Origin of the sequence: Aeromonas sobria, assembly GCF_000820145.1 — a bacterium.
Lineage (GTDB): Bacteria > Pseudomonadota > Gammaproteobacteria > Enterobacterales > Aeromonadaceae > Aeromonas > Aeromonas sobria.
Genome location: NZ_CDBW01000016.1, coordinates 55658 through 171000, shown reverse-complemented (window position 1 = coordinate 171000; position 115343 = coordinate 55658). Strand labels below are relative to the sequence as shown.

The following is a 115343-nucleotide window of genomic DNA, read 5'->3' as shown; positions in this document are numbered from 1 at the left end:
CCTTGTCAGCCCGTGTTTATCCCGATCTGTTCTGGGGTGACATTGTATTAATTCGCAAAAAAAATAAAGTGACCGGGGGCGAAAAACGGGAGAGTGTTCAGAGCAAACGGCTCATTTGTCGCTGCAGGCAGGCGTGCCCAAGGCTTGTCAGGGTGCGCTCCTCGCCGCCAAAGACGAAGCCGCGACGCAGGTAGAATCCCTCGCCAATGTGGTTACCATCGAGCAGCCACAACTTGACGCAACTGCAACCGGCGCGGCGCATCTGCATCGCCACCGTCTGCCACAGCCGCTTGCCGTAGCCTTGCCGCCAGTGATCAGGGTGAAGGTAAAATGCGCGGATCAGGGCACGGGTCTGCCCCTCTTCCTGCAGCGGCTGCCAGTAGAGCAGGCCGATCACCACCTCATCAAGGCAAAGCAGCATGGGTCGTGGGCCCGGCTCGGCCAGACGGCCCTGCCAGATCTGCAGATGAGCGGTGACATCGAGCTGCTCCAGCATGTCGGCGCCGAGCACCTGACCATAAGCCGCGAGCCAGCTGGCTCGCTGCATCACCGTCATGGCGGCGGCATCTTCACTGCGCGCCATGCGCAAGCTTATGCCTTGCATTGGGGCACCAGACCGTTGGCGCGGGCCTGCTCATAGAGCGGCTGCACTTGCGCCTGTTGTGCCTGCAGTTCCGCGATACGGTTCTCGTTGCTGGGGTGGGTAGAAAGCAACTGTGGCGGCGCGTTGCCACCGGCAGCAGCACTCATGTTCTGCCACAAGGGAACGGCTTCTGCAGGGTTAAAACCGGCACGGGCCATCAGCTCCAGTCCCAAACGGTCGGCTTCGCTCTCCTGAGTACGGCCATAAGGAAGCATCACCCCCACCTCGACCCCAAGGCCGAGCGCCGCCATGGTGGCACCGCGATACTCGCTGGTGCCCATGGCGATGTCGGCTGCCGCCAGACCGATACCGGCCAGCTGGCTGCGAGAGAGCCGCTCGTTGGAGTGCTGGGCCAGCACGTGGGTCAGCTCGTGGCCAATAACGGTGGCGAGTTGATCCTGATTCTTGGCCACCTTGAGCAGGCCGCTGTAGACCCCGATCTTGCCGCCGGGCAGGGCGAAGGCGTTGACCTGCTTGGAGTCAAACACCACCACTTCCCAGCTGGTGATGCCATAGCTGGCAGGCACCTGGGCGGTCACCGCCTTGGCGACACAAGAGACATAGCCGTTGAGTTTGGCATCCTTGCTCACCTTCTCCTGCTTCTTCATCTGCTCGAAGGAGTCAGCGCCCAGCTGGCTCATCTGCTGAGGGGAGTAGAGCAACATCTGGCTGCGGCCGGTGGGTGACTGGGCGCAGGCAACCAGCAAAGAACTGCAGAGGGCAACCAGGCCAAACTTGGTGAGAGACGCAATCATGAGGGGATCCTTTGCCGTGACGTTGCCCTATTCTCGGAAATGCCGCCCTGCGACGCAAGAGAACCGGCCCCCGTCTGGTGTAAAAACCGCCAGCTCACGCTATTAACAACACTGATAATCGCCAAAAACAAAACGAGCCCGCTAGGGGCTCGCTTTATCACAACATGCAGGCAACTGACGCTTAGATGATGCCCAGCTTTTTCAGGTCAGCCTGCACCACTTTGGCTGGCACCGGTACATAGCCATCTTTGGCGACTATGCTCTGACCCGCCTTGGAGAGGATCATTTTGACAAACTCTTGCTCCATCGGGGCAAGGGGCTTGTTCGGATGCTTGTTCACATAAACGTACAGGAAGCGGGAGAGCGGATACTTGCCGGTGATGGCGTTGTCAGAGGTTGCTTCAATGAAGGTTTTGCCATCCTTGGAGAGCGGGACTGCACGCACACCGGAGGTGACATAGCCGATACCGGAGTAGCCGATACCGTTCAGGGAGGCAGAAACTGACTGCACCACGGAGGCAGAACCCGGCTGCTCGTTCACGCCGCTCTTGAAGTCGCCGTTACACAGGGCGTGCTCCTTGAAGTAACCGTAGGTGCCGGATACCGAGTTGCGACCGAACAGTTGCAGATCCTTGGAAGACCAGTTGCCATCCAGACCCAGATCAGACCACTTGGTGGCTGCCTTGGCTTCGCCGCACTTGAGAGTGCTGGAGAAGACAGCGTCAACCTGCTGCATGGTCAGCCCCTTGATGGGGTTGTCCTTGTTGACGAACACCGCCAGCGCATCGACCGCGACGCGGATAGCGGTCGGCTTGTAGCCGTAACGCTTCTCGAAAGCTTCCTCTTCGCCGGCCTTCATGGCACGGCTCATCGGGCCAAACTGGGCAACACCTTCGGTCAGAGCAGTCGGCGCAGTAGAAGAACCGGCGGCCTGGATCTGCACGTTGACGTTGGGATAAACACGCTTAAATTCTTCGGCCCAAAAGGTCATCATGTTGGCCAGGGTATCCGACCCGACAGAGGACAGGTTGCCCGAGATGCCGCTGGTTGGTGTGTAATCCGGCAGATCTTTATCCACACCGGCAGCCAGAGCGCTGACAGAAAACAGGGTTGCTGCGGTGAATCCGATTACACCAGCCAGTTTGTTGAGTTTCATCCAATCTCTCCAAAGTTACAGAAGGCGACTGCCTTGAGTTTCATTCTGTCCCCTCTATCAAAGATGACAGAAGGTTATTGCCAATACATGGCGCCGATTAACACTGTCTTGTGATGGTCAACCCGACTGAGTCAGTCAATCAGATCGTTGCGTTTCATTCAGGCTCTTCTGGCCAACATGGCAGAAGGTCTGCTCTTAAGACGGCGCCAGTATCTGACCTGGCAGTGACAAATTTATGGATTTAATGTGACACTTTAATGACATACCGAAAGATTCGAACAAATGAAAAGAGGGCCACGTTCAGTGGCCCTCTTGTTGCAGCTAACTCATTGCTATAAAAGACTATTTAATCACTACCATACGGCCAGGAATGAGAAAGCTGAAGCGGCTGCCAAGGCCGACCCGGCTCTCGATATCGAGCTGGCAGTCGTGATGACTGAGGGCGTGCTTGACGATGGCAAGGCCGAGCCCGGAGCCACCGGTGTGGCGCGAGCGCGCCTTGTCAACCCGATAGAACCGCTCAGTCAGCCGCGCCAGATGCTCGGGGGCGATTCCCTCCCCCTCGTCGCTCACGGCAAACAGCGCCATCGCCCCCTGCTTGCGCCACTCCACCGTGATCTTGCGCCCCGCTGGGGTGTAGTGAATGGCGTTGTACACCAGGTTGGAGACGGCACTGCGCATCTGCTCCTGATCCCCGCGCACCAACAGGTCAGGCTGTACCATAAATTCGATCTGGTGGGCCCGATCCCCCGACAGCGCCCGCGCCTCCTGCTCCAGCAGCCCCAACATGGCGGGCATGTCCACCAGATGGGAGAGATCCACGGTGGGCGCGGCCTCGATGCGCGACAACATCAGCAGCTGATTGACCAGATTATCCATCCGGATGGTCTGCTCCATCATCACCCTGTGTGCCTTGGCCCACATGGCGGGCGAGAGTGGTTCCTCGGCCATCTCCGCCGTCATTTCCAAATACCCCTTGAGCACGGTCAGCGGCGTGCGCAACTCATGGGAGACGTTGGAGACGAAGTGTTTGCGAGTCTTCTCGAGGCTGCGCAAACGGGTGACATCCCGCACCACCAACATCGCCTGATCCGAGGCGTAGGGCATGATCCGAAACTCGAGAAACTTCTCCTCGTTAATCGGGGAGTGCATCTCCAGCGGCTCGTCATACGCCCCCTTGCCCAGATAGGCGTTAAACGCCGGATTGCGAATGAGGTTGCCGATATGCTGACCAGAATCCTCCGGCCAGCGAAAACCGAGCAGCTGCTCCGCCAACCGGTTGCACCAGAGGATGCTGCCGTCGGTGCGAAACACCACGGCGGCATCGGGCAAGGCCTCGGCTCCCTCCCGAAAGCGGCGGATCAACCCCGCCAGCTCGCGGCGCCGGGCGCGGTGACGCTGCTGCAACTTGTAAATACCGTTGAAGATGTACTCCCAGCTGCCACTGCCGCTGGGGGGCACCAGGCTGCGATCGTGCCACAGCCAGTCAGATAGCCGCTTCTGGAAGCGATAGTGCCAGCCCAGATGAAGCACAGCGGCTACCAGCAAGCAGAGCGGAAGGTGATCAATCAACCAGCCAACCAATGCGAACGGCGTATAGAAGAACACCACCCGCCACAACTGTCGCCGCCAGGCGTAAGGTTGCAACATAACTGCCCCTAGAGACGGGTTGAGAAGCGGTATCCGGCTCCACGCACCGTCTGGATCAATCTGTCGTGCCCTGTCTCTTCAATCGCCTTGCGCAGGCGACGAATATGCACATCCACGGTTCTGTCCTCGACGTACACATTGGTACCCCAGACATTATTGAGCAGCTGCTCACGGCTATAGACCCGCTCGGGGTGGGTCATGAAGAAGTGCAGCAGCTTGAATTCGGTCGGCCCCATGTCGAGCGCCTTCTCTTCGGCACTGACCCGGTGGGAGACAGGATCGAGTTTCAGCCCCTGCACCTCGATCACCTCGTCCACCGAGGTGGGCGACACGCGGCGCATCACCGCATGGAGGCGAGCGGTCAGCTCCTTGGGAGAGAACGGCTTGGTGATGTAGTCGTCGGCACCGGCCTCCAGACCACGTACCTTGTCCTCCTCTTCACCGCGGGCGGTGAGCATCACCACCGGGATCTGGCGAGTCACCTCATCCTGCTTGAGCTGCTTGATAAACTGGATGCCACTGCCGCCCGGCATCATCCAGTCCAGCACGATGAGTTCGGGGTAAGGTTCGCACACCTTCGCCAGTCCATCGGCGTAATCTTCCGCTTCAATCGTCTCATATCCCTTTTGCTCCAGCACAAAGCAGAGCATTTCGCGGATCGGTGCTTCGTCCTCGACCACCAGAATTCGCTTAGCCATATCCCTTCTCTCTCCTGTGTGAAGATGGGTGCGCCAATTATTAGAACTTTATGTGACACTTTTATGACTTTATGACAGGCGGGATGATAAAGGTTTTCAGGTTCAGTTGGCAGCAGCCCGTTGCAGCAGGTCCCAGCGGTTGCCACTTATATCCTCAAACACCACCACTGTGCCGTAGGGCTCTTCGCGGGGCTGTTCACAAAAATGAACACCGTACGCCTGCATCCGCTGGTAATCCCCCCAGAAGTCATCGGTCTCGAGAAACAGGAAGACCCGTCCCCCGCCCTGCTGACCGATGGCGGCCTGCTGCTGTGCATTGGCCGCTTGCGCCAGCAGCAGCGCTGAACCGGGGGCGCCTTTGGGGGCAACCCGCACCCAGCGCTTGCCCGGTTTGCCCGGCTCATCAAGGCGGGTATCTTCCAGCAGCTCAAAGCCGAGCCCTTCGGTAAAAAAGCCGATGGCCTGGTCATAGTCGGCCACCAGCAGGGTCAGCGCCCCGATCGATTGTCTTGTCATCTTGCTCTCTTACATTCATTGGTTGTTCGGCGGTTGGCGGCGCGATAGTACTGCGGTCAGTTCACTTCCACCCGGTTGCGACCCCGCTTTTTGGCCTGATAGAGCGCCTCGTCGGCACGCTTGAGCAACAGCTCCAGCGGATCCCCCTCACGCTCGGCCACACCGAACGAGGCGGTCACCAGCAAGGCCGACGGCCAGTGAGGATCAGCCTCCAGCTTGGCACGCAGCCGCTCGGCCAGCGCACAGGCTCGCAGTTCGTCGTAATGGAGGCAGAGCAACACGAACTCCTCCCCACCCCAACGCACCAGATGGCAGAGCGGATCGCACTGCAGCAGGATCTCGCTGACCAGATGCTTGAGCACTTCATCCCCCACCGGATGGCCATGGGTATCGTTGATCTGCTTGAAGTGATCCACATCGATATAGATAACAGCGCAAGCCAGCTCACCTATCTCGGCCAGCAGTCGTTCACCCCCCAACCGGTTGAGGGCACCGGTAAGCGGATCATAACAGGCAGCCTCACGGGATCTGCGACTCTCTTCGCTCAGGGTGAGGTTAAGGGCCTCCACCTCCATTCGGATCTGATCGGCATGCTGCAAGCGCCGGGTCATCGAGAGGTGATGGATGACAAAGACCGCACAGCCATAGAGAAACCAGACCAGCAGGATCAACCGATAAAAGAGGGTGGCATCGAGCCAGGGTCCATGAAATTGCAGCTCCTCGATCACCACCCCGTGTTTACCGGGCGGCATCTCTGAACCCGCTACCACCTCGATGGCATAGACCCGAGTCAGATTCGCCCCCTGCTGTTGCAGCGGCACATTGAATTGCTTGATCCACCAGGTCGCCGGGGTGAATACATCCAGCGGCACCTCATGAGCCTTGCCGTAATCGGCCGGGCGAAAGATGATTTCGTTGAACTTGGGTTGCAACGGGTTATCCATCTTGCCGAACACCGGATTGTAGTTGCGCAGATAGAAGCGCCAATCCTGCGCCCCTTCTCCTGTCACGCTCAAACGAATATGGAGCATGTCAAAACGGGCGAGATTAATCCCCTGCTCACGCGACGTCAGGGTGAGGACCAAGCCGCAACTGGGATAACTGTCCGGACTGGCTGCCAGAATGCACTCAACCCCGGGGTTACCATCCGCCGAGGGGTGGTCACGCACCGACCCCGGCGCAGCATCCGCCGCCTGCTGTACGGTAACGGAGAGCGGCCATCCCTTCATATCTAGCACTCTTTCGGGGCCGAACTCGAACAGCAGGATGGAGCAGCCGGTCAACGCCAGCAGATACCAGAACAGCGACTCGGCAAAACGGGAACTGGAAGCGATCATGCTGACCCCATCGCGTCAATATGGAAACGCAGGCCACTGACTCGGGCAGAACCATTCATCTGCGAGCCCATCATGGCAGGCGATAACAAAACGCTATGATAACCCCTGGCACGACAAGAAACAGGTCACTTATCGAGGTGTGCGCAGATCATCGTCACCTTTTCCCACCATGGCGCCCCCCCGCTCTGCCGACTGCAGGCGATAACGTTGCGGCGAGCACCCCAACTCCCGGTTGAACATGGCGATAAAGGCCGAGGTAGAGCCGTAACCGAGCCGCCAGCTGATCTCCTGAATGGGCATGTCTCCCTTGAGCCAGGCCAGCGCCTTGAGCAGTCGCAAGCGCGACCGCCACTGACCAAAGCTCATCCCCAGCTCCCGCAGGCAACGCCGTGCCAGGGTACGCTCGGTGGTGTGCAGTTGCCCGGCCCACTGCGCCAGGGTGCGGGGATCGGCAGGATCGCTGTGCAGCGCTGCCAGCATGGGGGCCAGCAGCTTGTCCTGACTCATCGGCAGGTAATTCTCCTGACTGCGGGTACGGGTCAGTTTTTCTACCAGTAACTCGGCCTGATGCTGATCCCATGCATCCGCCATATGGCCTATCTTGCGTTCACAAAAATCGGCCAGCAGGGCCCGGATTAACGGTGTGAGCAACAGCAGTCTTGGCTCTGGCGGCAGCTTGGCCGCCAGCTGGTGGCTGACGTAGATGGAGGTGTAATCGAGGGCCTGCTCGTTGTAGGAGGTGTGATCGAGATCCGCCGGCACCCAGATCAGGTAGTCGGCTGGCGCCACCAGCCGCTGCTCCCCCAGCACTATCTCCATGATCCCCAGACTGATCATATTGAGCTGGCCCCAAGGGTGGGAGTGCAGCACGGTCGCGCTGTCGGCCAGCACCTGTTGATAGCTGAAATAGAGCGGATTGGGGGCGGGCAGATCGATATCTACCGGCTGATAGTGATGGGTTGCCATCAGCACTCCTTGTCAGCGAGAGGGAGGAGAGTCATCGATGCCGCGACCATCGGGCATGGCGTCTGGACGAGATAAGTGGCAACAACAAGATTCGGGTGAAACCAACGCCATTGAGTCGGGATAAGCAGTATCAGAAAGAGTTGTCTTTTCTGCTGGGTCATCTGTCTGTTTTACGCTACTTGATAATATAAAGACAATAGTAGACTTGGCCTCCTGATAATAAGGAGCATTGAATGCGAGTCTTTTCCCCCCTTCTCTTTCCGCTGATGGCGGTACTGATTTGGGCTACCAATACTGTGGTTTCCAAGGCTGCCGCCAGTGTCATCGACCCGGCCGCCATCTCTTTCTACCGCTGGCTGATCGCCGCCCTGGCGCTGACGCCATTCTGCCTGCCCCAGTTGTGGCGTCGCCGCCACGAAATCCGCCCCTGGTTTGGCAAGCTGCTGGTGCTGGCTGCGCTCGGCATGGTGCTGTTCCAGTGTCTGGCCTATTACGCCGCCCACAGCACCTCGGCCACCAACATGGGGGTGATCGGCTCGCTCATCCCGATGCTGACCCTGCTGTTGGGTGCCATGTTCTTTAGCCAGCACCCCGGCAAGCAGGCACTGGCTGGCATGCTCATCTCCCTGTTCGGGGTATTCTGGCTGCTGAGCAAGGGCCAGCCGCTGGCGCTGTTGCACGATGGCATCAATCCGGGGGATGGCATGATGTTGCTGGGCTCTGTCAGCTATGCCCTCTATGGTCTGCTGGTTCGCCGCTGGCATCTGCCGTTCGGCCCTTGGCTCAACCTCTATATGCAGATCCTGTTGGCGGTATTGCTGCTGATCCCGGTCGCCCTCTGCGCCGACTCGCTGGCGGTGCCTGCCGAAGGGTGGGGTCTGGTGCTGTTTGCCGGGCTGATCTCCTCCCTGATCCCCCCCTATTGCTGGATGCGCGCCATCGTCTGCCTCGGGGCCGCCCGTACCTCGGTCTTTATGAACCTGCTGCCGCTCTGTACGGCGCTCATCGCCGTCATCAGTCTGGGGGAGCCAATCCACGGCTATCACCTGCTGGGTGGCGGCCTCATCCTGGGTGGGGTGATGGCCTCCCAGCTGAAGAGACGTACGCCACTGGCCGAAAGCAACGCGACCTGATACCGCTCGTCATCAAGAAACAACAAGGGAGCCAATGGCTCCCTTGTTGTTTCTGCAATGCTTGCCAGTGGGCACCTCAACCCGCTCGGCGCCAGCGGTAGCGCCGCTCCGGCCGACCCCGCTGACCGTAGTTGAGATCCACATCCACCCGATCTTCCGACTCCAGATACTCCAGATAACGGCGCGCCGTGGTGCGGCTGAGGGACAGCCGCAGCGCCACAGTGTCGGTGGAGAAGACGTTGTCCGGTTCACCGGCCAGCAGATCCAGCACCTGACGCAAGGTGATGCTGTCGATCCCCTTGGGGGTGATACGAACCTCCTTGGGCTGGGAGCGGCCACCTTTGCCCAACAGCTTGTCGAGATCTTCCTGCTCCAGCCGACCCCGCTCACCCAGCTTGCGGTGCAGTTGCAGGATCTCGTCCAGACTCTGCTGGATGCGAAACAGCCGCAATGGCTTGATGACGTAGTCATGAACCCCCAGATTGAGGGCCTGCTGGATGGTCTCCACATCCCGCGAGGCGGTCACCATGATGACGTAGGCTTCGCGGTTGTGGCTGCGCAGACGGCTCACCCACTCTAGGCCGGAGCCATCGGGCAGGGAGACATCCACCAGCAGCAGTTGGGGCACAGCACCGGCCATCATGGCATCGGCCTGGGCCAAAGTACCGGCCCGGCCCAGCAGCGCGAAGCCTGACGTAGCCGCCACCAGCTCTGCCAAGATGGCACCGATCCGATCATCATCTTCAATAACAAGCGTGATTATTGGGTCCATGGCTCACATTAATTGGTTTTTATTCAAGTAGATACCAAACAGGGTGGTCTGCTCGGCGGTTCGTCGCCATTCTATCACACCCTCACGTCGCCCCACGGTCTCCTTGACCAGGAACAGGCCAACCCCGTGATCGCCGCTTTGGCGGCTCACCCCGTAATCGAACAGATGATCGGCCAGCTCTTCATCCACCCCTTCGCCGCTGTCCTCCACCTCGATCACCAGCCGCCGCCCCACATCGCAAAGAGAAAGCAACACCCGGGGCGGCCGCTGCTGCCGATTGCGCCAGGCCGCCTGCAGGCCGTTGTCCAACAAGTTACCAATGAGCGTGATGAGATCGGCCGAGACCGAGGCCGGATACTCCGCCAGCGCCGAGTCGGGATCGAGCTCCAGGGTCACCCCCAGCTCGCGGGCCCGGCTGAACTTGCCAAGAATAAGCCCCGCCACCGGTTTGTTGTCGATCAGCCGCAGCAGCTCCTGCAGCATGGTCTGGCACGCGTCGTTCTCCTGCTGGATCAGCTCCACCGCCTGATCCACGTGACCCAGCTGCAACAGGCCAGAAAGGCTGCTCAGCTTGTTGGCAAACTCGTGGCTCTGCATCCGCAGCATCTCGGCATACTGACGCAAGTGGGTCACCTGCACCCCCAGACTGGCGGCCACTTCAGGTCGGCTGAAGATCAGCAGCCGACCCGGTACCTTGCCCTGTACCGCCTGCCAACGACCAACGAAAGACTCCCCCTGAATGGTGAAACTCACCTCCCCGGCTTCCTGATCCAGACAGGGGGCAAGCGGCGGCACCAGCTCCGCCAGTGACTGCCCCAGCAGAGCGTGACGCCCGGTGGCCGGCAACCGTAGCTGATAGCTGGCGGTACTGTTGATCATGCTGATATGGCCGTGGCCATCGAGGGCAATCACCCCTTCGGTGATGTGCTCCAGCACCAGATCCTGCAGGGTGAAGCGCCGCACAATGGTCTCTGGCTCCAAATCAAGCAGGGTCTTGCGCAGCAGGTATTGCACCCAGAGCGCCAGCAGCAGGCCACACCCCAGCACCGCTACTATGGCGCTGATGAGCAGGGCCACCCGCTCCATATAGATACCCTCCACCTGCTGCATCAGATAACCGACCACCACAGCCCCCATGGTGCGGCCATCCGCCCCCAGCACCGGCGAGAAGCAGCGGATCGCCAATCCCATGGTACCCCGATCCTTGGAGCAGTAGCTGCGCCGCTCCTGCAACGCGGGCCAGATATCCTCGCCACGGAACTTCTGCCCCACCAGCTCCGGCTTGGGATGGCTGAGACGACGACCATGTTCGTCGGTCACCACCATATAGGTGGCGTCGGTGCGGCTACTGACGCCCTCCATATAATCCCGCAGAGTAGGATCACCGCCCTTGCGCAAGGCGGCTACCACCCGGGTGTCGGCCGCCATGACCCGGGCCAGATCGCTCCCCTTCTCCTGCAGGTTGCTCTCCAGCAGATGACGGATAAACAGGGCGAGCAGACTACCCAATATGAGGATCAGCAGCAGAGAGAGCCCGAGCGAAAGGGTGACCAGCTGATGGCGAAGTTTCATGCAAGAACCTTAAAACGTCAGGATGCGACCCAATAGTGCGGATGCCACCAGGTCTGGTCAATCAAAGGTGCCGGATCGCCACTAAAATCGGCCAATCCCTCCTCTCTGGCAACCAGTGCCACCGCGCTGGCGACCGCCCGGGCCACCTCCCCGACCTGTTCGATGGGGGGTAACAACCGCCCAGCCAGCAACGGATAGGCGCCGACCGCCCGCACTGCGGCCAGCAACATGCCATCGCTGATACGGCGCGCCTTGACCGCGCAGGCACCCAAACCAATGCCCGGGAAGACATAGACGTTGTTGCACTGGGAGACCACCCGCCGATCTCCTGCCACCGTCACCGGCGCAAAGGGGCTGCCGGTGGCCAGCAGGGCACGGCCTGCAGTGGCCTCCCATACCTGCTCGGGGGTAGCCTCGGCGCTGCGGGTCGGGTTGGAGAGCGGCAGGATCACCGGCTGCTCGCACACCTCCCCCATCGCCTGCAACACCTCACGGGTAAAGAGGCCACCCTGGCCGCTCACCCCGATCAAGACCGCCGGGCGCACTTGGCGGATGGTCTCCAGCAGCGAACTGCTCCCCTCCTCCACGGCACGGGCAAATGGCTGCTGGGCGCGGGTCAGGGTGGGGCGATCGCCACAAACCACCCCATCCTGATCAAACAGCCAGACGCCATCGCTGCCCCCCGCCAGCTGGGCCAGCATGGCGGCGATGCCGCAACCGGCCGAGCCCGCGCCGACAATCAGCACTGGGGCATCACGCAAAGAGGTGCCCGCCTGCTGCAAACCGGCCAGCACGCAGGCAGAAGCCACCGCCGCCGTGCCCTGGATGTCATCGTTAAACATGCAGAGCTCGTCCCGATAGCGGGTCAGCAGGTTGGCGGCGTGCTTGCCGGCGAAATCTTCAAACTGCAGCACCACCTGCGGCCAGCGCTTGCGAATGGCGGCCACCACCTGGTCCATGAAGTGGTAGTAGCTCTCGCCATCGATCCGCTGGGATTGCCAGCCAAGGTAGGAGTCATCCTCCAGCAGCTCGGGGTTGTTGGTGCCCACATCGACACAGAGCGGCAGGGTGCGCGCCGGGTTGATGCCGCCAGCAGCGGAGTAGAGCGCCAGCTTGCCGATGCAGATCCCCATGCCACCGATGCCGAGATCGCCAAGCCCCAGCACCCGCTCCCCATCGGAGATGACGATCACGTCCACCTCCTGCTCCACCGACTCGAGGATATCGTCCAGATCGTCCCGATCGTGCCAGGAGAGGTAGAGGCCGTGGCTGCGCAGATAGAGATCGCTGTGGCGCTGGCACGCCTCCCCCACCACCGGGGTATAGATGATCGGCAGCAGCTCCGGCAGGTGGTGGCGCACCAGATCGTAGAACAGCACCGGGTTGTCCTCCTGCAGCTGGCGCAGCAGCAGGTGTTGATCGAACGGGCTCTGCATGGCACTGACCAAGCGATAGATCCGCCGTCGCTGCTGGGAGAGGGACTCCTCTTTGTGGGGCATGCGGCCCCGCACGCCCTGACGCTTGCGTTCTGCATAGGGCAGGCTGGTGCCCATCATGATGTCGTTCATGTCTGTTTCCTGTATTCGGTGATCACGCGATAAGAGAGATAAGGGCAGTGGCCAAAATCAGCATCACAGCACCGCCAAGACGAGAGGAGATCTGGGCAAACGGCATCAGCTTCATCCGCTGGGCCGCAGAGAGCACCGCCACATCGCCGGTGCCGCCCATGTTGGCCATGCAGAGCCCGCCGGTAATGGCCGCCTCGATGGGATAGAAACCGATAATCCGACCCACCAGCGCCGCACCGAGGGCGCCACCGATCACGGTGACCATGACCAGCACGAAGTAGCTGATGGAGAAGGCGCTAATCAGCTCCGGAATACTGGTGTAAGCGACCCCGATCCCCACCAGCAGGGAGGGGGTGAGGTTGCTCACCACAAACTGATACCAGTCGGCCGCCGCCTGTTCATAACGGCGCGGCAGCAGGCCGCTCACCTTGATAAAGGCAACCGCCAGGATCATCAGGGCAAAGGGGTGCATGGGGATGAAATTGCCCAGCAATGAACCCAACACGAACATGCTGGAGCTGATAAAGAGCCCCATCCCCAAACTCTGCAGGGTCGGTGCTTCTACCTGCTCGTCAGCAAGGCTCTCGCCATTATCTTTGATCATCAGCTTGCCGTTGCCGGTCAGGGAGGGGTAACGGCGACCGAGCCGCGCCAGCAGGGAGCCCACCAGAATCGCCAGGGTATTGGCGATCACCACCGCTGGCACCATCCGTGACAACAGATCGGCACTGGACATCTGCATCGGGCCGGAGAGGATCTCCACCAGAGGCACCGCCCCCGCGCCCATGCCACCGCCCATGATCGGCAGGCCAATCAGCAGCACGGCATTCTTGAAGCCATAGCCCATCAGGGAGCCGACGAAGCCAACGCTCAACAGTGCCAGCGTCACCCCACCGAGGATCACCGGCAGATAGCGCATGGCGGCATTTTTCAGCAACGCACTGCTCATGCCAAACACCGAACCGGTCACCAGGCTGGCGATAAAGAAGTTGAGAAAGCCCCCCTCCTTCATGAAGTTGGTGATGACCTGCCCCGCCTGCACCGGCAGCAGCTGGTATTCAAACAGGGCGGCGCCGCCAAAGATGGCGAGAATGGTGCCGCCCCCCAGATATTCGCGGATCGGCATGATCCGCTCACCCAGCTCGGTCAGCAGGGTACCCAGCACGAACATCAGCGCCAGCGCACCGACCATGCCAAGGGGCAGAGAGCCATTCCAGCCGGAAAATAGAACACAGGTCGCCAGCCCGAGAAATATAAAGAGCGGCATACCGGCAATTTGTTGGCCGCCCAGCAGGGCGGCCTTTTCTTGTGTGGTTTGTAGGGTCGAGAGGTTTTTCATTGTTATGTGCTCTGCGTGTGATTGTGGCTGCTACTTTATTGATCCCCCGTCCCGCTGTCGGTTAGCCAGACTGCAAAGCCATATAAAAACATTAAAAACTTAAACATCATGACGTCACCCGACCCCATCATCCAATACCCTGCAAGTCACGGCGGCGATACTCGGCAAAGGGCTTGGGGGATAAATCGAGCGACGCGAATGACCGTTGTTTTATTGCAAAGCACTAATAGCGCCAGAATGAACGGGATATGTAGAAGCAATAACAGAGCCAGATGAAAAGCCTCGCGACCATGCCCTCCCATCAACCACCATCAGTGACATTCAGCAGGTTTAACCATAAGCAGGTTTAACTATAAGAACGAAGTGACTGTAACCGCTGGCTACACTGGATTTTTAAGGCAAAGAGGGGGCGCGGCGGCGGGAGGGGAGAGCAAACGGAGATAATTAACATAACGATGAGCCAAGCCAGCGAATACCACAGCACTGGCTTGAACTCACAAGGCTTGCACACGATCAGGTCTATTCTGCCAACAACATTGGAATATTGGCGGGGTCAAAATCATGACTGATATCGGTACTTCTGACAGTGCCCTCCCGATTCAGCCCATGATGTGACTCTGCACCATATTCACCATCACTCAGCAACGTTTCAATTGCCAGATACACACATCCACTGTCATATCCATCCACAACCGGTTTCCCCTTATTTTATAACCCCATCAATATTAGCGGATAAAAAAAGCGCTGCTCGCTGAACCTGAAAATTTCATGAAAATATCCGCCGGATATCCTCCATTCATGGCGCTATCTCGGGAGCGATAAAAGAGTCACAAGCGGATAAGTGCCGCAAATAATATCAGGGGCTCGAATGCCACTTATCCACCCCGACGAAAGATCCGACCAGAAACATGATCGTTATCACACTATTTACTTAGCCTGCTAAACAAGTAGAATGCTTAGCAGGCTAAGTACATTGAGGATGAGAAGATGACGAATCTGGAAAGGTTGCGCGAGCTGTCGCTCGCCGAGCAGATAGCGCGGATGCACCGGCTATGGCGTACTGCCGCCGATCTGGAGCTGGCCCCCCTTGGCCTCACCCATCCCCGCTGGACCGCGCTGTGGAAGCTCTCCCGCATGGGAAACCATGTCAGCCAGAAGACCCTGGCCGAAGCCCTCGAGATAGAGCTCCCCTCCCTAATGCGCACCTTGGGCCAGCTGGAAGAGCAGGGGCTGATTGAACGCCACTGCTGCAGTCAGGACAAGCGGGCCCGCATCGTCTGTGTGACCCCGGCTGGCCAGACTCTGCTCGATCAGATCGCCGACCGCATCATGAATATCCGCCGGGAGCTGCTGGGGGGCATCGACGAACAGAGCCTGCAACTGTTTGAAGCCACTGTGCAGCGGATCTCGGCCAACGCCATCAGCAAAATTGAACAGCACCACGACCGACAGGCCGGAGGCGATACAAGCCCTCCCGAGACCGACACAGAGAGAGAATAAGATGACCCCGGATCAACAATTTACCCGCTGGATCAAATGGTCCATGGCAGGCTTTGCCGCCCTTTTTGCCTATTTTCTGATAGCCGACCTACTGATGCCCCTCACCCCTCAGGCGATGGCGACCCGGGTGGTGACCAAGCTGGCCCCCCAGGTGAGCGGCAAGGTGATCGAGGTCGCCGTGCACAACAACCAGCAGGTCAAGAAAGGGGATCTGCTGTTTACGCTCGATCCCGAGCCCTTCGCGCTGGCAGTGGAGCAGGCCCGCCTAACTTTGGCACAGGCAGAGCAACAGAACCACGAGCTGGATGCCGCGCTGACGGCCGCCGTTGCCGACATCAACGCCAAAGAGACGCTGGCCAACCAGAAGTGGCGCGAGGCTGAGCGCACCGATGCCCTGTTTCAACGCCACATGGTTTCGCTACAACAAAAAGATGAGGCTGACAGCACCCTGCGCAGCGCGCAGGCCAACCTGCGCGCCAGTCAGGCCAAACTGGCCCAGATCCAAGCCAGCCGTGGCGTGAGCGGTAAGGGCAATCTGTTGCTGCGTCAGGCCAGCAACAAGCTGGCGCAAGCGGAGCTGGCCCTCTCTTACAGCCGGGTCCACGCGGATCAGGATGGCACCATCACCAACCTGCAGCTCAAGCCGGGCAGTATCGCCAGCGCAGGCAGCCCGCTGCTGGCACTGGTATCGGAACAGGTGGATGTCATTGCCGATTTTAGGGAGAAGAGCCTGCGCCATGTCGGCGAGCAAACCCGCGCACTGGTCGCCTTCGATGGCGAGCCGGGTCAGATCTATTCTGCCCGGGTGAGCAGTCTGGATGCCGGGGTGAGTGCCGGTCAGTTTGATGCCAATGGTCGGCTGGCGGCGCCGGTGGAGTCGGATCGCTGGGTACGGGATGCCCAGCGGATGCGGCTGCACCTCGAGCTGGACCAGTTACCCGACCATCTGCCAGCCGGTGCGCGGGCCACGGTGCAACTGCTGCCGGACAATGCCCTGACTGCCATGCTGGCACGGGGCCAGATCCACCTGCTCAGCCTGCTCCATTATGTCTACTAACAACGCCACTCACCCGTCGGCCAATACCGCCGCGGCCCACCCCAGCGGTGGGGCTGCCACCCACCTCTGGTATCGGCCCCTCACCGGCAACGAGCTGCGCCAGTGCCTGCGCATCGCCTTTGGCTGCACCACGGGCTTTCTGCTCTGCAAGCTGTTTGGCTGGGGTTACGGGGTCTTCTACACGGTCACTCCCGTGCTGCTACTGGGGATGGTGCCGGTGATGAATGGCCATGCCGCGCGCCAGTTGATCGCGGCGGCGGTGGTCTGTGGTGTGGAGGTCGGCCTGCTGGGAGGGCTGTTTGGCAGCCATCCGGCGCTGATGACCCCCATCGCCTTTCTGCTGTTTCTCTACCGCTTCGCCGCCATGTCGCGGGGTAGCCTGTTTCTGTTCGGGGCCAACGGGGTGCTGAGCCTCAGCATCATGCTGCACTTTGCCAGCTATCCGCAGACCGACCTCAACGACCTGATCCTCAACAATATCTGGGCGAGCGTACTGTCGGTGCTGATCGCCTATCTGATGACCATGCTGATCCCGGATGTGGAAGCCAGACCCAAGCCCACCTCTGCCCCCAAGGCGCCGCACCGGATGCGCCATGAGGCGCTGCTGGGCGCCACGGTAGCCACCCTGTCATTTCTGGTATTTCAGGTGTTTGACCTGCGCGACTCCATGTCTGCCCAGGCCACGACCTTGCTGGTGCTGTTCCCCATGCACTGGAACGGCGCCCTCAGTTATGCCCGCAAACGGGCGATGGGCACCTTGCTGGGGGTCACTTTCGGCCTACTTGGCCAGCTGGTGCTCTATGACTGGTCAGGGCAACTGTTGCTGGTCGCCCCGCTGCTGTGGCTCGGCGCCATGCTGTTCAGCCATGCCCACGTCAAGGAGGCGGGCGGCTCGGGGGTCGGCTTTGGCGCCCTCACCACCCTAGGAATCCTGTTTGGCCAATACCTAACCCCGGGTAACGATCTGGTGTTTAGCGCCCTCTACCGGGTGAGCAGCATCCTGTTTGCCATCGTGGTCACCCTGCTGGCCTGCTACCTCGTCCACCGGCTGCTCAACCGCTGCGAGGCGACCCGCTTTGGCTATTGATTTCCGGTCGGGATGTAGAGGCCAAATCCGGACTCCATTGAACAGTTTTCATCTGGCAGCGGCGATATATGACGCCGCCCGCCCGAACCGTGCTACTGTGCCCCCTCACTTACCGGCTGCTTGCGCTCTGCACCTGATGACAGCTTGTCATGCAAAAGAGTCACCCGCCTGGGCACCCCTTGCCCCCCTCTCATCCTCAACCTGACGTTGCCAGATCGGCTGTATTGACCCGATGCCATAAGGCGCATCTCCCCTGTCGCAGCCTGCTCTCACTGTTGCCATATGCGTTTCACTCTCTTTTATTGCGACAATGGTCAGCCCGACGGGAACCCGCTTCAAGCCATTCGCCTGAGGCTGCCTGCTGTTTGGCGCTGCCCTGCCGCCAACACAGGACACACCGCCATGATTGCCTACTTCATTCTGGTTCATCGCTATCCCGACCAGTTCAAGCGCCTGTTCAAGGCGATTTACCACGACAGTAATCACTACCTGATCCACGTCGATAAAAGCTCGGGCCCAGAGCTGCAGCAGGAGATCGCCAGCTTCCTCAGCGATTATTCCAATGCCTCGCTGCTCGCGAGTAAGAATGCGCTGTGGGGAGGGTACAGTCTGGTGGATGCCGAATTGCGCGGCATAGCGGCACTGCTGAAACAGGGTGTGGAATGGGAGTTCTTCATCAATCTGAGCGCCCAGGACTTTCCGCTGCGCACTCAGGAGCAAATCCACAGCTTCTTGCGCGATCACAGCGGCAAAGATTTCCTCAAAGTACTCGATCAGCGCAAGCTGCGCCCCGATACGCTACACCGCATCGATCATTATGTGACCGAGACTGAGCGGGAACTGATCTGTGAACAGGTCGCCACCCGCCCCTATCTGGAGGGGGTCATCCCCTACATTGGCAACCAGTGGATGATCCTGAGCCGCGCATTCTGTGAATTTGTCAGCCACAGCCCCGAGGTGGATCGCTTCAAAAGCTTCTACCAGAACACCCTGATCGCCGATGAGGGGTTCTTCCAGACAGTGATCATGAACACCAGCTATCAGGGCCGCATCGTCAACGACGACAAGCGGGCCATCGACTGGATCCCCATGGGAGACATCAAGCTAAGGCCACGGGACTATCTGGCGGAAGATGCCACGGCCCTGCTGCAAAGCGATCATCTGTTCGCTCGCAAGTTCGATGAGACCATCGACAGCCAGATCCTCGACATTCTGGAAGGGGTGCTGGCCCAACCGGAGGCAAATACCCTCCGAGCCGAACCTGCGCTGGCATGAGGATCCGGACAACTACCGACGCAGACGCCAGAGCAGCCATTGCAGATCATCATCAAGCTGTTAGTCTCATGCTCGGATGACATAAATGGGACTGCAATCATGAAAAAAGCTCATATGATGACCATCGGCATGCTGGCGATGGGGGGGCTCGCTGGCTGCAATCAGGGTAATTCCCTCTCCGTCACCGGTGGCGAGCCGGTCAGCTACCAGTGCGAGCAGGGCAAGAAGGTGCAGGTGCGCTACTTCTCCCTCTCCGACGAGAGCCTCGGCTTTATCAAGCTGTCGCTGCCCGATGGCAAGGATTACACCCTGCCCCAGGCCATCTCGGCCTCCGGTGCCCGCTATACGGACGAGCATGAGGCCGTCTGGTGGAACAAGGGGAGCGAGGGCTTTGTCGAGATGCGTGACAAAAACGGTGAGTGGCAGACCGTCTATCGTGACTGCAAACAGCAATAAACGTGACCCCGGCCTGGCCGGGGTCTCTGTTTCGCTGGTATCAGAGTGCCGGGGGGATCAGTTGATCTCGATGTCGAAGCGGTTGATCACCTCGACCGGAATGGCATCCGGGTTGCCCTCTGCCGGGCTATAGCGGATCCGCGAAAGGGTCGCCAGCGCGCTCTGCTCCAGCTCGCCGGGGGGATCAGCGGCCACCACTTCCGGCTTGATTGGCGTACCGTTGGAGTCGATCTGGTAACGCACTTCCACAAACCCCTTGACCGGTTTGGCAGGCAATACCGGTTGAGCATCACCGAACCATGACCACTTATTTTCCTGAATCCAGTAGCTGGAAAGCTGCTCAAGGGGGATAACGATCGGAGCGCGCTCGCGCGCCACCTCCTGACGGGATGAGCACCCCAACAACAGTGTCACTGCCAGACCTGACCATACTGCGACTTTCCACTTCATATAACGCTCCCTGTTCTTTGCCGGCTCTTGTTGCCGGACTGCAGGACGCTCAACGCGCGCCCCAATTGGTCAGTCACCCATCCTAACGAAAAAGTATTCGTATGAACATGAACAAAAGGGCCAACCCCGAGAGGTTGGCCCTTTTATCGTCAATGGGCTCATTAGTCAGCCGGTGGCATCAGCCACGCTTGTCGCTCACCACCAGCCAGAGCGCATGAACCATGCCAGGCAGACCGCCCAGCAGGGTCAGCACAATGTTGATTAAAAAGTGCAGGCTAAAACCCACCTGAATAAAAGCACACACAGGGGGCAGGAAAATGGCCAGCAGGATCTTGAGCAGATTGTTCATCTCGGCTCTCCTCGTCAATGATGTCGTCGAAACAGGGATGGGCTAACCATAAACATCCCGGGCTTCAACTGCAAACCAGACAGGGGATCCGCTCACCCGTTTCACGCCAGCCATTGAGGTCATGGATCTGCTGATTGCTGCTGCCACGCCACAGCAGACCCGGGTCCGCCAGCGCTTTTTCAAAGCGGCCATCCACCAGCACATCCAGCAAGGCAACCAGCTCGCGCTGGGCAGCGGAGAGCTCGCCGAGCCGATAACCGGTCCAGCACCAGATATCCTTGCCCGGACACTCGGCGCGTACCCGCTTTACCAGCGCCAGCACGTGGGGCACGTTGGCCGGGTGGAGCGGATCGCCGCCGGAGAGCGACAGACCTCGCCGTTTGATCCGCGTGTCGTTGAGATCCGCAATGATGCGATCGCTCATCGCCTCATCGAACGGCTGACCGCCATCGAGCCGCAAGGTGCTCTGGTTATAGCAGCCCGGGCACTGATGCTCGCAACCCGAAACAAACAGGGTGGCGCGGGTGCCGGGGCCGTTGATCACATCGACCGGGTAGTATTTGTGGTAGTGCATCGCTTGTTTCCTGCCTCGTTCACGGGACAGCGGCATGGCTGCCGCCCTCCAATGAAAATGGCCCCTTGAGTCAGGGGCCAGCTCTTCATCGCTTGTGCGCTCACATATGTTTGACGCGGCGCTTCACTTCTTCCTGCTTGCCCGCATTGAAGGGGCGCGCATCCGGGCTGCCGAGGTAGCCGCAGACACGGCGGGTCACCGACACCTTGGCGGGGTCGTGGTTGCCGCAGCGCGGGCAGGTAAAGCCCTTGGAAGTGCACTCGAACTCGCCGGTAAAGCCGCAGTCGTAGCACTCGTCGATGGGTGTGTTGGTACCGTAATAGGGCACCTTGTCATAGCTGTAGTCCCAGACGTTTTCCAGCGCTTCCAGATTGTGCTGGATGTTGGGGTACTCGCCGTAGCAGATGAAGCCGCCGCTGGCGATGGGCGGATAGGGCGCCTCGAAGTCCAGCTTGTCGTACGGGTTGACCTGCTTCTCCACATCGAGGTGGAAGCTGTTGGTGTAGTAACCCTTGTCGGTCACGCCGGATACCACGCCAAACTCTTTGGCATCGATGCGGCAGAAACGGGTGCAGAGGTTCTCGCTCGGGGTGGAGTAGAGGCTGAAACCGTAGCCGGTCTCGTCCTTCCACGCATCGGTCGCCGCCTTGAGACGCGCGATGATGGCGATCGCCTTTTGGCGCAGCGTCTCGCTATCGAACAGATGGGTCTCGCCGCCAAACAGGGCGTTGATGGTCTCGTGCACCCCAATATAACCGAGCGAAATAGAGGCGCGGCCGTTCTTGAAGATCTCGCTGACGTTGTCGTCTGCTTTCAGACGCACGCCACAGGCCCCTTCCATATAGAGGATCGGCGCAACCCGAGCCTTGACCCCGTCGAGCCGCTCGATGCGGTACATCAGCGCCTTCTTGGCCACCCGCAGGGCGGCATCCAGACGATCCCAGAAGTCCGCTTCATCACGGGATTTCAACGCGATACGCGGCAAGTTGAGGCTCACAACGCCAATATTGTTACGGCCTTCGTGGATCAGCTCACCATTCTCCTCGTACGCGCCAAGGAAGGAGCGGCAGCCCATGGGGGTCTTGAAGGAGCCGGTTACCTTCACTACCTGGTCGTAGTTGAGGATATCCGGATACATCCGCTTGGAGGCACACTCCAGCGCCAGCTGCTTGATGTCGTAGTTGGGGTCGCCGACCTTATGGTTGAGGCCATCCTTGATGGCGAACACCAGTTTCGGGAACACCGCGGTCTTCTTGTTCTTGCCAAGGCCAGCGATACGGTTGCTGAGGATGGCGCGCTGGATCAGGCGCGACTCCCAGCAGTCGCCCAGGCCAAACCCGAAAGTGACGAACGGGGTCTGACCGTTGGCGGTGTGCAGGGTGTTTACTTCGTATTCAAGCGACTGGAAGGCGTCGTAGCACTCTTTCTCGGTGCGGGCCATGGCGTAGGCGTCCACATCGGCAATGCCCCACTCTTCGGCCACTTCACGGTGCTTCTGCCAGCTGATGGTCACATAGGGCGCCAGCACTTCGTCGATGCGGTTGATGGTGGTGCCGCCATAGATGTGGCTCGCCACCTGGGCGATGATCTGGGCAGTCACGGCAGTGGCGGTGCTGATCGATTTCGGGGTATCGATCTCCGCATTGCCCATCTTGAAGCCGTGGGTCAGCATCCCCTTCAGATCGATCAACATGCAGTTGAACATCGGGAAGAAGGGGGAGTAGTCGAGATCGTGGAAGTGCAGATCACCGCTCTCGTGAGCCTGAACCACATCACGGGGCAGCATGTGGCTGGTGGCATAGTGCTTGGCGACAATACCGGCCAGCAGGTCGCGCTGAGTCGGGATCACCTTGGAGTCTTTGTTGGCGTTTTCGTTGAGCAGGGCGGCGTTGGTCTGCTCGACCAGACCACGGATCTCCTGCGCCAGACGACCGCGCGCCTCGCGGGCCTGATCCCGATCGTGGCGATATTCGATATAGGCACGGGCGATGGCCTTGTCGTCGGAGGCCATCAGGTGGTTTTCGACCCGGTTCTGGATCTCGTGGATATCGACTTCACCACGCCCTTCCAGCTCCTGACTGACCGCGCTTGAGATGCGCAGTGCCAGAGCCGAACTGGCCTGATTGACCGCTTCTGCCGCACGGCTGACCGCCTCTGCAATCAGCTGGGCATTGAATGGTGCGCGACATCCGTCACGTTTGATCACAACCGGTTTCATCGATTTTCCCCGTTAAAAGGCCAGGCAATCTGCCCTTGGCTCACCCTTGTTGGGCCCCCCTCCCGGCGTCTCATCCTGGACACAAATAAATTCAGCCGAGGCTTGACAAACCCGGGCTGAAGATAGGAAGGGAACAGCTTATGCACAGCTTAATAACACAACATATAGGGATTAAAAACGAATGCATGCCCATATGTGGTGTCTATTAGGCACCAAAGCGCCTCCTCATTTCTTGATCCAGAACAGGTTTTTCAGCTAGCGGGACAGTTCACGACCAACCACAAAGGGCTCCAATCGAATCAAACCTCAAGCATGGTGCGGGCTGGCGTCCGATCCTGAGACCTGAAAATAAATCGCGTCTCGCCGCACCAATTTCGGGATGACAGTGCCAGCTAAAACCACACATACTGAGCAGGCACACACTATCCCTTGATACCGGAGCCGTTATGCTCAAGTCGCTGCTGTTACTGCTGCTGACCAGCCTATCTTTACCGCTCTATGCCGCCCATATTCTGGTGATCAGCAGTTACCATCCCGAATACCGCTGGGACCAGAGTTATAACAAAGGCTTGCTGGACGGATTAGATGGGGAACATCAGATTTCTCACTTCTATATGGATACCAAACGCCATCCGCGGGAGGAGTTTGATGAGATCGCCCAACGGGCCATCGACTTCTATCTCAAGAGCAAACCGGATCTGGTGGTACTGGGGGATGACAATGCCATCAACTATCTGGCCAACGAGATCGCCTCACTGGGCACCCCAGTGGTCTTTCTCGGCATGAACGAGAACCCCCGCCTCAAGGGCTTTGTCGGCCACCCCAAGATCACCGGCGTGCTGGAACGCCCCCTGCTCAAACGCAACATCAGCGAGATGAGCCAGCTGATGGGTGGTATCAAGAAGGCGCTGGTGCTGTTTGATTCCAGCAATGTCGCGCTCACTGCCATCGAGGATGAATTCAAGACCCAGACCGAACTGCGGGTCGGCCAAACCCGGGTCAATAGCCAGCTGATGGGCGACTACAGCCTCTGGCAGGAGGCGGTGCTCAACGCCAAGAAGAACGGCTATCAGGCGATCTTCCTCGGTCTCTACCACACGCTGGTCGATGATCAGGGTAAGCATGTGGACGAGCAGACGGTACTGGAGTGGACCAGCAAACACAGCCCGGTGCCGCTGTTTTGCTTCTGGGAATTTACCGTCGACAAAGGAATGGCCATCGGTGGACTGGTACTGGACGGCAACGATCAGGGGATACAGGCAGCCAGCCTCATCAACACCATACTGGCGGGTACCCTGCCCCGCACCATCTCCCCGCGAGCGGCCCTGCGTGGCGAATATGTCTTCAGCAAGAGCGAACTGGCCCGCTGGCAGCTCACCGTGCCCGACAAATGGCGCCACAAGATCCTCTGGCGTGAGTGACCGCCCAAACAAAAAAGAGAACCCGGCCATGCCGGGTTCTCTTTTATCGGGTGCTGCGATCAGCAGGCTTGGTGAGGGCTATTCAGCCCTGCAACGCCTGTTGCAGCTCCTCTTCGGTCCAGATGGTGATGCCAAGCTCCTGAGCCTTGATCAGCTTGGAACCAGCTGCTTCCCCCGCGACCAGCACATCGGTCTTGGCAGATACCGAACCCGCCACCTTGGCACCCAGCGCCTGCAGCGCCGCCTTGGCATCGTTGCGAGAGAGGATGGTCAAGGTACCGGTCAGCACAAAGGTCTTGCCAGCAAAGGGCTGATCGCTTGCTTCCTTCTTCTCGATGGCCGGCCAGTGGATGCCAGCAGCCAGCAAGGCCTCCAGCACCTCCACGTTATGGGGTTGACGCAAGAAGTAGTAAACATGCTTGGCTACCACGTCACCCACATCTGCCACCGTCAGCAACTGCTCCACGGTAGCTGCGCGCAGGGCATCCAGTGTAAGGAAGTGATTGGCCAGATTAAGCGCGGTCGCCTCCCCTACTTCGCGGATCCCCAAGGCAAACAGGAAGCGCGGCAGGGTGGTGTTGCGCGCCTTGTCGATGGCAGCCACCAAATTGAGCGCTGACTTTTGCCCCATCCGCTCAAGACCGGCCAACTGAATGGCGTTGAGGCGAAACAGATCGGCTGGGGTCTTCACCAGCCCTTTGTCCACCAATTGATCGACAATCTTGTCGCCGAGGCCATCCACATCCATGGCACGGCGCGCCGCGAAGTGCTTGAGCGCCGCCGCCCGCTGCGCCTCGCAGAACAGACCACCTGAGCAGCGGGCAACCGCTTCCCCTTCCAGCCGCTCGACCGCCGAGCCACAGACCGGACACTCGGTCGGGAACAGGATCGCGCGGGCATCAACGGGGCGCTGCGCCTCCACCACGGCGACGATCTGCGGGATCACGTCACCGGCACGGCGCACGATCACGGTATCACCGATCATCACGCCGAGACGCTCAATCTCGTCGGCATTGTGCAGGGTGGCGTTGGAAACGGTGACGCCGCCGACGAACACAGGTTTGAGTTTGGCCACCGGGGTTACGGCACCGGTCCGGCCAACCTGAAACTCGACGTTCTCAAGCTCCGTCATCTCCTCCTGAGCCGGGAACTTGTGGGCGGTCGCCCAGCGCGGTGCGCGGGCGACAAAGCCCAGCTCCTCTTGCAGGGCGATGGCATCGACCTTGTAGACCACCCCATCGATCTCATAGGGCAGCTCACCACGGCGGGCCAGAATGTCGTCGTGGAACGCCTGACAACCGGCGGCCCCCTCTTTGAGCTTCACCTCAGCGCTGAGCGGCAGCCCCCACGCTTTGAGCTGATTGAGACGACCAAAGTGGGAGTCGCCCAGCTGATCACCACCCACGCCGACCCCGTAGGCATAAAAGCTCAGGGGACGGCTGGCGGTAATGCGCGAATCGAGCTGACGCAGGCTGCCAGCAGCCGCGTTACGCGGGTTGACGAACACTTTCTCGCCAGCAGCCAGCGCCTTGGCATTCATCGCTTCAAATCCCGCCTTGGGCATAACAACTTCGCCACGCACTTCCAGCCGGGCGGGCCAGCCAGTACCACGCAAGACCAGCGGAATGGCCTTGATGGTACGCACGTTTTCGGTGATCTCCTCACCGGTGGCGCCATCACCCCGGGTGGCAGCCTGCACCAGCTGACCATCCACATAGAGCAGGCTTACCGCCAGACCATCGAGCTTGGGCTCGCAGCAGAAGGTGAAACGCACCTCACGCTTGAGGCGATCGCTCATCCGCTGCTCGAACGCCTGCAGCTCTTCGCTGCTGAATACGTTGTCCAGACTGAGCATGGGGATCTCGTGGCGCACCTGACTAAAAGCAGTCAGCGGCTGGCCGCCGACCCGCACGCTGGGTGATGCCGGGGTTTTCAGCTCGGGCTGGGCCGCTTCCAGTTCAATCAGTTCGCGCATCAGGCGATCGTATTCGGCATCCGGCACGGTCGGCTGGTCCAGCACATAGTACTGATGGCCGTATTCGGTAAGCAGTTCACACAATTGACGGTGGCGGGAGAGGGTTTCGCTCATGGAGAAGTCTCGGGGTGTGATTGAAAATCCAGCCAGGGGTAGAAATAAAAATGCGGCACCTGGGTACCGCACTTTTTATTCATTCGACCCGTATGGCGTATTAGTCGCGACTGGCCTCATAGGTAGCCAGTTCGTGACGGTAGCGGGCGATGGTCTCATCGCTCAACGGGCTACGATGCATATCCGTCAGCATGGCATCAAGATCACTGGCCAGCTGGTCAGCCGCCTGCAGCATATCTTCGAACGCAAAGGCGGTATTGCTACGCAGCGGCAGTTGCATGAACAGCGACACGCCCGGGGTAGTAAATTGCTCCATCCGATACGGATTGAAGGTACCCGGCTTGACCATATTGATCATCGAGAAAAGCACTTCACCCTTGCCATTGGGATCTTCGTGACGGTGGAAAATATCCATCTCGCCGAATTTGAAGCCCAACGCCATCAAAGAGGCCAACAGGGTTGCCCCTTGCAGATCATGACCCGGACGGCCCATCAGGTTGATGACATAGACATCCTGCCAAATCTTCTCAACCGGTTGCGGCGCCATGCGCGGCTCTTCAACTACCGGAGCGGGAGCGACATAGACCGGCTCTTCATATACCGGCTCAGGCGCCACATAACGGGGCTGCGGCTGATATTGTGGCTCGGGGGCACGGAGCGGTTCTGCACGCACAGTTTCGCTGCGAACACTCTCGCTACGGACAGTCTCGGTTCTGGCTGTCTCGGTACGGGCTGTCTCGCTACGAACCCCAAAGGTCGGAGCGGTAGCATAAGCAGGCTCGACCAGCGGTTCGTCATCCAGCGACTGGATCATCGGTTCGCGCTGGGGACGAGTGCGGTGTACCGGGGTGCGGCGGATCACCTGAGCGGGCTTGCGCACCGGGGCTGCAGGCACCTCGTCAGCAAGCTCTGGCAGAGGCTCGTCAAATTCGTCCTCTTCTTCCTGATACACAGGGGGCGGTGGAACCGGACGGGCAGCAGGCTTGCGAAGCACTGGCGGCGGCAGATCCTCTTCCTCGTCTTCATCATCAAACGCAGGAACAGTGGCACGACGAGCGAGTTCCGGCTGGCGGCTCTCTTCGCTGTGCAATTTGGGTTCGGCACGACGGCCAGCAGCGACCACGCGCACCTGGCCGATGCCATCGCTGTCGAAGCTGTCGTTATCACGATCCCGCGATTTCGAGTCCATTCGTCCGGCCGGTTTCTCTTTGATCGGCGCCTGACGATTCTTTTTGTTGCTCCACAACCCGTGAATGAGCAATGCCGCAATAGCAATACCGCCCAGGGCAACCAAGATGTAACGCAATTCCTGCATTAGCTGCTTCTCTTTCTAGTTTTGCTCAGCCAAAGCGACGGCGGCACCAATATCGACCGACACAATGCGAGAAACCCCGGGCTCTTGCATCGTGACGCCAACCAGCTGCTCAGCCATCTCCATGGAGACCTTATTATGACTGATGTAAACGAACTGTACTGTGCTCGACATCTCTTTGACAAGAGAACAGAAGCGACCGACGTTCACTTCATCGAGCGGTGCATCCACCTCATCCAGCAAACAAAATGGTGCTGGGTTGAGTCTGAAGATGGCAAAAACCAGCGCAAGCGCGGTTAACGCCTTCTCCCCCCCGGAAAGCAGGGCAATGGTAGCATTCTTCTTACCCGGAGGTCTCGCCATGATGCTCACTCCGGCCTCCAAAAGATCATCGGAGGTCAACTCAAGCCAGGCGCTCCCCCCACCGAACACTTTCGGAAACAGGGATTTTAAATCTTCGTTGACCTTATCGAAAGTATCCCGGAACCGTATTTGTGTCTCTTTATCAATTCTTTTAATGGCTTGGCTCAGGGTTTCCAGCGCTTGTTCGAGATCCTGACACTGGTTTTCCAGGTAAGTCGCCCGGGTTTTCGCCTCTTCATACTCCGCCAGCGCCGCCAAATTGATGGAGCCAAGTAACTCCACTTGCACCTCCAGGGTCTGGATTTCCTGCCGCAATTTGCCCCGATCGGCGGCAATCAGTACCGCCTGATCGAGATCCACCAACCTGACCCCCAGCTCTTCAAACTGTTCGTGCAGCCCTTGCCGACGGGTGAGGTTGCGCTCTCGCTCCAAACGCAGGGTCGCCAGCTTCTCCTGCAGGGTCACCAGCTGCTTGTGATCGGCACTTCTGGCCTGCTCCAGCTCATTCAGTTGGCGCTCCAGCTCGGTCAAGCGTTGCTGGCAAGCCAGTTGCAGCGCTTCCAGACTGCGTTGGTCTGCCAGCAGTGGGCCCAGATCAGGCCCTGCATCACTTGCAGGCCCCTTGAGCCCGGCCAGATCCAGCCCAAGCCTTGCCAGCTCCTCTTGGCCCAAAGTGAGCAACTGGCGCAAGTTAACCAGCTCCAGCTGCAAACGCTGGCTGGCAGCCTGTTGCTGTTCACGGCGCAAACGCGCCTCCTCCACCGCCCGCTCGCAGCGGGTCACCCGCTCCTGAGCGGCCTGCAACCCTTGGGTCAGAGGTTCCCCTTGCTCCTGCAACTCGGCAAGACGCGCTTCATCGAGCTCCAGTTGCTCACGAGCGCTGGCCAGCCGCTCTGCCTCCTCAGCCTGCTCCTGATCGAGCCGGATCAGCTCTTCGCCAAGCTGGCCCAGCCGCTGCAACCGCTCCTGCCGCTGGCCTTGTTGCAGGCTCCAGGCTTCCCGCAGTTGTTGCCATTTTTGCTCCTGCTCGCGCAGAGTTCGCTGCGACAACTCTTGGGCGCTGGCGTGTTGCGCGCGCCGGGCATCGGCTGCGACAAGTTGCTCAGCCAGTTGCGCCAGCCCCGCGGCAACGCTCTCCTGCTCGGTATGCAACCGCTCACGCTCCCCCAGCAGCGCCATGGTGCCGAGCGCCGCGCCCTGCCCCAGATCTGCCCAGTTAGGACCGAACCAGTCGCCCGCACTGGTCAGCAGTGACTCAGCGGCGGCAAGGGTATGCTGGCGGGCCAATGCGGCCTCGCGGCTTTCGACCAGCCAGATAGCATTGAGGAAGGCGGGAATGTGCTCGCCGCCCAGTTGCGCCGCCAGAGTGCCGGCAACCGCCGGTTGCGCCGGGCCAATCCAGAGACCTTCTTGAGCCAGATTGCACTCATCCGCAGGAGTGGCGGTCAGCCATCGGCCAAGCACCTTGTCGAGCGCCGGTGCCCACTCGGGGGCAACCTGCAGCCGATCGGCCAGGCTCGCCCCCTCCATCTGCTCGCCGAGGATCTGGTCCAGCGTCCCCTGCCGCGCCTGCAGCTCCCGTTGCAGGCCTAGCTGCTGGCCATGATGCTGCTTGAGTTGTTCATGGGCGTCGACGGCCAAGGCCAACTGCTCGGTCAGCTCGTCGGTGGCGGCCCGCGTCAGCTCCAGCTCGCCACTCAAGGCATCGAGGGCAGGTTGCAGCTCGTTAGCCTCTGCGCCAAGGGGGCCGGAGCGCTCATCTTCCAGTTTGAGACGGGCCAGCCGGGTCTTGGCTTGCAGCTCCTGCAGACCCCCCAACCGGGCACGAGTCTGGTTGAGTTGGCCCTGTAACAGGGTCACCTGCTGCTGCCACTGCTGCTGGCATTGACGGGCCTGCTCCAGTCCCTCGCTGGCCTGCTGGCGGGTCTCCTGCTGTTCGGTGAGCAACTGTTCACACTGCTCCAGCCGGGCATCTTCCTGCTCGCCGCGCAATACCCCTTCGGTCAACTGCTCCTGCTGGCTGGCAAGCTGCTCCTTGCGGGTGGCGATCCGCTCGCCCAGCGCCTGTGCGCGGGCCTGCCAGTCACGCCCCAGTTCGCTCTGGTGCAGTTGCTGTTGTTCCAGCCGGGCGATGGCTTGCCCACCGAGAAATATCTGTTGCTGACGGCTCGCCTGCTCGGCTTGCGCCTCTTGTCTGGCGACCGACAGGGTGACGTGGCGCCCCTCGTCGGCGGTGCGCTTGGCATCCAATGCGGCCAACGCCTGCTCGGCCTGCGCCAGCTCGGCTTTCGCCTCGCCCAGACGGGTCTCCAGCGCCCACAACTCGGAGCCGATAAGCTCGGCGCGAGCGGCGCGTGAACGGCTCTTGAGCTGCTTATAGCGCTCGGCCGTTTCGGCCTGGGATTTAAGGTGATCGAGACGAGCACCCAGCTCGCCGCGAATATCGCCGAGCCGCTCCAGATTCTCGCGAGTGTGGCGAATCCGCTGCTCGGTTTCGCGGCGTCGCTCCTTGTAGCGAGAGACGCCAGCCGCCTCCTCCATAAAGAGCTTGAGGTCGGCAGGGCGCGACTCCACCAGCCGACTCACGGTGCCCTGCTCGATGATGGCGTAGCTACGGGGGCCAAGACCGGTGCCGAGGAAGAGGTCGGTCACATCCTTGCGGCGGCACTTCTGGCCGTTGATTTGGTAATAGTTGGAGCCATCGCGCAGCACTTCGCGGCGCACCGAAATTTCGGTAAAACGGCCAAATTCACCGGGGACCCGATTATGGGGATTGTCGAACACCAGTTCGACCGAGGCGCGACCATGGGGGCTGCGATTGATGGAGCCATTGAAGATGACATCAGTCATGTTCTCGCCACGCAGATGGCGGGCAGAGCTCTCTCCCAGCACCCAGCGCACCGCATCGATCACGTTGGATTTGCCACAGCCGTTAGGGCCCACCACGGCAGTCATGTCTGCCGATAATTCAATGCGGGTCGGCTCGACGAACGACTTGAAGCCGGCGAGTTTGATCAGTTTCAGACGCATGGCGACCTGTATCAGTGGCGAAATAAAAGGAAGGCGGGCAGGCGACTTTACCAAATCAAAGGGATGTTTGTAATATGCAGGCTGTTCTCCCATGCATAGATGGAGCTCACATGAGCCAATCCCCCCATATGGTCAAAGAGTCAATCAGTGGTGCAGACTACTTCCTGCGCGGTTTTTCCCTGATCCGCCAACCGGGCATCCGCACCTTCGTGTTGATCCCGCTGTTAGTCAACTTCGTGCTGTTTGCCGGGGCCTTCTATGCCCTCCTGTTGCAACTTGACGGTCTGTTCGCCTGGATCCATCAGCAGATCCCGGCCTGGCTAGACTGGCTCGATTACCTGCTGTGGCCCATCGCGCTCATCACCATACTGGTGGTCTTCTCCTTTATTTTCAGTTCGGTTACCAACTGGATCGCCGCCCCGTTCAACGGCCTGCTGGCGGAAAAAGTGGAGCAGATCCTCACCGGCCAGCCCGCCAATGACAGCGGCATGCTGGATATCGTCAAGGATGTGCCGCGCACCTTCGGCCGTGAATGGACCAAACTGAAGTATTACCTGCCCAAGGCCATCGGCTGCCTGATCCTGTTTTTCATCCCGGTGGTCGGCCAGACCCTGGCGCCGGTGCTCTGGTTCCTGTTCAGTGCCTGGATGATGGCGATCCAGTATGTGGATTATCCGTTCGACAACCACAAGATCGACTTCATCACCATGCGCGATGCCTTGAAGCAACGCCGTGGCAAGAGCCTGAGCTTCGGCGCCCTGGTCACCCTCTTCTCCGCCATTCCGGTGGTAAACCTGTTTGTGATGCCCGTCGCCATCTGTGGCGCCACCGCCATGTGGGTCGATCACTACCGGCAGGAGCAGTTGGGGCGCTAACCCTTGAACGTTGATTAGAAAAAGGCATCCGAAACGGTGCCTTTTTACTATTTAGCATGAATTAAATTCATGTATAGGTTGGATCACTTGTCCCATATAACACGAGTAGGTAGGATACGGGCCTTTCTCGTACCCTGGAATATCTCATGTTACATGCTCTCTTCTTGATCGGCCTGGTAGCCGAAGGGATGACAGGCGCGCTGGCCGCGGGCCGGCGACGGATGGATCTGTTTGGTGTGGTGATCATCGCCTCGGCGACGGCCATCGGGGGCGGTACCATTCGCGATGTGCTGCTGGGCCACTATCCGCTGCTCTGGATTGAACACCCGGAATATGTGCTGCTGGTTGCTGCCGCGGCGATGGCGGGAGTGGTCTCGGCCCCCTTGATGCGCTATCTCGGCAAGCTGTTTCTGGCGCTCGATGCGCTGGGGCTGGTGGTATTCTCTATCTTTGGCGCTGCCCGTGCGCTGGAGATGGGCCACGGAGCCGGTATTGCCTGTATCATGGCGGTGGTGACCGGGGTATTTGGCGGGGTGCTCAGGGATCTGCTCTGCCAGCGGATTCCGCTGGTGTTTCGCCGTGAGCTCTATGCGGCCATTTCACTGATCACTGCTGCTCTCTACTGTCTGGCGCTGGATCAGGGCTTGCCGACCAACTGGGCGGCTTTCGGCTCCATCGGCATCGGCTTTGTGCTACGACTGCTGGCGGTACGCTTCAAGTGGGGACTGCCCACCTTCAACTACCAGTACGCGACCCACTGAGTACGCTGGCTCCTGGCGAGGCGGTATGGATTGCGAGCAACAAAAAAGCGCCCGAATGGCGCTTTTTTCATGAGCATATTAATGGCTATGCCCCCATGACCTGTTGCACTCAGCCCTTGCAACCGCCCAGCTAATCGGGACATAGCCAATAAACAGGGGGCGCCATCCGCGCCCCCCTTTCATAAACGTTGCAGATTATTATTTTGGGGGGGGATTGTCCCAAATCCCCGCTTCCAACTGGGAGCGGATCTCCGGGTATTTGTTGGCATCGAAGGTCGGTACCTTACCCAGTCTGAGCTGATCGTTGTAATCCTTGGCCAGCTTGATCGCCACACCAGAGAGCAGCAAGATCGCCACCAGGTTGACGATGGCCATCAGCCCCATAGAGACATCGGCCATGGCCCACACAATCGGCAACTCACCCACGGCACCGAACATCACCATCCCCAGCACGAACACCCGGAACAGCATCAGGCCGCCCTTGTGGTTGTGCTCAAGGAACACCAGATTGGTCTCGGCATAGGAGTAGTTCGCCACGATAGAGGTGAAGGCGAAGAAGAAGATCGCTGCCGCAATGAAGATATTGCCGCCGTTGCCAATCTGGGAAGAGAGTGCCCGCTGGGTCAGCTCCACCCCTGTCACACCGGAACCCGGCTCAAACTGACCGGACATCAGGATGATGGCGGCGGTACAGCTACAGATGACGATGGTGTCCATAAAGACCCCCAGCATCTGTACATACCCTTGAGAAGCCGGGTGCGGCGGATAGGGCGTCGCGGTCGCGGCGGCGTTGGGGGCAGAACCCATCCCCGCCTCGTTGGAGAAGAGACCGCGCTTGATGCCGTTGATCATCGCCTGGGAGATGGCATAACCCATGGCGCCTGAACCCGCCTGCTCAATCCCGAAAGCGGACTTGATGATCAACATGAAGACATGGGGCAGCTCGGTGATATTCATCGCCACGATCACCAGCGCCAGCAGGATATATGCCAGCGCCATCACCGGCACCACCAGCTCGGCAAAACGGGCAATGCCACGAATGCCGCCGAAGATGATGAGGCCGGAGAGCACCACCAGTGCCAGACCGCTGACCCAGTCAGGAATACCGAACGCCACCTTCATCGCCAGACTGATGGAGTTGGCCTGCACCGCATTGAATACCAGACCGAACGCGAGGATCAGACAGAGCGAGAACAGCACCCCCATCCAGCGCATACCAAGGCCCTTCTCCATGTAATAAGCCGGGCCGCCACGGTAGTTGCCATCCTCATCCTTAACCTTGTAAAGCTGGGCCAGAGTGCTTTCGACGAAGGCGGTCGCCATGCCGATAAAGGCAATCAGCCACATCCAGAAGATGGCACCGGGGCCACCCAGATAGATGGCAACAGCCACACCGGCCAGGTTACCAGTGCCCACGCGGGCGGCAAGACTGGTGCAGAGCGCTTGAAAAGAGGAGATGCCAGCATTGTCAGATTTACGGCTGTTTTTCAGCACGGAAAACATGTGGCCAAAGTGACGGATCTGGATAAAACCCAGTCTGAAAGTGAAAAAGATCCCGACCCCGATCAGCAGGTAGATGAGCACTGCTCCCCACATCAGGTCGTTTAGCATCGCAATCAAGGTGTCCATAATTCTCTCGTTGTTATTCACATCCATGGCCAGTCTGCGCTGACCGTTTTCTGTCTGTTGTTTAATTAGCGTTTCGCTAAAGGGGCGGAATCTAGCACAGCGGGAGAGCCCGGAATAGTGATCCCGATCACTCGGGACACAAAAAACGAACGGTAAACGCTCATAAAGCGCCATTTAAATCGCAAACTTTCAACAAATCCAATAATTTAATCAGGCACGCCAGGATAGAGCCTCATAAGAAAACCATTTTTATCTCGCTCTGATGAATTATTCGCAAAGGCAAACGCTTGCCTGAAATGGCTTTCAAACGGGGATATTTTGCCAAACGTTTTCCTAGTAATAAAATTACAAGTAGGTGATGAGGTAATTTATGTGATCGGCGACACAAATATGAATATTGGCTAAAAAAGTTGATCTGCAAGCAAACCGGAAACGCCCTGCAGAAAAACACAAAAAACCTTATTAATCATATAGTTTCTAGCACTAAAACGGGATAGCCCGACCGCTTGGATATTTAACAGCCAAGCGCCCCTATTGCAGGATGCACCACATAAGTATTAATTAGGCAGGCAATGACGATGGGTCACCCCCATCGCGCTTTTCTGAGCCTGAGGCATCAAGATCCTGTAATTTTATTTCAGAACCACCGTCTCAAGCCCGCAACCCAGGGATGACTCCCTCATTAAGAGATGATATTCGCTATGGCCGATAAATTAACCCAGCTGAAAGCCCTGACCACTGTTGTTGCCGACACCGGTGATATCGAAGCCATCAAACGCTATCAGCCCATCGATGCCACCACCAACCCCTCTCTGGTTCTGAAGGCCTCCGAGATCCCCGAGTACGCTCCGCTGATCGAAGACGCCATCAAGTGGGCCAAAGCCCAGAGCCAGGACAAGGCACAGCAAATCATCGACGCGGGCGACAAGCTGGCCGTCAACATCGGTCTGGAAGTGCTGAAGATCGTTCCGGGCCGTATCTCTACTGAAGTCGATGCCCGCCTTTCCTTCGATACCGCTGCCAGCATCGCCAAAGCACGCAAGCTGATCCGTCTCTACAACGAAGCGGGTATCAGCAACGACCGCATTCTGATCAAGCTGGCCTCTACCTGGGAAGGCATCCGCGCCGCAGAGGTACTGGAGAAAGAGGGTATCCAGTGCAACCTGACCCTGCTGTTCTCCTTCGCCCAGGCCCGTGCCTGTGCCGAAGCCGGTGCCTTCCTGATCTCCCCGTTCGTGGGTCGCATCCTCGACTGGTACAAGGCCAAGCACAACCGTGACTACACCCAAAGCGAAGATCCGGGCGTAGTGTCCGTTTCCGCCATCTATGACTACTACAAGCAGCACGACTACCCGACAGTGGTGATGGGTGCCAGCTTCCGCAACACCGGCGAGATCCTGGAACTGGCTGGTTGCGACCGCCTGACCATTGGCCCGGCCCTGCTGGAAGAGCTGAGCAAGACCGAAGGCGCCGTGGTTCGCAAACTGGACTACACCGGTGAGCGCAAAGCCAAACCGACTCCGATGACCGAAGCCGACTTCCGCTGGGAACTGAACCAGGACGCCATGGCCCACGAGAAACTGGGTGAAGGCATCCGCATGTTTGCCATCGACCAGGGCAAGCTGGAAACCATGCTGGCAAGCCGCCTGTAATCGGTTCATTTTTCTGGTAAAACCGGGTGCCTGGTAAGGCACCCGGTTTTTTTTATCGACTTTTCCAACCTTGTCATAACCCTGTAAAGAAAACGTTTTACTTTCAACTTCGTTATGTTATACGGGTGATGAAAACGATAAAAACCAAGGAGGGAGCCATGGAAATGTTCAACTTCGATTATGACGAGGTAGTTGAGCTCGGTTCACGTAGCCGCGGGACAACGGGAAAGAAACGTAAATGGCGTGAAATCGAAGCGCTCAAAGACAAACAGCGCTTGCAGAAGGAGCTGCAATCTATTGATATCGCGTATGAAGGTCTGACAGACGAGTTTCAACTGTAACAGCACCTGACTCAGACAAAAGCGCCCCAATCAACGGGGCGCTTTTTTATGTCTGCTGGGTAACATCCAATCCCTCTCACACAGGCCTGCTGCAGCTGTCATGAAACACTGACAAAACGGGCTAAAAGCCACCCGCAGCATTGAACAGGATGGGCGGCTGCCAGTAATAAAAAACCCCCGTTGATAACGGGGGTTCCTGTGCTTGATGTGCTAACGGCAGAGCTTAACAGTAACCGTAGCCCAGCAGGCGCTGGTAGCGCTGCTCCAGCAGTTGCTCGGTATCGAGCGGACGCAGGGCATCCAGATCCTGCTTGATGCGCGCCTTGAGATTCTTGGCCATCTTTGCCACATCGCGGTGAGCACCACCCAGAGGCTCATCGATCACATGGTCGATCAGCTTGAGCTCTTTCAGACGCGGGGCAGTAATGCCCATGGCTTCAGCCGCCACCGACGCCTTGTCGGCGCTCTTCCACAAAATGGAGGCGCACCCTTCCGGCGAGATGACGGAGTAGGTGGAGTACTGCAGCATATTGACGCGATCACCCACGCCGATAGCCAGCGCGCCACCCGATCCACCTTCACCGATCACGGTGCAGACCACCGGCACAGTCAGGCCAGCCATCACTTTCAGGTTGCGGGCAATCGCTTCGGACTGGCCACGCTCTTCTGCACCCACACCCGGGTAGGCACCCGGGGTGTCGATAAAGGTGATGATCGGCATCTTGAAGCGCTCGGCCATCTCCATCAGACGCAGGGCCTTGCGATACCCTTCCGGACGCGGCATACCAAAGTTACGCTTGATCTTCTCTTTGGTCTCACGACCTTTCTGCTGACCAATCACCATCACCGGCTCGCCATCGAGACGGGCGATGCCGCCAACGATAGCCTTGTCGTCGGCATAGGCGCGATCACCAGCCAACTCATCGAAGTCAGTGAAGATGTGCTCGATATAATCGAGGGTGTAAGGACGCTGAGGATGACGCGCCATCTGGGATACCTGCCAGGCCCCCAGATCGCTGAAGATCTTCTTGGTCAGCTCTTCGTTTTTCTTCTCCAGCCGGCGAATGTCGTCGTTGAGATCGACAGCACTGTTGTGCTCACTCACATGACGGAGTTCATCAATCTGCGCCTGCAGCTCGGCAATCGGCTGTTCAAAATCCAGAAAAAGACTCATAGGGCCTATAGATCCTCTAATCAAAAACCAATTCCACCCGCTCTCGTCCAAGCAGGACGCGCAAGTCATCTATCAGTTGATCGGTGGGCGTCACCCGCCACTCGGTACCGAGCGTCAATCGCACCCGGGAACCAGGGCGACGATAGTTTACCTGAACCGGACAGACTCCGGCACGGGCGGGCTCCAAAATCTCGCACAAACGCGGGAAAAAGCGATCATCAATTCGCTGTTCATCGAGGGAGATGCGAATTGCTCTGGCAAAACGCTCCCTCGCATCGTTGATATCCAGTAATTCACGGGCCGACATTTTAAGGCCACCGGAGAAGTCATCAAAGCTGACCTGTCCAGAAACCACCAAAATACGGTCTTTTTGCATCAATTCTTCATATTTTTCCAGCGCTTCACTGAACAGGGTCACATCGAGACGACCGGAACGGTCGTCCAGGGTGAAGATCCCCATCTTGTTACCGCGCTTGGTCACCATGCTGCGCGCCGCAATCACCAGCCCCGCCGCCGTGGTCACGGTATCGCGGGAGGTAGGATGCAGATCACACAGGCGACCGGAGGTATAACGCCGCAACTCGCTGCTGTACTGGTTGATGGGGTGGCCGGTGAGATAGAGCCCGAGGGTCTCGCGCTCCCCTTCCAGCCACACCTTGTCAGGCCAGTGCGGCACGTTGGCAAACGCCTTCTTGACGTCGTCAATCTCTTCGGTGAGCACGCCGAACATATCGACCTGACCGACCGCTTGCGCCTTGGCGTGTTGCTCGGCAGCGCGCATCGCCTCCTCCAGCGTCGCCATCAGGGCGGCACGGTGGGGGCCGAGCCGATCCATGGCGCCAGAGTAGACCAGCTTTTCCATCACCCGTTTGTTGATCTTCTTGATGTCGACCCTATTACAAAAGTCGAACAGATCGCGAAACGGACCATCCTGATCCCGTGCACTGAGAATGGCATCGATAGGGCCTTCACCGACCCCTTTCACCGCACCGATACCGTAGACGATGTGACCATCTTCGTTGACGCTAAAGCGGTAGCGACCCGTGTTCACATCTGGCGGTATCACGGTCAGCCCCATTCGCTGGCACTCGTCTACCAGGGTCACTATCTTGTCGGTGTTGTCCATGTCGGCGGTCATCACCGCCGCCATAAACTCGGCCGGGAAGTGGGTCTTGAGCCACAAGGTCTGGTAAGAGACCAGCGCATAGGCGGCGGAGTGGGATTTGTTAAAGCCGTAGCCGGCAAACTTCTCCACCAGATCGAAGATCTTGACCGCCAGCTCGCCATCAACCCCGTGTTTAATGGCCCCTTCCTCGAAACCGGCGCGCTGCTTGGCCATCTCGGCCGGATTTTTCTTACCCATAGCCCGGCGCAACATGTCGGCGCCCCCCAGGGTATAACCCGCCAGAGTCTGGGCAATCTGCATCACCTGCTCTTGATAGACGATGATGCCATAGGTGGGCTCGAGTATCGGCTTGAGGCTCTCGTGCTGCCATTTTTCATCGGGATAAGAGATAGCTTCCTGGCCGCGCTTGCGATCAATGAAGTTATCCACCATGCCTGACTGCAGCGGGCCCGGTCGAAACAGCGCCACCAGAGCGATCATGTCTTCAAAACAGTCTGGCTGCAGCCGCTTGATCAGATCCTTCATGCCACGGGATTCGAGCTGGAATACCGCTGTGGTCTCGAACCGCTGCAACAGGGCGAACGACTTTTTGTCATCGATGGGAATGGCGGCGATATCCACCGGCGGCTTGCCCTCTTTGGCAAGGCGCGGGTTGATCATCCCCAAAGCCCAGTCGATGATGGTCAGGGTACGCAAGCCCAAGAAGTCGAACTTCACCAGTCCGGCGTACTCCACATCGTTCTTGTCAAACTGGGTAACCGGGTGATTGCCCGAATCATCGCAATAGAGCGGCGCAAAATCGGTGATCTTGGTGGGCGCAATCACCACGCCACCGGCGTGCTTACCGGCGTTACGTACCACCCCTTCGAGGCGCCGTGCCATGTCGATGAGGTCTTTGACCTCCTCATCCTGCTCGTAGAGCTCGGGCAGCTTGGGTTCTGCCTCAAACGCCTTGGCCAGGGTCATGCCCGGATCCGGCGGAATGAGCTTGGAGATCCGATCGACAAAACCGTAGGGATGGCCCAGCACCCGGCCCACGTCCCGCACCACCGCTTTGGCCGCCATGCTGCCGAAAGTGATGATTTGCGACACTGCATCCCGGCCATACATCTCGGAGACGTGCTCGATCACTTCGTCGCGTCGATCCATACAAAAATCGACGTCGAAGTCGGGCATGGATACCCGCTCGGGGTTCAAGAAACGTTCGAACAGCAGGTCAAATTCCAGCGGGTCGAGGTCGGTGATCTTGAGGGCATACGCCACCAGAGAGCCCGCCCCCGAGCCCCGGCCAGGGCCAACGGGAATGCCGTTGTCCTTGGACCACTGGATAAACTCCATCACGATGAGGAAGTAACCCGGGAAGCCCATCTGGTTGATCACTTTCAGCTCGATATCGAGGCGCTCGTCGTACTCGCCACGCTTGGCAGCCCGTACAGCGGGATCAGGGAACAAAAATTCGAGACGCGCCTCAAGCCCCTCTTGCGACTTGGCCACCAGAAAATCTTCGGTGGTCATGTCGCCGGTCGGGAAGTTGGGCAGGAAGTATTCGCCCAGACGCACCGTTACGTTACAACGCTTGGCGATCTCGACCGTGTTCTCCAGCGCCTCGGGGATGTCGGCGAACAGCTCGCACATCTCCTCCTGACTACGCAGGTACTGCTGGGGGCTGTAACGGCGCGGGCGACGCTTGTCCATCAGGGTGTAGCCATCGTGGATGGCAACCCGGATCTCGTGGGCATCGAAGTCCTCGGCGTTGAGGAACACCACCTCGTTGGTGGCCACCACCGGCAAGGCGAACTCGGTGGCAAGGGCCACCGCCATGTGCAGATAGGCCTCTTCGTCGGGGCGACCGGTACGCAACAGTTCAAGATAGTAAGCATCGGGGAAATGGGCTTGATAGAAAGCTAGCGACGACTCGGCCATCTGCCGGTTGCCCTTGAGCATGAACTTGCCTACATCTCCCTCACGGCCACCGGAGAGGACGATCACCCCCTTCGCGTGATCTGCCAGCCAGGCTTTGTCGATGACAGGACGTCCCTGCACATGACCACGCTGATAACCATGGGAAATAAGCAAGGTGATGTTCTGGTAACCGTCATTGTCCATGGCAAGCAGGGTCAGACGAAACAGCTCATCTCCCAGCTCATCGCTCTGCACCAGAAACTCGGCACCGACGATGGGTTTGATCCCCTTGCCGTGGGCCGAGCCATAGAAGCGCACCAGACCACACATGTTCATCTGGTCGGTCAGTGCCAGTGCCGGCATTTTGTTGGCCGCAGCAGCCCCGACGATGGGGCCTATCTTCTGCAGCCCATCGACCATAGAGAAGTCGGAGTGGACCCGCAGGTGGATAAAACGGGGTTCAGCCATCGTCATACCTTCTCGTTGCTCAAGCTAAATTGCATGGTCTACTCGATCCCCAGTGCGCGGCGCACCGGTTTAAAACTTTTACGATATTGCGGCAAAGGGCCTAGCTTGGCCAGAATGGCGAGATGCTCAGGGGTAGGGTAGCCCTTGTGGCGGGCGAAACCGTACTCGGGATGACGGCTGTCCAGCTCGGTCATCTCGCCATCGCGGGTCACCTTGGCCAGAATGGAGGCGGCGCTGATGGCGGCCACCAAGCTATCCCCCTTGACCACGGCGCGCGCTTCCATCGGCAAGTCAGGGCAGCGGTTGCCATCGATAAAGACCAGCTCGGGCGTCACCTTCAGTCCAACCACGGCGCGCTGCATCGCCAGCATGGTGGCATGCAGGATGTTGAGCTGGTCGATCTCCTCCGGGCTGGCACGACCGATGGCCCAGGCCAGCGCCTTCTCCTTGATCTCGTCAAACAGGGCAAGACGTTTCTTCTCGGAAAGCTTCTTGGAGTCAGCCAGCCCGATGATCGGATTGGCCGGATCAAGAATGACCGCAGCAGTCACCACGTCACCCACCAGCGGGCCGCGGCCCACTTCGTCCACACCGGCAACCAGCTTGTCGTCAGGAATATCGATCATCATCTTGCCACCTTGAATCAAAACAGGCCCCGCAGGGCCTGGCATAACGTCGACGATGTGCCGCTGCGACGCGCAGCACAATCGGCCGTCTGGAGAGGGTTATCTACCGAGCAAGTCGGCTACCGCGTCGGCGGCCTGCAGATCCGCATTGCAGCGAATACGCTGGTGCAACTCGGTGAAGGTATTGACCAGTTGGCTATTGTCATGCTCAAACAACTTGCTCACTTCAACCACCAGGTTTTCAGGGGTGCACTCGTGCTGCAGCAACTCGGGCACCAGCATGCGACCCGCCAGCAGGTTGGGCAGCGAGACAAACTCGGTCTTTACCAAGCGCTGGGCCAGCCAGTAGCTGAAGGGCTTGAGCTTGTAACCCACCACCATCGGCTTTTTCACCAACATGGCTTCGAGCGCGGCAGTGCCGGAGGCCAGCATCACCACATCGGCGGCGATCATCGCCTCACGCCCCTGCCCCTCTAACAACACCATGTCGAGATCCGGCGCCAGCTCGGCCTTGATGGCCATAAACTGCTCACGTCGTTGCTGGTTGACCAGTGGCACCAAAAAACCGAGATCAGGATAACGTACCGTCAGGTGCTTGCACGCTTCAAGAAACAGGGGGGACATAAAGCCCACCTCGGCGCTGCGACTGCCCGGCAGCACCGCCAGCCAACGGCGATTGGCATCGATACCCAGATGGCGGCGAACCGCGGCCTGATCCGGCACCAGCGCAATGTCATCCGCCATGGTGTGACCGACAAAGCGACAAGGGGCATCGAAACGGTCGTAGAAGGCTTTCTCGAACGGCAGGAAGGCGAGCACCATGTCGGTGGCAGCCTTGATCTTGTGAATACGGTTCTGACGCCAAGCCCAGACCGAGGGGCTGACATAGTGAACCGTTTTGATACCGGCGCGGCGCAGTTTCAACTCCACCCCGATATTGAAATCCGGTGCATCCACGCCGATGAAGATATCGGGCGGATTGGCAATAAAATGCCGCAGCAGTTCACGGCGAACCTTGAGGATGCGTGGCAGACGGCCAAGTACCTCGGTGATCCCCATGACGGAGAGCTCTTCCATCTCGAACAGCGCTTTGACGCCGAGAGCCTGCATTCGCGGCCCGGCAATGCCTTCGAACTGCGCATCCGGATAGCGCGTTTGCAGCTCGCGCACCAGACCGGCGGCCAGAATATCGCCGGAGACTTCTCCGGCGACGATACCGATGCGAACGGGATCAGGCACGGATAATCCCGCGCTCGTTATCTTTGAGGAAATCGACGTACAGCTGAACCGCCGGTTCACTGGCCGCCATCTCGATCAACACCGGCAGCACCTCTTCGATGGTCTTGCCAGAGCGGAAGATCTCTTTGTAGGCGCGCTTGACGGCGGAGATCGCCTCTGGCGAGTAACCACGGCGACGCAACCCTTCGGAGTTGACGCCAAACGGCTTGGCATAGTTGCCCGCCGCCATCACATAAGGCGGTACGTCTTTGTTCAGGGCGGCGCAGCCACCGACAAAAGCGTGGGAGCCAACACGGCCGAACTGGTGGATGGCAGAAAGCCCACCAAAGATCACGAAGTCACCGATCACCACATGGCCCGCCAGAGTGGCGTTGTTGGCGAAGATGCAGTTATCACCGATGATGCAGTCATGGGCAACGTGAACGTTGACCATAAACAGGTTGCCACTGCCCACCTTGGTCAGGCACTGATCCTGAATGGTGCCACGGTGGAAAGTGCAGTTCTCGCGAATAACGTTGTTGTCGCCAATCTCGAGAAAGGTGCGCTCGCCAGCGTACTTCTTGTCCTGGCAATCCTCACCGATGGAGGTGTGCTGGAAGATCTTGTTACCACGACCAATCTTGGTCGGGCCCTTGATCACCACATGGGAAGCGACCCAAGTGTTATCGCCGATTTCAACCTCGGCGCCGATGACAGAAAAGGGGCCAATTTCAACCCCTTTACCAATCACGGCAGACTCATGGACGATAGCAGTATCGTGAATGATGGCAGTCTGGTCGATCACGTGTGTTAAACCTCGCGTTTTGCGCACATCAGTTCGGCGGTACAGACCACTTCACCATTGACGGTGGCAACACCGGTGAATTTGGCAATGCCGCGACGCTCTTTCAGAAACACCACATCCAGCACCAGCTGATCACCGGGGCCGACCGGACGCTTGAAGCGAGCGTTATCGATTGAGGCGAAGTAATAGAGTTCGTTGGGTGACGGTTTGCCCACCATGGTAAAGGCCAGGATACCGGTGGCCTGCGCCATCGCTTCCAGGATCAATACACCGGGGAATACCGGCTTGGCCGGGAAGTGCCCCTGGAAGATCGGCTCGTTGAACGAGACGTTCTTGATGGCACGCAAGGTTTTGCGCTCATCACTGATTTCGTAATCGTCAACCCTGTCCACCATCAAAAATGGATAACGGTGGGGCAGCAATTCCATAATTTCCTGGATCCCCAGGCTCTTCTTTTCAGTAGTCAAAACAGCACCCTATGCCAATCGTGATTATTCTTGAACCAGCTTCTTCTCAAGCTTGCTTAACCGCTTGTGCATCTCTTCGATACGCATCACCCGGGCGGCGGTCTTGCGCCACTCTTTATTGGGTTGCAGAGGAATACCTGAGGAGTAGACACCGGGCTCGGTGATGGGTCTCATTACCATGGACATACCGGTAATGGTGGCCTGATCGCAGATCTCCATATGCCCGTTAAAGACGGAAGCGCCACCAATGATACAGTATTTGCCGACCTTGAGACTACCAGCCATAGTGGTCGCACCCGCGATGGCGGTACCGTAACCGATTTCGACGTTGTGAGCGATCTGGCACTGGTTGTCGATGATAACGTTATCGGCGATGCGGGTATCTTCCAGCGCACCGCGGTCAATGGTGGTACAAGCTCCAATCTCGACCCGATTGCCGATGGTCACACCACCGATTTGGGGGATTTTGATCCACTCGCCACGTTCATTGGCATAGCCGAAACCATCGGCGCCGATCACTGTGCCGGATTGAACCAGACAGTCGGTGCCCATGGTGACATTGTGATAGAGGGTCACATTGGCCCATAGCCGGGAGCGCGCTCCCAGCCGGGTCTGTTGACCAACAAAACAACCCGGACCAATACGTACATCATCACCCAGCACCACGCCAGATTCGATCACTGCATTGGCCCCGATGGCCACTCTCTCGCCCAGCTGCACATCCGCCGCAATCACCGCGCTCGGATGGATATCCGTGGCCGGTTGCGGGGTGGTGTCCAGCAGTTGGGCTACCTTGGCAAAGCCCACATAAGGGTCTTTGAGCACCAGTGCATGGGTGGGACAAAATGGCAAATCCGCCTCTGTAATAAGCACGGCGCTCGCCTTGCTCTGCTCCAGATAATGCCGGTATTTTGTGTTGGAAAGGAAGGTAATCTCACCCTTCCCGGCCTTTTCCAGTGTCGCTACCTTGCGGATTTCCACGGTTCCATCGCCATGGATCTCGGCCCCCAGTTGCTGGGCCAGCTGTGCGAGAGTGAATGCCATCAATTAGTTGCTCTTGCTTACCTGAGAAATAACCTGACCAGAGATGTCCAGCTTGCTGGCGGCGAACGGGGCGGCATTGCGCTCCAGCACCAGATCGTAACCATTGCTCTTGGCGATGGAATCGATGGCAGCCTGTACCTTGGTCAGGATCTTGTTGCGCTCTTCAGACTGACGGCGACCGTTGTCCTGTTCAAACGCCTGACGCTTCTGGTTGAACTCCATCTGCAGCTTGGCCAGTTTCTCCTGATTCTGCTTCTTCTGCTCGGCGCTCATGAAGGCTTCATCTTTGCGGAACTTTTCAACCAGCTTCTGGCCATCCTGTTCCAGCTTTTGCAGCTCACGCATACGCGGCTCGAATTCGCCTTTCAGCTTGGCGGCTACCGCTTCACGCTGGGGCAGCTTTTGGAAAACTTCACCCATATCAACCACGGCGATCTTGGTCTCAGCGAAGGCAGAACCCATGCCGGCAGCCATCAGTGCAAAGCTCAAACCAGCTACTTTCAACGCTTTATTCACACTTACTCCTTGTTCCCTCATGGTGAGGGCTACCTGATTTACCTGATTATGCAAGCGGCGTTAAGACCGTCTTGTTACCTGCTGAGGCACGCATAGCGCGCGTCCCATCATTACATGCCCCCACCCCATGGCTGGGGGCGATACGCGATTTAGAAGGTACGACCGATGTTGAAGGAGAAGACTTCAGTGCGATCCCCCTCGTATTTCTTGATAGGTTTGGCCAGGGCGAATACCAGCGGGCCCATCGGCGACAGCCACTGCAAGGAGACACCGGCAGAGACCCGAATATTGCCCGGGTTAGAGTAGTCCTGACTCAAATAGTTGCAATCAGCACCGGAGGCGCAAGGATAAGCTCCGTTGGCAAAGTCGGTACTCCAGACGGTGCCGGCATCCATAAAGACGGTAGAACGGATCTGCGGGCGGTAGGTCTCGGAGACAAACGGGGTCGGGAACACCAGCTCCAGTGATGCGACGGCCAGGGCGTTACCACCCACCGAGGTATCCGAACCTTCGTAACTGCCGGTTTCACACGGTTGACTACCGGTACAACCTGGCGTTCCCGGTTTGTTGTAAGTCTTGTAGATCGCCTTGGGACCAATGGTATTGCTCTTGAAGCCACGCACCGTATCGAAACCACCGGCATAGTAGTTCTCGAAGAACGGCAGCATGGAGTCATCGCCATAGCCGTTACCGTAAGAGACCCGTCCCTTGCCGATCATCACCCAGTTGTGGTCCACATCGAGGGGGAAGTAGTGGGCATTTTCGGCAGAGAGCTTGTAGTACTGCAGCTCCATCCCGGGCACAGTCACCTTGGCATTGAGCCGTTGACGATCACCGGCGGTGGGGAACATCCCTTTGTTCAGGGTGGAGCGAGTCCAGCCAGCGGTCACATCGACGGTGACGAAGTCGAGGTTGGAGCCATCCTGTGAATAGACATTCCAGAACTGATCCATCTGCACCGACTGACGGTTGTCGTTCCACTGATCCCAGCAGTAGGTATTACCGTCTGACTCAGGGTTATCCTTCAAGCAATCCTGATAGTTCTGGGCGTTGAACGATGGACGGCTCAGCTTGGTGCTCTCGATACCGGTACTGAAGTCCAGCCGGTTGAATTCATTGACCGGGAAGCCGCTGGAGAGACGGAAACCGATGGTCTCGTTCTCATAAGAGACGATATCGGCATCATCGGCACGGAACTGGTTGTAGTAAACCCGGCCACCTAGGCTGACACCATCCACGGTGAAATAGGGATCGTTGTAGCTCAGGTCAACGTTCTTGGAGTAGTCGTTGGTGCTGGCGTTGATAGAGACCTTTTTGCCGGTCCCCATAAAGTTGTCCTGAGAGATCCCCGCCTGCAGGCTCAGACCTGACTCTGTACCGTAACCGATACCGGCGTTGATGGAACCGGCCGGCTGCTCCTTGACCTTGAAGTCCAGATCGACCAGATCGTCGTTACCCGGTACCCGCTTGGTATCGACTTCCACACTCTCGAAATAGCCAAGACGGTTGAGACGGCTCTTGGACTGCTCGATGTTGTCGGAGGAGAGCCAGGTGCCTTCCATCTGGCGCATCTCACGGCGCAGCACCTGATCTTCAGTGGTGGCGTTGCCGTTGAAGTTGATATTGCGCACGTAGACACGGGGGCCCGGTTCCACGTTGACAATCAGCTCCACTTCTTTGGTCTGGTCGTTAACTTGCGGGAAGGTAACCACTTTCGGATAGGCATAGCCATAACGGCCGAGGAACTTGGAGAGCACCTCTTCGGTGTGAGTCACTTGACTGGCGGAGTAGGTGCTGCCAGCAGTGATTGGGATCAACCCTTTCATCTCGCTGCCGCGATCGATGAGATCACCCTTGATTTGCACGCCAGAGACCTTGTACTGCTCCCCTTCCTTGATGTTGAGGGTCACGTAGACCCCCTTCTTGTCCGGGGTCATGGAGACCTGGGTGGACTCCTGGCTAAAGCGGATATAGCCACGGTCCATGTAGTAGGAACGCAGGGTCTCGATATCACCGGCCAGTTTCTGCTTCTGATAGCGCTGATCGGCGGTGAAGTTCCACCAGGGCACTTCATCGCGCAGGGAGAGTTGGGCAATCAGCCGCTCTTCGGCAAACGCGCTGTTACCCACGATGTTGATCTGTTCGATCTTGGCCGCTTCCCCTTCCACGAAGGTGAACTTGAGGTCGACCCGGTTGCGCGGCAACGGGGTGACGATGGCCTTGACCTTGGCGGAGTATTTGCCCACGCCGTAGTAGAAATCTTCCAACCCCTTCTCGAGGGAGGTAAGCACGGTGCGATCCAGCGGATCACCCACACGGATACCGGAGGACTCCAGACTCTGGGTCAGTTGCTCCTCTTTGATATCCTTGTTGCCGGCAAACTCGATGCTGGAGATGGTTGGACGCTCCTTGACCATCACCTGCAATACCTGGCCATCCCGATAAACCTTCACATCCTCGAAGTTACCAGAGGAGTAGAGTTTTTTGATGGCGCTGGCCAGGGCCATGGAGTCGACCGTGTCGCCGACCCGGATCGGCAGATTCAACAGTGCGGCACCCAGAGTCACCCGTTGCAAACCGTCGACCTGGATATCTTGCACCACAAAAGAGGCAGGGGCCGCCTGGGCCAGGAAACTGGCACCCAGCAGGCAACTCAACACCAATGCTTTTTTAACAGCCATTTTGTTCTTATGTGTCCTTGTTGATGCTCTGGCCTCAGAGGCGAGCGAAATCGTTAAACAGCGCAATGCCCATCAATAACATCAGAATGGCGGCGCCAATCCTGAAACCCACTTCCTGTATTTTGTCTGATACCGGCTTACCGGTGACCGCTTCGATCAGGAAATAGACCAGATGACCACCATCGAGTACCGGTAAGGGGAACAAGTTGATGATCCCCAGATTGACGCTGATCAGCGCCAGAAAACTCAAGAAATAGACCAGACCATAATCGGCACTGCTACCAGCGCCTTTGGCAATGGAGATGGGGCCACTGAGGTTATCCAGCGACACTATGCCAGCAACCAGCTTGCCAATCATGTCAAAGGTGAGGGTGATCAGACTCCAGGTCTTGTCAGCCCCCTGCCACAGCGCCTCTAACGGCCCATACTGTAACAGAATTCGATATTCATCCGGTAATGGAACCAGCTGCGGCGAGAGACCGACAAAACCGACCATTTGACCCTGTACCTTCTTGGTATCCGGGGTCACGGTCACGGCCAGATCACTGTTATTGCGCTCGACCACCACTTGCAACGGTTCACCCGGTGCCTGTTGCACCCGTTCGACAAACTGGGCCCAAGCAGTGATCGGCTCATCACCAACCTGCTTGATGCGATCGCCAACCTGCAACCCCGCTTTTTCACTGGCACTGTTGGCCACCACGGCGGCGACCACCGGCAGCACTTTGCCACTGAGGGGGACTATCCCCAAACTGCCAATGGGAGACTCTTTATCCGGATCGAAGGTCCAGCGTGCCAGTGACAACACTTTGTCAGTGGTATAGCTGGTATCGGGTGACTGCACCTTGAGGGTGACAGCATCGTCCCCAAGATGGCTGATAAGGGCGTAGGTGACGCTCTCCCAGTCACCGGTCTGTTCATCGCCGACCCCGACAATTTCCATCCCGGGCGACACGCCAGCCTCTGCCACGATGGAGGCAGGGCGAACCTCGCCAATCACCGGCTTGACACTCGGCACCCCGATGAGAAACATCATCCACAAGGCAAACAGGGCGAACAAAAAGTTGGCAAACGGGCCCGCAGCGACAATCGCCATCCGCGCCCAGACACTCTTGTGATTGAAGGCGTACTGCTCGTCACCGGGCTTGAGCTCATCGACCCGGCCATCGAGCATCTTGACGTAACCGCCAAGGGGGATCAGCGCCAGCACATACTCGGTGCCATCTTTGCCCATCCGGCGCCAGATTGCCTTGCCAAAGCCGATGGAGAAGCGCTCAACCCGAACACCGCAACGGCGGGCAACCCAGAAATGGCCAAACTCATGAACCGCAACCAATAAGCCAAGGGCGATAACAAAAGCACCAATATTCCACAAAACTCCGCCCATCAGCCAAGCTCCTCAATCAGGTTGTGAGCACGGGCTCTGGCCGCACCATCCAGGGCAAACAGATCATCGAGCGAACTGACGGCACTGCTTTCCAGCGCCAGCATGACGGTTTCGTTGATCCGGGCTATCTCCATAAAACCGATACGCCCGGCCAGGAAGGCGGCAACAGCCTCTTCGTTGGCGGCATTGAGCGCAGTAGTCGCCGCTTGCCCCTTCTGGCAGGCATTGATGGCCAACGCCAGACAGGGGTAGCGATCGTAATCAGGCCGGATAAAGCTGAACTCTCCGACACTGAAGAAATCCAAAGGTTCCACACTGGAGGGGATGCGATTGGGGTAAGCGAGTGCATGGGCAATGGGGGTACACATGTCCGGGTTGCCAAGCTGGGCCAGCACAGAGCCATCCTTGTACTGCACCATAGAGTGGATCACCGATTGTGGGTGGATCACTACCTGGATCTGCTCGGGGGCGGCATTGAATAGCCAGCGCGCCTCGATATATTCGAGCCCCTTGTTGATCATGGTGGCGGAATCCACCGAAATCTTGGCCCCCATCGACCAGTTGGGGTGCGCGATGGCCTGCGCCGGCGTCACCTTGGCCAGTTCGCCTATCTCGGTATAACGGAACGGGCCACCGGAACCGGTCAGCAGGATCTTGCTGATCCCTGCCGCCGCCAGATCGCAAAAACCGGGTTCACGCTGCACAGCCGTCGGCAGGCACTGAAAAATTGCATTGTGCTCGCTGTCGATGGGTAGCAGTTCAGCGCCGTACTCACGCACAGCGTTCATAAAGAAAGCACCGGACATCACCAGCGCCTCTTTATTGGCGAGCAGGATCCGCTTGCCAGCCCGCACCGCCGCCATGGTCGGTGCCAGCCCTGCGGCACCGACGATGGCCGCCATCACGCTGTGGGCATCGGGGTGAGCCGCCACATCGCACAACGCGGCAGCGCCTGACATCACCCGGGTGGCACTGCCGTGGGTCTTGAGGCGACTGGCCAGTTCACGGGCAGCCTCTTCATCGACCATCACCGCAAAACGGGGAGCAAATTCGAGGCAATCCCGCAGCATGGCATCCACGCTGCGGGCAGCGGCCAACGCCAGCACTTGCCAACTGCCCGGATTATGGCGCAGCACCTTGAGGGTACTCTGACCGATGGAGCCGGAAGCTCCCAGAATCACCAGGTTGCGCATCAACACTCCTGCGTCAATAACAGTTCAATAGCGCTCTGTGCACGCGACACCATCAGCAAGCTGAACATCAAAACTCCTGACCAAGTAGCAGATAACTGAGCAGAAATACCGGCAGGGCAGCAGTCAGGCTGTCGATCCGGTCGAGAATACCGCCGTGACCAGGCAGCAAGGTGCCAGAATCTTTAATGCCCGCTTCCCGCTTGAACATACTTTCCGTCAGATCGCCGAGCACAGACGCCAACACTGCCAGCAGGGAGCAAAACAGAATAATCCCCATCTTGGCAGGCACAAACCCCATCCACCAGGTGACACCGATGGCCAGCAGGCTGGCGGTGAAGAGGCCACCACACATGCCTTCAATGGTTTTACCCGGGCTGACGGCCGGTGCCAGCTTGTGTTTGCCAAACGCCTTGCCGAAAAAATACGCGCCAGAATCTGCCGCCCAGACCAATCCCATCACGAACAACAGGATCCAGGCCCCCATCATGGGGTCATGGTAAAAGTTGTAACCACGAATGGCGACCAGCGACCAGAAGAAAGGCACCAGGGTCACCAGACCAAACAGCGACTTGAGCCAAATCGACTCTTTCCACAGTTTGGCGCTCTGGGGATAGCGCAGCACCAACAGCAGACCCAGCAACCACCAGCTGGCCGCAGTCCAGAGCACTCCCATTACGATGGGGTGCAGGTGAGGAGCCCAGAGTTGCTCAACCGGTAACCAAAAAAGGCTGGCACCGAGTAACAGGCAAAATACGATGGGTAACCATTGCTGCGGGGTAGCAAAGACAAACCCGCTCCATTCACGACTGGCCAACAAGAACACCAGCGCTGCCAACAGGGCAAAAAATTTCAATGGCAGAAAGAAAAGCGCCCCCAACACCAGGGGGATCAACATCAAAGCAGTAATAATTCGTTGTTTTAGCAAAAGAAACCTCTCTCTTGGGAGCGGGGTTTAGCCGGTCTGCTGCTCGGCGATCAATTCCCGTATCTGTTCACCCGTACAGCCAAAGCGACGCTCGCGGGCCACGAAGGAGGCAACTGCCTCACTGAACTCGGCCTCGTTGAAGTCAGGCCACAATACCGGGGTAAAATAGAGCTCGGCATAAGCGAGCTGCCATAACACAAAGTTGCTGATGCGATGATCACCACCGGTACGGATCAACAGGTCCACCGGCGGTAAATCGGCCATGCAAACCTCACGGGTCAACATGGACTCATCAATATCATCGGCAGCCAGTTCACCGGCTGCCACGGCCTTGGCAAGCCGGCGGGCCGCTTGAGCGATATCCCACTGGCCGCCATAGTTGGCCGCAATATTCAGGGTCAAGCCCTTGTTATTGGCGGTCAGGGCCTCCGCCTTGGCGATTTTGGCCTGCAACCGCTCACTAAAGCGAGCAGTATCACCAATCACCTTGAGCCGGATCCCGTTGTTGTGCAGTTTCTGCACTTCCCGGCTCAATACCGTGATGAACAGCTCCATCAAGGCACTCACTTCCCCCGCCGGACGACGCCAGTTTTCGCTGGAGAAGGCAAACAGGGTCAGCGCATCTATTTTGGCCCGCGCGGCAAAGGTGACGGCCTCGCGCACCGACTTGACACCCGCCTTGTGGCCATAAACCCGCATCTTGCCACGGTTTTGGGCCCAGCGGCCGTTACCGTCCATGATGATGGCCACGTGACGGGGCAAAGACGAGTTGGCACAATCACCCAACGCAGCCAAAAGTGACATGTAATTCTCCTACAAAGACAAAAGCGCCGTGCAGGGGCACTACACGGCGCTCGTAATATACCTTTCGAAGGCTTAGATTTCCATTAGCTCCTTCTCCTTTACGGCAAGGGCCTCATCGACCAGCTTGACGTAGGAGTCGGTCAGCTTCTGGATCTCTTCCTGGGCACGACGGTCGTCATCCTCGGAGATCTCTTTGTCTTTCAGCAGCGCTTTCAGATCAGCGTTGGCATCACGACGGATGTTGCGCACCGCAACACGGGCATTTTCTGCTTCGCCACGAACGATCTTGGTCAGGTCGCGACGACGCTCTTCAGTCAGAGCAGGCAAAGGAACGCGCAGGGTCTGGCCATTGCTGGACGGGTTCAGGCCCAGATCAGAGGTCAGGATTGCCTTCTCTATCGCCTGGATCATCGAGCGGTCAAAAATGGAGATGGAGAGGGTGCGAGCATCTTCCGCAACCACGTTGGCCAACTGCTTCAGCGGAGTGGCAGAACCGTAGTACTCAACCTGAATACCATCCAGCAAGCTTGGATGAGCGCGGCCAGTGCGGATCTTGGACATCTGGGTCTTGAGCGACTCTACGCTCTTGCCCATACGGTCCTTGGCATCGTTTTTAATCTCGTTGATCACAGTGATTTTCCTTTTGGCGAACGAGCCGTCACACGGCTCGTGTCTATCTTATTTACTGACGTGATGGATAGGATAAGAGCGCCTGGTGGCTTGCCGTTATCTTACTTACCAACGTGGTGGATCAGCGTGCCTTCCGGCTCACCCATGATAACCCGGCGCAACGCACCCGGTTTGTTCATGTTGAACACCCGGATCGGTAAATTGTGGTCACGCGCCAGGGTAAACGCAGCAAGATCCATTACCTTGAGCTCTTTTTCAAGAACTTCATCATAACCCAGTTCATGATACAGCACGGCATCCGGATTCTTAACCGGATCCTCGTTGTATACACCATCGACCTTGGTAGCTTTCAGCACCACGTCAGCTTCGATCTCGATACCACGCAGGCAAGCCGCAGAATCGGTGGTAAAGAAGGGGTTGCCAGTACCGGCAGAGAAGATCACCACTTTGCCGGCGCGCAGCTGGCTGATAGCCTCGGCCCAGCTATAGGAATCACAGACGCCCTGCAGGGAGATGGCCGACATCAGACGGGCATTCACATAAGCACGATGCAGGGCATCACGCATGGCCAGACCGTTCATCACGGTAGCCAGCATACCCATGTGGTCGCCCACCACGCGGTTCATGCCCGCTTTGGCAAGACCGGCACCACGGAACAGGTTGCCACCACCGATGACCAGACCGACCTGAACACCCAACTCAACCAGTTCCTTGATCTCTTGGGCCATCCGCTCCAGCACCGCTGGATCAATGCCAAAACCCTCGGATCCTTGCAGGGCTTCACCACTCAACTTCAGAAGAACACGTCTGTATGCAGGCTTGGGATTGGTACTCATGTCACTGATTCCTGGTCATATAAAGACCGCGACATAAGTCGCGGTCTGGGGAAACGGAAAAACCGGTTCGATTAAGCCTTCTGAGCGGCCGCGACTTGAGCTGCAACTTCAGCAGCGAAATCGTTCTCTTGCTTCTCGATGCCTTCGCCCACTTCGAAACGGGTGAAGGAGACAACGTCAGCGCCTTCTTTCTTCAGCAGCTCGGCAACGGTCATGGAAGGATCCTTCACGAACGGCTGACCAGTCAGGGAAACCTCACCGGTAAACTTCTTCATGCGGCCTTCAACCATCTTCTCGGCGATCTCTTTCGGCTTGCCAGAGTTGATGGCGATGTCGATCTGAATTTCGCGCTCTTTGGCAACGACGTCAGCAGACACGTCTTCAGGCTTGACGAACTGTGGGCTGTTGGCAGCAACGTGCATGGCCAGATCTTTGGCCAGCTCGCTGGAACCACCGGTCAGCTTGGTGATAACACCAATGCGGGAACCGTGAACATAGGTACCCAGGTTGTCACCTTCAACCAGCATCACGCGACGCAGGTTCATGTTCTCACCGATCTTGGCGATCAGGTTGGTAACGGTCAGCTCGACGGATTCGCCGTTACCGAAGTCAGCAGCTTTCAGCGCATCGATGCAAGAAATTTTCTGAGTTGCAGCGATATCAGCGATCTTCTGGCCCATTGCCATGAAGCTGGCATCTTTGGCGACGAAGTCGGTTTCGCTGTTCAGCTCGATCATGGCAGCGATGTTGCCTTCGGTACGGGCAAAAATAACACCTTCAGCAGCGATACGACCGGCTTTCTTGGCGGCTTTGGCCTGACCAGATTTACGCATGTTTTCGATTGCCAGCTCGATGTCGCCATTGGCTTCAGTCAGTGCCTTTTTGCAATCCATCATGCCAGCGGCAGTGCGCTCGCGCAGTTCTTTTACCAGGGCGGCGGTAACGATAGACATTCCAGTTTCCTCGGTCTTCAATTGACAAGAAACAGGGGCCACAAGGGCCCCTGCTAACCAATTTACATCAGCTTGGTTAATAAGGGCTTTACAGTCCTTATCACTTACTGAGCTTCAACGAAGCCATCTTGTTCAGCTTGAACAACGATGTCCTGCTCGCGAGCTTCCAGTACGGTGTCAGCAGCAGCATTCAGATACAGCTGTACGGCACGGATAGCGTCGTCGTTACCCGGGATGACATAATCAACGCCGTCCGGGTTGGAGTTGGTATCAACGATGGAAACGACCGGGATACCCAGGTTGTTGGCTTCTTTGATAGCGATGTGCTCGTGGTCGGCATCGACAACGAACAGAACGTCAGGCAGGCCACCCATGTTCTTGATACCACCCAGGCTCTTCTCCAGCTTTTCCATTTCGCGAGTACGCATCAGCGCCTCTTTCTTGGTCAGCTTTTCGAAGGTACCGTCCTGGCTCTGGATTTCCAGATCTTTCAGGCGCTTGATAGACTGACGAACGGTTTTCCAGTTAGTCAGCATACCGCCCAACCAGCGGTGGTTTACATAGAACTGGTCGCAACGCTCAGCGGAATCTTTGACGGCTTCAGCGGCGGCACGCTTGGTACCAACGAACAGTACCTTGCCTTTCTTGGCAGCTACGGAGCTGATGAAGTTCATGGCATCGTCAAACAACGGAACGGTTTTTTCCAGGTTGATGATGTGAACCTTGCTGCGGGCACCGAAGATGTAGGATTTCATTTTCGGGTTCCAGTAACGAGTCTGGTGACCGAAGTGAACGCCGGCTTGCAGCATGTCGCGCATAGAAACTTTAGCCATTTTATACCTCTGTATTGGGGTTAGGCCTCCACACATCCCATATAACCGACCCGTTAAGGCACCCCGGTATATGTGTCGATGTGTGTGTGTTATTGATTAAGGGTGATGAAATGCGGACGCAAGTTCCCCATTCCGGCGCGCTTTATACCATAACTTTGCTCGAGACACCACCAAGTGACCACCAAAACAGGTGTAAAAATGGATCCCGCCCGAACAGGCTGCGGTGCTGATTTGACGTTGTGATGACAATCACACTGGAAGTACGCGGGGGTTGCGGATAAAATTTTGCCCTGATTGCAAACGCATCTATTTTTCATTACCTGTCCTGTCTGCCGTGTTCGGCACCAGCGGCAGGCCGCAAGAGAGATCCCATGTCCATTAAAATCAAGACACCGGAAGAGATTGAAAAGATGCGCGTTGCCGGCCAATTGGCCGCCGATGTGCTGGTCATGATTGCGCCCCATGTCAAAGCTGGCGTCACCACTGACGAACTGAACACCATTTGCCACGACTATATGGTTGACGTGCAGCAGGCGGTTCCGGCCCCGCTCAACTACCACGGCTTCCCCAAATCCATCTGCACCTCGGTCAATGATGTGATCTGTCACGGCATTCCGAACCACAAAAAATTGCGTGATGGCGACATCATCAACCTGGATATCACTGTCATCAAAGATGGCTACCACGGTGATACCTCGGCCATGTTTGTGGTGGGCGAGACCACCCCGCTACGCAACAAACTGTGCAAGGTCGCACAGGAGAGTCTGTACGCTGCCATCAAGAAGGTGCGTCCGGGTGCCTGCATCACCGAGCTGGGTGCAGTGATCCAGCCTATCGTCGAGCAGGCTGGTTTCTCGGTGGTACGTGACTATTGTGGCCACGGCATCGGTAGCGATTTCCATGAAGAGCCGCAGATCCTGCACTACCGCAACAGCGGCAAGCTGGAGCTGAAAGCGGGCATGTGCTTCACCATCGAGCCTATGGTCAACAGCAAGAAGTATCACTGCAAGGTCAATCCGAAGGATGGCTGGACCGTGACCACCAAGGATGGCGGCGACTCCGCCCAGTGGGAGCACACCCTGCTGGTGACCGAGGATGGCTGCGAGGTGCTCACCCTGCGCCCCGATGACACTATCGACCGCATCATCAAACACAGCTAACATCGAACCCCGGCCCTGACATCCCAAAGCGCCGGGGTTTTTACTTCTGTTTCAGCCATTTGCCTGCCACTTGCGTGTGAGATGCCATGGACGCCAGCCTGCTTTCCCCCCATTTGTTGCCCGATGATCAGCTCACCCGCGACAACTGCAAAGAGTATCTCAGCCGCTTTCTCGTTTGGTTGCACGCCCGTTTCGATGCCGGTGACAATATTATCGAGCTGGTCGCTACCCGCTCCGAATATATGGATCAGCTGCTCATTCGGCTGTGGCAAAAGTTCGGCTTCGACAAGAGCGAGCTGACCCTGATTGCGGTGGGGGGCTATGGCCGCGGTGAGCTGCACCCCCACTCCGACATCGACCTGCTGCTGCTCTATGAAGAAGAGGAGCTGGACGAGGTGCTGGGCTTGCGGATCGGCGAGTTCATCACCTTACTGTGGGATCTCAAGCTGGAGGTGGGTCAGGCCGTGCGCAACGTGGCCGAGTGCCTTGAACAGGGCCGCGCCGACATCACGGTGGCCACCAACCTGATCGAGGCCCGTTACATTACCGGCCGTAAAGAGGGTTTTTTGCAGCTCAAGCAGGCGACCAAACCCCAGCACTTCTGGCCGAGCGAAGCTTTTTTTCGCGCCAAGCGCCAGGAGCAGGCGGAGCGTCATCGGCAATTTCTCGGCACCGCCTACAAGCTGGAACCCGATTTAAAGAGCAATCCGGGCGGCCTGCGGGACATTCAGACCCTGGCCTGGGTCGCCCGCCGCCACTTTGGCGCCACCACCTTGTTCGAGATGACCAGCCACGGCTTTCTCAACCGGGCCGAGTATCGCGAGCTGCTCGACTGCCAGAATTTCCTGTGGAAGGTGCGCTTTGCACTGCACATGGCCATCAACAAGGGAGATAACCGCCTGCTGTTCGATCGCCAGCGCACCGTGGCCCAGATGCTGGGGTTCGAGGGGGACGGCAACAGCCCGGTCGAGCAGATGATGAAGCGCTTCTACCAGACGGTGCGGCGGGTTTCCGAGCTCAACGAGATGCTGCTGCAACTGTTTGACGAGGCGATCCTCGGCAACACCGCTATGGATGTACGCCGCCTCTCTGACGAGTTCCAGATCCGTGGCCGCCTCATCGATGCGGTGGATGCGGAGCTGTTTAGCCGTGAACCGGCCGCCATCTTGCGCCTCTTCTACCAGATGGCACAGCATCCCGAGATAGCGGGTATTCACTCGGCCACCTTGCGCCAGCTGCGCGAGGCGCGGCGCAAGCTCAACAACTGGCTACAGGATTTGCCTGATTGCCGCCGCCTGTTTATGGCGCTGCTGCGCCACCCCAACGGCATCGGCCTGCCGCTCACCCTGATGCACAAATACGGCATCCTCGCCGCCTATCTACCCCAGTGGAACCTGATCGTCGGCCAGATGCAGTTCGACATGTTCCACGCCTACACGGTAGATGAGCACACCCACCGGCTGCTCAAGAACATTAACCAGTTCCCCAATCCGGCCAGTCGCCAGAGCCACCCGCTCTGCCATGAAGTGTTCACCCGGCTGCGCAAACCGGAGCTGCTCAGTATCGCCGCCCTGTTCCACGACATCGCCAAGGGGCGGCGCGGCGATCACTCGGAACTCGGCGCCGTCGATGCTCTGGAGTTCTGCCAGCTGCATGGTCTGGATCGCTACGAGAGTCGACTGGTCGCCTGGCTGGTGCGCCACCATCTGCTGATGTCGGTCACCGCCCAGCGCCGCGATATCTATGACCCCGACGTGGTCACCGATTTTGCCCAGAAGGTGCGCGACGAGCAGCATCTTGACCTGCTCTACTGCCTCACCGTGGCCGATATCTGCGCCACCAACGACACCCTGTGGAACGACTGGAAGGGCACCCTGCTGCGGGAGCTCTACTTCGCGACCCAGAAGGCGCTGCGCCAGGGGCTGGAGAACCCGCCCGACATGCGGCTGCGCATTCGCGAAAACCAGCGTCAGGCCAAGCAATTCATGGCGCAGCGGGATGTACCGGAAGAGGCGATCAACCAGCTCTGGGCTGATTTCAAGGCGGATTACTTCCTGCGTCACAGCCCGGAGCAGATCGCCTGGCACTGCCGCCATATCATCGAGCATGGCGACAACCCGGCGCCGCTGGTGATCATCGGCAAGCACCCGACCCGCGGCGGCAGCGAGGTGTTTATCTACTGCCGCGATACCCCGAATCTGTTTGCCACCGTGGCCTCAGCGCTGGATCAGAAGAACCTCAACATCCACGACGCCCAGATCATGAACTCGCGCAGTAACTTCGTGCTCGATACCTTCGTGGTGCTGGAGCCGAGCGGCGAACCCATCAGCCCCAACCGCACCGCCACCATCAAGAAGGCGCTGGAGAAGGCGCTGCAGGAACCGGGTAAGCTGGTGCTGCGCAACAAGCCGCTGTCACGGCGCCACCGCCAGTTCAGCGTGCCGACCCGGGTGGTCTTCCTGCCTCATAAAGGGGAGAGCCGCCACACCCTGATGGAGCTGACAGCCCTCGATACCCCCGGCCTGCTGGCCCGGATCGGCGCGGTATTCCAGCAGTGCGGGCTGTCGCTACACGCCGCCAAAATCGCCACTTTCGGCGAGCGGGTCGAGGACTTTTTCAGCCTGACCAGCCTCGATGGCGAGCCATTGACCACCGAGCAGCAACAACAACTGGAAGAGCGACTGGTACACCAGCTCAACCCCCAGCAGTCGGTGCTGGATTAAGCGGGCTGTGATTCGAAAGAGGCTGTTTATCGGGCGTTTTTTGCCATGCCAAACAACTGGTTGGCGCACACCGGATGAAGAAATAGCCGCTGGCCGGAAGAATTCCGGTCAACCCCTTAAAAACAGTCGGAAAAGTGTGATACAACAAACAGAATTTTTTAAAGGAAACCTGTCATGACCGAGTTGCAACAGATCATTGAAGCGGCCTTCGAGCGCCGCGACACCATTACTCCGGGCTCCGTGGATAGCGCCACCAAGTCCGCCATCCTGCAAGCCATCGACCTGCTGGACTCCGGCAAGGCGCGGGTTGCCGAGAAGATCGCCGGTGAGTGGGTTGTCCATCAGTGGTTGAAGAAAGCGGTACTGCTCTACTTCCGCATCAACGACAACGGCATCATCAAGGGCGACGATGCCCAGTACTACGACAAGGTTCCCCTCAAGTTCTCCAACTACACCGCCGAGCAGTTCAAGGAAGCTGGTGTGCGCGTGGTGCCGCCGGCAACGGCCCGCAAAGGCTCCTTTATCGCCCCCAATACCGTGCTAATGCCCTCCTACGTCAACATCGGCGCCTTCGTTGATGAAGGCACCATGGTCGATACCTGGGCCACCGTCGGCTCTTGCGCCCAGATCGGTAAAAACGTCCACCTCTCCGGCGGCGTCGGCATCGGCGGCGTACTGGAGCCGCTGCAGGCCAACCCGACCATCATCGAAGACAACTGCTTTATCGGTGCCCGCTCCGAAGTGGTTGAAGGGGTGATCGTCGAGGAAGGTTCCGTCATCTCCATGGGCGTCTTCATCGGCCAGTCCACCCGCATCTATGACCGTGAAACCGGCGAGATCCACTACGGCCGCGTACCGGCTGGCTCAGTAGTCGTCTCCGGCTCCCTGCCCTCCAAGTGCGGCAAGTACAGCCTGTACGCTGCGGTGATCGTCAAGAAGGTCGATGCCAAGACTCGCGCCAAAGTCGGCATCAACGCTCTGCTGCGCTCCATCGACGAGTAATCAGCATTGCTTGATGAAAAGGGCGCCTGATGGCGCCCTTTTGATTTTGGCGCCCCTGTCACAGGCAAGCCATGAGGCTTCGGTTAAGATAGATGGGACAGGATCGTTTCAAACCGAGGAAGCCCGATGTACGAGAATCTGAAGAGCCTGGGGATCCAGGAGCCCACCTCCGTCGACAGCTACACCCTGCGCCAGGAGGCCAACCACGACATCCTCAAGATCTACTTCAAGAAGCAGAAAGGGGAGTTCTTCGCCAAGAGTGTCAAATTCAAGTACCCCCGTCAGCGCAAAACCATGCTGGTCGACTCCGGTACCCATGAGTACAAGGATGTCACCGAGATCAATGCCAACCTCAAGTATGTGGTGGATGAGCTGGATAACCTGACTCAAGGCGTCCATCAGCAGGCCGATCCGGATATCAAACAGAAGATCCTGCGCGATCTGCGCCATCTGGAAAAAGTGGTACAGAACAAGATCAAAGATATTGAGCGGGATCTGGAGAAACTCTAACCCCTGCCCCACGATTATCCGAGCGCCACTCTGGCGCTCTTTTTATTGGCGGGCACCTTCATTGGCAGACTCGGCCTTTGCACACTCACGACCAACAGGATAAACCAGCTACAATCGGCCTGTACCAGCCCCCCAGAATCATAAGGTCAGTTGTTGGCACGCCAATCCTTGCCTCTGTGCAGATCGAACAGCGCCAAGTAGGTGGGCGGCAGAAATAGCAAGAGGGAGGCTTTCGCCTCCCTCTTCAAACACGCAGATATTTAGGCAACAGGATTAGTTGCTCTTAATCCAGATGTCCATATCGGTTTTCAGGTTGTCGGACTTGGTACCGAAGATGGCTTGTACGCCGGAACCAGACACGACCACACCGGCAGCTCCCAGTTTCTTCAGACCAGCCTGGTCAACCTTGGCAACATCGTTCACGCCAACACGCAGACGGGTGATGCAAGCATCCAGAGAAGCGATGTTCTCTTTACCACCGAAGGCGGCAACCAGTGCAGCAGACAACTCGTCTTTGCTTTGGCTAACGGTCTCTTCAGCAGTTTCGTCTTCACGACCCGGGGTTTTCAGGTTCATGGCACGGATAACGAAGCTGAAGACTACGTAGTAGATGGCAGCGTAAACCAGACCCAGACCTACCAGCAGCAGCATGTTGTCGGCACGTGGAGATTGCACCACGAAGTCGATGAAGCCGTTGGAGAAGGTGTGACCATGTACCACGCCCAGGGAGTTGGTCAGCACATAGGCCAGACCAGCCAGTACAGCGTGGATTGCGTACAGTACCGGAGCAATGAACAGGAAGGAGAATTCAATCGGCTCGGTGATACCGGTCAGGAAAGAGGTCAGGGCGGCAGAGGCCATGATACCAACGATCTTGGCGCGGTTTTCCGGCTTGGCAGCGTGAGCGATAGCAAACGCAGCAGCAGGCAGACCGAACATCTTGAACAGGTAGCCACCAGCCAGCTGACCAAAACCGTTACCGGCAGCGCGGGAAGCGTCATCAGCAGTCAGGAAGCAGGTCATGATACCGTGAACAGTTTCACCGGCAGCGTTAACACAGGTACCAGCCTGATAGAAGAAAGGCACGTTCCAGATGTGGTGCAGACCGAACGGGATCAGTGAACGCTCAACTACGCCGTAGATACCGAAAGCCAGTACCGGGTTCTGGTTGGCAGCCCAGTCAGAGAAGGCACCGATGGCAGCGCCAACTGGCGGCCAGATTACCGACAGGATCACACCCAGGCCGATAGAGACGAAACCTGTGATGATGGGTACGGCACGCTTGCCCGCGAAGAAGCCCAGATACTCTGGTAGCTGGATCTTGTAGAAACGGTTGAACGCCCAAGCGGCAACACCACCGGCGAGGATACCGCCCAAGACACCGGTGTCGATCTTGTCAACACCCATCACTGGCGCCATCACAGACAGGGTAGCGGTCATGATACCGTAGCCAACGATGGCTGACAGACCGGAAACACCGTCGTTATTGGTAAAGCCGAGGGCCACACCGACGGCGAACAGCAGGGCCATCTGACCGAATACAGAGCCACCGGCCTGTTCCATCAAATGGGAAACAATTTCTGGCAACCAGCTGAAGTTTGCAGCACCGACGCCGAGCAGAATACCTGCTACTGGCAATACGGATACCGGCAACATCAGCGATTTACCAACCTTTTGCAGATTAGAAAACGCATTTTTCATCATGTGTGTATGCTCCTGAATGGATCGTCTTCCCTGAACGATTTATCTGGATGAGATAGCAATATTTACATCCAAACATCTTCGAGTCGGGTTTGTTTATTTTGACCATCAGAATATAACCCAGCGAGTCGTAAATTGCTGCTTTCGAAGAAGGGGGAATATTGAATTTGGAGGGGAGATCACAACTTGTCTAAAGGCTAAATAACCATAAAATTATAAGTTAAAAACTCTCATGGTTACTCTATTACAAATAAATATAAACTACAGTTTCTGATTGTATTTTACTTAAACCAATTAAATCCTAATGATTCTAAATGTAACCAAATGTAACTGACTGGTTTTATTTATTACAGTCTACCGATTAAAAAGGCCTCCAACAAGGGAGGCCTCTTCAGAAATATATTGTGCTAACAGAGAGCACTGAAACACTATTTTTGCGAGCGTTTTACCGCATCGACAAACACCGTTTTCGCTTTGGTTGAACCGGCCCGCTCGGCCTCGTTAACCAGCTTCATCGCCTTGTCGATATCCCCCGCCTTGACCGCTTTTTCGATCTGGCTCTGATAGAAGGCTTCGGTTTCATTCAGCATGACAGGAGCAGGCTTACTGGCTACCACCACACCGGCAGTTGCTGCCGTGGCAACAGGCACCGTCAGTTTATTTGGGGTAAGGTCAACGATAGGCGCGTTAGCATCGATCGCTTCCTGGTAAACCGGTTTGTAGAAGTTATCGCCCAGCACACTGGCACTCATATCTTCCACATCAATTTTGACGACACCCCATGCGGAGTGCGGGATCAGCGGATCCTTGGCACCATAATCCTGCACGCTCAAAGACTTGGCCATCATCTTGGAAGGGCTCATGGCTTGAGTTGTCTGGCTCAGGGTGGCCTCGGCGGTGTAAATCACCATGTAGGTTTCGTTGTTCGGGTTACCCACGTAGGAACGATCGATGGTAAAGACACCCTCTACCCGATCCCCATCCAGCATGCGTGCTGGTTTGTAAGCGATGATGTCGGCACCAATGGTACGGGTCGGCTTGAACTGGGAATCCAGCAGCAACACGGTTGGGTTAAACAGCGTCTTGTCGATCAGGCCTGCGACCGTAATCTTGAGATCGCCGGAATTGGTCGGCAGCTTGAAGGCGGCGTAATAGCTCTTTCCTTCCGGGAAATTAAACACCGGTGAGCTGCCATCAATGGCGATCACTTTTTTCTGCTCAGCAGCCAACGGCTGATACTGCAACTCATTGATACTACTACAACATACTGTGGCGGAGCCGAGTTGCTGCAGTGCGCTGGCACTACTATCGAGGATGCTCTTGTACTCATGAGCGGGAGCCACCGTTGCCTCAAGAGACGCACATGCCGTCATCAGAGTGGAACACAAAACCGTCAACGCTATCTTGGTATATTTCATCTGCAAGCCCTACGCGCCATCTTGAAAAAAAGAGCCCCCGACAAGCGGGGGCGACTTGGTATCAGGTGCTGGTGAGATTACCACCAAGCTTCCGCTTGTACACCGAAGTTCCAAGCGTCGTCCTGATTCAGACCTCCAACAGTGCTCGGACGGAAGGTGTCATCCTGCTGCACGTAAGAAGCAAAGACGCGAATTTCCGGACGAGCCCAGAAACCGGGGCCAGCAGACCAAGCCTGAGCCAGGGTGTACTTGGTACCATCCGTGCTCTTCTTAGCTGAACCGGTCTTCTCGACGTTATCTTTGTAATAACCCAACTCGACAATTGTCTTCATCACATCGTTCCACTTATACATGGGACGAGCAACGATGGAGAGGGTATCAATATCAGTGGTGTCTTTATCCACACCATTGGACTGGCCGTACACAATCTGGTGACCTAACTCAACCTTTTCACCAATTGGCAGCACACCCCAGTTGATCAAACGGAAACCATTACCACCGTCGCCTTGTTGGCTAGTCCAACCACCTGCACCGTAGTAAACAGCATTGGTGCTGTAACTGTCGGTAAAGTACTGGGCAACAGTCTTGTTGAAACCGCCCAGCATGGATTGAGTCATCTCAGCGGTCAACATCATGCCATCAGAGCTGCTACCAGCAGTTGCTCCAGTAGCCGGGTCAATCACTGCGCCTTTCTGTTCATCGGTATCATTAGCCAAGGCATAATCGATACCCAGCTCCAATGAGGCGTCGGTCCACAGCGGAATACCGGCATAACGGGCATCCAGAATGTTGGTATTTACCTTCCCTTCATCACTGCGAATCCAAGCGAATGAGGCTTTACCTGGACCCACTTCGATGTTTTCTACACCAGCACCTGGACCGGATACGTTCCAATAGTAGAAGTCAGAGATATGGATATCATGACGTTGGTAGTAGCGTTTACCCGCCCACAGGGTCTCATTACCGCCAAACAGGTTCTTAGCTTGAGCATTGAACTGAGCGAGTACAAAGTTCGCATCATCACCTTTAGTCCCTTCCCAACCAGTTTTTTGGTTGGATTGCATAGCAACCATGGAGTCGACATAGAAGGTCTGGTTGTTCTTGCTGTAAACCTCTTGGCCCAGCTGAATTTCACCATAGGTATCGCTCTCATTACCCAGACGACCGACTTTGTTTGAGCTGACATTGGTCTGCATATCACCGTTGTCAGAAACACCGACACCGGAACGGAAGTAACCGTGGAAATCTACGGCAAAGGCGGCTTGGGAAGCCAGGGCGGCAGTAACAGCTGCTGCAATCGGGAGCCACTTCATTTTCATTGTCATATTCCTTATTTCCCGCAGTGAGGAGTGTGATCCTTAATATTTAACTTCTTATCACCACGTAATCCTGTTGGTGATAACCGAGGTCGATTATAGGGAGTGGGGTACACCACAAATATGAGCAGACTCACAAAATGGCGACAAATAGCTCACCATACAAGCAAGGCAACAACAACAAACAAAAAAACATACCACCGCGCAATAAAAACCCTAAAAAAAAGCCTTCAGCGCACAAAAAGGTAAGCTGAAACCGTTGTCAGTCATTAATTCGCGATAGAACATAAGTTGTTATTTTACGATTCAATGACAAAAACATGACTGAGATCGCTTTCAAGATTGAACTTTTATTTAGATGACTAGTCAGCGACAAGCTGGCAAACATTCCTGTGACAGGATGCCGAGTGAGGGGAATATCCCTCTATCAGAGGGGGAAATATACGGGATACAAGACGCAGAGATCGTACAAATAACAATCCCCTGCCGAGTAAAGCTCAGGGGATTGATATGGCTCTATTTCAGAGAATATTCAGGGCTGAATATCCCAGTTTCGCAACCAGCCGAGAGCCACCCGTTCGGGTTCATCGTGCAGGGTGGCATCCAGTTCCAGTGGGGGGATAACCCGCGCGGCCCCCAGTTCCTGCAGCAACCCGTCGAGGTGGCGGCCAGCGCCGCAAAAATGGGTGTAGCTGCTGTCCCCCATGGCAATCAGGGCATACCGCAACCCCTTGAGCCAGGGCGCCTTGTCAGCCAGCTCTGTGGCAAAGGGTTGCAGGTTGGGAGGAATATCCCCCTGCCCTGTGGTGGCACTGATCAGCAATAAAAAACGGCTGGGGTCGATGTCCGTCAGCCGTGCTTCTTCATACAGAGTGCAATGATAGCCCTTGCATTCCAGCTCATCTGCCAGCGTCTCGGCCACCAGCATGGCTGCGCCATAGACACTCCCTACCACGATATCGATCTGTGCCATTTTCTGCTCCCTGCTTTAGTCGCTATCTTGAGCAACTCTATCAGCAAGCTGGCGTCAGATGCCACCCGATAGGGGCGAGTAACAGGAGCTTAGTAATCGCTCTCGCTGGCGGGCCAGCCCAGTTCCGCAAAAAGCTGCAACAGCTGCGGGCCAAGGGGGGCCTGAATACGCATCGGTATCTTGAGCACCGGATGGGTAAAGCTTAAGGTGCGGGCCACCAGCAGCAGTCGCTCACAGCCATACTGCTCGCGATAGAAACGGTTATGCCGCCCATCACCGTGGCTGGTGTCGCCAACAATGGGATGGAACAGGTGAGCCATGTGGCGGCGCAGCTGATGCTTGCGGCCGGTTTTCGGGAACAATTTGACCAAGCTGTAGCGACTGGTAGGGTGCTTTTTGGAGACCGCGTGAGGCAGCTCGACCTGATGCAGGCGGCGGAAGGTGGTGACGGCATCTTGCGCCGGCCGATCGGGGGCGCTCATGGCATCGGCAATTTTATCGAGCTGCTCCTTGAGGGGATAATCGATCACCCCCTGCTCGGGCGCCCAGCCCCGCACCAGCGCCAGATACTCTTTGTGTACCTGACGATGAGTAAACGCCTCGGTCAGGGTTCGCGCCACAGCGGGGCTGAGGGCAAACAGCAGTACCCCGGAGGTGGGGCGATCGAGCCGGTGCACCGGATAGACATGACGACCGCCGATCAGATCCCGGGTCATCTGCATGGCAAAACGGGTCTCCGCCTTGTCGAGCCAGCTGCGGTGCACCAGCAGACCAGAGGGCTTGTTGACCGCCACCAGCCACTCATCCTGATAGAGCAGGGTTAATTTGAGTGATGGCTCTTCCACGACTGGCTCAGCGGTCACGGCTTCAACACTCATTGCTCAGCCACTTTGCCGGACAGCAGCAGATCGAAGCGGGCGATCAGGCGCAGCAGCGCTTCTGCCTCGACCAGATCGTTTTTATAGACTTCGCTGGCCATGGGATAGAGGGAGACGCTGGTCGGTAACGGTGCCTGCAGCATCACCAACTGCTCCATGCGCGGGATCAGCACAAACTGCAGCCACTGGTCAAAGCTCAGGGTATCGACACAAAACGGCAGAGTGCTTGCCAACGCATCGTCAGCGGGATGTTCAGCTTGCCAGCGTTCGAGGCGCTGCAATTCGGCGGTGAGTTCCCCCAACAGGCCGGCTACCAGCAAATATTGATTCATCTCGTACTCATCCTCATTACCACAGAGTGATCCGGTATGGCTGGTAAGATGCCAGCTCAAGCGACGACCTTGGTGGCCAGCTGCCGGTAAAAAAGGGCGCTACTATACACCGCCCCCCGCAGCGCTGCCATGCTGATCTCTGCCGTATCCAGCTACTGCTGCCACTGGCTATCCACGGCAAGGGCCTTATAATCGGCCCGCATCACCCTTAGCTGGATCTCACCATGTCTGCGACGCCAACGCCCATCAATACCCCCATCAATACACTGACCGAATTTTTGACCCAGGCTGGCACCCAGTTCCAGCTGTTTGACATGGGCCGCCAGGTGCGGCCACTGGCAAGCGATACCTTTGTCCGCATCGAACAGCAGCAAGAGCCCTACCCCTGGCCGCTGCAGCAGCACGCCTGGCTTGGCGTGCACTTTTTCCAGCCGAGCGAATCGCGCCACTACCTCTGGTTCCTCAAGTTTGCTCTCGATGAGCGCGGCCTGCTGATGTCAAACGGCCCCAAGCTGTTCATGGATCAGGTGGTGGAAACCCTAGGCTACCAGCTCACCGGCGAGCTGGATGAAGAGAAGGCCCAGCGACTGGCTGACAATCCCTATACCTTCCGCCCGGCGGAGGCCAAGATGGCCAGTCTGCACGCCAAGCTGGCCCGCCAGCTGGAGCAGGCGCCGTCTGCCTATTACGATGCCCTCTGCCACTATCTGGCTGCCCCCAACGACACCGGTTGGCAAGCGCTGGGGCTGCAGGGCTTTGCCGATCTGGCCGAGCGGCTGCATGACGAACGCAATCTGGCGCTGGTCTGCAAAGCGTTGCCCAAACTGCCACAAGAGCCGCTCTATGCCTTGTGCCAGAGCCTCGAAAACGCCCCGCTGCCGCCGGCAGTACAAGGAGCCTTGCTTGAGCGGATCGGCAAGGAGCAGGAGTGCGCCGCCCCCAATCCAGAGACTCTGGCCTATCTGTGCCGCGCCATGGCCTCCTGCCCCGGTAGCACCTTGCGCAGCAACAAACTACTGACTCTGCTGCAAACCCAACCGAGCCCGGCACTGCTGCTCGCCATTGCCGGTCGACTCTGGACCGACCTGAAAGATGCCAATCTGCTCAGCGACTATCTGGAACAGCTGGCGCTGCAACCGACCCAGTTCTTCAATCAGGTTTTTGCCGAGTTGGTCACTTTACCGGCCCTGCGCAATGATATGCTGGCCAGACTGCGCGACCCCGACCGTAGCGATGCGCTGGGCAAGGCCATTGGCCGCCTGTTTGCTTCAGCCTGATCCCCTGGCACCACGGGGAATGGCGGCGGAATAAAAAATAACAAGGAAACCGGGTGTGCCAATCTGGCCTCCCGGTTATCGACATCACGATAAGGAAGCCCGCCTATGGGAGATATGCTCGCCATTTTGTTGCTGATTGCCGTTGCCGGTCTGTTCTGGCTGCAACGCCGTCAGGCTGAATTGGCCTGGCAATATATGCGCCGCTACTGCCAGCATCATGATCTGCAACTGCTGTCGCTGGCCCGCAGCCGTCGTGAGTTGGCGCGCCATCCCCTGCGGCTGCTGACCCACTACCAGTTTGAATTTTCCAGCGATGGCGAGAGCCACTATCAGGGCACTCTCAAGATGCAGGGGCTGCACGTCGTGGGAGTCGATCTACCACCCCATCGCATGCCCTCTGTCTGATCCCCTGTCTCGTCTCTGCGCCAAGGGTGCGCGCCTGACTATAATCTCAGCAATGAGTTAAGGGAGAGACGAGATGGAACCCCTTGTCCACGATCTGCCAGCCCTGTTTGCCCAGCTCGGGATGGCCAACGACGAGTTGAGCCTGCACCGCTTTGTGCACGACCATCACCTCGACAATGAAACCCTGCTGCCGGAGGCGAATTTCTGGAGCGCCGCTCAGGCCAGCTTTCTGCGCGATGCCCTGTGGCACGACTCCGACTGGTGCGAGGCGATCGACCTGCTTGATGTGATGCTGCGCCAGCCCCGCTAAGCCGCCCGCCCCTTTCCTCCCCAGCCGGCTTTGGTTAAGATCCCGCCCCGATATCGCCCTCCCCTTCTCACCCAGAGCATGCTTATGTCCGCCCACGAGATCATCCGAATTGCCAACGAGTTGGCCGCCAAAGGGTTCACCCCCACCACCGCAATGGTCAAAGCGCGCTTAAGCCAGCCGGTGCCGATGGCCGAGTTGCTGAAAGTATTGAGCCAGTGGAAGCAGCAGCCAACCGCGTCTCACGAGCACGAGAGCCTGCCGGAAGTTGCCCCCCAGCCTGCACCTGAGCTCACCCTGCAACAGCTGAGCGAGCAGCTCGCGCGCATCGAACAGAAGGTGGATCGGCTGACCGACCTGCTCATCCAGCAGGGGCAGCGCTGAGCCATGTATATCGTCGAACTCTGCTTTGAGTGCTACCGCGACACCTCCCTTGGCGAGGCCGAACGGGCCATCGTCAACTACCTCGACATGCTGCGCTATCAGGGCCAGATCCTCGGGCGGGAGTTCCCCACCAGCATGCAAGAAGGCTATTTCGTCAGCCGGGTGGTCTGCCCGGAGCAAGATAGCCTGCACCCGGACAACCAGAGCGAGCAGGTCAAACTGGCCGAACAACAGCTCAATCAGGCCGGACTGCTGGCGCCGAAACTGCAGTTGCAGGGGGCTGATTTACTTTCAGACAGTACCGACCCTTGCGGCGAGCTGGGTGAGCGGCCGAGCTGGATGCTGCTCTACACCAGCTTTTTGCACACCTGCTCGCCGCTGCGCTGTGGCGACCACTTCGCCCCCATTCCGCTCTACCAACTGCCCGCCGTCGCCAACGGCGATCAGAAACAGATCATCAAGTGGCACCCTCACACCTAATACCTCAAACCACACCTCTACACATTGCAATCTCAAAAGTTTGGTTGTGTTAAATCTTGAGAAAACTGCGCTGCATCTACAGTGCACTGATTGAATTTCCGAGTAAAAGCATGGGGGTTTGAACCAGTCCTGCGGTATGCACATTGAACCTCATATGTGCACACACCTCAAAAAATGTAACGCTGATCACAAAAGGCACCCTTACACTGTTGAACTCTCAAAATTGAACTACGCTGTATCTATCTGAAAGGTTCACGGTTACGGACGGGTATAGGAATGCGAGTGCACTATGTCGAAGTTGGCGATCTGACTGTTGATGCAACACCTAACTTCTACGTTAACGAAAATGGCGAGAGATGCCTCGAGTGGGCTGCTAATGGAACCACGATACACGACATGGTCTTGCTCTTTGATGCGGAAGGTCGTCCGATTAACGCTGCCAATGAATACCTTATCTACTGCAAAACCGTCGATAAACTCCAAGACATACGTAGTATTGCCAAAGGGCTGATGCACTTTTTCGATATCCTAGATACAGAGAAATTGTCGTGGGACAAGATGCCCAGGCCAAGAAATCAGCGGCCCTTGTATCGCTTCCGCGCATATCTTCAAGCACTACATGATGAAATAGATCCTGAAACTGGCAAGCGTCGACTTGCGAGCACTACAGCAAAAAGCTATCGCGGAGCTGCAATTGGTCTGTATGTATACTGGCAGGGTTATGGCAAATTTGAACGAGACCCATGCCACATCTTTGAGGCAAATATTAGTGATTCTCGGATGCTCGGCCACATCAATAGAAATATTAAAGTTCAAATGACTGATCTCAAAATAGTCGCTCGAGATAAGACGAAAAATACTGCACTCCCAAATCACCTAAGCCCGCTACTAATGGAAACTAGACCTGAATTGCAGGCGTTAAAATCCATAATTAAAAATGGATATGGTTATGTACAGGTCAACGGTAAGTACATTAAAAAAAGCATTTCATCAGAAACAAAATTGGCCGTATTACTTGCTTTGTACACAGGAATGAGGCGTTTAGAAATACTATCATTCAGCAGCTCATTAATATACATGCCACGTCCAGATGAGAATGCTATTTCTATCACGATAGGTCCAGCCATAAGATGCCACACAAAAGGTGGGGAGTCGGGAGAGATAAAAATCCCGTCATGGTTAATGAGATTGCTATTCCAATATATACATAGTCGCAGCTATAAAAATCGTCTTGCAAAATTCATTGAGAAAACCCGAGATCCTCTGGCATTAAAATATCCACCACTTCTCCTCAGTAGTCAAGGTAAGCCATATAGTGGAAATTCACTGAATGCTCGCTGGAGTGAAATTCGAAATGCAATTATAATTGATAACAACCTTCCTAAGTTCGCACATAAATTTCATAACCTGCGTTCCACTTATGCAACCTACCTAACATTTTCACTACTTAATCTAAAATTCCCAGAAAATCACCCATCTCATCCAAATGAGCCGGTATTGACGAGGTCTCAGGTTGAGGCTGAAGTACAAGCTCGCATGCGACATTCATCCCCTCAAACGACCACATTATATGTAAAGTTTTGGGATGAACATCATCTTGAGAGAGAAGCTGACCGTATATATCAAGAAGAGCTAGACAATATTTATGGTGACGATGAAGCTATTGGCATGTGGAATGAGACTGTGTTTATGAAGGTAGGGCTGAAGGGGGAAGCATGGCCAAAATAAAACGAGCGACTCTGAGTAAAGCAGTGCCCTTGCCGACTACAGAGGCCGAAAACGTACTTCCCATTGACTATACTGAACTTACCTTATGGGTGAAACACTTCCAATATAGAGAGGAAAAACTAACCCCGATCTATGTTTACAGGATGCTTTTTGATAGTGTTCCACCAGTAAAGTCAGTCGAAAAGCACAGCCTCCATAATGAGCGCCTTTCTCTGGTAAAAAGCGTTTATGAGTGGGTGAAAGACATTAGTAAAAACAATGGAACTACTGCAAAAACAAAATTTGATACAATACTGTTCTTTATTCGATTTTGTGATGAAAACAAACTTATTGTAGAAATAACAGAGCAAACCATTGACGCCTACGCATTGCATATCAGAGAGAAATTACGACTAAATCCTAGTTCAGCTGAAGCATGCAGAGCGGCGGCTGACTCTTTGTCTTATTTTCTTGCTTGGAGTGGATATGACGATCTTGCCAAACTGCTACCTAAAGTAGTCAGAAGCGATACTAGCTTAACAAAAACTCAGGCTTATTCTGATGATGAGCTAAGAGGCGTAGCAAGCGATCTTTTTTGTGTTTTTAACGTTCTGGTTAGCCGACTAAAAACAGGGGAGCCAACTAACTGTCCGTTCAATAAATCTAAACGACATTGGGATTCATCAGCAAGTAATACAACCGCTTGGTACAACAAGCTGACAGCGACAGCATTCTTTATAACTTCTAAATTTGTTGGTGACAACAATAGCCCCCTATTAAACATACGTATAAGCGATGTAATTGAAAAAGATTTTAAATTCGACAAAACTATAAATTGCTATATTTTGACGACCAAAAAAGGTAGGCAAGGTGGGCAAAGCAATGAATGGGCGCTTGGTTTTACAGCAAGAGGAAGAGACTTTTTTATAGAGTACCTGAATTGTCTTAAAATTTTTAACTTACCTGATGATGCTTACCTATTTCCATGTTTTACTAATGAAAAGTATCGGGGCTCACTATCTCAGCCCGACTTAAGTACATATGCATCATGGTTTTCCAAACACAGCATTCATGGGATTCGCCCAATAGTAGGAAGGTTTCGCCAGACCAAGTCAGATGGCATTATGACAAGAACAAACTCAATTGATCATGTTGCCAAGGGTTTGAATAACAGCAAGATCACAGTTTTAAAAAACTATATGAAAGGAAGCACTCAAAACAACAGGAACTGCTTAGGTAGTGCAGCAGAAGCAATTGAGTTGATTGCTAGAGGAAACTCTATCGACTATGCAAGAAAAATTGTTGGCGACAAGTATAAAAAACCCAGAAGAATAGTAGAAATCATAGCTACAGAACAAATTGAACCTACACAGACCAGTGTTGGCACTCGCTGCAAGCAACCGTTCGGAGAAAAATCAAAACGATTGATGAGAGAATTAAAAAGTAAAAATATATTACATGAGGACGAGTCTATTGCATGTTTTAAATTTCTCGATTGCTTTTGGTGCGAAAATCAAGTTTTGGTTGCAGAATCAGACGACATCTGGTGCCTACTCAGTTTCCGTGCAGCTTTGCGAGAAGCACTTCTTAGGCCGAATATAAATCATCAGTTGCCAGTAGAAAAAGTTATGCAAGTAATCGCTAAATGTAACCTGATACTTCTCGATATTAAGCAAGACTACTCAGACGTGTATGCAGAGGCAGAAATAAAATACCATAATATTTCACATCCGCTCTGGGGAGATGAAGAATCAGCCGCAGACTTATATCAGATATGGGGAGGAGTATAAACATGCAACCATTATTCAGGCTCGGCAGTACCATCCCTGGTGGCCCAACTCCCCAGTTCATGCAGTTAGCAATCGATAATGATGATCTATCACAACTGAAAGATATAGTAGTGAGCTATGATGTTGATGGTAATCCAAAAAGTTTTCTAACTGATGATGAATGGGATTTCAGCGCCTATTTTCACGTAAAGTCAACGAACAATCTCCGCTCCATTTTAAGATGGAATGAAATTCCTGACCATTTTTGCTTAGCAGTCAAACGTTTGATCTACAGACATTTATTTGAAACCCGCCGAACAGATATATCTGGCATGAGTGGACTTTATTCAATATGTAGACATTGGGTTAATCTTGCACAACTTTGCCAAAAAAAAGAAATCCCAAGTCTTGCCTCACTAAGCCAACCAGAAATGCAGGGGAAGCTACTAGAAGCCATTAAGGAAAGACAAATTTCAAGCGATGTAGTCGAGAAATACCTCTCGGCCATAAATCTAGCAGACCAATATGGATTCATCCGCTTCAAAATAAAAAACAAGAGAAAAATAGCAAAACTTTATGTGACCCTACAAAGGGAAATAAACAAACCCTTGCAATCCCCCAAGCATTAGCTGTAACAATTTATAGACATGCCATAAATTGCCTTGAAGACTTTTATGAAAAGCGACACTCTCTAGCATTGTTTTTTGATGAATATTTAAATCTTCTAGATGAGAACGCCACTCGTGACGAGTTTAAGCAGTTCTTCCATCGTACAGGCTTCATTAAAGTAAGGATATTTAGCAATAATAAGACTCCAGGCTCACTTCATTGCACTATGTTATACAATGACATTTTGACCATCTGTGGAACTGTTATTGGGGCCGTATCTGGAATGAGATTTGGTGAATGGTATGAGCTAGATAGCAAATCATATAGGGAGGAGAGTTTTCATGGCATAACCCATTGTTTATTAGTCGGAAAGACTAGCAAACTAAATAATGGCATCCCAATATCCCATGCATGGATAACTGCACCGATAGCCAAGAAGGCTATTGAGCTGCTTTCGCTCGTAACAAGACCTCGGGCAGCCAAATTGCTGAAGCAAGCCAATAACTTAATGTTATCAGGTCAACCTGCTGCGGCAGAAAAGTTACGTGAGCACTCTCAGTCATTATTTCTTTCTCTAGGTGTTGAAGGAGATGGAATTATTTTAACATCTGCTGGCTTATACAAGGGATTAACGCGATTGATAAAAAACACTCCTAATGAAGATGGCACATTGGGAGCATACCTTAGAGAGGAGCACCTTGATGAGTTTAAAGTATTAAACCGTCAGTGGGCCTCTGAAATACCACTAAATAAGCTTTGGCCTCTTGCCACACATCAATTCCGTCGAACATTTGCCGTTTTTATGATACGTAATGGCTTTGGTTCCTTTCTACAACTTAAACAACAATTAGGTCACTTGCGTCTTAGCATGACTATTTGGTATGGACGCAATGCAGAAATGGCCACCGCATTAGATATGCAATTAGATGAAGATATAAAAGCTGAGCTAGATGAGGTAAATGCTATCTTTATGCTAGAGGATGGAGAAAAAATCTATTTATCGGATGAGCCTATTTCTGGTGGCGCCGGAGCAACCATTAGATCACAAATTGCTCAGGGTAATATCGTCTTTGACAGTAGAGAAAAAATTGAAGAGGCTCTCAAATCAGGTGAATTAACGATTGTAGACAATGGACATAGTTTGTGCTTAAACCCTAACTGTAGTCGACTCGACTGCACCATAGATACTTTAATTAGCCCTATGTTGTGCAACTACGCGGTAATATTGAATCGCCATGCACAAGAATTGGCTGATCTACATACTCGTTTAGTAGATCGTCATAAAAATGCTATGAAACTATGCATAAATCAACCTAACCTTATCAGCAAGGTTTTAGTTGGTATTCGGGCTTGTGAAAAGACGATGATTCACCACGGGATTGAATTCGAACCGTATGATGGATTGATTAGCATTAAGGATTGTTAGTTATGAGCAAACCTAAAAAAACAGATATTCAATTAGCAATTTTCGAAGATGCACTTCAACGCTTACTGAGGGGTGAGGGAAAATATGTTCTCGCCAACACCAAGCTGTCTATGGCACAACTAGCCAAAGAGTCAGGGGTTGGTAGTGGAACTTTATATTATAAACCATACTCTGAGTTCAGACTCAGAGCAGATAATCTTATGGCCCAGTACAACTCTGGATGCATAGAAAAAAAACACGCCCCTCCTCAATTATACGTCACAGAGCTACAAACGCTTCGCAATGACCGAAACAATGAAAAACGACTTAAAGAAGATTACAAAATTGAACGTGACGATCTTAAAAATCAAGTTAAAAAACTTTGTGTAGAACGAGTAGCTGTAGAGCACGCCTTATTTATTGCTAAAGTACGTATAGAAGAATTAGAAAACATGTTTACAGCATTGACTGGACAGCACCCTGATGACTACCATTTTAAAGAAGGCGAGCCTCATCGACCTTTAACAAATGCTTCAATTTTAAGACATCTCAAAAACTAATACATATATTAAAATATATCTCATTAATTAGATGTTGATAACTAAAAATGAAAACGGCAGTTAAAAACATATGATACATAAAACTATTTACTACTGGGAGGTGCATGATTGGTTTACAACTATGTTTGACTCCTTACACCATAACTTACACTGTGATAGAACTTTTCATCTATGGTAATATAAATATCCAATTGAAATGGTTACACAATAGCATATTACTTACACTGCTAGACTTCTTAAATATATTCTGAACAGATGTCAAAGAAGTCACTTTATGTCGATTTAACTCTAGGACAGGATCTTCTATTAAACTATATTATCAGGTACTGCACCCAAGATGCATACAAACTAGAGGTCATGCACCGACTCGTGACATGGAAACTACATGACCTAAAATCACAGACACCTAGGGTCATGTAGTTAAGATCGGCTTATATATAGAAGGGATGATATTAGCGGGCCGACTCAGTGCTCCCCAAAGCCTTCATCACCTCCTCCACGGCAGCCAACCGGCCACGTAAGCTACTATACTCGTTACAGCTATCCCTGAGAGCATGCTCAATAGCCATATCCAAAGCTGGGAAGTCTGCTTGCAGCTTATTGTATTCTGCAATTGCTGCCTGGCACTCCTGAATTTCAATGCGATAAATATTTGCCTTCGTTTTTAACTCATCTAAGAGAGCGTCATTCGCCCCCCCTTTGTGTTCCTGAATCCTCTTAACCTTCTGAGTCTCTGGGTCACTCAATTCCTCTTGAAAGTTCACATCATGAAATAGAGGGGTTTTAACGAAACTTGGATACAATCGCACATCATCAACATTTCTCCGTTCCAAGAAACCCGCGTCAACCAACTTCATCAGATGACGATAAACGAGGCCGTACCGCCGCTTATGGGCCTGATTGTACTCTGAGTCACCAAAGACTGCGTTCAAGCACTCCGTTGTAGTGAAATCATCCATCTGCAATCGAATGAGTGCGGTGTAGAGCGCGGTTGGTAACCACACAGTCTGGGAGCTCATAAGCAATCCTCGGTCTCGAACGAAAACGTTTAGTGGGAATCTAAACTCGATTGCGGATTATAATCCGTGGTCGTTAGCCAGACAACCAGAGATAGTGCTCGCCAGCGAGAGGCGAGACATGCAAGAGCTAGCAAAAAAATTTGGTGATGCTGTACGTGATAGACGGCTTCAATTGGGCGTATCGCAAGATGCACTCGCATATGCGGCCGAAATTGATAGAAGCTACGTAGGACGAATTGAGCGTGGTGAGGTCAATGTCACCCTGGAAAAGGCTTATCGGCTTGCCAGGGTAATGGGGTGTGACATTCGCGACTTGCTGCCATAGATATATTTGCCAAATAATTATCTCTTCACCCAGATAAAACTAAATTTCCCTATAATTATTTACAGTGATGGCAATTAACATCATTGCCATCTTTAGCATTTGCCTATTAGCTATTAAGCTCCCCACTGTTGCCTATCTATAGAAAGCGTCAAAAACTGCCGTTTTCAGAAAATACCCATATGGTCTCGATTGGAGCATTGATGATAAAGTGATCGCCCCACCACTCTTCATCGAGCCCACTGTACATGCAGAAACCAGACCTCAGAGACATCCACCAACTCACCAAGGACGAGTTCAAGCGCATTCTAGGCCCTGCGGCTGGAAGCCTTGATGACGGGTCGAAGGTGGTATTGGGGATGCAATCTGATGTGTTTTCTTGCTGTACTATCCAGGGAGACCAAATCTCGGTAAGGGGGACACCCAGGTTTGAGCAGGCCATCAAGTCAGCATATGCCCAGGCCAAGCCGACAATGTGGTTTGGTTCGGCAGAAAAAGAGCGCCTGAAGGCAGAAACCATTCCTCCTGCTCTCAAACCAAAAACCGATACAACGTCAGCCACAACCTATCGTGTGCCTGTGCTCATCTACAAGTCGAAGCGTGAGCCAGGTAAGAACGTTGATGGCAGCCCTGCCGAAGATATGACTTACGGCAAAATGACGGCAGAGCAGATCAAGGCTATCCCCATGTTCGTAGGGAAGATGGGAGATGACGGCTTTATTGGTGATCTCGAAAAGACTGACCCCAAGGTGTTCTTTAGTAGCTTCCGCAACATGGCCACATTGTTTGCGACTGGCGACATGAAGATGAACATTCTGGCCATGATCGCCAAGTTCGAGAAATCTGAGGGGGGTGAATACCGGAACCAAGCATTGACGAGAGCAGCGCGAGCTCACCCGACCACGATCAAGTTCTCAGATACCCTTATCAAGGAAGTGAAAGCAAAGCTGGCAGAACTTGATGGTGATGTGAATAAGCTTGTTCTGGGTGACTTGATGCAGCAATACAGCAAGACCTCCGGCTTTCGGTTACCCATCTTCAACTCTGCGGCGGATAAGGTGCAGGGCCTCACAATTGCGGTTAACGATGTCTGGGCAGGCAAGGCGGAAATCGCGACATATGAAAAATTTGGCGACTTCTACAAAGGGACGATCAAAGTAACGCTATATGACCACTTCGGTCTCGATTATCCTGACATTGGCCCTGACCCCACGACCGGAAGAGTCAAGTTCTACGGCCTGGCGTCCGGTTTCAGAAGCTGGTTTGTTCTTCAACACTACAAGCGCTTTGCCTACAAGCCATTTTTGACCGTCATTGAACTCAGCTATCCATTCCAAGGGGAACTAAAGTGAGCGCAGCCGTTAAGACAGAGAGAACATGGGTATTCGTGTTGTTCATGCTCTATCACCTCTTGAATGCATCGATCCTGTTCATTCAGCCTGTCTATGACTGGTTTAACGATGAATACTCACTGACTGGCCTATATGTACTGCTCATGCCCTATCTCTGGGGCCTGATAACGATACTGGGGGCGATTTTATTCTTGTCAGACCGCTCTTGGAAATACCTGGCAGGCAATCTACTCGGTGGTTCGATCCTTCTCTTCTGGTGGCTTAGACTGGCATCCCAATATTAGTGAGTATCGTCAGGCATATGAATGAGTAGACCGAACGGCATTTTCTTGTGCGTGGCTTTATGCAGCGTAAGCTGCAAGCTCACAAGATCTGTTCGAAACGGAAATGAGTTCCCGCCTTGTCTATCCACTGGTTGCAGTAGCTCCACCCAGCAGCAATAAATCCAGTTTTTCATCAGCTCCGGTCTGAGATTTTCAGCCTGTATCTCCATCCTCATTACCAGCTCTGCTGTTCTGCTGCATGTGTTATATTCGGCTCAAACATTGAGCCGAATGATGGGCTGGGTCGGCTCATTATTGAGACCCTAGCACGTTGGATGAGGAAATAATGGAACCATTTTGGATTTGGCAACAAGCTGATTGGCCCCATTTTCGTTGGCGGGATAGCGAGATATTGCCCAGATTACGGCAGGTGCAACGCAGGTTGGGAATTCTCCTAGGTAGCCACTCAAGATTGGGGAACTCCGATCAAACGTTAGATACCTTACTGGCTAACATCATCGCCTCGTCCGCTATTGAGGGTGAGCGTCTCAATGCCCAATCCGTGCGTTCTTCCCTGGCTAGGCGGTTAGGGGGTTCACAAACTCCGCCCTATCCCGTGTCAGATCGCTCAGAGGGGCTCGCGGCCATGATGCTGGACGCCATCGATAACCATGAACAACAGTTGACGATTGAGAGGCTTTACCAATGGCATCGTTGGCTGTTCCCCGCCAACGAATGGTCGGTGCAGCCAGTGAACGTAGGGCAGTTACGAGGAGATGAGCCGATGCAGGTTGTCTCTGGGCGTGTTGATCGCCCCATCGTGCATTTTGAGGCACCACCCAGAGCTGCCCTTGACGATCAACTGGCCGAGTTCATCCTCTGGTTTAACCAGACTCGGCATGACCCCACGATGGATCCCCTTCTTCGTGCGGCGATTTGCCATCTCTGGTTTTTGACCCTTCATCCTGTTGATGATGGCAATGGGCGGTTAGCGCGGGCACTGACCGATCTCGCGCTGTCACAGGATGACAGCCACAGCATCCGGCTGTATGCCATGTCAGTTGCTACTCTAGAACGGCGGGCAGACTACTATCGGGCATTGGGGTCAGCACAGAAGGGCTCGTTGGATATTACCTCCTGGCTATGTTGGTTCCTCGACACACTGGATTACTCCATAGAGTTGGCATTACAAAGTATCGCTCGTAGCCTTGCCAAGGCTCATTTCTGGCTGCGACACAATCATGACTGTCTGAGTCCAGAGCAAATCAGGGTTGTTAACCGTTTATTGGATGGCGGCGAACAGGGTTTCGAAAATGGCATCAACGCCAGTCAATATCAAAAAGTCGCCGGAGTCAGCAAGGCGACGGCTACACGTCATCTGGGTGAATTGGTGGAGAGAGGGTGCCTTGAGAAATTACCTGGTGGCGGACGCAATACACGCTATCAGATCCGCTTGCACACAGAGGGAGTTTGAAAAAGCATTGCCATGGGGCGTTAATTTCATTTGGTAGATGAGATCTGCGATTAACGTACCAATGATGCTATTTAGTTAAATGTTGACACCATGATGAGTGCCGTCAGGCATATGAACGAGTAAACTCAGCCGACAGTCATATCTCTCAACAGACCTTTTGAGCGACAATAAACTATTTAGAACATCGGCATCAATTTCAGGAACATCACCCGCCCCGATATTTGAAAGCAGTTTGGTCACAGCGATACGAACTCGCAGCTCTTCGGCATGCTCCTTGGCTCTCTGGACTACCTCGGATGATTCCGACTCGATGATATCCTCTAATGTCCTCCCCATACGGTGCTCCTACTACAGATAGAATTAAAGGCCCACGCCGAGCAGGCATGGGCTCTCAGCACTAGATCAAGAACTCTTCCAATGCTCGACCACTCGCCACAGCTTCCGCAATGGCCTTAGGCATGCGCCCCTGACCAGTCCAGGTCTTCTCCTGACCATCCTCGGTGTAGCGATACTTTGCAGGACGAGGAGCGCGTTTGGCTTTGGTGGATCCCTCAGATTTCGCCGGAGCGGCAGTGCCAACCAGCTCACTCGGATCGATGCCTGCCTGTTTCAACATTTCGGTAAACTCAGCAAGTTTTTGCAGACGCTCAGCAGACTCAGCTTTGATTTTGTTTTCTTGCTGCTCACGCTCAGCAAATATTTCCTCGAATTTCTCTCTGATTTCGACCAGCTGCTCAAAAGAAAGCTCGCGCAATGCAGCACGCAGACTACGGATATTCAACAAAGTTTTCAAAAAATCGTTCATTTTTATCCTCATGTATCACATTTTTATATCGGGAAAATTATCTCTCAATCCCAGCATCAGCTCCACTGTTTTTGGCACCAAGATGATTATAGAAATAGAATTATTCAAAAAGACGTGAGCGAAATCGCGTTTGGATCTGCTTGGTGAGCGAGCTCCAATCTTATATGAAACTGTGCAGCTAAAAAATTTATATAGGTGGTAGTAAGCGTTGAGACCACCTCACCAGATGAGCCGATGAACGATCTTGATCGGCTCACGAAATGAGCCGATGGGACAATATCATTGGCTCACAGAATTAGTCGATGATAAGAAATTTTAGATTTGCCCCTTGAGGATCCAAACACTTCGCCCCTCTTAACTTTAGAGGTAGTCTTGGATGACTAGGCCACTACACATCCATGTCTCCAGAAAGCAAAAAACCCCGCAACGAGGCAGGGTTTCAGCATTTTTTTCAACTTCGCACTCAGGGTAGCGACTCTCCCTTGTTTCAACTTCGCACTTAGGGTAGCGACTCTCCCTATGTCTTGATCCTATGACAAGGTGAAGCCGCTAGTCAACAGTCACAGGTAACCACTTCGATTTCGGGTTCAAGGTGGCCCCCCCAACGACTCCTTCGTGGCAACGAGAACCTTTTGGTTCCTGATTGCTAAGTATGCAACTTTATAACTTCGTGTGACTCTTTATTACTTGACGTGAAACAGCCTCAAAAAAATCTTGCGTATTAGCGGCAGTACAGATGATAAGAACCATTTCTCTCCACACAAACTAGAGTATGGGAGCATATCATTCATATTATTTCCCTATTAGAATAATCACACCCAAATGTGTCTGGGTTTGCAGCCTCATAGTCATCGTCAAACATATGATCCCCACGATGCATCTCCCTCATTGTTGCGAGTGTACCGAAAAAACACATTTCACAAAGATGCACCTGATAACGCTCACCATCGTGACGGGAACCATAGCCAAAATCCGCCGATAACGAGCCGTATTGATTGGTTCCAAAAGTTGTTTTTGTACTACGACCACAGACATCACAGAGAATGTCAACGACCTGTTCTGTTGGCACAATTTCTTTTACGAGCATGCAAAGCCCCTTAAGTAATAAGTTATGAACTCTATAATATTCTTCTGTGGTGGATATAGGAATAGCCTGTGCAGGTTGCATATCACAGATATCACCTGTATTGAACAGTTATTTTACATTCTGCTTTTGGATATCTTTGCACTCAAATTTTGGAGGTGTTTTCCAACCTGTAACACGCCCGCTGCGTTTGTTGACCCTGCGGTATTCATTACCCAACAGGATTTCCCATTCAGAGCCGTTCTCCGAGAGAACTTGAAAAGTTTCCCCGCGTTCAATACCTATACCAGGCTCAGTACAGATCAGCTCAGTCATCGGCCCTCCTCGGCGCTATGACATATCACCATTTCGTTCTGATTGTTCAAGGACTGAAGCCATTGCGTCCAGTGACCGAGCAAGGGCACGACACTCGTCTGCGGACATTAAAGTTGATGTGGATAGGGCATCACTCCTATTGTGAGCATCTATTTCACTGACCCTGATATAGCCACCATGTGGGCTAGAATAGACGCTCACCTCTACTTGATGGGGTGGTGTTCCGATTGATTTGTCCAACTTTAACATACTTGTATAAATAGGCATTGATCCTATCCCTAATGAGCTCTTCGAAACTATGAAATAGTGCTCGGGGTTGCTCATGATGTCCATCAATAAATCAAAACACCAACCTAGTTGGTTGGAAACCAAGTGTCTGCCCAACAACATGTGCAAACTTTGTTGAGCACTGGACACGACAATGTGAGGTGAGATAGTGCATGATAAAGAACACATGCATTACAGAGGAATGTAAAATGACACCCTATGCAGTCCACCATCCGAGCCTTAGAGCGATACTCAGTGACGCCTTGGGTGTTCCTCGTGAAGCACTGAATGTTCACCTGTGGATTGTGGCTGGGGTTCCGGTGGACATCATCTATAAGCTAGCAGCACTGGTTGAAACTGATGTTGGTGTGATATGTAAGCTAGCTGGTATTAGCAGGAGCACTGTGGCTCGTAGGCTCAGAAAAAATATCCCTCTATCAATATCACAGAGCGCTAGAGTATACGGCGTTGTACGTGCTCTCGAGGCGGCACTCTCCCTCCACAAGCACAATACAGCCAGAGCTCTGTCATGGTTGCATCGTCCAGCTTGGGGCCTTGGTGGGGTAACTCCAGCCACATTGTTGGCTACACAGATGGGAGTTCAGGCTGTTGTTGATCTGGTGGGGCGGATTAGGCATGGGGCGTATCAATAAATTAAGAGTTTCGAAGATGCGAACCCAGCCACACTAGTTAAAAAAGTCAATATCGGTTCTTCCTAAAATTTTTCAGGCGTCCACTTGAATAATTAGAAAGACTGCCTATTTACTATCCATGATAAAAATAAATACCTCAGCATTTCAACATACCGCTACGATAAAGCAAAGATAGACTTTCCCCCCTTATCTACACTTAAATTAATGGCAATTCTATCAACTATAATTCAGAGTGCTATTAACAAAAAGATTACCAATAAGTTAGCGTGATTCAGAAAATCACAATCAATAAAACCAGATTGCATTCTTTCTTAAACTCAGAATTATATCCATATATTACAAGAATAACTATTCTACAAAAAAACATTAGCTATACGTGGTGCAGCTACGTTCTCTGGTTACAATCTGTTTCATTATTTTATATGAAGCCTGCCTGATTATCAAGAAGGCACTAAGGTATTAGTGCTGGTTGCGACCTGCCCGCGGTTCAATATGCTAGAGTATAAATATAGCCTAATTATAGAACAGAGTGACGAACATGAATACAAGCTGAAAAAACTAAAAAAGGCCCACAAAGTAGGCCAAACACCACATCACAGGTACAGGTACAGGTACAGGTACAGGTACAGGTACAGGTACAGCAGCATTTATAACTCTATAGTTATAAAAACAAAATTGAAAAAACATGAGCAATGTAGAATACATATGAAAATTTTTGACGAATGACTAGTAATACAACCAAATGTTACCCTAGGATAGCTAATCAGCAGCACATACCGTCGAATAAAACTTGCTTTTTAAGCAAGTAACTACAACAGGCAATGGTTTTACAACTCCATAAATAAATGATGTAGTGAATAAATACCGTTAGCTTTCACCCTTTGGGGTCTTTTAGCAGCACATTGCCCCGGTCACTAAGAAATTAATCCGTATTATATGCTGGCTACTGGCTACACTTACATAACTCATATAATATAGGTGTAGACGATACTAAAATACTGTTGTATTTTGTGTTAAATAAAGATGAAACACATTCTCAGGCGGTAGACAGATGGTTGATAACGAAGCTATTGAAATCTCAAAAAATGAGATCTTTTTGATAAATGAAAGCATTGTCTTCAACCGGATCAGCAGTGAACTATCTCATGATAGCAAGTGCATTAAACTCGCTTATACAGAAGCTAACATACTACTTATGCTGATTTCAAATAAAAATAGTATTATAACAAGAGAGCGGTTGATTGAGTTTTCTTGGGGAGACAGAGTGGTTACAGATTCCTCACTAGCAAAATCTATCTCAAATTTAAGAAAAGCCCTGAGGACGCTGGGGCAAAATGATGACTGTATAATTACAGTTCCACGATTGGGTTATAGATTCACTTTAGAAGCACATGCCATAGAACATACAGATTCCCCCAATGCATTCAGCAATGAAACACAGCTCCACTCCAACAATCAAAACAAGAGTACCTACCATACACTTACAGCAATAAATAGCAATCATGAGTGGTTTAATAAAATTATAAACAGCATATGGGAAATAAAGACGCAAGCTCTAATCTTTACGAGCTTGTGTATGTTAGTCATGTCTGGATATAATCTATTATGGCATATTGATCATGATCTAAGCAAAAAGTACATTGCTCATGGCTATGAAGAGAAAAAAATAAATATAAATGGCTCAAACTATACTATAGTAAAGAAAAAAGAGCAGGTCATTACCGATGACATATCATCAATAATATCGCTTGCATCATCGAATAGCATTATATTTATCCAAAATGACAATGGCGTTTATAATATATCTGTATCAATAAGAAATCACACCTCATCATTTTCATTCAAAGAGACTAACATTGAAAGAGCCAAGTGTCAGATTAAAAGCATTTTATCTAAAGAGAGTTTGGTATGCGAACATTAATTTTATTCACGCTCTCATGTTTACTTCTTTTTGTAAGTAAATACTACGCGGACTCTCAGCTAACACAGAAGGGAGAGTATCGAGCATCTCTTTATATAATTAACGACCACACAACAAGAGTCGACATTTCCTCAAATATAGATAAAAACAACTTTGTTTCATATTCATATCTATCAGCGCCAGGGCTTGAAAGCACAGCGGTTTTTATTTCAAAGGGAGAGTTCATAGATGACAGTGTTGATAGCTATACTTTACGCTATAATATGACGCAATTAGAGCGTCCCAGAGTAATAAACACTGAAAAAGCGAGTTTATATATTAACATGGTGGGACGATTGGATCATGTCATAGAGGAAGATATAAAAATGATTTATCACTTTGGAAATATAACAATTTTCGATATGAACAGAAACAATAATATCATTACATACTTAAGGGTACATTAAAATTAATGAGTACATGGATGTATAACTTATCACGGAGGAAAAATGAAAAATCGCTTTTATACCAGAGTTGCAGCTTGTGGCCTATTGACATTACTTCCGTTATTTACTATCACAACAATTTTTTATTATAGCTATTTATACCAGTCTGAGCGATGGACTCAACACTCTGCACAGAAAGCTGTTTTCGCTATAGAGTCAATATTCGATTTTGGTGAAATGGCAAATCAACTAGCTTTAAAGAATATTGGTAGTCCATGCAAGGTAGCAGTAAGAAATCTAAGGCATGAAGTGACAAGCATTCCCTATGTAAGGTCGGTCAATCTAGCAAAGAACAATGTCATTTACTGTACATCATTGTTTGGGAAGAGCAATTTTGTAGACAACAATTCTGAATACATAAATAATAAGCTATTGCTAATGCCAGGGAACAGTGTTGAAAAAGATCACCCGCTAATTGTCATAAGAACAACAAATGGTGAGACTAGTGCATTAAGTGGGATAGATGGTCTGTATATACAGGCGCTATTATCTCAACAGGAAGATGAGAACTTAATGTTGTTTTTAAAGATAGAAAAGGAATGGCTGTCTGAAAACGGTTCATTCTTTTCCGATTCCCCTACAAGGACTTTATTTTTTGGAAGAAATATTGAATCCAAAAAATATCCTTTTTCAGTATATGCTGGATTGAACTATGAATCCCCATGGATAGGCTTCTTGAAGAAGAACAAGAACATTCTAATTTACCTCATTTTTATTCTCATTTCATTTTCTACAATTATGTGGTGGCAATTAAATAAGCCAAGAGATTTCACGCATGAGCTTAAAAGAGCATTGGAACACAATGAGTTTATTCCATATGCTCAGCCTATTGTCGATTCATTAAGTAAAAAAATTATCGGCATTGAAATATTAATGCGTTGGCAGCACCCAATTAATGGGATTGTAAGGCCGGACTTATTCATTCCTCAAGCTGAGGATTCAGGCCTAATCGTTCCCATGACTACATCAATATTTAAGAGTACCGCAAGATTAATAAAAAAATATGAGTCAAACTTACCCAGTAAGTTTCATATAGGGATTAATATTACAGCGGCACATTGCAACGGAATGAGGCTTTTTTATGATTGCCAAGAGTTTTTAGCTTACCTTAATAGTGATAAAATCCAGCTCGTATTAGAGCTAACCGAGCGACAAAAATTAGATGTAACACCACCTATACTGTCATTGTTTAATAAGTTACATAAGATAGGCGTTAATCTAGCAATAGATGATTTTGGCACGGGTCACTCAAGCCTAAGCTATCTTAATTATCTAAATGTCAAAACATTAAAAATTGACTTGTCATTTGTATCACAAATAGGCTCTAACTCTCTTTCTGAGCACTTAATAGATAATATCATTGACCTAGGTGAAAGACTTGGAATTAGTATGATTGCAGAGGGTGTTGAAACAGTCAATCAAGCTAACTATCTGGAACAAAAAGGAGTAGAGTATTTACAAGGATATTTAATTGGCAAGCCGATCCCATTGGAGAGTTTTCTATCATCACTTAATTGTCATGCAAGCATATCGCATCAATAAATAACCAGGCTTACGCCTGGTTATTGTTTTTTGTTTAAGCTTTATTTAAAAATACAACAAGGCTGAAGTGTTACAATTTGATTCTTGCTCTCTTCGTTCTTTTAGTATCTCAAAAATAGCTACTTTAATATCTTTACAAAATGTTGATTCAAGATGACTGTGACTAAAGTGAAAATCTAGTATGAAGCTCATTAAGTCAAATTTAGAGAAAACCGCATTTGAAAAATATGTCAACATCTCTTTGTCACTATCTACAATCAAGAGTCTCAATGTATCCAAGCTGAGAAATGGCCCTTGAGGTGCAAGCTCAGGGTTACTATGCCATTCATTAAATATATTATCTTGTATGTTTTTGCTGACTGATATCAAAAGCCTCATTAAATTAATCATTCTATCTTCAGATATACCTGTATGAGGTTTTACGCTAGCGATTACTTTAGCTTCTTGTTCTATATCTTCAACATTTATGCCACTCATAAATTTAGATTTCGCAATTAAATATATAAGTGAAAATCTAATCTGCAAAAAACAACTAATATCTCGACTAATTGGCTCTCTTCCAAAGAACTCTATTTCTGGTGATTGAGAATGTTGCTTCATCTCTATGCCAGTTAAGAATTTCATCACCTCTGTTTCCATTTCAACTTGGGTCATCTTTTTCACTTAAATCTTCTCCTTATGTTGCGGTTGTTATTAAACAATAAACAAAGCCCCATACAAAGCCCACAAAAAAAACATGAATAAATTTGAAAAAATGAGCGATGATGTGTAAGAGTTGATTTTCTGTGAAAAGCATAACTAGTCTTTGAACTTATATACTAAAAATGAGAATTAACATCAGTAACGATAGAACTTTGACTAGTTTCTGCGATCTTATTAGCTACACTCAACCTTCATTACTTATAATGCACAGCTATCTAAGTCGTTAATATAGATGGCAAAAATTTTACAACACATACTCACAAACCATTAAATGGTATAAATTGCTTTATTACTAATGCATAAAAATAGTGGCTAAACGTTTGATTGTACCATTTAGATGCATTATCATTTTATATTCAAGGGACAAAATATAGCTAATGCACAAGAATAAAATGCGATATAATCACTATACCTAGTTAGTGCCCTTAGTACGAATTGATAAACAGATTTTTATTAAACCTGCGCCCCCCCACCAAAAAATAAATAGCTAAAAACTATAACACCAAAATAAAATACAAAAAACAACCTAATTAAACATCTAGGGGTCATATACACCAAAGCTCTTACATGCTATGTATAGGTATTTCGTAATGATAAACAAGCTAAGATCCATGCTTAGCAGTTACAATATTCACATTACTCATGAATTGCTTGGTCTTCCTCATTATATGAAAAAACATAATCTATATTTTTATCATCAATAGCCACTATAGGAATAATTTTATTTGACTCCTCAAAGAAACGTATTTGTTCATATTTGGCCCCTTCTAACCCACCTCTTTCAAAGACCGGCGATCCCAAGTAACCCCTGTGATAAAAAATTGCCTGTATTGGATATGAGGAAATTGGTTTATTCCACTTACTAGTATCCACTACGACCTCATTCCACATTTTAGCTTTAGATTCACTGACATCGTTATATAGTATCTGAGCACGAATTGCTTCATTGACTTCGTATGGTTCATAAACACTAAATGAACATTGCATATCACTAGGAAGAGTAAGCCATTGCTCAGCTGTCGTGATATCGAGCACAGCACATCCACTCAGATCCGTGTTTTTTGTTTTCACATCATTTCTTGGACCACACCCTCTATCATCTCGAAAATTGCTAGAACCGTTCGTTGGAAATATACACAAAGGCTCAGGCTCTAATATTTCTCCCACAGCAGCAGGGCCATAGATTATGCCATAACCGACTAACGTATATGCCCATACTTTATCAGCACCGATATCTCTGCGAATTAATGATGATGCCAATACGGAACTTTGCATTTGAGTCCCACTGGGAGCCCATGTTGGCTCATTTGATTCGGCGGAACGAACCAGGACGCCCGTACACGACAAAGCTGTTCCATTAGGGCATTCACTCTCAATTAAGTTATACCTGCGATTTAATTCATCTACCATCGAAGTATTTTCATCCGCTGAAATATATCCAGACAACAAGGTTGAAAAAATACCTAGAGCAAGAGTTCTCATTTTAATTTCCATTTTTATTTTATATTACAGTTATATATATTGTTCACCCACTTAAATATAATGGGTGTAGTTATGACATATCAATAAATGCATATATGAGTTAGGCATTAATATTTAGTTGACACACAATATCAACCCAAGTGTGCTATCTCCTCTTCGTTCATTAACAAAGCCTGTATGTAGATCAGCATAATAGTGATTGCTAATTGAAAAACCAGCTATCTTAGACCATGCGTGATTATAGCTTGAACTAACAGGCCATCCATTACTACAAAGTAAATCACAAATCGAAACACTTGCAACGAAATCAATTAATTCTTGTAATATTGGCAATGTACATGTTGAGTTAGCCTCTAACAAACATTTATTAGCTCAACTTTCATTTTTTATAAATGGCTCCAATGAGCCACTAATCTCCCCATATAGACGTGGGTATTTAAGAGTTACGCCATTACTTAAAACTTTCTCTTGCATATGATAACACATATTAGCCACTGAGATTTCTGGGCTTGTATGAACAGTAAATATGACCTCGCCATCATCAGAAACCAATAATGACATTGCTTTTATAGTAGTTTTAACACCGCTACCAGCAGGTCTATGACAACAATAGACACAGAGCCATCACTCCCAGTCTTAAATACTGTTGAACTTATATTTGAGCCGCCTGTTTGTAGTATGCTAGGAGAAAAGGTATTGTAAAATTCATTTCTCGCACTCTGACTTATTGGGGTCAGTACCACATCGGCATCTTTCAATAGCACACCCATTTGATCCTTTTAACAGTTATTACAGCCGTTACAGGCAGTCCTACTGTTGCAGGGCTGCCCTGAATAGCCAGATCGATTGACGAAGGATTTGGTTTTAAAAAACTAATCGCCTTGCTCTGACCTGCATTAGCTACGCTATTGCCACTCTTATCCAGCACACTCACGCTCCCAACGTCACCGCTGATCAGCGTAACGACAGCTTCACCGTAACTATTGGTCACGGCGCTCGCAACAGACAAGACTCCCGTACCACTGCTCACAGAGAAGGCGACTGACTGTTGGTCACCAGATGACAGCGGCCATCTTTCAATGTTGGCCTTGCGAGCATCTATAGATTCAGTGTTGAGCTCATTAGTAAATAAACAAGGAAAAATATTACAAGTGATTTATAGCTCCAGAATATAGACTATGACAAAAACACTACAATCAATTTTTTATACACATGACATGCATTGGGGTGGTATTACTAGCAAAGCTAGCAGTGCCGCCAGTTACCGAGAATATCAAATGATCGCCTGGCAAACCTGAAATAACATCGCTAGACCAGTAGTATCCGCTGGTGAAGTTTGAAGAGGTATATGACGTAAGCGCCCCCCATTCGTCACCTATTCTGCCCACATCTCTAGAGGCATTCCCACCAATATTGACTATTGCCTCTAGCCCCCCCCCCTGAGCGAAACAAAAGTCGTGAGCATTCTGCCAAGTCAATTTGTTATTACCATTGTTTGTGTACCATTTTGATACGTTAAAAGTATAGGTCAATGGTGCACCGACCTCCTGAGGAGTAGCCGTTATTGTAACCGTTCTGTTACCACCTGGAGAGCCAGTGAACGTCACCTCACCACCATTACTCACACTTACCCAACTCTGATTGGCCGTCCAATCATAAGTTTTACCAGCCTCAATATTGCTTGGATTAATAGTGAATCTAGCACCATTGAAACCAGTTGTAGGAAAAGCCGATTTGCCAATAATGTTCATGCCAAAAGTGGCACCGTTCACACTGATATTTCCTTGCATAGGAATAGGTGGTATGGCAGAAAAAGTTACAGTTTTATTTTGACTCACCGAGTTACTCAGAGTCGCAGTCACTGTACTCATACCCACTTTTGTGCTGGTTAGCTCAATCATCACTAGGCCAGATGCGTCCGTAGTCAATGGATTTGCACCGACTAGATTTGCATTATTACTGGCCGTGAATGTAACTGACTCACCTGATAACGGATCGCCATTAGAGCGGGTCACCTTAACCTTAATCTTGTTTCTTTCTACTCCATCAGCCTTGGCGCTATCAGTCTCAACCGTCATGTCTGTCGCAATTATCTGCCCATCACTGCTAAAAATAATCGCCTTGCTCTGACCTGCATCCGCTACGTTGTTGCCACTCTTGGCCAGCACACTCACACTACCAATGTCACCGCTGCTCAGTGTCACCACCGCCTCACCGTTGCTGTTGGTCACGGCGCTCGCCGCAGACAGCGCGCCCGTACCACTGCTCACCGAGAAAGCGACTGGCTGGTTGGTCACCAGGTGACCGCTGCTATCGTTCAAGACCGCCGTCAGAGTGACCACATCGGTGCCGTTCGCCAGCGCGGTGTCCTTGTCAGAGGACAACACAGTCACCACAGCGCTGCCGCTATCAGAAACAAAACTAATGGTTTTACTTGCAGATATGTTTCTAACAATTGCTGTCACGACGACATCTTTAGCCGTACCCGAGCTTAAGAATATTTTCGCAACACCATCAGAGTTTGTGACAATAGAAAACGACTTTAATTTACTCTTTAATAAACTGCTTTCGTTGGGTTCGCTAGATATAATAACGCCATCATCATCAGCGTTGAAGGTCACATCTACATTAGGAATTCCATTACCAGCGAGATCCGTAATCTCGACCGACACCTCATTCTGATCAATTCCATTTGCAATAGCATTATTCTTATCTATGAATATATCGCCTTCACCAAATGATACGTCTTGCTTGTCGGCAATTAAAGTCGTCAAATCCCTCTCTGACACATTCCCTTTGACATCATATGCAACTGCGCTAATGTGAAAATTATTTTCAGTACCTTCTTGATATGGAGGGAAAGTGACCTCAAGTTGTTTAGAGGAAACCTCGTTAACCTTCCCCCCCATAGATAAAAACTCTGAATAATCCCATTCAACATGAGAAACATCATATTTACCAGAAACGATAGCATCAATAACCTTAGTCTCTAAACTATAGCCATGAAGAGAGTCTGGTAATTGGATGTTAATCAGCTTTTGCTTTCGATACTCTAGAGTAATTTTATTGTTGCGTTCAACCAAATCTAATCTACTACCTACTAACTCACGGCGTGAAGCTACCCTCCCGCCATCAAGCTGTTGATATAATGGAATGCCAAACTGATAATTGAGATTAACACCTACTATTGTATCAGTGATGCTACTACTAAACCGATGGCCCGCTTCAAGTGTCAACAATGGAAATGGTGTGTAATTAACACTCAAATTAATAGAGTGAGGATTTTCCTGAAAATCATCAACCTCATTATTAAATAACGCAACTTGCTCACCAAAATATTGTTCGAATGAAATTTCACCACCTAGCTGAGGATAAGATGGTAGGGAAAAATTTGTTCGAATATCAAATCCATCCGCTGGGCGCTCATCATAATCTGAGAAATCATTTGACTGGTGCCAGTCAGTAAGCCCATGATACAAGTTTCCTGAAAATTTAAAATTATTAGACCATAATTCGACACCGGCCCCCAATCTATGATTATTTCCGGTAAAGTCGTTATCAGAAAAAAAATTACCTCCTATCATCCATTCATCTTTAGAAAAATAACGAGCACCTAAGCCAAAATTAAAAGTACCACGCCCATCAACCCTACGTATTCCAGCCTGAGTAAAAAATAATTTTTGACCATCATCATGTAATGGAATCAATAGATCTATTTCACTACCTTCAAATATGTCGTGCGCTACACTACCTTGGAATATATCTGATTGCACCATTAGCTTGACATTGGCTGTTCCAAATTGACTTAACCAATCCCTAGACAGTTCACTAGCTTTTTGGACAACCTTATTATTAGCAATGCTATAAATAGAATTGCTAACATCTCCATCGTTAGCCTTCAGACTACCAATTTGACTTACAAAACCTGCAACTTCGTTTTCATCAACAACGCTGCTAGTAGCATTTTTACTATCAGCAAGGGCATAAAGCGGTGATGGGAGCAGGATTCTGTCACCAGAACCAAGATTTTTGAATGCGCGATCATGCTTCACATCTCTATTGATAAACTCTAGATCTGATAATGAAATGCCAATACGCTTTGCAACACTCACCACAGTTTCACCAGCATCAAGCTGATAAAGCATGGTCCTATGGTAAATATGGGAGCGGCCATCACGGGCACTAGCCAATAATGTAGGCGAATATGTCAAAGAGATCGGCAGAATAGCTTGTATGAAAATGTTAGCCCAGACGATCCATGATTTTAGAATTGAACTTTTAGTCATGAATTTTTCATTTATACCTGATTAATGCAGTGGTTATTTTAACTGTAGCTTATGAACACTACTCTACAGAATGTACGGCTTCACTTGTGTGAGCTCATAGACAATATTTGCCTGCCTTTGTTAGGCTCATCATCACCTATCAACACTTTCAGGCCAAATTGAAAATAGTGACGTCTCTTGAATAAATGTGAATTTTGATAAAAATCAAAACGTTATATTCGTCTACATGTAAATGACTTTGGAGAAGAAGGAGAAGGAGAAGGAGAAGGAGAAGGAGAAGGAGAAGGAGGAGAAGTGTTCACCTCTAAGTAGTAACGAATAACCTCATGTTGTTCATAAACTAAAGCACGGCATTATATATGTATTTATTTTTTCATTAGTAGGTATATAGCTCCATTTTTTAAATCCCAAATTGACTCATATCCCTTCAAAAAGGAGTACCCCAAAGCAAGGCGATTTGATTCACCATACTCAAAGGTGAGTCCATCCACCGCTGTATATAAACTATCATTAAACTTTACTTCTGATAAACGCCCCATGACAATACGTCCAGGAGCACCATGATTTCCATTTAGAGTCTTAGATGTTAACAACCCTGCCTTACTTAACAGGGCCTCTGCTTCTACAGTAAGAAGCAGAGAACCGAGATTTCCTGTATCAAAGTAGCCAGTAATACTAACCCCACCAACAGTGAGGCCTAGCTCAGGCAAGGGATTGTTATTGACAAGTAGTTTTATATACTCACCACCTATTTCTGGTAATTCGTCATACACTCTAATTAATTGTTCTTGATAGTTAATGGAAAAAATACGCTCTTTTAAATCCTCAATTCCTATCATCCCTATAAAATCACATGCCACACCCTTCTGGATAAAATCAAAGTCAGCATGAAGAATATCCGATTTCATTTCTTCAATAACGCCATAGAATAAGCTTATATGCGCAGGGTTCCTATGTTTAAAGATGACAACAGGCTGACCAGAACCAGCATGTCCAGATGCAATAAATTCATCCTTATTGACCGGAAGAATGTTATTGTTCAACAAATATGAGAATGGGGTTCCCGTGTCAAACATGAACCGCCCATGCACAGCATCCACACGCCCATTGATCATAATATAACCATTGACATCATGAAAAGGAATTTCTACTTTTGGCGCGCTACTAGAAGATTTAGCATGCCCATTAATACAAAAAATGCCAACTATTGCAGCAAACATGAATAATTTAAATAATACCACCTTTATACCTCGATTCAATATGATATTAGAATTTAAAATCTCGTTAAACAATCACAAGTCTAGTCATGAATTTTTACAACCCAAATAATTCATTACACTTCTATCATGATTTACCACAACATCAAAGATTAAGAAAATTTAGATAAATCATCATATCGAAGCCAAATAAATCAATTACTATAACTGACATTAATATATAAATTGCAGTTAAAATCTTTATTGCGCGCATAGATAGACCTCAAAAATATTATACCACTTACACAAATAACACATTGATGCGTGAGTTTCTTTGAAAAGAGCAGTAATTAATGTGAATCATGAAAATTCAAGTGAAATGGATATTGTGTACCAAATCGATTCGCCCTAAAGGGGATGGTAGTGATCAGATCACCGCGCTCTCAGTTAGCTCCCTTCAAGCGGCATCGATTTGGGAAACAACGCCACTCAAATCGAGTCGCTCCAGAGATTGAACTAGTTATCCTCGGTTACTCCTTCACCAGGCTAACTAATTGCTCTTTAGCATAAGCGCAAGTGCTGGCTTACTAGCAGGATAGAGTTATGGATGTATAGGCCTCTCGAAAAAGTAAATTATAAGGCGCGATTTTCATATCTTTAAGATGATTTTCGAGAGGTCATAGATGCCACTAGTTTTTCACGTAAAAGTTAGCCAGAGGCCAATACCAGCAAAGGAATTGAGAGATTTGAGAGTTTATATGAGTAAGGGTGGTTCTGCAGGAGGATTGGGAAGCCTGCGATCAGCTGCAGATGAACGGCTCCATCGCCGAGCATGCGGCGCTGCACGAGATTGGCGAGGTGGGCAGCCGCCTCTACCGGCGCGGTAGCGATCTCGCCAAACGGCTGGAAGTGCTGACCGGCATCCCCACCTACTACTACCTCTACCGGGTCGGTGGCCTGAGCGCCGCCGAGGAAAAGGCGCGCTCCTGCCCCAGCTGTGGCGGTGAGTGGGCGCTGGCTGCGCCGCTGCACGAGATCTTCGACTTCAAGTGCGATAGCTGCCGACTGGTCTCTAATCTATCTTGGGATTTCAAGGATTGAAGGACGGTATCCGATACGACGCTATCAGGTTGTCACCCCAGAGATGATGTTACCGCGTCCGATTACGCCGCTTCGCGGCTAATCGAACCTACATTTTTTCAATGGGTTATGGAGTTCACGCAGGCAAGGTCTCAAGCCGCTCAAGAAACGCGGGCAGAGAGGGGGCCAGCGGCAGGCGGCGGCCGGAGTCGAGCCACTCCAGCCACACCTGACCACTCTCGTTATCCAGCGAGATGAGCGTCATCTCGTTGCGGGTGGTGGCAATAAAGATGGAGGGGGCGCGCTTGAGCTTGCGCAGCATCAGCAGGTGGCCGATGAGGTTCTCCTTGAGCAGGTCGAGATCCGCTTCGTTCCACGGCAGGATCAGTTCAAGGCGCAGCCCCTTGAAAAGGCAGGGGATGGGGCGGCTGAACCAGTGACCAAACAGGGCGATGGCACTGGGGTGAATCGTCAGCTCAAGGGCAGCGGCCATGGCGGTAAAATCGGCAGGCTCGTAGCGATGATGAGGGCGCCAGGCCACCCGACCATCAGCGGGCTCACCAAGCTGGCAGGGGGAACGCCAGTCCGCCTCCCACTCGCACAGGGGCAGGCCTCGTCTGGCCTCGCCATCCCGTTGCCAGCGGGCAAAAAAGTGCTCCAGAGCAGACAAAACTTGATCCGACATCGAAAATCCCCACAATTGCTGGCAAAGTCCGCTATTGCACCATCAATCAGGGTGACAGACAAGGCTGCCCGACCACAGCCGTTCGACGCCCGATAACGGGGCAGGCTTCATCCCTTGCCAGCTCAAAATCGCCAGGTATCAATGCAATAGCCCCATTTCACCTTCCGTTCATCCACTCTTTATGAGCACATTACGTGAGTAAATCTGTGAACAAACAAGATAGATACGCCGGGGCCAGCGCCCTGACCGGCCTGAGCCTGGGCCAGCAAGCCGACTACATCAGCCAATACACCCCCTCCCTGCTGCAGCCGGTACCCCGCAGCCTGAACCGGGATGACCTCCAGCTGGGCGATGCCCTGCCCTTTAGCGGCTGCGATGTCTGGACTCTCTACGAGCTCTCCTGGCTCAATGCCAAGGGCAAGCCGATGGTTGCGCTCGGTGAGGTGACCATTCCGGCCACCAGCGCGAATCTGATCGAATCCAAATCCTTCAAGCTCTACCTCAACTCGTTCAACCAGACCCGTTGCGACTCCATCGATGCGGTGGCTGCGATGTTGACCAAAGATCTGAGCGCCTGTGCGGGGGAGACCGTCAAGGTCACCCTGTTCCCCCTCGATCAGGCACCGCATCAGATCGCCCTGCTGCCCGGCGAGTGCATCGATGAGCAAGATATCGAGGTCGATCACTACCAGTTTGACGCCGCCCTGCTGCAAGGGGCGGCTGGCAGCGAGCAGGTAGAAGAGACCCTGCACAGCCACCTGCTCAAATCCAACTGTCTGGTGACCAGCCAGCCCGACTGGGGATCTGTGGTGATCCGCTACAAGGGGCCCAAACTCGATCGGGAGAAGCTGCTGCGCTACCTCATCTCGTTCCGCCAGCACAACGAGTTCCACGAGCAGTGCATAGAGCGGATCTTTATCGACCTCAAGCACTACTGCCAACCCGCGCAGCTCACCGTTTATGCTCGCTACACCCGTCGCGGCGGTCTGGATATCAACCCGTTCCGCTCCGATTTTGAAGTGGTGCCTGCCAACCTGCGCCTGATCCGTCAGTAACCACTGACTGCGCGGATGGGGCCAGATACTGGCCCCTCTATCCCCCTGGTGCCCCCGGCCACGCGGGGCGAACAGTGACAGGTGCAACCACAACCTGCCCACAGTAAACACTGGACTCGCAGGGGGAGGCTTGGATAACATGCCTTCACCTCCGCGCCGTCCATAATCCAATGAATCAACTGTTTTTTCTGGCCATGATGATGTCTTCTCTGTCCGCCCCCAATCTGGACCTGGACCGAGAACAGCTATCTATCGATCTGCAGCAAGCACAATCAATGGTACTGACCGACCCTACCAAATGTGTCCAGATCACCTCAGCCTTCCTGACCCGCGCGGCCAATAATTCTCAGCAAATCATCAACAATCGCCAAGAGTTTGGCTATCGAGAGCCGATCCTGAGCTATAGCACGGTTGCCCAGACTATCGGGGCTCACCTGCTCAAAGGGGAGTGTCTGCTGCAACTGGGCCAGTACCAGGCGACCCAGCAAGCGCTCGATCAAGCGATGGCACTGGCTGACAAGGAGCAGCAACCAGAGCTCAAAGCCCACGGCCTGTACCTGAAAATTCGCAGTCAGGGACTCCGTCAAAATAGCCAAAGCATCAGCCACAGCTTGCTTGCCGAACTGGAAACCCTGCTGGCGAAACCCAATCTAAAACAGAGTCGGTTGCAGGTGTATAGCCGCCTGCAACGCACCAGCTACGATATCGACACTCAACATTTTGATGATGCCAAAGCTCATTTGGCCGAAGCGCGGATCTGGGCAGCCAAAACCCCCGATCCCCTTGCCAGCGCCTGGGTCAGTGCCATCAGTGGTGACCTTTATCGCTCGCTGCAACAGCCACAACTGGCGCTGGGGGAATATATTGATGCCCTGCAGCAGGCCAAGAACCTCAGTGATCCGCTGTTTCTCGGTCTGCTATCGAACCAGATCGTCAAACTCTATCAGCAGGAGCATGAACCGCAGAAAGCGCTGCAATATGCCAATGAGGCGGCCAACTATTTTCACTCCATCGGCAACCCGTCGCTGCTTTGTGACTCCCTGATGGTGCTGGCACGGCTCAACCGTGATCAGGGCGACCTCAATATGGCGCTGGTCTATTTTTTCAATGCGCTGGACTTGCTCAATGACGAGACAAGTCGGCCCAAAAGCTCGCTGCTCAAATACGAGATCGGCAAAACCTATCTGCAAAGTGGCAATCTCTCGCTGGCCAGCAACTACCTCAACGCCGCACGTCAATCCCATGAGCTCAATGATGCCAAAGAGCCACTGATCGACACCCTGCTATTACTCGGTGAGCTCTATCTCAAGAAGCAGGAAGCGGCCATCGCCATCTTGCAGCTGGAAAACGCGCGGGCGCTGGCCAACCAGATTGGCGATACCCGTCGTCAGTTCGAGGTATTCCGCCTGCTCTCGCTGGCATATGAACAAAAAGGGTATGTGCGCCAAGCACTCGACAGCTACAAACGTTTCCACCGGTTGGGTGAAGAGGTGCGCCAGCAAGAGATTGCCCTGGAACAAGCCGCAATCCGTGACAACTACGTCCAGGTCGAGCGGGTGCAACATATCAAGGAACTGGAGCAGCAGCTTAACCACAGCAAGCACCAACAGGAACGCTATCTCTGGTCAAGCATCACCACCAGCCTGCTACTGGCGCTCTTTATTTACCTATTCTTCACCCTCTGGCTCAAGTTGCGTACCACCCGCCTGCAACTCAAACGAACCGGTGAGGCTTTGCTGATCGAGCCACGATCCGGGCTAGCCAACTGGCAACGATTGATGAACCGCTGGCCGAGGGAGATGGCCAAACGCCAGCTGAAATCAGATCGCTGGTATCTCAGTGAACAGCCATCCAGCGAGTTTGATGACAAGCTGCATTATCTGCTGTTCCGCGTCCCCTTTCTGAGCAACACGCTCGAGCAGCATGGTTATCAGGCCAGCAGCGAGATTGAGCTGGCGTTTGGGGCCTATGTCGATACCTTAACCCCGCAAGATGGCCGCATCTATGACCTGCGGGAAGGGCACCTCCTTTATGTCGTACCGCAGCGCCATGTCGCCAACCTGCATCAGTTGGCCAGTGACCTGCTACTCGCTATCGCAGCCTTCCCGTGTCAGTACCTACTCGATCGCCGGGTAAGCCTAGGGATTGTCAGTCACCCCTTCCTGCCCAAGGCGGCAACAGCGCTTGATCACAATGGGCTATTTGATCTCTGTTACCTTGCCCTGTCGGGAGCCATTCAGCTCAGTGAAAAACACCAGCAAAACGCCTGGCTGGAGCTCGCCGCCATCGATTGTCAACAGGCGGCATTTTTTAATGGGGATGTGTGGCAATGCGGCCTGATGGCAATTGACAAGGGGCTGGTAAAAGTCAATTCTTCTCATGAAAAGCAATGGGTTAATTGGCATCAGCTTGCAAGGAAGCAAGTCATTGATGACCGACCAGCAATATAGATAACAGCCAGAGCTCGACACCGGGTTTTACTACTGTTGCTATCAAACACCAAAAACAATAATGACAACAGGGCGACCTGATAATGAATGACATCGCTGCCGTAGCAGGACAATTGGCCAGGCTCAGGGAATCCCTTCAGCAAAAACAGCTGGAACTAGACGGTGTTCTCTCTTTCTCCGATGCTGAGCGGGCTCGCGGCATCCTGTTTATCAACAAGTTGATGCTCTCCTGCCGTGGCTTCGATCGTGAGCTGGACAACCGTTTTGCCAAACTCAAATCCAAACTCGATGGCAATCCGGCCTTCACCGCGTTAGAAACCGATCTGCTGGCCATTGAAAAATTGCTGCAACAACACAGTAATGCGCTGGAAGAGTCGATAACCCTGACCCAGAGCGCTATCGAACTTGGCTCCAAGCAGCTGAAAACCATCAAGGGCTTCCCCGAAGATACCCGCAAATCCCTCAAGGAATTTCTGGCCAGCCCGACGGGCTATGGCATTGCCGATCATCAGCGCAAGGTGATCAAATTGCTGGAGTTTTACCAGCAAGCAATCAAGATCCAGCTACTGCCGAGCCAACCGCTACTGCCCTCCGCTACCGAGCAATCCGCCGCCAGTCATCCCTCCGGTAACGACATCACGCCGGATCCAGATCCCTTTGATCTTAAGGATCACGCTCGCATTGCCGATGAACTGCAGCGGCTGATCACCGAGCTCGATTTTGCCGGATCCATCGGTGAAAGCCTGGCGGATATCCGTCGCCAACTGCTGGTCGGGGTCAATCCCGGTCTGTTAGCCGAAACCTGTTTGCAGGTGATCGAACTCATCATTGAAGGCACCCGTGAGGAGCGCACCGCTTCCCGTGCGTTCCTGAGCTCCCTCAACGAGAGTCTGTCAGCAGTCCACATCGGGTTTACCGAGTCACTCGATGAAGGCCGGGCGCTGCAAAATGAAACCACGGAAACGCGCAAAGCGCTGGTCAACCAGCTGCAGGCTATCGACCATTCGCTGGCTCACCAGCACACCTTTGATGCACTCAAACAGGCCATCTCCGGCCATATGGGTGCCATCAATTTGCTGTTGCAAGATCGCGATAACACTGCCACCAGAGAGCGCCATCTGCTCACCCGCCTCTCGAGCATGGAGTCCAAGTTGCGGTTGATGAAGGATGAGACTGCCGAATACAAAAAGCGGCTGACCATCCAAAAACACAAACTGTTCCTCGACAGCCTGACTCAGGTCCACAACCGGGCCGCACTCGACGAACGGCTTGAGCAGGAATACAAACGTTGGCTACGTTACGGCAGCCCACTATGCATGGCGATCATCGACATCGACCACTTCAAGAACATCAATGATAACTACGGCCATCTGGCCGGCGATAAAGCCTTGAAAGTGGTCGCCAAGGCCCTGCAAAGTGCCCTGCGTGATACCGATTTTATTGCCCGCTTTGGTGGAGAAGAATTTGTCGTGCTGCTGCCCAACATCAACCCTGACAAATTTCAAACCCCCCTTGAAACCTTGCGCCAGACCATCAAGAGCATCCCGTTCCGTTTTCGTGATGCCAAGGTAGAGATCACCATCTCTATCGGCGCCACCCTGTTCAAGGAGGGTGATAATCCGTCCGATGTATTTGAGCGAGCAGATCAGGCGCTCTATCACTCCAAACACGGCGGACGAGACCAGGTGACTCTGGCCTGATCGGTGACTAAAAAAACAGCGATCAGTCACCCCCCTATTTCCCTCACCCCACCCTTGCCACTACTATCAACTTCAGGGGATGCAACATGGCGTCCCCTTTTCTCCCCAGGGAAAAACACAACGATAACAAGATGAGTAAGGGGAACCTATGATTACGCACATCAATCCCGTCGGCAGCATGGACTTGCTGTCGCAGCTTGAGGTGGACCGCCTCAAGCAAACTGCCTCCAGCGATATCTATCAACTGTTTCGCAACTGCTCGCTGGCAGTGCTCAACTCCGGTAGCCATACCGACAGCTCCAAGGAGATCCTGGAGCGCTTCAAATCGTTCGATATTCATGTGATCCGGCGCGAACGCGGGGTCAAGCTGGAGCTGTTCAATGCTCCCGAGCACGCCTTCGTCGATGGTGAGATCATTCGTGGTATTCAAGAGCATCTGTTCTCGGTACTGCGCGATATTCTCTATGTTTCCAATCAGCTCGAATCCAACCGCCTGGTCAACCTGACCAACTCTACCCATATTTCCAACGTGGTGTTCGCCATCCTGCGCAACGCCAAGGTGATCCTGCCGGGTGCCGATCCCAACCTGATCGTCTGCTGGGGGGGTCACTCCATCAATCAGATCGAATACCAGTACACCCGTGCAGTCGGCAGCGAGCTGGGGTTGCGCGAACTCAATATCTGTACCGGCTGTGGCCCCGGCGCGATGGAAGGGCCGATGAAGGGGGCAACGGTTGGCCATGCCAAGCAACGGGTACGTAACGGTCGCTACATAGGTCTGACCGAACCCTCGATCATCGCCGCAGAACCGCCCAATCCCATCGTTAACGAGCTGGTGATCCTGCCGGATATTGAAAAACGGCTGGAGGCCTTTGTCCGTCTGGGCCATGGCATCATTATCTTCCCGGGTGGGGTCGGTACCGCCGAAGAGCTGCTCTATCTGCTTGGCATCATGATGCACCCGGCCAACGAGCGGCAGCCGATCCCGATTATTTTGACTGGCCCGAAAGAGAGCGAAGATTACTTCCGTGCTATCGATGATTTCATCAAAGCCACCCTGGGTGAACCGGCGACCAAGCTGTATCGGATTATCGTGGGCGATGCACCGGAAGTGGCTCGCACCATGAAAGAGGCGATGCCGAAGATCCGTGAATATCGCAAATCGGTCGGTGATGCCTACTCTTTCAACTGGTCGCTCAAGATTGAGCCGGAATTCCAGCTACCGTTTGAGCCGGATCACGCCAGCATGGCCAGCCTGGATCTGCATCGCAATCAACCGCCGCAACTGCTTGCCGCCAACCTGCGTCGGGCCTTCTCAGGCATAGTCGCTGGCAACGTCAAGGAAGGGGGCATTCGCGCCATCGAGAAAAAGGGCCCCTTCAAGCTGCATGGTGACAAGGAGCTGATGCACCTGATGGACAAGCTGCTGGAAAGCTTCGTTAAACAGCAGCGGATGAAGCTGCCGGGCAGCCAGTATGTGCCCTGCTACGAGATAGTGCGCTGACGATCGTCAGCAAGCAGGCATCGCAATACGAAGGGAGGGGCGCACTGGCGCCCCTCCCTTTTTACTCTCTGGCGTGCGGATTACACCGAAAAACTCCCATCAAGCCAAGCAGTTGCTACAATAGCGCGTCCTGACTGCCAAGAGTGCCCCATGCCACATCTGCTTATCATCGATGCCCTCAACCTCATTCGCCGTCTGCATGCGGTGCAAACCCAACAGGCACTGACACCGGCCCAGGCGCTGGTTGCCACCCGTGCCAACCTTATCAATACCTGCCGTAAGCTGCTCGCCAATAGCGAACCGACCCATGTTATAGCCGTGTTCGATGGGGAGATAGACAGCTGGCGCAAAGGGGTCTATCCGGCCTACAAAGAGGGGCGCACGCCCATGCCCCCCGAGCTGCGTGAAGGGCTGGCGACCCTGCAGGATGCCTTCTGGGAGTGCGGGGTCGATGCCCTGCTTTCCGAGACCGATGAGGCGGATGACCTCATCGCCACTCTCGCCAGCGGCATCGCCAGTCACGGCCATCAGGCGACCATCATCTCCACCGACAAGGGGTTCTGCCAGTTGCTCTGCCCGCAGATCCAGGTTCGCGACTACTTCAACAAACGCTGGCTGGATGAGGCCTTCGTCCAGCAGCAATATGGCGTGGCACCGGCTCAACTGGTCGACTTCTGGGCCCTGACCGGTATCAATGGTTCCAATATCAAGGGGGTGCCCGGTATTGGCCCCAAAACCGCAACGCAATTGGTGCAACAATACGGGAATTTAACGGCCATGCTGGCCGCTTGCCAGCAAGAGGACGCCAGTAAACCCCTGCTCAAGTTGCGCCAGCATCAGGAGGATGCCTTGCTAGCCCAGCGGCTGGTGCGCTTGCAACGGGATATCGTGCTGGGGTTCAACCTGCGGGACATCCGTTACCCGCCTCAGCCAGGGTGAATTACCGAAGAAAAATGCAGGCAAGGGCACGAACCATGACGAGACTCACCCTCGCTGTTGATGAAAATGAGTAGAATGTAAAGGAATGTGGTTGGTTTGCTGAGTAAATGCTATAAAGCAGCCCCATCCTCCCCTATACCCTGGAAGTGGAACCCTCTCATGTCCAAAAGAAAAATTACCGTGATCCCCGGCGACGGCATCGGCCCCAGCATCATCGAATCAGCCATCCAGATCCTGACCCATGCGGGCTGCGATTTTGAATACGAATATGCGGATGCCGGTCTGGTTGCCCTCGAAAAACATGGTGAGCTGCTGCCCCAGGCAACCCTGGATCTGATTGAGAAGAACAAGGTCAGCCTGAAAGGGCCATTGACCACGCCGGTCGGTGGCGGTTTTACCTCCATCAACGTCTCCCTGCGCAAGAAGTTCAACCTTTACGCCAACGTACGTCCGGTTATCTCCTTCAAGGGCACCAAAAGCCGTTACGAGAACATAGATATCATCACGGTGCGCGAGAACACCGAAGGAATGTACTCGGGTGCAGGTCAGAAGCGCAGCGATGACAACAAGAGCGCCGAGGCGATGAGCATCATCACCCGCGACGGAGCCGAGCGCATCGTCAAGTTCGCCTTCGAGCTAGCCCGCCAGGAGGGACGCAAGAAGGTCACCATCATCCACAAGGCCAACATCCTCAAGTCGACCTCTGGCCTGTTCCTCGAAGTGGCTCGTGAAATCGCCGGCCACTACCCGGATATCCAGAGCGAAGAGATGATCGTCGACGCCGCCTGCATGAATCTGGTGATGTATCCGGAGCGTTTCGACGTGATGGTCACCACCAACCTGTTCGGCGATATTCTCTCGGATCTCTGCGCCGGTCTGGTGGGTGGTCTGGGTATGGCACCGGGTGCCAATATCGGCGATGGCGCAGCCATCTTCGAGGCGGTGCATGGCTCCGCCCCCGACATCGCGGGCAAGAACATTGCCAACCCGACCTCGGTGATCCTCGCCTCCATCCAGATGCTGGAGTACCTCGGCATGCAGGATAAGGCTGAGCGGATCCGCGAGGCAGTACGAGCTACCATCGAATCCGGTGATCGGGTCACCCGCGATCTGGGCGGTAGCGCCTCCACCAGTGAATTCACCCAAGCGATCATCGATCGACTGTGAGTTAATCCATTGATTTAAAAAGGGAGCTTCGGCTCCCTTTTTTATATCTCCTACCCCTTTCCCGAAGACTAGACAGCAACTATGTTCTAAAGATACGGATAGCAAGGAGGCTTGTTTATGAATGGAGGTGGGTTCTATCTGATCCCGGTTTGGCTACTGCTCAGTAGCGGTGTCGGGGCATTCGAATTGACTCAAAAGAGTCAAAGCCCCAGGCTGCCGCTGCAAGAGAAACGGGCCGCTACCGAAGTCTGGCGTTCCAGCCTGGATACCAACGACCTGCTCAAGGCTCCCAAAGCCCTCTCGTTTGGCATCGAGGTGTCTACCGATAGCGTTGGTAATCAGAAAATCACCTCCTACCCGCAACTTAATCTGACCCCAGAGAAGAGCGTCAGCCTGTCAGTCGAGCGCTTTCGACCCAAGGTCAAATTCAAGGCAGGGGGGATGCATACTTCCGTCAGATTACGCGGTGATGGGCTCAAAATGCAGTTCAGCCCGCTCGATAAGACCATTCCGCTGCAAATAGAGTTAAAGCTGACCGATGATGAATCATCCCTGCGCCTGGATTACCGCTTCTGACGGAGCGCCCATCCCGCCAAGCAAAAAAAACCGACCGCATCACTGCGGTCGGTTTTTTTGATCAGCCTCTCGCGAAGGAGCTTACTCCTTGGCTTGCAGCTTGGAGATCCAGTACTTGTTATAAACATGCACGGTGATCTCTTCACGATCGTGATAGAGCTGCTTGGCCTGGATCACAAAGGCGTTATCGATCTCTTTAAGCATGCCACGCAACACCTCAATGTTGTGTACCGCTTCGGCATAGCGCTTCTTCATCGGCAGCTTAAGGTTAAACATCGCTTCCTGACAATCATTCTCACGGAACCAGTCCGCGATCATGTGGACGACCCGCGCCGGTTTCTCAACCATGTCGCACACCAGCCAGTAGGTATTCTTCTTGCTCGGACGCCAGACAAAACCATCATCGCGCAGGTGCTTGACCTGACCGCTATCCATCAGGGATTGGGCCATGGTGCCGTTATCCACTGCGGTTACCATCATGCCACGACGTACCAGCTGATGGGTCCAGCCACCCGGGCAAGCGCCCAAGTCCACCGCCTTCAGGCCGGAACAGAGGCGCAACTCCCACTCTTCACGGGGAACAAAGACGTAAAACGCCTCTTCCAGCTTGAGGCTGGAGCGACTCGGTGCATCCGGCGGACAACGCAGACGCGGGATCCCCATGTGGAATTCGGAGTTGTTGAACGAGTAGGAGTAACCCAGCAACAGGTGATCGTTAGCCATGAAGAAGGCGTGGAACACCGGACGGTGCGGCGTCTCCTTCTTGGTCAGGCGATCATTGCTACGCAGCGCCTGACGCAGCGGCACAGTGAACTTGCGGCAGAAAGCCGACAGCTCTTTCGCTTCGTTGGTGTCAGCGGTCTCAACCCGTACATCACCACAAATGGTGTACTCACAGGTCGCTTCAATGATCGGTGAAATCCGATCGGAGACATCCAGATCCTTCAGCTCGTGGGTCACCACCAGCATCTGACGAATAAAGATAAGCTCTTTGAATGGCAGTTTGCGGGCCAACAGATCGGCCTGCTCCTCATCATACAACTCGAAGATCACATAACCGCTGTCGTCCTTGACCCGGGCAAAACCGTAGCACTGCATGCTACTGGCACGCTCGGTGATCTCTGCCGCCGCCTCTTTCTCAAAACCGGGGCGGCAATAAAGCAGCAGATTATTCATTTTTTCCTCCAAGACGACAGCCAGCCCATATCAGAGCTACCCATCCCAACATAAAACAGAGGCCACCAGCCGGGGTGATAAGCCCCAACCCTTTGCTGCCAAGCAGCACCATGGCGTAAATACTGCCGGAGAATCCGAAGATCCCCAGCACAAATGCGGTGCCAGCCAGGTTAATCACCTTGCTGCGCACGCCACAAAAGCTCAGTACCAGCAGGGCCAATGTGTGAAAAAACTGGTATTGCACGGCGGTATTGAATGCGGCCAACAGCGCGGGAGTAATACCGCTCGCCGCCAGACCGTGAGCACCATAAGCGCCCAGCATGGTCCCGGTCAGGCCAAAAAAGCCCGCCAGCACCAGCCAATGTCGGTGGATCTGCATCCTCATTATTCCTGTCTTGTCAGGCCCGGCACATCTGCCATCACCACTTGGCTACCCGCGCAGGGCAACAAAGTGCTTGATGGTATCCGCGGCATACTGCATGTTTTCCTGCTCGCTCACACCGCTGACTTTTCGTGGCTTGAAACCATGATCGCCATCGGTCAACCAATGGACCGATACGTTGGGTGAGAAGGGAAATTCTGCCAGTTCGGCGCGACTGCCGAAGGTGTCGCGTTCTCCCTGCAACAGCAGAGTAGGTACCTTTATTTGCTTGAGCACGTCCCCCCGCCAGCGGTCAGGCTTTGCCGGGGGGTGGAAAGGATACCCGAGAATGAGTAATCCTGCAGCATTCATCGCATCGCCACCGTCATGATATAACTCGGCGGCCATCCGTCCCCCCATCGACTTACCTGCCAAAAATAGCCGCGGATGAGCAAACTCCCGCACCATCTGGCGCCAATGCTCGAGTAACAGCTGCTGCCTGTCCGGCGGGCGGCGCTTGCCATCTTGTGCCCGTTTGGTCATGTAGGGGAAGTTAAAGCGCACCACTTCGATCTCGGGCCCCGCCAGCAGGCGTGACAGCTCCGCAAGAAAAGCATGATCCATCCCCGCGCCAGCGCCATGGGCCAGCAAAATGCGAACGGGGGCATCAACTGCCCCCTCCCTCAGCACATCAATCATCGCCGAGCAACGCCCTGCGCCGAGCTTCTTCCTGCTCCACCAGCTCCAGCATCCAGTCGCGGAAGGCCACTATCTTGCCCTGATCCGACTGCTGCTCCTGGCACACCAGATAGAAAGCATTCTTGCTCACCAGCACCTGCTCAAACGGGCAGATGAGACGACCCGCTTCGATCTCTGGCTGAGCCAGCACACTGTGGCCAAGGGCTACCCCCTGACCGTGGATAGCGGCCTGGATCACCATGGTCGAGTGGCTGAAAATAGGCCCCTGATTGACGTTGGGGGCATCGATATCAAGCTGGCGGAACCAGGCCTTCCAGTCGCGGCGTGAGGTATCGTGCAACAAGGTATGGCGGATCAGGTCATCCGGTGTCCGGAGCGGCTTGGGCCCGGTCAGCAGCAAGGGGGAACAGACCGGGATCAGGTATTCGGTGTGCAATTTGTCGCACCGCAGGCCGGGCCAGTTGCCGCGCCCGTAATAGATGGCGACATCCACATCGTCAGTAAGCGCCCCTTCATCGAGGTCGACCGCCTTGATCCGCACATCGATATCAGGGTGGCGCTCGCTGAAGCGCACCAGTCGTGGCACCAGCCACTGGATGGCAAAACTCGGCTGCAAACTGACGGTCAGCGCCCCCTTGGCGCTGCGGGCCAGTAACTTGTCGGTCGCCTCCGAGATGGAGGTAAAAATATCTTTGATGTCGAGAAAATAGCCCTGCCCCTCTTCGGTCAGCAACAAGGAGCGATTTTTACGGCGGAACAACTTGATACCAAGATACTCCTCCAGCGCCTTGATCTGATGACTGATGGCAGCTTGAGTCACAAACAACTCTTCTGCTGCGCGGGTAAAGCTTAAGTGGCGAGCCGCTGCTTCAAACGCCTTGAGGGCATTAAGCGGTGGTAAACGACGAGACATGACACCAGCCGACGATGAGTTTTTCTAATGGGGCGCATTATAATTTGTCGGTTGCGGGCCGACCAGTGAATAAACATAATTCGCCCAGCAATCAGTCGTCATATGGCTCACATTTTCTACTACATGTTGGTTTACATGTGTTTTTCGTGAGTCTTTCGACTGTGATTGTGGTGTTGTGTTACTTCCTCTGCGGGAAGAGGGGCTCAAATCTTATCGATTTGACCCCGTCTGTCATCTGAATGTGTTTGGCGCCTCCAGTCGGATGGCGCCTTTTTTCATCCCTTTACACTTTGAACTGCCCCACCAACTGCTGCTGTTTATCTGCCAGTACCGACAATTCACGACCATTTTCGGCAGAGGTCGCCGCTTCGGCACGGATGGTATGGCTCACATCGCGAATGTTGCTGACGTTGCGATTAATCTCGTCTGCCACCCGGCTCTGCTCTTGGGCTGCACGGGCAATCTGCTCGTTCATTTGATGGATAGTGGAGACCGACTGGATGATCTGCTCCAGCACCTGCACCGAGAGGTCCACCTTGGCGAGGGTCTCGTCCGCCTGACCATGGCCATCGCGGATCGCCTTGACCACGGCGCCGGTACCGGATTGCAGCAGGCTGATCAGAGTCTGGATCTCGACGATGGCATTCTGGGTGCGGCCAGCCAGATTACGCACCTCATCAGCCACCACCGCGAAACCACGGCCCTGTTCACCGGCCCGTGCCGCCTCGATCGCCGCATTCAATGCCAGCAAATTGGTCTGCTCGGCAATCCCCTGGATCACGATAAGGATGTCATTGATGTTGTCACTGTTGGCGGCGAGCCGTTCCACCACCGGCTGGGCATCGTTGATGATGGTCATCAGCTTGCGCATCGCCGCCTGGGTATCTGCGACCACATATTTACCCTCTTGCGCCGCAGCATCTGTGGTGTTGGCCGCCGCAACTGCAGAGCTGGCATTACCGGATACCTGCAGCGCCGTGGCGCTCAGCTCTTCAAATGCGGTCGCCACCAGATCGATCTCCTGATACTGGGCCTGCATACCACTGCTGGTGCGCTCGGCAACTTGCGCCGCCTGCTCGGCACTGCTGCGGGTGCCGGCAACCGTATCAATCACCTGACTGATAGTGGATTGCAGCTTGTTGAGGAAACTGTTGAACCACTTGGCCAACTCGCCAATTTCATCTTGTCGCAGGATCTCGATACGCTGGGTCAGATCCCCCTCACCGGTGGCGATATCCTTGAGACGGGCCACCACGGCGCGAATAGGAGCCACTATCTGGCGCGCCATCAGCCAGATAAAAATCAACGCCACCAGTGAAATCAGCACCCCGATCATCAGCTGCGAGACCACGCTACGATTGGCCTCACTGGCAAGATCATCCTGCAGTTGCTGGGCCGAAGCGAGCACCACGGCCCTTGGCAACTCGATATAGATACCCCATTTACCGTCGGTACCCCGCATCGATACCGGCATAAAGGTTTGCAACAGGGCACCATCGCTGCTCCAGCGACTCAGCTCTTGTCCCTGGCTGAGCCACCCTTTCAGCTCGGTGGCCAACCCTTGATACTGCTGACCCAATCCGCGCCCCAGGGTCACCTCAAACTGATCCGCCCCCGCCACTCGCCCCTCATGGCTCACCAGCAATATCTTGCCTTGGCCGTCATAGAGCTCCTGATCCATTGCTGAAACCAGATTTTGCAAAGTGCTCAGGGAGATATCGACCCCGACCATGCCCAGCAATGTCCCCTGATCAAGCAAGGGTGCGGTGACCGAGGTCATCAAGACTTTTTTGTCGCCAACATCGTCCAGATAGGGTTCCAGCAAACAGAGTCCACGGGAGCGGATACTGCAGCGATACCATTCGTTTTCGACCCCGCCAGCAGCGGTAGGTGTCTCGTCAGCAAGCACATCCTCGTTCTGCACCTCGGCAACCAGCTTGCCATTGTCATAGGCCCAGTAAGAGGAGAATCGTCCCTTGTCGTTGGCGCCAAGTTCGGTCGAGCCCTGATAATTGCTGTCCTCTCCATCCAGCTGGTCAGGCTCGAACACCGCGTATACCCCGAGCAAATTGGTGGATGAGGCGGCAGCATCGTGTAACTGCTGATTGATGGCACTGCGCAGCGCCTCTGAATGAACAAAGTTGTCGGCCGCATTCTTGCGCTGGAACAACACGCTCTCGGCCAGCAAACTGGCCCGGAAATAGGCCTCATCGAGATAGCTGGTCACCTTGGCCGCCTGCTCGGAGCCCATCGCCTTCATCCAGTTCTCGGCTGACTGCTGAGCATCCTGCATGGTGGCTTGTCGCACCTGCTGCTGCATCTTGTCCGCGTTATATATCGAGGAAGCGACCAGCGCAGCAGCGGTGATCAATAGACAGCAGCCAGCGATCAGGGTAATCCGGCCCTGGACAGAAAGTGCGCTCATGCCAATGTTCCTATGTAAGAGAGAGCGATATGGGTAGATTATCGACTTTATAAACAAAAACTTAACCATCTCACAGCAAATCCAGTGATAGCTGGTTAACCTCCCCCTCTTTTGGCAACCCCACCACCAGCCCCAGCAAGCGCACCGAACGCCCTTCCGCACGCAGCAGACCCTCTTTTAGCAAAGGGATAAACAGGCTGGCCTGATAGCCGCCTTGGCTGCGATAGACAGTAGTCTGATGGAAGTCGGCAAATTTTATTTTAATCCCCTGTCCCATCACCTGCTCGGCACCACAAGCAGCCTGGAAACGCCGCTCTAGCTCCGGCAGCAACTGCTGCAATACCGTCATACAAGCCTCCTCGTTCGACAAATCACTTGCCAACGTGGTCTCCACTCCGATGGTTTTGCGGATCCGGTGCGCCTGCACCGGCTGCTCATCCAGACCCCAGATCCGGCTCGTCAGCATCTCGCCCAACTTGCCAAAACGGCGGCACAGCTCGTCGGCAGGTAAGGATCGCGCATCCTCGCAGGTGTAAAGCCCCTGCGCCTCCAGCCGCTCGGCAGTCTTGCGGCCGACCCCGGGCAGTTTGCCAAGGGGCAACTGGCAGACAAACTCCGCCACCTCATCGGGGCGAATGACAAACAACCCATCAGGCTTGCGCTGCTCCGAGGCGAGCTTGGCCAGAAACTTGTTCGGTGCCACCCCGGCCGAGGCGGTCAGGCCCAGTTCGCTGACAATGGCCTGACGGATCTCTTGGGCCATCAAGGTGGCACTGCCGCCACAGCAGGTGCTATGAGTCACATCGAGATAAGCCTCGTCCAGCGACAGCGGTTCCACCAGATCGGTATAACGGAGGAAAATGGCCCTGAGCTGGCGGGAGATATCCTTGTACACCGCCATTCGCCCGGGGATCAGTACCAGCGGCGGACAGAGCTTTTTCGCCAGTGCGCTCGGCATGGCGGAGCGCACCCCGAAGCGACGCGCCACATAGTTGCAGGTCGAGATGACACCACGCCGCTCGGAGGCTCCACCGATGGCGAGCGGCACATCCCGCAGTGAGGGGTTGTCCCGCATCTCCACTGCGGCAAAAAAGCAGTCCATGTCGATATGGATGATCTTGCGCATACCACTGTATAAATAAACAGACATGGCATCATCTTACCCCAAGGACAGCAGTAGCTCTATCTCTCTCATTGCGGCTAGAATAATAGACTCCAAGGAGACCTTTATCATCACAATGACAAGGAGCTTTCGGGATGAAATATGTTTGGCTGGGACTCTGTTTGCTGCCGATGGCTGGCATCAGCAAGAACAACCCGACGGCAGAGTGCCGCTGGCTGTACGACCGGATTGAGATACTGGAACAGGCTATCAAGAAAGGGGACACGCTAGGTACCGAACAGGAGTTGTCGCGCTGGCGCGGGGAGTTCGAGAGCAAGCAATGTAAACAGTACGACTACTGAGCCGGACAAGATGGCGTGATCGACAACGGCTGATAACAAACGGGCCCCGGTCAAGATGAGCGGGGCCCGTTTTTCAAAGCATGGCTAGCTTGATTCATCAGCAAAGTGCGGTCAGGGCAGCACCATGGGGCCTGCCACCGCCATCGCTACCTCATCCCCGCGCAGCACCCGCACCAGCTCCAGAGCAAACTCGATGGCACTGCCCGGCCCCTGACTGGTAATAAGGCGATGGGCCTCATCCCTGACCACCCGCTCACAAGACAACAACGACACGGGCAGCTGCGGCTGAAAGGCGGGGTGGCAGGTGACGATGGCGCCATCCAGCAGGCCGTGATGTTGCAACACCACCACGGGGGCGGCACAGATGGCAGCGCGCCAGCGGCCAAGAACTGCCTGCTCTTTCAGCAGGTCGATGGCCAGCGGGGTATCGCGGATCACTTCGCTGCCGGGCAGACCGCCAGGCACCACGATGGCCTCAAAGTCCCGACCGGTAAGCTCGTCGATATGGCAATCCGCCACCAGTTGTACTCCGCGCGAGGCGCGGATCTGCCGTAACCCGGCAGGACAACAAGAGGCCAACAGCACCTCGATGCGAGCACGCACCAGGGTATCAACGATGGCAACTGTCTCAATCTCTTCAGACCCGGGGGCCACCAGCACCAGTACACTCATTTATGCCTCCTTGCTTCTTGCCTGCCATAGCCAGGATTCAGACGTTCTGACTCTTCTCTTTAATCGCCTGATAGAGCCCCTGATTGACCGGTGCGGCGATACCATGTTTGGCCGCCTTGCTCAGCAGGAAGCCGGTGATGGCTTCGATCTCGGTCTCTCGTCCCAGCTCCATATCCTGATACATGGAGGAGTAGTTGTCGGCAGTCAACTCAACCACCGTCATCGCCCGGCGCTGCAGCTCTTCAGCCGTGGTGGCAATAC

99 protein-coding genes and 3 pseudogenes (1 of these 102 cut by a window edge) are annotated in these 115343 nt (G+C 53.8%); 41 read left to right on the top strand and 61 right to left on the bottom strand.

Annotated features, from left to right (window positions below):
• Positions 1 to 97 precede the first annotated feature (97 nt).
• From BN1135_RS07670 to BN1135_RS07635, 8 genes are all read right to left on the bottom strand, one after another.
• Positions 98 to 604 (bottom strand): GNAT family N-acetyltransferase, encoded by a 507-nt coding sequence (locus BN1135_RS07670; protein ID WP_042020126.1) that lies wholly within the window; start codon positions 602 to 604, stop codon positions 98 to 100.
• A complete protein-coding gene (locus tag BN1135_RS07665; protein WP_042020125.1) occupies positions 592 to 1398 on the bottom strand; it encodes a M48 family metallopeptidase in 807 nt (268 codons plus the stop codon). Before BN1135_RS07665 ends, BN1135_RS07670 begins: the two co-directional genes overlap by 13 nt.
• A gap of 181 nt (positions 1399 to 1579) precedes the next feature.
• Complete coding sequence (locus tag BN1135_RS07660) at positions 1580 to 2554, bottom strand: PstS family phosphate ABC transporter substrate-binding protein (RefSeq protein ID WP_042020124.1); 975 nt, start codon at positions 2552 to 2554, stop codon at positions 1580 to 1582.
• 342 nt (positions 2555 to 2896) lie between these two features.
• A complete protein-coding gene (gene phoR / locus BN1135_RS07655) occupies positions 2897 to 4204 on the bottom strand; it encodes a phosphate regulon sensor histidine kinase PhoR (protein ID WP_042020122.1) in 1308 nt (435 codons plus the stop codon).
• A gap of 8 nt (positions 4205 to 4212) precedes the next feature.
• Positions 4213 to 4902, bottom strand: a complete 690-nt coding sequence (gene phoB, locus BN1135_RS07650) for a phosphate regulon transcriptional regulator PhoB (protein ID WP_042020121.1) — start codon at positions 4900 to 4902, stop codon at positions 4213 to 4215.
• Positions 4903 to 5004: 102 nt separating this feature from the next.
• Positions 5005 to 5418 (bottom strand): VOC family protein, encoded by a 414-nt coding sequence (locus BN1135_RS07645; RefSeq protein WP_042020120.1) that lies wholly within the window; start codon positions 5416 to 5418, stop codon positions 5005 to 5007.
• Between the two features lie 56 nt (positions 5419 to 5474).
• Positions 5475 to 6755 (bottom strand): GGDEF domain-containing protein, encoded by a 1281-nt coding sequence (locus BN1135_RS07640; protein ID WP_042020119.1) that lies wholly within the window; start codon positions 6753 to 6755, stop codon positions 5475 to 5477.
• A 129-nt stretch (positions 6756 to 6884) separates the two neighbouring features.
• Positions 6885 to 7721 carry a helix-turn-helix transcriptional regulator gene (locus BN1135_RS07635; RefSeq protein WP_042020118.1) on the bottom strand — a complete coding sequence of 279 codons (837 nt, stop codon included), beginning with the start codon at positions 7719 to 7721 and terminating at the stop codon, positions 6885 to 6887.
• Between the two features lie 233 nt (positions 7722 to 7954).
• Between BN1135_RS07635 and BN1135_RS07630 the strand changes: the two genes are divergently transcribed.
• On the top strand, positions 7955 to 8854 hold the full coding sequence (locus tag BN1135_RS07630; RefSeq protein ID WP_042020116.1) for a DMT family transporter: 900 nt from the start codon (positions 7955 to 7957) through the stop codon (positions 8852 to 8854).
• 76 nt (positions 8855 to 8930) lie between these two features.
• Here BN1135_RS07630 and BN1135_RS07625 read toward each other — a convergent pair whose 3' ends face one another.
• Genes BN1135_RS07625 through BN1135_RS07610 form a run of 4 tightly spaced genes read right to left on the bottom strand, consistent with a single transcriptional unit; the run spans position 8931 to position 14105 of the window.
• Complete coding sequence (locus BN1135_RS07625) at positions 8931 to 9626, bottom strand: response regulator (protein ID WP_042020115.1); 696 nt, start codon at positions 9624 to 9626, stop codon at positions 8931 to 8933.
• Positions 9627 to 9629: 3 nt separating this feature from the next.
• Positions 9630 to 11198, bottom strand: a complete 1569-nt coding sequence (locus tag BN1135_RS07620; RefSeq protein ID WP_042020113.1) for an ATP-binding protein — start codon at positions 11196 to 11198, stop codon at positions 9630 to 9632.
• A 17-nt stretch (positions 11199 to 11215) separates the two neighbouring features.
• Positions 11216 to 12766 (bottom strand): oxaloacetate-decarboxylating malate dehydrogenase, encoded by a 1551-nt coding sequence (gene maeA / locus BN1135_RS07615; RefSeq protein WP_042020111.1) that lies wholly within the window; start codon positions 12764 to 12766, stop codon positions 11216 to 11218.
• A gap of 22 nt (positions 12767 to 12788) precedes the next feature.
• On the bottom strand, positions 12789 to 14105 hold the full coding sequence (locus BN1135_RS07610) for a 2-hydroxycarboxylate transporter family protein (RefSeq protein ID WP_042020110.1): 1317 nt from the start codon (positions 14103 to 14105) through the stop codon (positions 12789 to 12791).
• A 987-nt stretch (positions 14106 to 15092) separates the two neighbouring features.
• Between BN1135_RS07610 and slyA the strand changes: the two genes are divergently transcribed.
• The 5 genes from slyA (at position 15093) to BN1135_RS07585 (ending at position 19480) form a co-directional block, all read left to right on the top strand.
• A complete protein-coding gene (gene slyA / locus BN1135_RS07605) occupies positions 15093 to 15605 on the top strand; it encodes a transcriptional regulator SlyA (RefSeq protein WP_042020109.1) in 513 nt (170 codons plus the stop codon).
• A gap of 1 nt (position 15606) precedes the next feature.
• Positions 15607 to 16662: an HlyD family secretion protein gene (locus tag BN1135_RS07600; RefSeq protein ID WP_042020107.1), complete on the top strand. Its 1056-nt coding sequence runs from the start codon at positions 15607 to 15609 to the stop codon at positions 16660 to 16662.
• Entirely contained in the window at positions 16652 to 17749 is a 1098-nt protein-coding gene (locus tag BN1135_RS07595) for a DUF2955 domain-containing protein (RefSeq protein WP_213391064.1), read from the top strand. The genes BN1135_RS07600 and BN1135_RS07595 overlap by 11 nt, the downstream gene beginning before the upstream one ends.
• 402 nt (positions 17750 to 18151) lie before the next feature.
• Complete coding sequence (locus BN1135_RS07590; RefSeq protein WP_052443819.1) at positions 18152 to 19024, top strand: beta-1,6-N-acetylglucosaminyltransferase; 873 nt, start codon at positions 18152 to 18154, stop codon at positions 19022 to 19024.
• A gap of 99 nt (positions 19025 to 19123) precedes the next feature.
• A complete protein-coding gene (locus BN1135_RS07585; protein ID WP_042020105.1) occupies positions 19124 to 19480 on the top strand; it encodes an MliC family protein in 357 nt (118 codons plus the stop codon).
• Between the two features lie 57 nt (positions 19481 to 19537).
• On the opposite strand, the gene BN1135_RS07580 is transcribed toward BN1135_RS07585, so the two are convergent.
• The 4 genes from BN1135_RS07580 to nrdD form a co-directional block, all read right to left on the bottom strand.
• A complete protein-coding gene (locus tag BN1135_RS07580) occupies positions 19538 to 19930 on the bottom strand; it encodes a TonB family protein (protein WP_042020104.1) in 393 nt (130 codons plus the stop codon).
• Between the two features lie 178 nt (positions 19931 to 20108).
• On the bottom strand, positions 20109 to 20279 hold the full coding sequence (locus tag BN1135_RS21490) for a YqaE/Pmp3 family membrane protein (protein ID WP_005343870.1): 171 nt from the start codon (positions 20277 to 20279) through the stop codon (positions 20109 to 20111).
• A 64-nt stretch (positions 20280 to 20343) separates the two neighbouring features.
• Positions 20344 to 20853 (bottom strand): anaerobic ribonucleoside-triphosphate reductase-activating protein, encoded by a 510-nt coding sequence (nrdG, locus tag BN1135_RS07570; RefSeq protein ID WP_042020103.1) that lies wholly within the window; start codon positions 20851 to 20853, stop codon positions 20344 to 20346.
• A gap of 100 nt (positions 20854 to 20953) precedes the next feature.
• Complete coding sequence (nrdD, locus tag BN1135_RS07565) at positions 20954 to 23071, bottom strand: anaerobic ribonucleoside-triphosphate reductase (RefSeq protein ID WP_042020102.1); 2118 nt, start codon at positions 23069 to 23071, stop codon at positions 20954 to 20956.
• A gap of 446 nt (positions 23072 to 23517) precedes the next feature.
• Here nrdD and BN1135_RS07560 point away from each other — a divergent pair, with 446 nt between their 5' ends.
• Positions 23518 to 24492: an ABC transporter substrate-binding protein gene (locus tag BN1135_RS07560; RefSeq protein ID WP_042020100.1), complete on the top strand. Its 975-nt coding sequence runs from the start codon at positions 23518 to 23520 to the stop codon at positions 24490 to 24492.
• 82 nt (positions 24493 to 24574) lie between these two features.
• On the opposite strand, the gene ligA is transcribed toward BN1135_RS07560, so the two are convergent.
• The 3 genes from ligA to BN1135_RS07545 form a co-directional block, all read right to left on the bottom strand.
• Positions 24575 to 26581, bottom strand: coding sequence for an NAD-dependent DNA ligase LigA (ligA, locus tag BN1135_RS07555; protein WP_042020099.1), 2007 nt, complete (start codon positions 26579 to 26581; stop codon positions 24575 to 24577).
• A 100-nt stretch (positions 26582 to 26681) separates the two neighbouring features.
• A complete protein-coding gene (gene zipA, locus BN1135_RS07550) occupies positions 26682 to 27896 on the bottom strand; it encodes a cell division protein ZipA (RefSeq protein ID WP_042020096.1) in 1215 nt (404 codons plus the stop codon).
• A 15-nt stretch (positions 27897 to 27911) separates the two neighbouring features.
• Positions 27912 to 31286 (bottom strand): AAA family ATPase, encoded by a 3375-nt coding sequence (locus BN1135_RS07545; protein WP_042020095.1) that lies wholly within the window; start codon positions 31284 to 31286, stop codon positions 27912 to 27914.
• 110 nt (positions 31287 to 31396) lie between these two features.
• Between BN1135_RS07545 and cysZ the strand changes: the two genes are divergently transcribed.
• Positions 31397 to 32161: a sulfate transporter CysZ gene (gene cysZ / locus BN1135_RS07540; RefSeq protein WP_042020093.1), complete on the top strand. Its 765-nt coding sequence runs from the start codon at positions 31397 to 31399 to the stop codon at positions 32159 to 32161.
• Positions 32162 to 32307: 146 nt separating this feature from the next.
• Positions 32308 to 32922: a trimeric intracellular cation channel family protein gene (locus BN1135_RS07535; RefSeq protein WP_042020091.1), complete on the top strand. Its 615-nt coding sequence runs from the start codon at positions 32308 to 32310 to the stop codon at positions 32920 to 32922.
• Between the two features lie 198 nt (positions 32923 to 33120).
• On the opposite strand, the gene BN1135_RS07530 is transcribed toward BN1135_RS07535, so the two are convergent.
• Positions 33121 to 34551 carry an alanine/glycine:cation symporter family protein gene (locus tag BN1135_RS07530; RefSeq protein WP_042020089.1) on the bottom strand — a complete coding sequence of 477 codons (1431 nt, stop codon included), beginning with the start codon at positions 34549 to 34551 and terminating at the stop codon, positions 33121 to 33123.
• A 701-nt stretch (positions 34552 to 35252) separates the two neighbouring features.
• On the opposite strand from BN1135_RS07530, the gene tal reads away from it, so the two are divergent.
• Positions 35253 to 36203 (top strand): transaldolase, encoded by a 951-nt coding sequence (tal, locus tag BN1135_RS07525; RefSeq protein ID WP_042020088.1) that lies wholly within the window; start codon positions 35253 to 35255, stop codon positions 36201 to 36203.
• A gap of 158 nt (positions 36204 to 36361) precedes the next feature.
• On the top strand, positions 36362 to 36544 hold the full coding sequence (locus BN1135_RS07520; protein ID WP_042020087.1) for a DUF3545 family protein: 183 nt from the start codon (positions 36362 to 36364) through the stop codon (positions 36542 to 36544).
• Between the two features lie 223 nt (positions 36545 to 36767).
• Here the strand turns inward: BN1135_RS07520 and accA are convergent, their stop codons facing one another.
• From accA to rpsB, 17 genes are all read right to left on the bottom strand, one after another.
• Positions 36768 to 37718 (bottom strand): acetyl-CoA carboxylase carboxyl transferase subunit alpha, encoded by a 951-nt coding sequence (gene accA / locus BN1135_RS07515; RefSeq protein ID WP_042020086.1) that lies wholly within the window; start codon positions 37716 to 37718, stop codon positions 36768 to 36770.
• A gap of 16 nt (positions 37719 to 37734) precedes the next feature.
• Positions 37735 to 41214: a DNA polymerase III subunit alpha gene (dnaE, locus tag BN1135_RS07510; RefSeq protein WP_042020085.1), complete on the bottom strand. Its 3480-nt coding sequence runs from the start codon at positions 41212 to 41214 to the stop codon at positions 37735 to 37737.
• Between the two features lie 38 nt (positions 41215 to 41252).
• Positions 41253 to 41843 carry a ribonuclease HII gene (gene rnhB, locus BN1135_RS07505; protein WP_139245045.1) on the bottom strand — a complete coding sequence of 197 codons (591 nt, stop codon included), beginning with the start codon at positions 41841 to 41843 and terminating at the stop codon, positions 41253 to 41255.
• A gap of 96 nt (positions 41844 to 41939) precedes the next feature.
• On the bottom strand, positions 41940 to 43079 hold the full coding sequence (gene lpxB, locus BN1135_RS07500; protein WP_042020083.1) for a lipid-A-disaccharide synthase: 1140 nt from the start codon (positions 43077 to 43079) through the stop codon (positions 41940 to 41942).
• Positions 43072 to 43863, bottom strand: a complete 792-nt coding sequence (gene lpxA, locus BN1135_RS07495; protein ID WP_082186752.1) for an acyl-ACP--UDP-N-acetylglucosamine O-acyltransferase — start codon at positions 43861 to 43863, stop codon at positions 43072 to 43074. Before lpxA ends, lpxB begins: the two co-directional genes overlap by 8 nt.
• 5 nt (positions 43864 to 43868) lie before the next feature.
• A complete protein-coding gene (gene fabZ, locus BN1135_RS07490; RefSeq protein ID WP_042020081.1) occupies positions 43869 to 44330 on the bottom strand; it encodes a 3-hydroxyacyl-ACP dehydratase FabZ in 462 nt (153 codons plus the stop codon).
• Between the two features lie 24 nt (positions 44331 to 44354).
• The gene (gene lpxD / locus BN1135_RS07485; protein WP_042020364.1) at positions 44355 to 45374 is read right to left on the bottom strand and encodes a UDP-3-O-(3-hydroxymyristoyl)glucosamine N-acyltransferase; all 1020 of its coding nucleotides are present in this window, start codon (positions 45372 to 45374) and stop codon (positions 44355 to 44357) included.
• Positions 45375 to 45377: 3 nt separating this feature from the next.
• Positions 45378 to 45890: an OmpH/Skp family outer membrane protein gene (locus tag BN1135_RS07480; RefSeq protein WP_042020080.1), complete on the bottom strand. Its 513-nt coding sequence runs from the start codon at positions 45888 to 45890 to the stop codon at positions 45378 to 45380.
• Between the two features lie 149 nt (positions 45891 to 46039).
• Entirely contained in the window at positions 46040 to 48571 is a 2532-nt protein-coding gene (gene bamA / locus BN1135_RS07475; RefSeq protein ID WP_042020078.1) for an outer membrane protein assembly factor BamA, read from the bottom strand.
• 34 nt (positions 48572 to 48605) lie between these two features.
• A complete protein-coding gene (gene rseP, locus BN1135_RS07470) occupies positions 48606 to 49958 on the bottom strand; it encodes a sigma E protease regulator RseP (RefSeq protein ID WP_042020077.1) in 1353 nt (450 codons plus the stop codon).
• Positions 49958 to 51151 (bottom strand): 1-deoxy-D-xylulose-5-phosphate reductoisomerase, encoded by a 1194-nt coding sequence (gene ispC / locus BN1135_RS07465; protein WP_042020076.1) that lies wholly within the window; start codon positions 51149 to 51151, stop codon positions 49958 to 49960. The genes rseP and ispC overlap by 1 nt, the downstream gene beginning before the upstream one ends.
• Positions 51152 to 51218: 67 nt before the next feature.
• Positions 51219 to 52076, bottom strand: a complete 858-nt coding sequence (locus BN1135_RS07460) for a phosphatidate cytidylyltransferase (protein WP_042020075.1) — start codon at positions 52074 to 52076, stop codon at positions 51219 to 51221.
• 27 nt (positions 52077 to 52103) lie between these two features.
• Positions 52104 to 52880, bottom strand: coding sequence for a polyprenyl diphosphate synthase (gene uppS, locus BN1135_RS07455; protein ID WP_042020074.1), 777 nt, complete (start codon positions 52878 to 52880; stop codon positions 52104 to 52106).
• 72 nt (positions 52881 to 52952) lie between these two features.
• Positions 52953 to 53510, bottom strand: coding sequence for a ribosome recycling factor (gene frr, locus BN1135_RS07450; protein ID WP_042020072.1), 558 nt, complete (start codon positions 53508 to 53510; stop codon positions 52953 to 52955).
• Between the two features lie 101 nt (positions 53511 to 53611).
• The gene (gene pyrH, locus BN1135_RS07445) at positions 53612 to 54346 is read right to left on the bottom strand and encodes a UMP kinase (protein WP_042020071.1); all 735 of its coding nucleotides are present in this window, start codon (positions 54344 to 54346) and stop codon (positions 53612 to 53614) included.
• Between the two features lie 71 nt (positions 54347 to 54417).
• Positions 54418 to 55299, bottom strand: a complete 882-nt coding sequence (gene tsf, locus BN1135_RS07440) for a translation elongation factor Ts (RefSeq protein WP_042020070.1) — start codon at positions 55297 to 55299, stop codon at positions 54418 to 54420.
• A 104-nt stretch (positions 55300 to 55403) separates the two neighbouring features.
• Positions 55404 to 56132: a 30S ribosomal protein S2 gene (gene rpsB, locus BN1135_RS07435; protein ID WP_042020069.1), complete on the bottom strand. Its 729-nt coding sequence runs from the start codon at positions 56130 to 56132 to the stop codon at positions 55404 to 55406.
• Between the two features lie 371 nt (positions 56133 to 56503).
• Between rpsB and map the strand changes: the two genes are divergently transcribed.
• The 4 genes from map to BN1135_RS07415 all read left to right on the top strand — a co-directional run bounded on the left by map (position 56504) and on the right by BN1135_RS07415 (position 61527).
• Positions 56504 to 57292: a type I methionyl aminopeptidase gene (gene map / locus BN1135_RS07430; protein WP_042020066.1), complete on the top strand. Its 789-nt coding sequence runs from the start codon at positions 56504 to 56506 to the stop codon at positions 57290 to 57292.
• A gap of 86 nt (positions 57293 to 57378) precedes the next feature.
• On the top strand, positions 57379 to 60015 hold the full coding sequence (glnD, locus tag BN1135_RS07425) for a bifunctional uridylyltransferase/uridylyl-removing protein GlnD (protein ID WP_042020065.1): 2637 nt from the start codon (positions 57379 to 57381) through the stop codon (positions 60013 to 60015).
• A gap of 174 nt (positions 60016 to 60189) precedes the next feature.
• Positions 60190 to 61017, top strand: a complete 828-nt coding sequence (gene dapD / locus BN1135_RS07420; RefSeq protein WP_005338581.1) for a 2,3,4,5-tetrahydropyridine-2,6-dicarboxylate N-succinyltransferase — start codon at positions 60190 to 60192, stop codon at positions 61015 to 61017.
• 126 nt (positions 61018 to 61143) lie between these two features.
• Positions 61144 to 61527, top strand: a complete 384-nt coding sequence (locus tag BN1135_RS07415) for a DUF3461 family protein (RefSeq protein WP_042020063.1) — start codon at positions 61144 to 61146, stop codon at positions 61525 to 61527.
• 273 nt (positions 61528 to 61800) lie between these two features.
• Here BN1135_RS07415 and ptsG read toward each other — a convergent pair whose 3' ends face one another.
• The 6 genes from ptsG to BN1135_RS07385 all read right to left on the bottom strand — a co-directional run bounded on the left by ptsG (position 61801) and on the right by BN1135_RS07385 (position 68145).
• Positions 61801 to 63231 (bottom strand): PTS glucose transporter subunit IIBC, encoded by a 1431-nt coding sequence (gene ptsG / locus BN1135_RS07410; protein ID WP_042020061.1) that lies wholly within the window; start codon positions 63229 to 63231, stop codon positions 61801 to 61803.
• A gap of 425 nt (positions 63232 to 63656) precedes the next feature.
• Positions 63657 to 64571: a MalM family protein gene (locus BN1135_RS07405; protein ID WP_223290106.1), complete on the bottom strand. Its 915-nt coding sequence runs from the start codon at positions 64569 to 64571 to the stop codon at positions 63657 to 63659.
• A gap of 152 nt (positions 64572 to 64723) precedes the next feature.
• Complete coding sequence (locus tag BN1135_RS07400) at positions 64724 to 65965, bottom strand: maltoporin (protein ID WP_042020059.1); 1242 nt, start codon at positions 65963 to 65965, stop codon at positions 64724 to 64726.
• A 529-nt stretch (positions 65966 to 66494) separates the two neighbouring features.
• Positions 66495 to 66935 (bottom strand): flavodoxin, encoded by a 441-nt coding sequence (locus BN1135_RS07395; RefSeq protein ID WP_042020058.1) that lies wholly within the window; start codon positions 66933 to 66935, stop codon positions 66495 to 66497.
• A gap of 89 nt (positions 66936 to 67024) precedes the next feature.
• Positions 67025 to 67813 carry a tRNA pseudouridine(65) synthase TruC gene (gene truC, locus BN1135_RS07390; RefSeq protein WP_042020056.1) on the bottom strand — a complete coding sequence of 263 codons (789 nt, stop codon included), beginning with the start codon at positions 67811 to 67813 and terminating at the stop codon, positions 67025 to 67027.
• Positions 67810 to 68145: a YqcC family protein gene (locus BN1135_RS07385; RefSeq protein WP_042020055.1), complete on the bottom strand. Its 336-nt coding sequence runs from the start codon at positions 68143 to 68145 to the stop codon at positions 67810 to 67812. Before BN1135_RS07385 ends, truC begins: the two co-directional genes overlap by 4 nt.
• Before the next feature lie 224 nt (positions 68146 to 68369).
• On the opposite strand from BN1135_RS07385, the gene BN1135_RS07380 reads away from it, so the two are divergent.
• The 10 genes and pseudogenes from BN1135_RS07380 to BN1135_RS07340 all read left to right on the top strand — a co-directional run bounded on the left by BN1135_RS07380 (position 68370) and on the right by BN1135_RS07340 (position 77048).
• A complete protein-coding gene (locus BN1135_RS07380; RefSeq protein ID WP_042020054.1) occupies positions 68370 to 69422 on the top strand; it encodes a DUF3549 family protein in 1053 nt (350 codons plus the stop codon).
• Between the two features lie 105 nt (positions 69423 to 69527).
• Positions 69528 to 69827, top strand: coding sequence for a DUF3301 domain-containing protein (locus tag BN1135_RS07375; RefSeq protein WP_042020053.1), 300 nt, complete (start codon positions 69528 to 69530; stop codon positions 69825 to 69827).
• A 73-nt stretch (positions 69828 to 69900) separates the two neighbouring features.
• On the top strand, positions 69901 to 70137 hold the full coding sequence (locus tag BN1135_RS07370; RefSeq protein ID WP_042020051.1) for a DUF2789 family protein: 237 nt from the start codon (positions 69901 to 69903) through the stop codon (positions 70135 to 70137).
• 84 nt (positions 70138 to 70221) lie between these two features.
• A complete protein-coding gene (locus BN1135_RS07365) occupies positions 70222 to 70518 on the top strand; it encodes a hypothetical protein (RefSeq protein ID WP_042020049.1) in 297 nt (98 codons plus the stop codon).
• Positions 70519 to 70521: 3 nt separating this feature from the next.
• Positions 70522 to 70983 (top strand): annotated as a pseudogene (locus BN1135_RS07360) (DUF2310 family Zn-ribbon-containing protein); the annotation flags it as partial.
• 297 nt (positions 70984 to 71280) lie between these two features.
• A complete protein-coding gene (locus BN1135_RS07355; protein WP_213391063.1) occupies positions 71281 to 72726 on the top strand; it encodes a site-specific integrase in 1446 nt (481 codons plus the stop codon).
• Positions 72714 to 74495: a hypothetical protein gene (locus BN1135_RS21485; protein WP_082186751.1), complete on the top strand. Its 1782-nt coding sequence runs from the start codon at positions 72714 to 72716 to the stop codon at positions 74493 to 74495. Before BN1135_RS07355 ends, BN1135_RS21485 begins: the two co-directional genes overlap by 13 nt.
• Positions 74496 to 74497: 2 nt before the next feature.
• Positions 74498 to 75103 (top strand): hypothetical protein, encoded by a 606-nt coding sequence (locus tag BN1135_RS22395; protein WP_213391062.1) that lies wholly within the window; start codon positions 74498 to 74500, stop codon positions 75101 to 75103.
• 68 nt (positions 75104 to 75171) lie between these two features.
• The gene (locus BN1135_RS07345) at positions 75172 to 76509 is read left to right on the top strand and encodes a site-specific integrase (protein WP_213391061.1); all 1338 of its coding nucleotides are present in this window, start codon (positions 75172 to 75174) and stop codon (positions 76507 to 76509) included.
• Between the two features lie 2 nt (positions 76510 to 76511).
• The gene (locus BN1135_RS07340; RefSeq protein WP_071287600.1) at positions 76512 to 77048 is read left to right on the top strand and encodes a hypothetical protein; all 537 of its coding nucleotides are present in this window, start codon (positions 76512 to 76514) and stop codon (positions 77046 to 77048) included.
• Positions 77049 to 77500: 452 nt separating this feature from the next.
• Here BN1135_RS07340 and BN1135_RS07335 read toward each other — a convergent pair whose 3' ends face one another.
• Positions 77501 to 78067: a hypothetical protein gene (locus tag BN1135_RS07335; protein WP_042020041.1), complete on the bottom strand. Its 567-nt coding sequence runs from the start codon at positions 78065 to 78067 to the stop codon at positions 77501 to 77503.
• 118 nt (positions 78068 to 78185) lie between these two features.
• Between BN1135_RS07335 and BN1135_RS21480 the strand changes: the two genes are divergently transcribed.
• The 4 genes and pseudogenes from BN1135_RS21480 to BN1135_RS07315 all read left to right on the top strand — a co-directional run bounded on the left by BN1135_RS21480 (position 78186) and on the right by BN1135_RS07315 (position 81478).
• Positions 78186 to 78392, top strand: a complete 207-nt coding sequence (locus tag BN1135_RS21480) for a helix-turn-helix domain-containing protein (RefSeq protein WP_005895552.1) — start codon at positions 78186 to 78188, stop codon at positions 78390 to 78392.
• 245 nt (positions 78393 to 78637) lie between these two features.
• Positions 78638 to 79741, top strand: a complete 1104-nt coding sequence (locus BN1135_RS07330) for a DUF3289 family protein (RefSeq protein WP_042020039.1) — start codon at positions 78638 to 78640, stop codon at positions 79739 to 79741.
• Between the two features lie 609 nt (positions 79742 to 80350).
• A pseudogene (locus BN1135_RS22390) lies at positions 80351 to 80584 on the top strand (DUF4172 domain-containing protein); the annotation flags it as partial.
• A 66-nt stretch (positions 80585 to 80650) separates the two neighbouring features.
• Positions 80651 to 81478: a Fic family protein gene (locus BN1135_RS07315; RefSeq protein WP_223290111.1), complete on the top strand. Its 828-nt coding sequence runs from the start codon at positions 80651 to 80653 to the stop codon at positions 81476 to 81478.
• Positions 81479 to 81553: 75 nt separating this feature from the next.
• Here the strand turns inward: BN1135_RS07315 and BN1135_RS07310 are convergent, their stop codons facing one another.
• The 4 genes from BN1135_RS07310 to BN1135_RS07300 all read right to left on the bottom strand — a co-directional run bounded on the left by BN1135_RS07310 (position 81554) and on the right by BN1135_RS07300 (position 83682).
• Positions 81554 to 81814, bottom strand: a complete 261-nt coding sequence (locus BN1135_RS07310; RefSeq protein WP_042020035.1) for a hypothetical protein — start codon at positions 81812 to 81814, stop codon at positions 81554 to 81556.
• Between the two features lie 61 nt (positions 81815 to 81875).
• The gene (locus BN1135_RS07305) at positions 81876 to 82283 is read right to left on the bottom strand and encodes an H-NS family histone-like protein (protein WP_042020033.1); all 408 of its coding nucleotides are present in this window, start codon (positions 82281 to 82283) and stop codon (positions 81876 to 81878) included.
• Positions 82284 to 83070: 787 nt separating this feature from the next.
• A complete protein-coding gene (locus tag BN1135_RS21475; protein ID WP_223290105.1) occupies positions 83071 to 83451 on the bottom strand; it encodes a hypothetical protein in 381 nt (126 codons plus the stop codon).
• Positions 83452 to 83478: 27 nt separating this feature from the next.
• Entirely contained in the window at positions 83479 to 83682 is a 204-nt protein-coding gene (locus tag BN1135_RS07300; RefSeq protein ID WP_042020031.1) for a hypothetical protein, read from the bottom strand.
• A gap of 440 nt (positions 83683 to 84122) precedes the next feature.
• Between BN1135_RS07300 and BN1135_RS21470 the strand changes: the two genes are divergently transcribed.
• From BN1135_RS21470 to BN1135_RS07285, 3 genes are all read left to right on the top strand, one after another.
• The gene (locus tag BN1135_RS21470) at positions 84123 to 84602 is read left to right on the top strand and encodes an antitoxin Xre/MbcA/ParS toxin-binding domain-containing protein (RefSeq protein WP_317624012.1); all 480 of its coding nucleotides are present in this window, start codon (positions 84123 to 84125) and stop codon (positions 84600 to 84602) included.
• A gap of 1051 nt (positions 84603 to 85653) precedes the next feature.
• Positions 85654 to 86523: a winged helix-turn-helix domain-containing protein gene (locus tag BN1135_RS07290; RefSeq protein WP_042020027.1), complete on the top strand. Its 870-nt coding sequence runs from the start codon at positions 85654 to 85656 to the stop codon at positions 86521 to 86523.
• Positions 86524 to 87011: 488 nt separating this feature from the next.
• Positions 87012 to 88550, top strand: a complete 1539-nt coding sequence (locus tag BN1135_RS07285; RefSeq protein WP_042020026.1) for an EAL domain-containing protein — start codon at positions 87012 to 87014, stop codon at positions 88548 to 88550.
• A gap of 45 nt (positions 88551 to 88595) precedes the next feature.
• On the opposite strand, the gene BN1135_RS07280 is transcribed toward BN1135_RS07285, so the two are convergent.
• From BN1135_RS07280 to BN1135_RS07265, 4 genes are all read right to left on the bottom strand, one after another.
• Complete coding sequence (locus BN1135_RS07280) at positions 88596 to 89213, bottom strand: chorismate mutase family protein (RefSeq protein ID WP_042020024.1); 618 nt, start codon at positions 89211 to 89213, stop codon at positions 88596 to 88598.
• A 675-nt stretch (positions 89214 to 89888) separates the two neighbouring features.
• Entirely contained in the window at positions 89889 to 90734 is an 846-nt protein-coding gene (locus tag BN1135_RS22030; RefSeq protein ID WP_139245043.1) for a hypothetical protein, read from the bottom strand.
• Between the two features lie 1196 nt (positions 90735 to 91930).
• Positions 91931 to 95020 carry an inverse autotransporter beta domain-containing protein gene (locus BN1135_RS21460; protein ID WP_082186747.1) on the bottom strand — a complete coding sequence of 1030 codons (3090 nt, stop codon included), beginning with the start codon at positions 95018 to 95020 and terminating at the stop codon, positions 91931 to 91933.
• A gap of 365 nt (positions 95021 to 95385) precedes the next feature.
• Entirely contained in the window at positions 95386 to 96261 is an 876-nt protein-coding gene (locus tag BN1135_RS07265) for a hypothetical protein (protein WP_139245183.1), read from the bottom strand.
• 732 nt (positions 96262 to 96993) lie between these two features.
• Between BN1135_RS07265 and BN1135_RS07260 the strand changes: the two are divergent.
• Positions 96994 to 97317: pseudogene (locus BN1135_RS07260) on the top strand (DUF2310 family Zn-ribbon-containing protein); the annotation flags it as partial.
• Positions 97318 to 97432: 115 nt separating this feature from the next.
• On the opposite strand, the gene syd reads toward BN1135_RS07260, so the two are convergent.
• Complete coding sequence (syd, locus tag BN1135_RS07255; RefSeq protein WP_042020017.1) at positions 97433 to 97981, bottom strand: SecY-interacting protein; 549 nt, start codon at positions 97979 to 97981, stop codon at positions 97433 to 97435.
• Positions 97982 to 98187: 206 nt separating this feature from the next.
• Here syd and queF point away from each other — a divergent pair, with 206 nt between their 5' ends.
• From queF to BN1135_RS07220, 7 genes are all read left to right on the top strand, one after another.
• Positions 98188 to 99036 (top strand): NADPH-dependent 7-cyano-7-deazaguanine reductase QueF, encoded by an 849-nt coding sequence (gene queF, locus BN1135_RS07250; RefSeq protein ID WP_042020016.1) that lies wholly within the window; start codon positions 98188 to 98190, stop codon positions 99034 to 99036.
• 170 nt (positions 99037 to 99206) lie between these two features.
• A complete protein-coding gene (locus tag BN1135_RS07245) occupies positions 99207 to 101486 on the top strand; it encodes a tetratricopeptide repeat protein (RefSeq protein WP_042020014.1) in 2280 nt (759 codons plus the stop codon).
• Positions 101487 to 101569: 83 nt separating this feature from the next.
• On the top strand, positions 101570 to 103186 hold the full coding sequence (locus BN1135_RS07240; RefSeq protein WP_042020012.1) for a GGDEF domain-containing protein: 1617 nt from the start codon (positions 101570 to 101572) through the stop codon (positions 103184 to 103186).
• Positions 103187 to 103334: 148 nt separating this feature from the next.
• Positions 103335 to 104690, top strand: a complete 1356-nt coding sequence (gene ppnN, locus BN1135_RS07235) for a nucleotide 5'-monophosphate nucleosidase PpnN (RefSeq protein ID WP_042020010.1) — start codon at positions 103335 to 103337, stop codon at positions 104688 to 104690.
• A 150-nt stretch (positions 104691 to 104840) separates the two neighbouring features.
• Positions 104841 to 105629, top strand: a complete 789-nt coding sequence (xni, locus tag BN1135_RS07230; RefSeq protein ID WP_042020008.1) for a flap endonuclease Xni — start codon at positions 104841 to 104843, stop codon at positions 105627 to 105629.
• A gap of 159 nt (positions 105630 to 105788) precedes the next feature.
• Positions 105789 to 106796: an isocitrate dehydrogenase gene (locus tag BN1135_RS07225; protein ID WP_042020006.1), complete on the top strand. Its 1008-nt coding sequence runs from the start codon at positions 105789 to 105791 to the stop codon at positions 106794 to 106796.
• A gap of 117 nt (positions 106797 to 106913) precedes the next feature.
• Positions 106914 to 107372, top strand: coding sequence for a hypothetical protein (locus tag BN1135_RS07220; protein ID WP_042020004.1), 459 nt, complete (start codon positions 106914 to 106916; stop codon positions 107370 to 107372).
• An 81-nt stretch (positions 107373 to 107453) separates the two neighbouring features.
• Here the strand turns inward: BN1135_RS07220 and rlmM are convergent, their stop codons facing one another.
• The 6 genes from rlmM to dinB form a co-directional block, all read right to left on the bottom strand.
• Positions 107454 to 108548: a 23S rRNA (cytidine(2498)-2'-O)-methyltransferase RlmM gene (gene rlmM / locus BN1135_RS07215; protein WP_042020003.1), complete on the bottom strand. Its 1095-nt coding sequence runs from the start codon at positions 108546 to 108548 to the stop codon at positions 107454 to 107456.
• Positions 108541 to 108927, bottom strand: coding sequence for a DUF423 domain-containing protein (locus tag BN1135_RS07210; RefSeq protein WP_042020001.1), 387 nt, complete (start codon positions 108925 to 108927; stop codon positions 108541 to 108543). Before BN1135_RS07210 ends, rlmM begins: the two co-directional genes overlap by 8 nt.
• A gap of 51 nt (positions 108928 to 108978) precedes the next feature.
• Positions 108979 to 109608 (bottom strand): alpha/beta family hydrolase, encoded by a 630-nt coding sequence (locus tag BN1135_RS07205; protein WP_042020000.1) that lies wholly within the window; start codon positions 109606 to 109608, stop codon positions 108979 to 108981.
• Positions 109601 to 110521, bottom strand: a complete 921-nt coding sequence (locus BN1135_RS07200; RefSeq protein ID WP_042019998.1) for a transcriptional regulator GcvA — start codon at positions 110519 to 110521, stop codon at positions 109601 to 109603. Before BN1135_RS07200 ends, BN1135_RS07205 begins: the two co-directional genes overlap by 8 nt.
• Before the next feature lie 283 nt (positions 110522 to 110804).
• Entirely contained in the window at positions 110805 to 112946 is a 2142-nt protein-coding gene (locus BN1135_RS07195; RefSeq protein ID WP_042019996.1) for a methyl-accepting chemotaxis protein, read from the bottom strand.
• Between the two features lie 70 nt (positions 112947 to 113016).
• Positions 113017 to 114072, bottom strand: a complete 1056-nt coding sequence (gene dinB, locus BN1135_RS07190) for a DNA polymerase IV (RefSeq protein ID WP_042019994.1) — start codon at positions 114070 to 114072, stop codon at positions 113017 to 113019.
• A gap of 131 nt (positions 114073 to 114203) precedes the next feature.
• On the opposite strand from dinB, the gene BN1135_RS07185 reads away from it, so the two are divergent.
• On the top strand, positions 114204 to 114410 hold the full coding sequence (locus BN1135_RS07185) for a hypothetical protein (protein WP_042019992.1): 207 nt from the start codon (positions 114204 to 114206) through the stop codon (positions 114408 to 114410).
• A 111-nt stretch (positions 114411 to 114521) separates the two neighbouring features.
• Here the strand turns inward: BN1135_RS07185 and BN1135_RS07180 are convergent, their stop codons facing one another.
• The gene (locus tag BN1135_RS07180) at positions 114522 to 115082 is read right to left on the bottom strand and encodes a DJ-1 family glyoxalase III (RefSeq protein ID WP_042019991.1); all 561 of its coding nucleotides are present in this window, start codon (positions 115080 to 115082) and stop codon (positions 114522 to 114524) included.
• A 37-nt stretch (positions 115083 to 115119) separates the two neighbouring features.
• On the bottom strand, positions 115120 to 115343 hold the end of the coding sequence (locus BN1135_RS07175; RefSeq protein WP_042019989.1) for a ketopantoate reductase family protein. It continues 742 nt past the right edge of the window; only the last 224 of its 966 coding nucleotides appear in the window; the start codon falls outside the window, past its right edge; it ends in the stop codon at positions 115120 to 115122.

Coding starts and splice junctions, on each gene's coding strand:
- ispC (WP_042020076.1), bottom strand. CDS start 51,151: ATGCGCAACCTGGTGATTCTGGGAGCTTCCGGCTCCATCGGTCAGAGT.
- BN1135_RS07400 (WP_042020059.1), bottom strand. CDS start 65,965: ATGAAAATGAAGTGGCTCCCGATTGCAGCAGCTGTTACTGCCGCCCTG.
- BN1135_RS07530 (WP_042020089.1), bottom strand. CDS start 34,551: ATGGACACCTTGATTGCGATGCTAAACGACCTGATGTGGGGAGCAGTG.
- dinB (WP_042019994.1), bottom strand. CDS start 114,072: ATGCGCAAGATCATCCATATCGACATGGACTGCTTTTTTGCCGCAGTG.
- BN1135_RS07590 (WP_052443819.1), top strand. CDS start 18,152: ATGATTGCCTACTTCATTCTGGTTCATCGCTATCCCGACCAGTTCAAG.
- BN1135_RS21475 (WP_223290105.1), bottom strand. CDS start 83,451: ATGCAACCTGCACAGGCTATTCCTATATCCACCACAGAAGAATATTAT.
- cysZ (WP_042020093.1), top strand. CDS start 31,397: ATGAGCCAATCCCCCCATATGGTCAAAGAGTCAATCAGTGGTGCAGAC.
- bamA (WP_042020078.1), bottom strand. CDS start 48,571: ATGGCTGTTAAAAAAGCATTGGTGTTGAGTTGCCTGCTGGGTGCCAGT.
- BN1135_RS07340 (WP_071287600.1), top strand. CDS start 76,512: ATGAGCAAACCTAAAAAAACAGATATTCAATTAGCAATTTTCGAAGAT.
- BN1135_RS07660 (WP_042020124.1), bottom strand. CDS start 2,554: ATGAAACTCAACAAACTGGCTGGTGTAATCGGATTCACCGCAGCAACC.
- BN1135_RS07220 (WP_042020004.1), top strand. CDS start 106,914: ATGAATGGAGGTGGGTTCTATCTGATCCCGGTTTGGCTACTGCTCAGT.
- BN1135_RS07180 (WP_042019991.1), bottom strand. CDS start 115,082: ATGAGTGTACTGGTGCTGGTGGCCCCCGGGTCTGAAGAGATTGAGACA.
- map (WP_042020066.1), top strand. CDS start 56,504: ATGTCCATTAAAATCAAGACACCGGAAGAGATTGAAAAGATGCGCGTT.
- BN1135_RS07560 (WP_042020100.1), top strand. CDS start 23,518: ATGCTCAAGTCGCTGCTGTTACTGCTGCTGACCAGCCTATCTTTACCG.
- nrdD (WP_042020102.1), bottom strand. CDS start 23,071: ATGAAACCGGTTGTGATCAAACGTGACGGATGTCGCGCACCATTCAAT.
- BN1135_RS07620 (WP_042020113.1), bottom strand. CDS start 11,198: ATGAAACTTCGCCATCAGCTGGTCACCCTTTCGCTCGGGCTCTCTCTG.
- uppS (WP_042020074.1), bottom strand. CDS start 52,880: ATGTCACTTTTGGCTGCGTTGGGTGATTGTGCCAACTCGTCTTTGCCC.
- BN1135_RS07225 (WP_042020006.1), top strand. CDS start 105,789: ATGTCCAAAAGAAAAATTACCGTGATCCCCGGCGACGGCATCGGCCCC.
- BN1135_RS07185 (WP_042019992.1), top strand. CDS start 114,204: ATGAAATATGTTTGGCTGGGACTCTGTTTGCTGCCGATGGCTGGCATC.
- BN1135_RS07625 (WP_042020115.1), bottom strand. CDS start 9,626: ATGGACCCAATAATCACGCTTGTTATTGAAGATGATGATCGGATCGGT.
- BN1135_RS07195 (WP_042019996.1), bottom strand. CDS start 112,946: ATGAGCGCACTTTCTGTCCAGGGCCGGATTACCCTGATCGCTGGCTGC.
- rseP (WP_042020077.1), bottom strand. CDS start 49,958: ATGGGCGGAGTTTTGTGGAATATTGGTGCTTTTGTTATCGCCCTTGGC.
- tal (WP_042020088.1), top strand. CDS start 35,253: ATGGCCGATAAATTAACCCAGCTGAAAGCCCTGACCACTGTTGTTGCC.
- BN1135_RS07665 (WP_042020125.1), bottom strand. CDS start 1,398: ATGATTGCGTCTCTCACCAAGTTTGGCCTGGTTGCCCTCTGCAGTTCT.
- BN1135_RS21490 (WP_005343870.1), bottom strand. CDS start 20,279: ATGAACAATCTGCTCAAGATCCTGCTGGCCATTTTCCTGCCCCCTGTG.
- syd (WP_042020017.1), bottom strand. CDS start 97,981: ATGTCGGATCAAGTTTTGTCTGCTCTGGAGCACTTTTTTGCCCGCTGG.
- BN1135_RS07290 (WP_042020027.1), top strand. CDS start 85,654: ATGGTTGATAACGAAGCTATTGAAATCTCAAAAAATGAGATCTTTTTG.
- BN1135_RS07535 (WP_042020091.1), top strand. CDS start 32,308: ATGTTACATGCTCTCTTCTTGATCGGCCTGGTAGCCGAAGGGATGACA.
- BN1135_RS07385 (WP_042020055.1), bottom strand. CDS start 68,145: ATGAATCAATATTTGCTGGTAGCCGGCCTGTTGGGGGAACTCACCGCC.
- BN1135_RS21485 (WP_082186751.1), top strand. CDS start 72,714: ATGGCCAAAATAAAACGAGCGACTCTGAGTAAAGCAGTGCCCTTGCCG.
- BN1135_RS07310 (WP_042020035.1), bottom strand. CDS start 81,814: ATGGGGAGGACATTAGAGGATATCATCGAGTCGGAATCATCCGAGGTA.
- dnaE (WP_042020085.1), bottom strand. CDS start 41,214: ATGGCTGAACCCCGTTTTATCCACCTGCGGGTCCACTCCGACTTCTCT.
- nrdG (WP_042020103.1), bottom strand. CDS start 20,853: ATGCACTACCACAAATACTACCCGGTCGATGTGATCAACGGCCCCGGC.
- BN1135_RS07330 (WP_042020039.1), top strand. CDS start 78,638: ATGCAGAAACCAGACCTCAGAGACATCCACCAACTCACCAAGGACGAG.
- lpxD (WP_042020364.1), bottom strand. CDS start 45,374: ATGGCATTCACTCTCGCACAGCTGGCCCAGCAACTGGGGGCCGAGATC.
- accA (WP_042020086.1), bottom strand. CDS start 37,718: ATGAGTCTTTTTCTGGATTTTGAACAGCCGATTGCCGAGCTGCAGGCG.
- BN1135_RS07520 (WP_042020087.1), top strand. CDS start 36,362: ATGGAAATGTTCAACTTCGATTATGACGAGGTAGTTGAGCTCGGTTCA.
- rpsB (WP_042020069.1), bottom strand. CDS start 56,132: ATGGCTAAAGTTTCTATGCGCGACATGCTGCAAGCCGGCGTTCACTTC.
- BN1135_RS21460 (WP_082186747.1), bottom strand. CDS start 95,020: ATGACTAAAAGTTCAATTCTAAAATCATGGATCGTCTGGGCTAACATT.
- phoB (WP_042020121.1), bottom strand. CDS start 4,902: ATGGCTAAGCGAATTCTGGTGGTCGAGGACGAAGCACCGATCCGCGAA.
- BN1135_RS07595 (WP_213391064.1), top strand. CDS start 16,652: ATGTCTACTAACAACGCCACTCACCCGTCGGCCAATACCGCCGCGGCC.
- BN1135_RS07375 (WP_042020053.1), top strand. CDS start 69,528: ATGGGAGATATGCTCGCCATTTTGTTGCTGATTGCCGTTGCCGGTCTG.
- glnD (WP_042020065.1), top strand. CDS start 57,379: ATGGACGCCAGCCTGCTTTCCCCCCATTTGTTGCCCGATGATCAGCTC.
- dapD (WP_005338581.1), top strand. CDS start 60,190: ATGACCGAGTTGCAACAGATCATTGAAGCGGCCTTCGAGCGCCGCGAC.
- slyA (WP_042020109.1), top strand. CDS start 15,093: ATGACGAATCTGGAAAGGTTGCGCGAGCTGTCGCTCGCCGAGCAGATA.
- BN1135_RS07205 (WP_042020000.1), bottom strand. CDS start 109,608: ATGATTGATGTGCTGAGGGAGGGGGCAGTTGATGCCCCCGTTCGCATT.
- BN1135_RS07315 (WP_223290111.1), top strand. CDS start 80,651: ATGATGCTGGACGCCATCGATAACCATGAACAACAGTTGACGATTGAG.
- BN1135_RS07545 (WP_042020095.1), bottom strand. CDS start 31,286: ATGCGTCTGAAACTGATCAAACTCGCCGGCTTCAAGTCGTTCGTCGAG.
- BN1135_RS07645 (WP_042020120.1), bottom strand. CDS start 5,418: ATGACAAGACAATCGATCGGGGCGCTGACCCTGCTGGTGGCCGACTAT.
- maeA (WP_042020111.1), bottom strand. CDS start 12,766: ATGAACGACATCATGATGGGCACCAGCCTGCCCTATGCAGAACGCAAG.
- phoR (WP_042020122.1), bottom strand. CDS start 4,204: ATGTTGCAACCTTACGCCTGGCGGCGACAGTTGTGGCGGGTGGTGTTC.
- BN1135_RS07305 (WP_042020033.1), bottom strand. CDS start 82,283: ATGAACGATTTTTTGAAAACTTTGTTGAATATCCGTAGTCTGCGTGCT.
- BN1135_RS07300 (WP_042020031.1), bottom strand. CDS start 83,682: ATGACTGAGCTGATCTGTACTGAGCCTGGTATAGGTATTGAACGCGGG.
- BN1135_RS07610 (WP_042020110.1), bottom strand. CDS start 14,105: ATGAAAAACCTCTCGACCCTACAAACCACACAAGAAAAGGCCGCCCTG.
- tsf (WP_042020070.1), bottom strand. CDS start 55,299: ATGTCTATCGTTACCGCCGCCCTGGTAAAAGAACTGCGCGAGCGCACT.
- BN1135_RS07210 (WP_042020001.1), bottom strand. CDS start 108,927: ATGCAGATCCACCGACATTGGCTGGTGCTGGCGGGCTTTTTTGGCCTG.
- BN1135_RS07365 (WP_042020049.1), top strand. CDS start 70,222: ATGTCCGCCCACGAGATCATCCGAATTGCCAACGAGTTGGCCGCCAAA.
- BN1135_RS07600 (WP_042020107.1), top strand. CDS start 15,607: ATGACCCCGGATCAACAATTTACCCGCTGGATCAAATGGTCCATGGCA.
- zipA (WP_042020096.1), bottom strand. CDS start 27,896: ATGCAGGAATTGCGTTACATCTTGGTTGCCCTGGGCGGTATTGCTATT.
- BN1135_RS07380 (WP_042020054.1), top strand. CDS start 68,370: ATGTCTGCGACGCCAACGCCCATCAATACCCCCATCAATACACTGACC.
- BN1135_RS07200 (WP_042019998.1), bottom strand. CDS start 110,521: ATGTCTCGTCGTTTACCACCGCTTAATGCCCTCAAGGCGTTTGAAGCA.
- BN1135_RS07670 (WP_042020126.1), bottom strand. CDS start 604: ATGCAAGGCATAAGCTTGCGCATGGCGCGCAGTGAAGATGCCGCCGCC.
- truC (WP_042020056.1), bottom strand. CDS start 67,813: ATGAGTGTTGAAGCCGTGACCGCTGAGCCAGTCGTGGAAGAGCCATCA.
- BN1135_RS07370 (WP_042020051.1), top strand. CDS start 69,901: ATGGAACCCCTTGTCCACGATCTGCCAGCCCTGTTTGCCCAGCTCGGG.
- BN1135_RS22395 (WP_213391062.1), top strand. CDS start 74,498: ATGCAACCATTATTCAGGCTCGGCAGTACCATCCCTGGTGGCCCAACT.
- ligA (WP_042020099.1), bottom strand. CDS start 26,581: ATGAGCGAAACCCTCTCCCGCCACCGTCAATTGTGTGAACTGCTTACC.
- BN1135_RS07630 (WP_042020116.1), top strand. CDS start 7,955: ATGCGAGTCTTTTCCCCCCTTCTCTTTCCGCTGATGGCGGTACTGATT.
- rnhB (WP_139245045.1), bottom strand. CDS start 41,843: ATGATGATCGATATTCCTGACGACAAGCTGGTTGCCGGTGTGGACGAA.
- BN1135_RS07640 (WP_042020119.1), bottom strand. CDS start 6,755: ATGATCGCTTCCAGTTCCCGTTTTGCCGAGTCGCTGTTCTGGTATCTG.
- BN1135_RS07285 (WP_042020026.1), top strand. CDS start 87,012: ATGAAAAATCGCTTTTATACCAGAGTTGCAGCTTGTGGCCTATTGACA.
- BN1135_RS07585 (WP_042020105.1), top strand. CDS start 19,124: ATGAAAAAAGCTCATATGATGACCATCGGCATGCTGGCGATGGGGGGG.
- pyrH (WP_042020071.1), bottom strand. CDS start 54,346: ATGAGTACCAATCCCAAGCCTGCATACAGACGTGTTCTTCTGAAGTTG.
- BN1135_RS07635 (WP_042020118.1), bottom strand. CDS start 7,721: ATGGCAACCCATCACTATCAGCCGGTAGATATCGATCTGCCCGCCCCC.
- BN1135_RS07395 (WP_042020058.1), bottom strand. CDS start 66,935: ATGGCACAGATCGATATCGTGGTAGGGAGTGTCTATGGCGCAGCCATG.
- ptsG (WP_042020061.1), bottom strand. CDS start 63,231: ATGATGAAAAATGCGTTTTCTAATCTGCAAAAGGTTGGTAAATCGCTG.
- BN1135_RS21480 (WP_005895552.1), top strand. CDS start 78,186: ATGCAAGAGCTAGCAAAAAAATTTGGTGATGCTGTACGTGATAGACGG.
- BN1135_RS07240 (WP_042020012.1), top strand. CDS start 101,570: ATGAATGACATCGCTGCCGTAGCAGGACAATTGGCCAGGCTCAGGGAA.
- BN1135_RS21470 (WP_317624012.1), top strand. CDS start 84,123: ATGATAAAGAACACATGCATTACAGAGGAATGTAAAATGACACCCTAT.
- BN1135_RS07335 (WP_042020041.1), bottom strand. CDS start 78,067: ATGAGCTCCCAGACTGTGTGGTTACCAACCGCGCTCTACACCGCACTC.
- xni (WP_042020008.1), top strand. CDS start 104,841: ATGCCACATCTGCTTATCATCGATGCCCTCAACCTCATTCGCCGTCTG.
- ppnN (WP_042020010.1), top strand. CDS start 103,335: ATGATTACGCACATCAATCCCGTCGGCAGCATGGACTTGCTGTCGCAG.
- rlmM (WP_042020003.1), bottom strand. CDS start 108,548: ATGAATAATCTGCTGCTTTATTGCCGCCCCGGTTTTGAGAAAGAGGCG.
- BN1135_RS07415 (WP_042020063.1), top strand. CDS start 61,144: ATGTACGAGAATCTGAAGAGCCTGGGGATCCAGGAGCCCACCTCCGTC.
- BN1135_RS07245 (WP_042020014.1), top strand. CDS start 99,207: ATGAATCAACTGTTTTTTCTGGCCATGATGATGTCTTCTCTGTCCGCC.
- BN1135_RS22030 (WP_139245043.1), bottom strand. CDS start 90,734: ATGAGAACTCTTGCTCTAGGTATTTTTTCAACCTTGTTGTCTGGATAT.
- BN1135_RS07580 (WP_042020104.1), bottom strand. CDS start 19,930: ATGAAGTGGAAAGTCGCAGTATGGTCAGGTCTGGCAGTGACACTGTTG.